Origin of the sequence: Rhizobium sp. G187, assembly GCF_051549525.1 — a bacterium.
GTDB lineage: Bacteria > Pseudomonadota > Alphaproteobacteria > Rhizobiales > Rhizobiaceae > Allorhizobium.
The window spans coordinates 616,238-729,086 of the sequence record NZ_JBPUGM010000002.1 but is presented as its reverse complement, the minus strand read 5'-3'; the positions used below and the strand labels follow the sequence as shown (position 1 = coordinate 729,086).

105 protein-coding genes (1 of these 105 only partly in view) are annotated in these 112,849 nt (G+C 63.2%); 40 read left to right on the top strand and 65 right to left on the bottom strand.

Features of this window, described 5'->3' with window-relative positions; genetic code table 11:
* Nucleotides 1–10: 10 nt before the first annotated feature.
* Nucleotides 11–151 carry a hypothetical protein gene (locus tag ACSV9I_RS08355; RefSeq protein ID WP_438328335.1) on the bottom strand — a complete coding sequence of 47 codons (141 nt, stop codon included), beginning with the start codon at nt 149–151 and terminating at the stop codon, nt 11–13.
* Between the two features lie 157 nt (nt 152–308).
* Here ACSV9I_RS08355 and ACSV9I_RS08350 point away from each other — a divergent pair, with 157 nt between their 5' ends.
* From ACSV9I_RS08350 to ACSV9I_RS08330, 5 genes are all read left to right on the top strand, one after another.
* Complete coding sequence (locus ACSV9I_RS08350) at nt 309–920, top strand: hypothetical protein (RefSeq protein WP_438328333.1); 612 nt, start codon at nt 309–311, stop codon at nt 918–920.
* Nucleotides 921–1,128: 208 nt separating this feature from the next.
* The gene (locus ACSV9I_RS08345) at nt 1,129–2,421 is read left to right on the top strand and encodes an Hsp70 family protein (RefSeq protein WP_438328332.1); all 1,293 of its coding nucleotides are present in this window, start codon (nt 1,129–1,131) and stop codon (nt 2,419–2,421) included.
* A gap of 61 nt (nt 2,422–2,482) precedes the next feature.
* Nucleotides 2,483–3,397, top strand: coding sequence for a uracil-DNA glycosylase (locus tag ACSV9I_RS08340; protein WP_438328331.1), 915 nt, complete (start codon nt 2,483–2,485; stop codon nt 3,395–3,397).
* A 142-nt stretch (nt 3,398–3,539) separates the two neighbouring features.
* Nucleotides 3,540–3,728, top strand: a complete 189-nt coding sequence (locus tag ACSV9I_RS08335) for a hypothetical protein (protein ID WP_438328330.1) — start codon at nt 3,540–3,542, stop codon at nt 3,726–3,728.
* Between the two features lie 163 nt (nt 3,729–3,891).
* Nucleotides 3,892–4,050: a hypothetical protein gene (locus tag ACSV9I_RS08330; RefSeq protein ID WP_438328329.1), complete on the top strand. Its 159-nt coding sequence runs from the start codon at nt 3,892–3,894 to the stop codon at nt 4,048–4,050.
* A 61-nt stretch (nt 4,051–4,111) separates the two neighbouring features.
* Here the strand turns inward: ACSV9I_RS08330 and ACSV9I_RS08325 are convergent, their stop codons facing one another.
* Entirely contained in the window at nt 4,112–5,008 is an 897-nt protein-coding gene (locus ACSV9I_RS08325; protein ID WP_054160457.1) for a hypothetical protein, read from the bottom strand.
* Nucleotides 5,009–5,335: 327 nt separating this feature from the next.
* On the opposite strand from ACSV9I_RS08325, the gene ACSV9I_RS08320 reads away from it, so the two are divergent.
* The gene (locus tag ACSV9I_RS08320; RefSeq protein ID WP_438328327.1) at nt 5,336–6,580 is read left to right on the top strand and encodes an MFS transporter; all 1,245 of its coding nucleotides are present in this window, start codon (nt 5,336–5,338) and stop codon (nt 6,578–6,580) included.
* 10 nt (nt 6,581–6,590) lie between these two features.
* On the opposite strand, the gene ACSV9I_RS08315 is transcribed toward ACSV9I_RS08320, so the two are convergent.
* A complete protein-coding gene (locus ACSV9I_RS08315) occupies nt 6,591–7,529 on the bottom strand; it encodes a DMT family transporter (RefSeq protein ID WP_438328325.1) in 939 nt (312 codons plus the stop codon).
* Between the two features lie 280 nt (nt 7,530–7,809).
* Between ACSV9I_RS08315 and ACSV9I_RS08310 the strand changes: the two genes are divergently transcribed.
* The 4 genes from ACSV9I_RS08310 (at nt 7,810) to ACSV9I_RS08295 (ending at nt 16,094) form a co-directional block, all read left to right on the top strand.
* Nucleotides 7,810–8,919: a methyl-accepting chemotaxis protein gene (locus ACSV9I_RS08310; RefSeq protein WP_438328324.1), complete on the top strand. Its 1,110-nt coding sequence runs from the start codon at nt 7,810–7,812 to the stop codon at nt 8,917–8,919.
* A 248-nt stretch (nt 8,920–9,167) separates the two neighbouring features.
* Entirely contained in the window at nt 9,168–11,816 is a 2,649-nt protein-coding gene (gene pepN / locus ACSV9I_RS08305) for an aminopeptidase N (RefSeq protein WP_438328322.1), read from the top strand.
* Between the two features lie 261 nt (nt 11,817–12,077).
* Entirely contained in the window at nt 12,078–14,432 is a 2,355-nt protein-coding gene (locus tag ACSV9I_RS08300) for a PAS domain-containing sensor histidine kinase (protein WP_438328321.1), read from the top strand.
* 168 nt (nt 14,433–14,600) lie between these two features.
* Nucleotides 14,601–16,094: a flippase gene (locus tag ACSV9I_RS08295; RefSeq protein ID WP_054160451.1), complete on the top strand. Its 1,494-nt coding sequence runs from the start codon at nt 14,601–14,603 to the stop codon at nt 16,092–16,094.
* A 73-nt stretch (nt 16,095–16,167) separates the two neighbouring features.
* Here the strand turns inward: ACSV9I_RS08295 and ACSV9I_RS08290 are convergent, their stop codons facing one another.
* From ACSV9I_RS08290 to ACSV9I_RS08270, 5 genes are all read right to left on the bottom strand, one after another.
* Nucleotides 16,168–18,102, bottom strand: coding sequence for a methyl-accepting chemotaxis protein (locus ACSV9I_RS08290; protein WP_438328320.1), 1,935 nt, complete (start codon nt 18,100–18,102; stop codon nt 16,168–16,170).
* 115 nt (nt 18,103–18,217) lie between these two features.
* Complete coding sequence (locus ACSV9I_RS08285; RefSeq protein WP_438328318.1) at nt 18,218–21,175, bottom strand: bifunctional [glutamine synthetase] adenylyltransferase/[glutamine synthetase]-adenylyl-L-tyrosine phosphorylase; 2,958 nt, start codon at nt 21,173–21,175, stop codon at nt 18,218–18,220.
* Between the two features lie 56 nt (nt 21,176–21,231).
* A complete protein-coding gene (locus ACSV9I_RS08280; protein WP_438328316.1) occupies nt 21,232–22,647 on the bottom strand; it encodes a sensor histidine kinase in 1,416 nt (471 codons plus the stop codon).
* A gap of 4 nt (nt 22,648–22,651) precedes the next feature.
* Nucleotides 22,652–23,410, bottom strand: a complete 759-nt coding sequence (locus ACSV9I_RS08275) for a response regulator transcription factor (protein WP_306765502.1) — start codon at nt 23,408–23,410, stop codon at nt 22,652–22,654.
* Between the two features lie 116 nt (nt 23,411–23,526).
* Nucleotides 23,527–25,113, bottom strand: coding sequence for a Do family serine endopeptidase (locus ACSV9I_RS08270; RefSeq protein WP_438328315.1), 1,587 nt, complete (start codon nt 25,111–25,113; stop codon nt 23,527–23,529).
* Between the two features lie 203 nt (nt 25,114–25,316).
* On the opposite strand from ACSV9I_RS08270, the gene ACSV9I_RS08265 reads away from it, so the two are divergent.
* Together ACSV9I_RS08265 and ACSV9I_RS08260 are read left to right on the top strand one after the other, a co-directional pair.
* The gene (locus ACSV9I_RS08265; protein ID WP_438328547.1) at nt 25,317–25,577 is read left to right on the top strand and encodes a CopG family ribbon-helix-helix protein; all 261 of its coding nucleotides are present in this window, start codon (nt 25,317–25,319) and stop codon (nt 25,575–25,577) included.
* Nucleotides 25,578–25,673: 96 nt separating this feature from the next.
* Nucleotides 25,674–25,889 (top strand): type II toxin-antitoxin system RelE/ParE family toxin, encoded by a 216-nt coding sequence (locus ACSV9I_RS08260; protein ID WP_438328314.1) that lies wholly within the window; start codon nt 25,674–25,676, stop codon nt 25,887–25,889.
* Here ACSV9I_RS08260 and ACSV9I_RS08255 read toward each other — a convergent pair whose 3' ends face one another.
* The 11 genes from ACSV9I_RS08255 to ACSV9I_RS08205 all read right to left on the bottom strand — a co-directional run bounded on the left by ACSV9I_RS08255 (nt 25,890) and on the right by ACSV9I_RS08205 (nt 37,929).
* Entirely contained in the window at nt 25,890–26,312 is a 423-nt protein-coding gene (locus ACSV9I_RS08255) for a cytochrome c-type biogenesis protein (protein ID WP_438328313.1), read from the bottom strand.
* Nucleotides 26,313–26,485: 173 nt separating this feature from the next.
* Nucleotides 26,486–28,474 carry a heme lyase CcmF/NrfE family subunit gene (locus ACSV9I_RS08250; RefSeq protein ID WP_438328312.1) on the bottom strand — a complete coding sequence of 663 codons (1,989 nt, stop codon included), beginning with the start codon at nt 28,472–28,474 and terminating at the stop codon, nt 26,486–26,488.
* Nucleotides 28,471–28,923: a cytochrome c maturation protein CcmE gene (ccmE, locus tag ACSV9I_RS08245; protein ID WP_054160444.1), complete on the bottom strand. Its 453-nt coding sequence runs from the start codon at nt 28,921–28,923 to the stop codon at nt 28,471–28,473. Before ccmE ends, ACSV9I_RS08250 begins: the two co-directional genes overlap by 4 nt.
* Entirely contained in the window at nt 28,920–30,188 is a 1,269-nt protein-coding gene (gene ccmI, locus ACSV9I_RS08240; RefSeq protein WP_438328311.1) for a c-type cytochrome biogenesis protein CcmI, read from the bottom strand. The genes ccmE and ccmI overlap by 4 nt, the downstream gene beginning before the upstream one ends.
* 170 nt (nt 30,189–30,358) lie before the next feature.
* Nucleotides 30,359–30,760: a hypothetical protein gene (locus tag ACSV9I_RS08235; RefSeq protein ID WP_054160442.1), complete on the bottom strand. Its 402-nt coding sequence runs from the start codon at nt 30,758–30,760 to the stop codon at nt 30,359–30,361.
* 122 nt (nt 30,761–30,882) lie between these two features.
* A complete protein-coding gene (locus ACSV9I_RS08230) occupies nt 30,883–32,277 on the bottom strand; it encodes an ATP-binding protein (RefSeq protein WP_438328309.1) in 1,395 nt (464 codons plus the stop codon).
* On the bottom strand, nt 32,274–32,939 hold the full coding sequence (locus tag ACSV9I_RS08225; RefSeq protein WP_054160440.1) for a response regulator transcription factor: 666 nt from the start codon (nt 32,937–32,939) through the stop codon (nt 32,274–32,276). The genes ACSV9I_RS08230 and ACSV9I_RS08225 overlap by 4 nt, the downstream gene beginning before the upstream one ends.
* Before the next feature lie 43 nt (nt 32,940–32,982).
* A complete protein-coding gene (locus tag ACSV9I_RS08220; RefSeq protein ID WP_438328307.1) occupies nt 32,983–33,252 on the bottom strand; it encodes a hypothetical protein in 270 nt (89 codons plus the stop codon).
* 128 nt (nt 33,253–33,380) lie between these two features.
* Nucleotides 33,381–33,590 (bottom strand): hypothetical protein, encoded by a 210-nt coding sequence (locus ACSV9I_RS08215; protein ID WP_054160437.1) that lies wholly within the window; start codon nt 33,588–33,590, stop codon nt 33,381–33,383.
* An 83-nt stretch (nt 33,591–33,673) separates the two neighbouring features.
* Complete coding sequence (locus ACSV9I_RS08210; RefSeq protein ID WP_438328306.1) at nt 33,674–37,450, bottom strand: baseplate multidomain protein megatron; 3,777 nt, start codon at nt 37,448–37,450, stop codon at nt 33,674–33,676.
* Entirely contained in the window at nt 37,450–37,929 is a 480-nt protein-coding gene (locus ACSV9I_RS08205) for an NlpC/P60 family protein (RefSeq protein WP_438328305.1), read from the bottom strand. The genes ACSV9I_RS08210 and ACSV9I_RS08205 overlap by 1 nt, the downstream gene beginning before the upstream one ends.
* A 215-nt stretch (nt 37,930–38,144) precedes the next feature.
* Between ACSV9I_RS08205 and ACSV9I_RS08200 the strand changes: the two genes are divergently transcribed.
* A complete protein-coding gene (locus tag ACSV9I_RS08200; RefSeq protein ID WP_438328304.1) occupies nt 38,145–38,417 on the top strand; it encodes a hypothetical protein in 273 nt (90 codons plus the stop codon).
* 99 nt (nt 38,418–38,516) lie between these two features.
* On the opposite strand, the gene ACSV9I_RS08195 is transcribed toward ACSV9I_RS08200, so the two are convergent.
* From ACSV9I_RS08195 to ACSV9I_RS08180, 4 genes are all read right to left on the bottom strand, one after another.
* Nucleotides 38,517–39,131, bottom strand: coding sequence for a heparin lyase I family protein (locus ACSV9I_RS08195; RefSeq protein ID WP_438328303.1), 615 nt, complete (start codon nt 39,129–39,131; stop codon nt 38,517–38,519).
* Between the two features lie 132 nt (nt 39,132–39,263).
* Complete coding sequence (locus tag ACSV9I_RS08190) at nt 39,264–40,265, bottom strand: DUF2163 domain-containing protein (RefSeq protein WP_438328301.1); 1,002 nt, start codon at nt 40,263–40,265, stop codon at nt 39,264–39,266.
* Complete coding sequence (locus ACSV9I_RS08185; protein WP_438328299.1) at nt 40,262–40,894, bottom strand: phage distal tail protein, Rcc01695 family; 633 nt, start codon at nt 40,892–40,894, stop codon at nt 40,262–40,264. Before ACSV9I_RS08185 ends, ACSV9I_RS08190 begins: the two co-directional genes overlap by 4 nt.
* 586 nt (nt 40,895–41,480) lie before the next feature.
* Nucleotides 41,481–42,122 (bottom strand): phage tail tape measure protein, encoded by a 642-nt coding sequence (locus ACSV9I_RS08180; protein ID WP_438328298.1) that lies wholly within the window; start codon nt 42,120–42,122, stop codon nt 41,481–41,483.
* 275 nt (nt 42,123–42,397) lie between these two features.
* On the opposite strand from ACSV9I_RS08180, the gene ACSV9I_RS08175 reads away from it, so the two are divergent.
* Nucleotides 42,398–42,937, top strand: coding sequence for an SMI1/KNR4 family protein (locus ACSV9I_RS08175; RefSeq protein WP_438328297.1), 540 nt, complete (start codon nt 42,398–42,400; stop codon nt 42,935–42,937).
* A gap of 488 nt (nt 42,938–43,425) precedes the next feature.
* Here the strand turns inward: ACSV9I_RS08175 and ACSV9I_RS08170 are convergent, their stop codons facing one another.
* Nucleotides 43,426–44,037, bottom strand: coding sequence for a 3'-5' exonuclease (locus ACSV9I_RS08170; RefSeq protein ID WP_438328295.1), 612 nt, complete (start codon nt 44,035–44,037; stop codon nt 43,426–43,428).
* Between the two features lie 326 nt (nt 44,038–44,363).
* Nucleotides 44,364–45,599, bottom strand: a complete 1,236-nt coding sequence (locus tag ACSV9I_RS08165; protein ID WP_438328546.1) for an argininosuccinate synthase — start codon at nt 45,597–45,599, stop codon at nt 44,364–44,366.
* A gap of 127 nt (nt 45,600–45,726) precedes the next feature.
* Here ACSV9I_RS08165 and ACSV9I_RS08160 point away from each other — a divergent pair, with 127 nt between their 5' ends.
* Nucleotides 45,727–46,197 carry an Lrp/AsnC family transcriptional regulator gene (locus ACSV9I_RS08160; RefSeq protein WP_438328293.1) on the top strand — a complete coding sequence of 157 codons (471 nt, stop codon included), beginning with the start codon at nt 45,727–45,729 and terminating at the stop codon, nt 46,195–46,197.
* A gap of 237 nt (nt 46,198–46,434) precedes the next feature.
* On the opposite strand, the gene ACSV9I_RS08155 is transcribed toward ACSV9I_RS08160, so the two are convergent.
* Genes ACSV9I_RS08155 through ACSV9I_RS08145 form a run of 3 tightly spaced genes read right to left on the bottom strand, consistent with a single transcriptional unit; the run spans nt 46,435 to nt 47,517 of the window.
* Nucleotides 46,435–46,644, bottom strand: coding sequence for a rcc01693 family protein (locus ACSV9I_RS08155; RefSeq protein ID WP_438328292.1), 210 nt, complete (start codon nt 46,642–46,644; stop codon nt 46,435–46,437).
* Nucleotides 46,641–47,102: a gene transfer agent family protein gene (locus ACSV9I_RS08150; protein WP_438328291.1), complete on the bottom strand. Its 462-nt coding sequence runs from the start codon at nt 47,100–47,102 to the stop codon at nt 46,641–46,643. Before ACSV9I_RS08150 ends, ACSV9I_RS08155 begins: the two co-directional genes overlap by 4 nt.
* Nucleotides 47,103–47,109: 7 nt before the next feature.
* Nucleotides 47,110–47,517 (bottom strand): phage major tail protein, TP901-1 family, encoded by a 408-nt coding sequence (locus ACSV9I_RS08145; protein WP_438328290.1) that lies wholly within the window; start codon nt 47,515–47,517, stop codon nt 47,110–47,112.
* A gap of 413 nt (nt 47,518–47,930) precedes the next feature.
* Between ACSV9I_RS08145 and ACSV9I_RS08140 the strand changes: the two genes are divergently transcribed.
* Nucleotides 47,931–49,145, top strand: coding sequence for an MFS transporter (locus tag ACSV9I_RS08140; RefSeq protein ID WP_438328289.1), 1,215 nt, complete (start codon nt 47,931–47,933; stop codon nt 49,143–49,145).
* An 81-nt stretch (nt 49,146–49,226) separates the two neighbouring features.
* Here the strand turns inward: ACSV9I_RS08140 and ACSV9I_RS08135 are convergent, their stop codons facing one another.
* The 8 genes from ACSV9I_RS08135 to ACSV9I_RS08100 form a co-directional block, all read right to left on the bottom strand.
* Nucleotides 49,227–49,676 carry a HEPN domain-containing protein gene (locus ACSV9I_RS08135; protein ID WP_438328287.1) on the bottom strand — a complete coding sequence of 150 codons (450 nt, stop codon included), beginning with the start codon at nt 49,674–49,676 and terminating at the stop codon, nt 49,227–49,229.
* Nucleotides 49,666–50,025, bottom strand: a complete 360-nt coding sequence (locus ACSV9I_RS08130) for a nucleotidyltransferase domain-containing protein (RefSeq protein WP_438328285.1) — start codon at nt 50,023–50,025, stop codon at nt 49,666–49,668. The genes ACSV9I_RS08135 and ACSV9I_RS08130 overlap by 11 nt, the downstream gene beginning before the upstream one ends.
* 302 nt (nt 50,026–50,327) lie before the next feature.
* The gene (locus ACSV9I_RS08125) at nt 50,328–50,726 is read right to left on the bottom strand and encodes a DUF3168 domain-containing protein (protein ID WP_438328283.1); all 399 of its coding nucleotides are present in this window, start codon (nt 50,724–50,726) and stop codon (nt 50,328–50,330) included.
* Between the two features lie 238 nt (nt 50,727–50,964).
* Nucleotides 50,965–51,303, bottom strand: coding sequence for a phage head closure protein (locus ACSV9I_RS08120; RefSeq protein WP_438328282.1), 339 nt, complete (start codon nt 51,301–51,303; stop codon nt 50,965–50,967).
* Nucleotides 51,304–51,305: 2 nt separating this feature from the next.
* Nucleotides 51,306–51,875 (bottom strand): head-tail connector protein, encoded by a 570-nt coding sequence (locus ACSV9I_RS08115; protein ID WP_438328281.1) that lies wholly within the window; start codon nt 51,873–51,875, stop codon nt 51,306–51,308.
* A 418-nt stretch (nt 51,876–52,293) separates the two neighbouring features.
* Nucleotides 52,294–53,874 (bottom strand): phage major capsid protein, encoded by a 1,581-nt coding sequence (locus ACSV9I_RS08110; RefSeq protein WP_438328280.1) that lies wholly within the window; start codon nt 53,872–53,874, stop codon nt 52,294–52,296.
* A 4-nt stretch (nt 53,875–53,878) separates the two neighbouring features.
* Complete coding sequence (locus tag ACSV9I_RS08105; RefSeq protein WP_054160424.1) at nt 53,879–54,454, bottom strand: HK97 family phage prohead protease; 576 nt, start codon at nt 54,452–54,454, stop codon at nt 53,879–53,881.
* Nucleotides 54,455–54,879: 425 nt separating this feature from the next.
* Nucleotides 54,880–55,194 carry a DUF6107 family protein gene (locus ACSV9I_RS08100; RefSeq protein WP_054160421.1) on the bottom strand — a complete coding sequence of 105 codons (315 nt, stop codon included), beginning with the start codon at nt 55,192–55,194 and terminating at the stop codon, nt 54,880–54,882.
* Nucleotides 55,195–55,617: 423 nt separating this feature from the next.
* On the opposite strand from ACSV9I_RS08100, the gene ACSV9I_RS08095 reads away from it, so the two are divergent.
* Nucleotides 55,618–56,493, top strand: a complete 876-nt coding sequence (locus ACSV9I_RS08095; RefSeq protein WP_438328279.1) for a phosphatase PAP2 family protein — start codon at nt 55,618–55,620, stop codon at nt 56,491–56,493.
* Between the two features lie 181 nt (nt 56,494–56,674).
* Here the strand turns inward: ACSV9I_RS08095 and ACSV9I_RS08090 are convergent, their stop codons facing one another.
* Nucleotides 56,675–57,244 (bottom strand): alpha-ketoglutarate-dependent dioxygenase AlkB, encoded by a 570-nt coding sequence (locus ACSV9I_RS08090; RefSeq protein WP_438328277.1) that lies wholly within the window; start codon nt 57,242–57,244, stop codon nt 56,675–56,677.
* Nucleotides 57,245–57,651: 407 nt separating this feature from the next.
* Nucleotides 57,652–58,821, bottom strand: coding sequence for a phage portal protein (locus tag ACSV9I_RS08085; protein WP_438328276.1), 1,170 nt, complete (start codon nt 58,819–58,821; stop codon nt 57,652–57,654).
* Between the two features lie 127 nt (nt 58,822–58,948).
* Between ACSV9I_RS08085 and ACSV9I_RS08080 the strand changes: the two genes are divergently transcribed.
* Both ACSV9I_RS08080 and ACSV9I_RS08075 read left to right on the top strand, forming a co-directional pair.
* Nucleotides 58,949–59,149, top strand: coding sequence for a hypothetical protein (locus tag ACSV9I_RS08080; protein WP_438328275.1), 201 nt, complete (start codon nt 58,949–58,951; stop codon nt 59,147–59,149).
* Entirely contained in the window at nt 59,146–59,544 is a 399-nt protein-coding gene (locus tag ACSV9I_RS08075; protein WP_438328274.1) for a type II toxin-antitoxin system death-on-curing family toxin, read from the top strand. Before ACSV9I_RS08080 ends, ACSV9I_RS08075 begins: the two co-directional genes overlap by 4 nt.
* Before the next feature lie 25 nt (nt 59,545–59,569).
* Here ACSV9I_RS08075 and ACSV9I_RS08070 read toward each other — a convergent pair whose 3' ends face one another.
* Nucleotides 59,570–59,875, bottom strand: coding sequence for a Dabb family protein (locus ACSV9I_RS08070; RefSeq protein ID WP_438328273.1), 306 nt, complete (start codon nt 59,873–59,875; stop codon nt 59,570–59,572).
* Nucleotides 59,872–60,669, bottom strand: coding sequence for a glycoside hydrolase family 19 protein (locus ACSV9I_RS08065; RefSeq protein WP_438328272.1), 798 nt, complete (start codon nt 60,667–60,669; stop codon nt 59,872–59,874). The genes ACSV9I_RS08070 and ACSV9I_RS08065 overlap by 4 nt, the downstream gene beginning before the upstream one ends.
* Nucleotides 60,670–60,879: 210 nt before the next feature.
* On the opposite strand from ACSV9I_RS08065, the gene ACSV9I_RS08060 reads away from it, so the two are divergent.
* Nucleotides 60,880–61,011: a hypothetical protein gene (locus tag ACSV9I_RS08060; protein WP_306765491.1), complete on the top strand. Its 132-nt coding sequence runs from the start codon at nt 60,880–60,882 to the stop codon at nt 61,009–61,011.
* 1,011 nt (nt 61,012–62,022) lie between these two features.
* Here ACSV9I_RS08060 and ACSV9I_RS08055 read toward each other — a convergent pair.
* The 8 genes from ACSV9I_RS08055 to ACSV9I_RS08020 form a co-directional block, all read right to left on the bottom strand.
* Complete coding sequence (locus ACSV9I_RS08055; protein WP_054159554.1) at nt 62,023–62,379, bottom strand: endonuclease domain-containing protein; 357 nt, start codon at nt 62,377–62,379, stop codon at nt 62,023–62,025.
* Nucleotides 62,380–62,864: 485 nt separating this feature from the next.
* Nucleotides 62,865–64,331 carry a DNA-packaging protein gene (locus ACSV9I_RS08050; RefSeq protein ID WP_438328271.1) on the bottom strand — a complete coding sequence of 489 codons (1,467 nt, stop codon included), beginning with the start codon at nt 64,329–64,331 and terminating at the stop codon, nt 62,865–62,867.
* A gap of 916 nt (nt 64,332–65,247) precedes the next feature.
* Nucleotides 65,248–65,676, bottom strand: a complete 429-nt coding sequence (locus ACSV9I_RS08045) for a hypothetical protein (RefSeq protein WP_438328269.1) — start codon at nt 65,674–65,676, stop codon at nt 65,248–65,250.
* Between the two features lie 270 nt (nt 65,677–65,946).
* Nucleotides 65,947–67,098, bottom strand: a complete 1,152-nt coding sequence (locus ACSV9I_RS08040; RefSeq protein WP_438328267.1) for a diguanylate cyclase domain-containing protein — start codon at nt 67,096–67,098, stop codon at nt 65,947–65,949.
* A 270-nt stretch (nt 67,099–67,368) separates the two neighbouring features.
* Nucleotides 67,369–67,572: a heavy-metal-associated domain-containing protein gene (locus ACSV9I_RS08035; protein ID WP_054159557.1), complete on the bottom strand. Its 204-nt coding sequence runs from the start codon at nt 67,570–67,572 to the stop codon at nt 67,369–67,371.
* A 121-nt stretch (nt 67,573–67,693) separates the two neighbouring features.
* Complete coding sequence (gene cueR, locus ACSV9I_RS08030) at nt 67,694–68,098, bottom strand: Cu(I)-responsive transcriptional regulator (RefSeq protein WP_054159558.1); 405 nt, start codon at nt 68,096–68,098, stop codon at nt 67,694–67,696.
* A gap of 111 nt (nt 68,099–68,209) precedes the next feature.
* Nucleotides 68,210–70,987: a heavy metal translocating P-type ATPase gene (locus ACSV9I_RS08025; RefSeq protein WP_438328265.1), complete on the bottom strand. Its 2,778-nt coding sequence runs from the start codon at nt 70,985–70,987 to the stop codon at nt 68,210–68,212.
* A gap of 448 nt (nt 70,988–71,435) precedes the next feature.
* Nucleotides 71,436–73,121 (bottom strand): methyl-accepting chemotaxis protein, encoded by a 1,686-nt coding sequence (locus ACSV9I_RS08020; RefSeq protein WP_438328263.1) that lies wholly within the window; start codon nt 73,119–73,121, stop codon nt 71,436–71,438.
* Nucleotides 73,122–73,541: 420 nt separating this feature from the next.
* On the opposite strand from ACSV9I_RS08020, the gene ACSV9I_RS08015 reads away from it, so the two are divergent.
* The gene (locus ACSV9I_RS08015; protein ID WP_438328262.1) at nt 73,542–74,345 is read left to right on the top strand and encodes a hypothetical protein; all 804 of its coding nucleotides are present in this window, start codon (nt 73,542–73,544) and stop codon (nt 74,343–74,345) included.
* Nucleotides 74,346–74,386: 41 nt separating this feature from the next.
* On the opposite strand, the gene ACSV9I_RS08010 is transcribed toward ACSV9I_RS08015, so the two are convergent.
* A complete protein-coding gene (locus tag ACSV9I_RS08010; RefSeq protein WP_438328261.1) occupies nt 74,387–75,637 on the bottom strand; it encodes a diguanylate cyclase domain-containing protein in 1,251 nt (416 codons plus the stop codon).
* A 340-nt stretch (nt 75,638–75,977) separates the two neighbouring features.
* The gene (locus tag ACSV9I_RS08005) at nt 75,978–78,221 is read right to left on the bottom strand and encodes a transglycosylase domain-containing protein (RefSeq protein WP_438328545.1); all 2,244 of its coding nucleotides are present in this window, start codon (nt 78,219–78,221) and stop codon (nt 75,978–75,980) included.
* A 273-nt stretch (nt 78,222–78,494) separates the two neighbouring features.
* Between ACSV9I_RS08005 and ACSV9I_RS08000 the strand changes: the two genes are divergently transcribed.
* Nucleotides 78,495–78,962: a YcgN family cysteine cluster protein gene (locus ACSV9I_RS08000; RefSeq protein ID WP_438328260.1), complete on the top strand. Its 468-nt coding sequence runs from the start codon at nt 78,495–78,497 to the stop codon at nt 78,960–78,962.
* Nucleotides 78,963–79,085: 123 nt separating this feature from the next.
* Here the strand turns inward: ACSV9I_RS08000 and ACSV9I_RS07995 are convergent, their stop codons facing one another.
* Nucleotides 79,086–79,337: a hypothetical protein gene (locus ACSV9I_RS07995; RefSeq protein ID WP_438328258.1), complete on the bottom strand. Its 252-nt coding sequence runs from the start codon at nt 79,335–79,337 to the stop codon at nt 79,086–79,088.
* Between the two features lie 461 nt (nt 79,338–79,798).
* On the opposite strand from ACSV9I_RS07995, the gene ACSV9I_RS07990 reads away from it, so the two are divergent.
* Entirely contained in the window at nt 79,799–80,470 is a 672-nt protein-coding gene (locus ACSV9I_RS07990) for a hypothetical protein (RefSeq protein WP_438328257.1), read from the top strand.
* A gap of 46 nt (nt 80,471–80,516) precedes the next feature.
* Here the strand turns inward: ACSV9I_RS07990 and ACSV9I_RS07985 are convergent, their stop codons facing one another.
* On the bottom strand, nt 80,517–81,410 hold the full coding sequence (locus tag ACSV9I_RS07985; protein WP_438328255.1) for an NAD-dependent epimerase/dehydratase family protein: 894 nt from the start codon (nt 81,408–81,410) through the stop codon (nt 80,517–80,519).
* Between the two features lie 313 nt (nt 81,411–81,723).
* Between ACSV9I_RS07985 and ACSV9I_RS07980 the strand changes: the two genes are divergently transcribed.
* Entirely contained in the window at nt 81,724–82,566 is an 843-nt protein-coding gene (locus tag ACSV9I_RS07980; RefSeq protein ID WP_438328254.1) for a DMT family transporter, read from the top strand.
* A 200-nt stretch (nt 82,567–82,766) separates the two neighbouring features.
* Here ACSV9I_RS07980 and ACSV9I_RS07975 read toward each other — a convergent pair whose 3' ends face one another.
* Complete coding sequence (locus ACSV9I_RS07975) at nt 82,767–84,047, bottom strand: hemolysin family protein (RefSeq protein ID WP_438328253.1); 1,281 nt, start codon at nt 84,045–84,047, stop codon at nt 82,767–82,769.
* A 532-nt stretch (nt 84,048–84,579) separates the two neighbouring features.
* Here ACSV9I_RS07975 and ACSV9I_RS07970 point away from each other — a divergent pair.
* From ACSV9I_RS07970 to ACSV9I_RS07945, 6 genes are all read left to right on the top strand, one after another.
* Nucleotides 84,580–85,047, top strand: a complete 468-nt coding sequence (locus ACSV9I_RS07970; protein ID WP_438328252.1) for a hypothetical protein — start codon at nt 84,580–84,582, stop codon at nt 85,045–85,047.
* Nucleotides 85,048–85,358: 311 nt separating this feature from the next.
* The gene (locus ACSV9I_RS07965) at nt 85,359–85,838 is read left to right on the top strand and encodes a DUF3833 family protein (RefSeq protein ID WP_438328251.1); all 480 of its coding nucleotides are present in this window, start codon (nt 85,359–85,361) and stop codon (nt 85,836–85,838) included.
* Nucleotides 85,835–87,046 carry an FAD-dependent monooxygenase gene (locus tag ACSV9I_RS07960; protein ID WP_438328250.1) on the top strand — a complete coding sequence of 404 codons (1,212 nt, stop codon included), beginning with the start codon at nt 85,835–85,837 and terminating at the stop codon, nt 87,044–87,046. Before ACSV9I_RS07965 ends, ACSV9I_RS07960 begins: the two co-directional genes overlap by 4 nt.
* A 222-nt stretch (nt 87,047–87,268) precedes the next feature.
* Nucleotides 87,269–87,910 carry a TetR/AcrR family transcriptional regulator gene (locus tag ACSV9I_RS07955; RefSeq protein WP_438328248.1) on the top strand — a complete coding sequence of 214 codons (642 nt, stop codon included), beginning with the start codon at nt 87,269–87,271 and terminating at the stop codon, nt 87,908–87,910.
* Nucleotides 87,903–88,250: a DoxX family protein gene (locus ACSV9I_RS07950; protein WP_438328247.1), complete on the top strand. Its 348-nt coding sequence runs from the start codon at nt 87,903–87,905 to the stop codon at nt 88,248–88,250. The genes ACSV9I_RS07955 and ACSV9I_RS07950 overlap by 8 nt, the downstream gene beginning before the upstream one ends.
* 139 nt (nt 88,251–88,389) lie before the next feature.
* Nucleotides 88,390–88,767: a PH domain-containing protein gene (locus ACSV9I_RS07945; RefSeq protein ID WP_438328246.1), complete on the top strand. Its 378-nt coding sequence runs from the start codon at nt 88,390–88,392 to the stop codon at nt 88,765–88,767.
* A gap of 146 nt (nt 88,768–88,913) precedes the next feature.
* Here the strand turns inward: ACSV9I_RS07945 and ACSV9I_RS07940 are convergent, their stop codons facing one another.
* A complete protein-coding gene (locus tag ACSV9I_RS07940) occupies nt 88,914–89,783 on the bottom strand; it encodes an SDR family oxidoreductase (protein ID WP_438328245.1) in 870 nt (289 codons plus the stop codon).
* A 115-nt stretch (nt 89,784–89,898) separates the two neighbouring features.
* Between ACSV9I_RS07940 and ACSV9I_RS07935 the strand changes: the two genes are divergently transcribed.
* A complete protein-coding gene (locus ACSV9I_RS07935) occupies nt 89,899–90,801 on the top strand; it encodes a LysR family transcriptional regulator (RefSeq protein ID WP_438328244.1) in 903 nt (300 codons plus the stop codon).
* Between the two features lie 209 nt (nt 90,802–91,010).
* Here the strand turns inward: ACSV9I_RS07935 and ACSV9I_RS07930 are convergent, their stop codons facing one another.
* Entirely contained in the window at nt 91,011–92,927 is a 1,917-nt protein-coding gene (locus ACSV9I_RS07930) for a diguanylate cyclase (RefSeq protein ID WP_438328243.1), read from the bottom strand.
* A gap of 379 nt (nt 92,928–93,306) precedes the next feature.
* Here ACSV9I_RS07930 and ACSV9I_RS07925 point away from each other — a divergent pair, with 379 nt between their 5' ends.
* From ACSV9I_RS07925 to ACSV9I_RS07910, 4 genes are all read left to right on the top strand, one after another.
* Nucleotides 93,307–95,220, top strand: a complete 1,914-nt coding sequence (locus tag ACSV9I_RS07925; RefSeq protein WP_438328242.1) for a potassium transporter Kup — start codon at nt 93,307–93,309, stop codon at nt 95,218–95,220.
* Between the two features lie 99 nt (nt 95,221–95,319).
* Complete coding sequence (locus ACSV9I_RS07920; protein WP_438328240.1) at nt 95,320–96,138, top strand: hypothetical protein; 819 nt, start codon at nt 95,320–95,322, stop codon at nt 96,136–96,138.
* A gap of 179 nt (nt 96,139–96,317) precedes the next feature.
* Complete coding sequence (locus tag ACSV9I_RS07915) at nt 96,318–96,905, top strand: DUF1214 domain-containing protein (RefSeq protein ID WP_438328238.1); 588 nt, start codon at nt 96,318–96,320, stop codon at nt 96,903–96,905.
* Nucleotides 96,898–97,446 carry a DUF1254 domain-containing protein gene (locus tag ACSV9I_RS07910; protein ID WP_054159581.1) on the top strand — a complete coding sequence of 183 codons (549 nt, stop codon included), beginning with the start codon at nt 96,898–96,900 and terminating at the stop codon, nt 97,444–97,446. Before ACSV9I_RS07915 ends, ACSV9I_RS07910 begins: the two co-directional genes overlap by 8 nt.
* 133 nt (nt 97,447–97,579) lie before the next feature.
* Here the strand turns inward: ACSV9I_RS07910 and ACSV9I_RS07905 are convergent, their stop codons facing one another.
* Nucleotides 97,580–97,795: a hypothetical protein gene (locus tag ACSV9I_RS07905; RefSeq protein WP_054159582.1), complete on the bottom strand. Its 216-nt coding sequence runs from the start codon at nt 97,793–97,795 to the stop codon at nt 97,580–97,582.
* A gap of 398 nt (nt 97,796–98,193) precedes the next feature.
* Between ACSV9I_RS07905 and ACSV9I_RS07900 the strand changes: the two genes are divergently transcribed.
* Nucleotides 98,194–99,345 carry a DUF2336 domain-containing protein gene (locus ACSV9I_RS07900; protein ID WP_438328544.1) on the top strand — a complete coding sequence of 384 codons (1,152 nt, stop codon included), beginning with the start codon at nt 98,194–98,196 and terminating at the stop codon, nt 99,343–99,345.
* A gap of 15 nt (nt 99,346–99,360) precedes the next feature.
* Here the strand turns inward: ACSV9I_RS07900 and ACSV9I_RS07895 are convergent, their stop codons facing one another.
* From ACSV9I_RS07895 to ACSV9I_RS07875, 5 genes are all read right to left on the bottom strand, one after another.
* Nucleotides 99,361–99,708, bottom strand: a complete 348-nt coding sequence (locus ACSV9I_RS07895) for a DUF1491 family protein (RefSeq protein ID WP_438328237.1) — start codon at nt 99,706–99,708, stop codon at nt 99,361–99,363.
* Nucleotides 99,709–100,465: 757 nt separating this feature from the next.
* Nucleotides 100,466–100,765, bottom strand: a complete 300-nt coding sequence (locus ACSV9I_RS07890; protein ID WP_438328236.1) for a GIY-YIG nuclease family protein — start codon at nt 100,763–100,765, stop codon at nt 100,466–100,468.
* Between the two features lie 473 nt (nt 100,766–101,238).
* Nucleotides 101,239–102,735, bottom strand: a complete 1,497-nt coding sequence (locus ACSV9I_RS07885; protein WP_438328235.1) for a methyl-accepting chemotaxis protein — start codon at nt 102,733–102,735, stop codon at nt 101,239–101,241.
* Nucleotides 102,736–102,869: 134 nt separating this feature from the next.
* Nucleotides 102,870–103,943 (bottom strand): peptidoglycan-binding domain-containing protein, encoded by a 1,074-nt coding sequence (locus tag ACSV9I_RS07880; protein WP_438328234.1) that lies wholly within the window; start codon nt 103,941–103,943, stop codon nt 102,870–102,872.
* A complete protein-coding gene (locus ACSV9I_RS07875) occupies nt 103,915–105,432 on the bottom strand; it encodes a sensor histidine kinase (protein ID WP_438328543.1) in 1,518 nt (505 codons plus the stop codon). The genes ACSV9I_RS07880 and ACSV9I_RS07875 overlap by 29 nt, the downstream gene beginning before the upstream one ends.
* Nucleotides 105,433–105,921: 489 nt before the next feature.
* Between ACSV9I_RS07875 and ACSV9I_RS07870 the strand changes: the two genes are divergently transcribed.
* From ACSV9I_RS07870 to ACSV9I_RS07860, 3 genes are all read left to right on the top strand, one after another.
* Complete coding sequence (locus ACSV9I_RS07870; RefSeq protein WP_438328233.1) at nt 105,922–106,410, top strand: DUF5330 domain-containing protein; 489 nt, start codon at nt 105,922–105,924, stop codon at nt 106,408–106,410.
* Nucleotides 106,411–106,687: 277 nt separating this feature from the next.
* Nucleotides 106,688–106,993 carry a hypothetical protein gene (locus ACSV9I_RS07865; protein ID WP_438328232.1) on the top strand — a complete coding sequence of 102 codons (306 nt, stop codon included), beginning with the start codon at nt 106,688–106,690 and terminating at the stop codon, nt 106,991–106,993.
* A gap of 267 nt (nt 106,994–107,260) precedes the next feature.
* Nucleotides 107,261–109,498, top strand: a complete 2,238-nt coding sequence (locus tag ACSV9I_RS07860) for a hypothetical protein (RefSeq protein ID WP_438328231.1) — start codon at nt 107,261–107,263, stop codon at nt 109,496–109,498.
* A gap of 67 nt (nt 109,499–109,565) precedes the next feature.
* Here the strand turns inward: ACSV9I_RS07860 and ACSV9I_RS07855 are convergent, their stop codons facing one another.
* Complete coding sequence (locus ACSV9I_RS07855; protein WP_438328229.1) at nt 109,566–110,150, bottom strand: class I SAM-dependent methyltransferase; 585 nt, start codon at nt 110,148–110,150, stop codon at nt 109,566–109,568.
* Between the two features lie 238 nt (nt 110,151–110,388).
* On the opposite strand from ACSV9I_RS07855, the gene ACSV9I_RS07850 reads away from it, so the two are divergent.
* Complete coding sequence (locus ACSV9I_RS07850) at nt 110,389–110,805, top strand: SufE family protein (protein ID WP_438328227.1); 417 nt, start codon at nt 110,389–110,391, stop codon at nt 110,803–110,805.
* A 4-nt stretch (nt 110,806–110,809) separates the two neighbouring features.
* On the opposite strand, the gene ACSV9I_RS07845 is transcribed toward ACSV9I_RS07850, so the two are convergent.
* The 3 genes from ACSV9I_RS07845 to ACSV9I_RS07835 form a co-directional block, all read right to left on the bottom strand.
* Nucleotides 110,810–111,778 carry a DUF6456 domain-containing protein gene (locus ACSV9I_RS07845; protein WP_438328226.1) on the bottom strand — a complete coding sequence of 323 codons (969 nt, stop codon included), beginning with the start codon at nt 111,776–111,778 and terminating at the stop codon, nt 110,810–110,812.
* Between the two features lie 13 nt (nt 111,779–111,791).
* On the bottom strand, nt 111,792–112,091 hold the full coding sequence (locus ACSV9I_RS07840) for a helix-turn-helix domain-containing protein (RefSeq protein ID WP_438328225.1): 300 nt from the start codon (nt 112,089–112,091) through the stop codon (nt 111,792–111,794).
* 336 nt (nt 112,092–112,427) lie between these two features.
* Nucleotides 112,428–112,849, bottom strand: the 3' portion of a protein-coding gene (locus tag ACSV9I_RS07835) for a MucR family transcriptional regulator (protein ID WP_054159621.1). It continues 7 nt past the right edge of the window; only the last 422 of its 429 coding nucleotides appear in the window; its start codon lies off the right edge, out of view — the gene reads right to left on this strand; the stop codon is at nt 112,428–112,430.

Sequence of the window (112,849 nt, the reverse complement as noted above, 5' to 3'; positions counted from 1 at the left end):
TTCTTACCGGTCAGCCGCGCGACACGACGAGCTCAACCGGCAGCACATCCACCAAGCCACCATCGAATCCCACGCCAGCACCGACGCCAACAACGGAGCCGGTGGCGGAGCCATCTTCAGGCTCTAGCCCAAATACGGACCCGAGCGACATCGACGACGGCACCTATCAGCCGCCTGTCGCCGAGGACAGCGGGGCCGAAACAGCAGTCTCAACCGAACCCGAGGCGACCGCTCCACCAGAAGAGCCGGCCCCCGCGGAGCCTGATGCCGCACCGGTAGATGATGAAGCAGCGCCAGTGGAATCTGAAGTGGTCCCGGACGATTCACCGGCAGAAGACACCAGCGCCGACGCGTCGGTTGCCGAGGAGCCCGCCCCTGCCCCCGCCCCTGGCGAGGATAGCGCTGCGGACGAATCGATCGATGCGAATGCGGCTTCGGATGACGTGGCCGTCGACGAGGCTGGCACCCCACCGGATGAGCCGGCAGCAGACCCCGTCGCCTCCGATGCACCTCCGGAAACCGAGGCCTTGTCGCCCGAACCTGTCGTCGTCCCCTCGCCGACCACCGGCGATAGGCCGGTCGCGGATGCCCAAGCCGAACTGCAGCCGTCCCGTCGGCGCGCCGCGGTCGATGCGATCGAAGCGGCGGCTCTGGCGGCCTATACTGGCGGAACGCAGCGCAACGACGCCTCGGCACAGCTTCGCGAACAGCTGCAATCGCTCGTCGCCATCGAACAGAATCGCGGCCGCGACCGGGCCGTCGATGCGCTCCAGTCGCGGCTCGTTTCCGGCCTTCTCGATGATCTGGCGAAACCGGACGATCAGCAATCTTCCCGTCTGCTGGCCAATGCCCCTGAGCGCTCGGCCGAGACGGCAGGCGCCGCTGTGGAGCGCGCGGTCAAGGCCTATCGCCAGGTCTGAGCCAGCCGTTTTCATGCGCGCAATCATCAGGGTCCGCCGGAATGCGGGCCCTGTTTTTGTCTGCGGTCGCCGCCATTCCTTCCGCCAAGGCTTGCCCTTCGCGATCCCCTGTGGCATCAGGCGCCCTCTTCGAAGGCCGGCCCTGACCGGCGGTTCTGCCGGTTCGTCCGGCCCACCTCACATCGTCAGACGACAGAAAGCGACGGCCATGGCACAGGCGCTCGGACTGGATTTCGGCACAACCAACACCGTGATGTCGGTAACCAGCGAACAGGATGAAACGCGCTCGGTCTCCTACACCTCGTCGGCGGGCACAACGGATAGCATGCGCACAGCGCTTTCCTTCATGAAGGACGCACAGCTTGGTGCCGGCGTCCTCAAGGTCGAGGCAGGCCAGGCCGCCATCCGGACCTTCATCGACAATCCCGGCGAATGTCGCTTCCTGCAGTCGATCAAGACCTTTGCCGCCTCGGCCCTGTTCCAGGGAACGCTGGTGCATGCACGGCGCTTCCAGTTCGAGGATCTGATGGAAGTCTTCCTCAAGCGCCTCGAAGCCTATGCCGCAGATGGCTGGCCGGGGGATGCGAAGCGTCTGGTTGTCGGCAGACCGGTGCATTTCGCCGGTGCCAGCGCCGATCCGGCGCTCGCCACCACGCGCTACAACGAAGCGCTGACGCGGCTTGGTTTTCCAGAGATCCACTATGTCTATGAGCCGGTGGCAGCAGCCTTCTATTTTGCCCGCACGCTGAAGCAGGATGCGACCGTGCTCGTTGCCGACTTCGGCGGCGGCACGACCGACTTTTCGCTGATCCGGTTCGAAACCGAAGGCGGCAAGCTGAAGGCAACCCCGATCGGTCAATCCGGCGTCGGCATTGCCGGTGACCAGTTCGATGCACGCATCATTGATCAACTGGTCGCCCCCGAGATCGGCAAGGGCAGCCAGTTCAAGAGCTTCGGCAAGCTTCTTGACGTACCGAGCAACTACTTCCTCGCCTTCTCGCGCTGGAACCAGTTGTCCGTCTTCAAGACGATGAAAGAATTTACCGACCTTAAGTCGCTTGTGCGTCAGGCCATGGAGCCGGAAAAGCTCGAGCTGTTCATCGACCTGATCGACCACGACGAGGGTTATCCGCTCTACCAGGCCGTCTCGGCCGCCAAGATGGCATTGTCCTCCGCCGAAGAAGCCGAATTCCGCTTTGCCCCTCTCGGCAAGGCCGGTGAAAAGCGCGTGACGCGGGCTGCCTTCGAAAGCTGGATCGCAGACGACATTGCCAGAATGGAAGAGGCACTCGACCAGGTCCTCACCTCGACCAACACGGAGGCCGGCAGCATCGACAAAGTCTTCCTCACCGGCGGTACGTCTTTCGTACCGGCCGTGCGCGACATTTTCCGACGTCGCTTTGCCGAGGACCGGATCGAGACCGGCGGTGAGCTCGTCTCGATCGCTCATGGTCTCGCCCTGATCGGTGAACGTGACGACATCGCCCAGTGGGTGGCCTGAGCACAGGCCAGCCGTCGCTTTCCATTTGCCTTGCAGTGGCGGTTGGTTTTAGAACAGGCGCATGATCCAGGCCCGAGACATGACGCCCGCCGAACTGGCAGCGCTTCTGCATTTTCATGCAGATGCGGGCGTCGAATGGCTGCTGGAAGACGATCCGATCGACCGGATTGCCGCCTTCGCTGCCGAGAAGTCGGCACGGCAGGTCAACCGCGCCCCGGCAGTCACAGGTGGCCCCTCGCCCGCATCGGCACAGGCGCCGTCCAGAGCAGCCATTGCAGGCCAGGCAGAGCGCAACCTGTCGCAGCCGGATCGCCAGCCGGCACGGGCACAGCCCGCTCAGGGCTCGACATTGCCCGCCATCCCCGATGAAAATGCGGTCGCTGAAGCCCGCTTTGCCGCCGAAAGCGCACGTTCTCTGGCCGAATTGAAGACCGCAATCGAGAGCTTTGCCAGTTGCAACCTGAAGACCTCGGCCCGCTCGACGATCACCGTTGCCGGAGGCGGCCAGTCCGGCATCATGATCATCGGCTCGATGCCAAGCGCCGATGACGACCGGGAGGGGGCTGCCTTTTCCGGCCGTGCCGGCTTGCTGCTCGATCGCATGCTCCTGGCCATTGGCCAGACGCGCGACAATGTCCACATCACCACCGTCATCCCCTGGCGTCCGCCCGGCGACCGCATGCCGTCTCAGCCGGAGGTCGCAATCTGCCGGCCCTTCATTGAAAGACAGATCGCGCTCTGCGAGCCGAAACAGATCCTTGTTCTTGGCAATTTTGCCGCGCGCTACTTTTTCGGCGAGACCGGCACCATCCATGCCCTGCGTGGAAAATGGCGGGAAATCGGCGCTGGCGGCCATGTGGCGCCAGCCATTGCCACCCTGCATCCGCAGGAGTTGCTGAACGCCCCGAGCAGCAAGGCGCTTGCTTGGATGGACATCAGCGCCTTTTCGAGGCGACTTTTGGGTGAAACTGCCTAGGCAACGGGCAATTTGACAGCAAGATGACGGGAGACCTGCGTCGGCCGCATGGCAGAAGCGCATTCCGTCACCTTGCCGAATCCATGCTGCACTGCGATATTGGCCTGGAGTGTGGGAGGAACGCCTCAAAAGGAACGACGCCGTGAACCTTCGCACCCGCCCCATCCACTGCAAATTCGAGACGCTGCGTCTTGCGGGCGAAGCCGGGCGCGTCAATGCCCCTTATCATCGCGCGGGGATGACCGCGACTGAGCAACTGACAGCCCGCTGCTCCGCGCATATCGGCCGGATCGCTCGCCCCGCCTCCCCCTTCCTCGACCGCCACCTCTGACAGGCTCATCATCGTCGAATTCCCGGCGTCGGAGAGGACCGGCCGAGCCCGACTTGCGGGCCGCGCATATCAGCCCTTCCGCATTGTGCATTGCATCAAAAGTTCATGCGTGAACATTTATCACCATCGAACGATCCATGCACCGAAAGCAGAGGAGCACATCATGGCACTCCCCTTCCATCCCGTCCGCAGCCTTCGCCGGGCAATGAGCCAGATCGAGCACGCCATCAGCGCCTCGGCTGGCCTTTCACAGGCCGCCCGGCACCGTCAGGTCGCGCTTGAGCGTGGCGAGACACCAACTTCGCGGCCGATCGAGTTCTAAGATTGGACGTGATCGGCTTCAGCTCCCGCTCGGGCGGCGCATGACCGGAGAGGCCTGACCGTCAGGCCTCGCGTTTCGCGCTTCTGGGTGGCTCGCGCAGGCCGAGCCGGACGGGGCCGCACACCGCCTCATAGGCAAAGTCGACGATCGAGAATTTGATTGCCTGCCAGCGGCAGTACTCGACCAGAAACTCGTGCTTCAGCACGTAGTTTGCGCGCCCTTCCTCTGCCAGATCGAGGCAACCGATATCGACGGCTCGGCGCAACAGGCGCTGGAGGTGGGTGCGGGAGATCATGAACTGTTCGGCCAGGCTGCGCGCATCCAGACGACCAATCGGATAGCCGCTGATCGATGGTTCGAACTCCATAGCCCGGCAGACAAGCTCATCCATCACCAGACCGCCAGCCTCGGTCCACAGGAAGTGTGCCACGCGCGCCGGCGGATTGCGCCAGGCTGGATCATGGCATGTCCGATGGGCAATTTGCGGCTGGATCAGGCGAAAGAGTTCCGGCTTCCCCATGACCTGCGGTGCGCGGCCGCCGCCATCCAGCTCGTCGAGCAGGCTGAGATTGGTGATCAGCCACTGGAACATGGCACGGAGGCTGATCTCCGTTGCCTCATAGCGTCGCGGTCGACGACCAGGATCACCGGCTATACGGACAAACTTGTAGCTCAACAGCTGATCGAGATAATTCAGAACCGTGTTGCGGCTGGCGGCATCGGTCGTGGTCACGATTTCGCGCAGATTGGTCGTGGTCAAGCCACTGCCGGGCTGGCCGGGATCATATTCGAGGTCAAGCGCGAGCGCGGCCTGGCTCAGCAGCCAGCGCTGATGCGACGCCAGCATGCGCGCCAGTCGTGGCGCCATATCGAACTGTCCACGCAGGCTCGCGGCATAATCCCGCAGGCTTGAAAGGTAGTGCGGATGATCGACAATTTCGGCAACGGACAGCGACATCAGATCCCCCTCAGGCACAGGCCGGCAAACGCCGGCACCGGGCGGGCGTTTCCCGGCAGGCACCCTGCCGGTTGCATTGATATCGGTCTCGCTTCTGTGGCCGAAGCAGCATGAGCACCTTTCGCGAAGACCATGGCGCCTTGCCGTGGCGATGGAGTGTGATCTTTGCCAACCTAAACGAAATTGCTGCAGCTTTTCAATTCATTATTATTGCAAACAATCCACAGTCCCGGTACCCGACGTTATTTTAACGTAGCAGGTCGTATTCCAACCCTTGATGACGACGTTTTTCCGGGCAAACTCCGGCAAGCCGCCTGAGGAGACAGCATGATATCCAGCCTCGCATCCATCGCAACCCTGATGCTCTCCACACTGCTGATGATGGCGGGCTTCGGGCTGATGGGCTACATGCTGCCAATCCGCTCGCTGGCGGAAGGCTGGTCGACCCTGATCATCTCGGTGATCGCCACGGGCTATACCTTCGGCTTCACCCTGTCCTGCATTGTCACGCCGATCTTCGTGCGTCGCGTTGGCCATGTGCGGGTCTTCGGCGCGCTCGTCACCTTGCTCACGGTGTCGATCCTGCTGTGCTCGCTTGTGGTCGAATGGTGGGCCTGGATGATTTTCCGCGGTCTTTCCGGCTTTGCCATCGCCGGTGCCTATCTCCTGATCGAGAGCTGGCTGAACGAGCGGGTGACAAACGAAAATCGGGGCGCCCTGTTTTCCGTCTACATGGTCACCTGCCTCGTCGGCTCGATCGGCGGCCAGTATATCGTGCCGCTCGGTGACGTGAACGGGCCGGAGCTCTTCATCATCTGCGCGTTGATCTTCTCTGTGGCTCTGCTGCCTGTCGCCTTGTCGACGGCGCAGTCGCCCTCCCCGATCGCCGAGGCGCGTTTTGATCTCAAGCGGCTGCTGCGCCGCTCGCCGATCGCGTTTTTCGGCTCGCTGCTTTCGGGCGCCCTGTCCGGCACCTGGGGCAGTCTCGGCGGCGTTTACTCCCAGAATATCGGCATGAATACGGCACAAGGTGCGACGCTGCTCGCCGCCTTCCTGGCCGGTGGTGCCATCTCGCAGGTTCCGATCGGCAGGCTCTCCGATCGCATGGACCGCCGTAAGGTCATGATTGGCGCCGGCCTGTTCGGCGTCGGCGCCTGCCTTGCCATGATGGCCTTCGACAGCAACCAGCCGACCGCGATTTACATCGCTGGCTTCTTCGTCGGCGCCGTGCTCTATCCTGTCTATTCGCTCAATGTCGCCCATGCCAACGATCTCGCCGAGCCGCATGAATATGTCACGCTGTCGAGCGCAATCATGATCCTTTATGGCCTTGGGACCGTCACCGGCCCGATCATGGCGGGCTCTCTGATGCAGGCATTCGGCCCAAATGGTCTGATCTGGTTCCTCGGCACAGCCTTTGCCCTCTATGCCGGTTATGCGGCATGGCGCATGACGCGCCGTCGAAGCGACATCAACATGGCCGACAAGACAGACTTCCAGGCCGTCATGCCCTCGATGCAAGGGGCGGATGCCGCTTCGCCTCTGCATGACGCGTCTGGCGAAAACGACTGAACCATTCGGATTAGGTCGGCGGCCCTGAAGCCTTGCGCGCGGCGCGGCGCTCAAGGCCAAGTTGGTGCTCGCGGAAAATGATGAAGATGCCCGCCGACACCACGATGGCAGCGCCGATCAAGGTGGTCGACGTCGGCACTTCAGAAAACAGCCAGTAGGCAACGCATGAGCCGATGATGATCGAGCAGTATTCGAAGGGCGCAATGGTCGAGACATCGGCGAAGCGATAGCTCTCGGTCAGCAGGATCTGACCGACACCGCCGAAGAAGCCGGCCAGAACCAGCAGCATCAGCGCCTCATTGCTCAGCGTGACCCAGCCGAAAAACCAGGTCAATGTTGAAAGAAACGCGGCCAGGACCGAGAAAAACAGCACAATGGTCGGCGTTTTTTCCTCCTGCACCAGCTGGCGGACCTGCAGCATGGCACCCGCCCCCAGCGTGGCTGAAACAAGCACCGCAATGGCACCCACGGCTGCCTCCGATCCAAGCCCCTCGGATCCCAGGAGACTGAGCTTCGGCACAGAGATGATCAGAACCCCGACAAGGCCGATGACGACGGCGGTCCAGCGGTAGAGCCTGACGGTCTCCTTCAGGAAAACGGCAGCGAAGACGACGGCGATCAGCGGCATGGCATAGCCAATGGCAATCGCATCCGGCAGCGGCAGCTGCACCAGCCCATAGAAGCCAGCGCCCATGGACACGACACCAATCAGACCGCGCTTGACGTGGCCGAGGGGATTGTTGGTCTGGATTGCCTGCCGCAGCTCACCGCGCCAGGCGAGATAGGCGACAACCGGGAGGATGGCGAAGGCCGAGCGGAGGAAGGTGATCTGCCCAGGTGGGATACCCGCGCCGGCGAGTTTGATGCAGGTCGACATCCCCACGAAGAAGAAGATGGACGACACCTTGAGCAGGATGCCGCGAAGCGGGTTCTGATCGGGAAATGCCATAAAAGGACAACTGCTTGTCAGGAATTCAAAAGAGGCGAAGCGGCAAACGCACAGACTCACTTGAACCAGCAGCGGTTGACCTGACGAACCGTTGCACTTCACCGGTCATCAGACAAGTCGAGATGAAACCGAATGCACCCAGAAATGCACGGAGAAACCTGGTTTTCTGGCCATCTGCCGTTAACCAGCCCTTCAATGCCTCAGTCGTATTTTGCGAAAAATTTAGCCAAACGGCCAACGTGCCGCCAATTTCATCAAATGCTTTCAAGACGGGGACGATATGACCCAGACCCAATTGCAGATCGCTTCAAAGGCGGACATCCCGGCAACGCCGAGATCGATGCGGATCGTCACCGAAAGCATCGGAACTGATCTGGAGGTCTTCAGCGCAGACAATACCCAGGTCGTCCGACAGATCAGGCTTCTGGCCATCAATGCCCTGATCGAGGCGGCCAGGGCCGGAGAAGCGGGTAAGGGATTTGCCGTCGTCGCCAACGAGGTGCAGCGCCTCGCCCAGTTGGCCGCCGATATCTCCGACCGTTTCCAGCAGGATGTGCTGGGCCGTATCGGGCTCAGCCGCAGCATGGCGGATGCCCTGGTCACCGAGATGGAAGGCGCAAGGCTCACAGATCTTGCCCAGACGCTGGTGCAATTCATCGTCCGCAATCTGTTCGAGCGCACCGCCGACGTCCGCTGGTGGGCAACCGATACCGCCCTTTGGTCCGCGCTGGAAACGCCCTCGGTGGAATCGTCCAGCCATCTGGCCAGCCGTCTTGCCGTGATCAATCGCTTCTACACCGTATACCTCGACCTCGTGGTGACGGATATGAACGGCCGTGTCGTCGCTTCGGCCAATCCCCACTACCAGCGCCGATTAAAGGAACTCTCGCTGGCATCCGATCCCTGGTTCCAGGCGGCCCGCAGTTGCCGGAGCGGAGACGACTACATCGTCGACACCGTCAAGCGCAGCGCCTTGCATGACGATCGCGACGTGCTGGTCTATGCCACGGGCATCCGGGCCGGCGGAAAGTCGGATGGCGCAATGGTCGGCACGCTCGGCGTCTATTTCGACTGGCAGGCCCAGGGCCAGGCCATCGTCGAAAAGGAAGCCAATCTGCCGCCGCAGGTGGCAGAAAAAACCGAAGTCCTTCTGCTTGACGGCAGCAATATGGTGATCGCGTCCAATCGCCCGGAGCGCGTCTACACCCATTTCCCCCTCCAGAACCCGAAGAGCGAACCGCGCGGCAGCTATTATGACAAGGGCGGCGCAATCGTCGCCTTTGCCAAAACGCTTGGCTACGAGGATTACGATGGCCTGGGCTGGTCCGGTGTGATCATCCAGCAGGCGGAGCGTGACGAGACGATCCGCGCTCAGCTGAAGCTGAAATAGACAGAGCTGGATAGATTTGCGTACGATCGGGCGAAGTTGAACGCGTGACTATTCTTGGGCAGGGCACCAATGACGCATCTGCGACCACGAAACCACGGATTATTTCGAAAAGCTCATCGGCAAATTCGATTGTGTTTTAACAATCGTTCAGGAATTGCTGCAATGATCGCGTGGATTTTGGCCCGGTCCGGGGCAGTCTCACTCAGACTGCATCACTGCGGCCCACCTTGAAGCGACCAGGACATACAATGCGCACAGACACGGGCCGGATCGTTCATCTGGCAGACTACCGCCCCACTGACTTCGTTCTGGAACGGGTTGATCTGACCTTCGAACTGGACCCGACGGAAACCAAGGTGGAAGCGCGCCTGATCTTCCATCGCCGCGAAGGCGTCGATCCGAAGGCTCCGCTTGTCCTGGATGGTGACGACCTCACCATGACCAGCCTGCTGTTCGACCAGATCGAGATGGACCCGGCGCGCTATACGGCCCTGCCCGAGAGCCTCACCATCCGCGACCTGCCGGAATCGACGCCCTTCGAGATCACCGTCGTCACGATGATCAATCCGGAGGCCAATACGCAGTTGATGGGGCTTTATCGCTCCAACGGCATTTACTGCACGCAGTGCGAGGCCGAGGGCTTTCGCCGCATCACCTATTTCCCCGACCGGCCGGATGTGCTTGCCGTCTACACGATCAACATCATTGCCGATAAGGCCGCCAACCCGCTGCTCTTGTCCAACGGCAATTTCCTGGGTGGTGCCGGCTTTGGCCCGGACAAGCATTTTGCCGCCTGGTTCGACCCGCATCCGAAGCCGTCCTATCTCTTTGCACTGGTCGCGGGCGATCTCGGCGTGGTCGAAGACACCTTCGTCACCATGTCGGAGCGGGAAGTCACGCTGAAGATCTATGTCGAGCATGGCAAGGAGGCCCGTGCGGCCTATGCCATGGACGCATTGAAGCGTTCGATGAAGTGGGATGAAGAGGTTTTCGGTCGCGAATACGATCTCGATATCTTCATGATCGTCGCGGTCTCCAACTTCAACATGGGGGCCATGGAGAACAAGGGCCTCAACGTCTTCAACGACAAGTATGTTCTGGCTGACCCCGAAACCGCCACCGACCAGGACTATGCGAATATCGAGGCGATCATCGCCCACGAGTATTTCCATAACTGGACCGGCAACCGCATCACCTGCCGCGACTGGTTCCAGCTCTGCCTGAAGGAAGGTCTGACGGTCTATCGCGACCACGAATTCTCGGCCGACATGCGCTCGCGCCCGGTCAAGCGGATCGCTGAAGTGCGCCACCTGCGCTCCGAGCAGTTCCCGGAAGATGCAGGCCCCCTCGCTCATCCGGTCCGCCCGACCAAGTATCGCGAGATCAACAACTTCTACACGACGACCGTCTATGAGAAGGGCTCGGAAGTGACCCGGATGATCGCGACCGTTCTCGGGCGCGACGGCTTCAAGAAGGGCATGGATCTCTATTTCGAACGCCACGACGGTGACGCATCGACGGTCGAGGATTTCGTCAAGTGCTTCGAGGATGCCACCGGCACCGACCTCAAGCAGTTTTCGCTCTGGTATCATCAGGCCGGCACGCCCCAGGTCACCGTCTCCTCGGCCTATGACGCGACAGCCAAGACGCTGACGCTCTCGCTCGAGCAGATGGTTCCGGCAACGCCCGGTCAGGCTACGAAAGAGCCGATGCACATTCCGCTGCGGTTTGCGCTTCTCGGCGAGAATGGTGCCGAACTCACGCCATCCTCCGTCGAAGGCGGCAAGATCACGGCCGATGTTCTGCATCTGACCGAACGCGCCCAGACCTTCACCTTCTCCGGCATCGGCGCCCGTCCGGTCGTGTCGCTCAATCGTGGCTTCTCTGCGCCGATCACCCTGCATTTTGACCAGAGCAGTGCGGACCTCGCCCATATCGCCCGCCATGACAGCGACCATTTTGCCCGCTGGCAGGCCATCACCGATGTGGCGCTGCCGGTGCTGACCTCTGCCGCACGCGCGGCACAGGCGGGTACGGCGATCACCGTCGACCAGGCCCTCATCGACATCCTCGTTGCGGTTGCCGCAGACGAGGCCCTGGAGCCAGCCTTCCGCGCCCAGGCCCTTGCATTGCCGAGCGAGTCCGACATCGCCCGTGAACTCGGCAGCGACAATGATCCCGATGCCATCCATGCCGGCCGGGAAGCCGTGCTTGCGGCCGTCGCCAAAGCGGGTGCCTCGGTCTTTGCAACGCTCACCACCACCCACGCGACAGCCGGCGCCTTTTCGCCGGATGCGACCAGTGCCGGTCGCCGCGCCCTGAAGAATGCCGCCCTGACCTTCCTGTCGATCGCAGAAGCCTCCCCGGCGCGTGCGGCAGAGGCCTTTGCCAAGGCCGACAATATGACGGACCTTGCCCAGGCGCTCAGCGTGCTTGCCCATCGTTTCCCCGAGGCCTCCGAAACGGCAGCGGCACTTGCCGCCTTCGAACAGCGGTTCCGCGAGAACCCGCTCGTCATCGACAAGTGGTTTGCCATCCAGGCGACCATCCCCGGCGCCGGTGCGCTCGACCGCGTTCGCGCCCTGATGGAGAGCCCGCATTTCGACGCTGGCAATCCGAACCGGGTGCGCTCGCTGGTGGGCAGCCTTGCCTTTGGCAATGCGACGGGCTTCAACCGCAAGGACGGCGCTGCCTATAGCTTCTTCGCCGAGCAGATCCTCGCGATCGATCCGCGCAATCCGCAGCTTGCCGCCCGCCTTCTGACCGCGCTTCGGTCCTTTGGCATGCTGGAACCGGCCCGCGCGGCCAAGGCCCGGGAAGCGCTGATGACGATCGAGCGCAGCGATACACTCTCGGCCGACGTCCGTGACATCGTCGACCGCATTCTCAAGGGCTGAGCCCCCTCTCCGCACGTTCTGCAAGGCGCCGCCAAAAGCGGCGCCTTTTGCGTGTCAACGGCCCTTTCGCTGCTTTCGCGCATGCTGATTTTACATCAGTTTCAGCCGCTTGCCCTGTGCACCGCAAAAAAAGCGGATTCCGATTAAGGGCTTAAGACTTTCTTTACCCTGCCCGTCTGGACAAGAAGAATCCACCATGATTCCTTGGGGTCAGATTCGCGCGAGCGGCGCGTCGAATCACACGAGGACAGAGGCGGGAAGATGTTGAACGCGCGGCGGGTTACCGCAGCCGATGAGCGGTTGCGCATCAATTTTTGGGATGTGGGTACGCATTTTGAGAATCTGAGGCGGCGACTGGCGGGGGCGCCGCATCGGCCGAAGCACGAGAGCAGCACGCGGCAGCCAAGCCTGGTCGAAACCGTGCTGCGCCGGCTGATCCCGGTTCTCATTCTCGCCTTTCTCGGCGTGGTCGCCATGGCCCGTACCGCCGGCATTGTTGCCGAGTATAATCGCATGGAAGGCGCCGTCCGGCTCCAGACCGCGCTGATTGCGGCAACCGCCGACGCGTCTCTCTCCGGCCGGGCCGATCTCTTTGCCAACCGCGACCGGGCAGGCGCCCAGCAGGCCTTGTCGGCCCATCTGCCGCGCGAGATTGCCGATGCGGGCGTCTTCGTGCTGCTCGTTGATGGCAGCGGCCGCGTCTTTGCCTCCTCGCCGGGTGCCGAGGCCCAGGTCGGCCTGATGCTCTCGGCCATTCTGCCGCAAATGCTGACGATCCCCAATGTCGGCGGCAAGACCGCCGTCGAGACGAATTTCGGCGGCAGCCCGCATTACGCTGTCATCAGCAGTGTCGGCACGGATGGCGCGCTCATCCTCGTTGCGCATTCGCTCCATGACGTCGATGAATTCTGGCGCCGCGAGCTTTCGCTCAATGTCACCCTCTTCACCGGCGTCTCCCTCATCCTGCTGGTCATCCTCTACGCCTATTTCTACCAGGTGAAGCGGGCGCGCGAGGCGGACGACATCTTCCTCGAGTCCAATCTGCGCGTCGAAACCGCGCTGACCCGTGGTCGCTGCGGCTTGTGGGACTTTGACCTCGTCAGCCGGCAACTGATCTGGTCGCGGTCGATGTATGAGATGCTCGGCCTCAACCCCTCCTCCGAACCCTTGAGCTTTGCTGAAGCAGCCCGGCTCATGCATCCCGATGACGGCAACCTGTTTTCACTGGCTCGTACCCTCAATCGCGGCCGCTCGCGTCATATCGACCAGCTGTTCCGCATGCGCCATGTCCAGGGCCACTATGTCTGGATGCGTGCCCGTGCCCAGATCATCTCGACCGCAACGGGCGGCTCGCATGTGATCGGCATTGCCATGGACGTGACCGAGCAGCATCGCCTCGCCCAGCGCTATGCGGAAGCCGACCAGCGGCTGGCCGATGCCATCGACTGCACGTCGGAAGCCTTCGTGCTCTGGGACAAGAACGACAAGCTCGTTACCTGGAACGGCCATTTCCAGAAGGTCTATGGCTTCCCGGACGACGTGCTGGTTCCGGGTACCGAACGCTCCGTCGTCTTGGCGGCAGCTGCCAAGCCGATCATCCAGCGGCGCATTGCCAATGCCGATGACGGCACCAATTCGCGCACCTCGGAAGTCCAGCTTGCCGATGAATGCTGGCTGCAGATCAATGAGCGCCGCACCCGTGACGGCGGCCTCGTCTCTGTCGGCACCGACATCACGCTTCTCAAGCGTCACCAGGAACGGCTGCGCGATCAGGAACGCAGGCTGATGGCCACCATCGGCGACCTCTCTGCCTCGCAGAAGATCCTCGAGCGCCAGAAGACCGAACTGTCCGATGCCAACGAGAAGTATCTGGCCGAAAAGCAGCGCGCCGAGGCCGCCAACAAGGCGAAGTCGGAATTCCTTGCCAATATGAGCCATGAGCTGCGTACACCGCTCAACGCCATTCTCGGCTTCTCGGAAATCCTGCTTGCCCGCATGTTCGGCCCGGTCGGCTCGCCGAAATACGAGGAATATGCCAAGGACATTCACGAGAGCGGTAAGCACCTCCTGAACGTCATCAACGACATCCTCGACATGTCGAAGATCGAAGCGGGCCAGATGAAGATCCGTTGCGAGACCATCGATCTGTCCATGTTGATCGAGGAAAGCATGCGCCTGACAGCCATTCCCGCCGTGGAAAAGAACATCACGGTCGAGCAGCGCGTGGCGCCTGGCCTGCAGCTGGCGGCTGACCGGCGTGCAATCAAGCAGATCATGCTCAACCTTCTGTCAAACGCGGTAAAATTCACCAATGACGGCGGGCGCATCGCGCTTCGGGCACACAAGGTCGGCGATGCCGTCCGGCTGACCATTGCCGATACCGGCATCGGCATCCCGAAGAATGCACTCGGCAAGATCGGCAATCCCTTCGAGCAGGTGCAGAGCCAGTATGCCAAGTCGAAGGGCGGATCGGGTCTTGGGCTTGCCATCTCCCGCTCGCTGGTGGCGCTGCATGGCGGCTCGCTGCAGATCCGCTCCTGCGAGGGCAAGGGAACGGTCGTTTCCCTCCTCATCCCCGACGCCATGGTCTTCCAGACCGTCCGCCGGAGAGCATGACCCGAGAACATCAGGCCATGGGGGTGCCGCAGGTCGCCGGTCTTCACCGGTCGCTAACCCTGCGGCACGGTTGGCGCCTGGCGATCAGAGTTCCGTAACCGGATTGCGCCAAGACGATTGAGACAAGACAGGCGGCCCGATTTGCCGCGCGACAGAGCAGGACCCCTGATGGCGACGGACGCCAAGCCACGCAATCGGCTCTACATCAATTTTCTGGTCAACCTGATCGGTGCCGTCGCGCCGATCCCCGTGCTGATCCTCACCGTCCCGCTTTATATCCACCATGTCGGCGATGCCCGTTACGGCGTGATTTCGCTGATCTGGGTGATGATCACCTATCTGAGCTTTCTGGAGCTCGGCCTTGCCCCCGCCACGATCAAGGCGCTGGCCGGCATTGACCTTGCGGATAAACGCGAACGCGCCCGCGTCATCGTCACATCCTTTTCCATCAATGCGACGATGACCTTCTTCGGCGCCTTCCTGCTCTATCTTCTCAGTTCCTACATTGTCGGCAGCGTCGTTGAAGTGCCGGTAGAGCTTGAAGGCGAGATCAAGACGGCCATGCCGTGGATCGCGCTCCTTCTACCGCTGGTGATCCTCAACGGCGCGGGCATCGATACGCTGGAAGCCCGCGAGGCCTTCAAGCTTGCCAATGTCCTTCAAGTCTCCGGCACGATCTTCGCGCAGATCCTGCCACTCGCCTTTGCGATCTTCATCTCACCCGATCTTGGAACGGTCATTCCCGGCGCGGTGATTGCTCGCGTCATCCTGATGGTCGCGATCATGATCGCGATCCGCTGGCTGGAAGGCCCGATCCGGATCACCGATTTCGATCCCCTGCGCGCCCGCAAGCTTCTGTCCTATGGCGGCTGGGTGACGATTTCCTCGATCCTGTCGCCCATTCTCGGCTCGCTCGACCAGCTGATGATCGGCCGCTTCTTCGGGGTCGCCACGGTCACCTATTATTCGGTGCCGCTCAACCTCATCACCCGCAGCCAGATCCTGCCCGGCGCGATTTCCCGCGCCATCTTCCCGCGGCTGGCCAGTTCCGAAGCCGATGACGCGTCCGCGCTCAGCGCCCGCGTTCTGATCGTCACCGCCCTTCTCTATGGCGGCGTCTGTGCCTCGACGATCCTCCTGATGGACCCGCTGCTGACGCTCTGGCTCGGAGATGTCTTCACCGACAAGGCAAGCCTGCCCGCCAGTCTGCTGGTCTCGTCGATCTGGTTCAACGCGCTGATCTTCGCGCCCTATTTCCTGCTGCACAGCCAGCACCGGCCGGACCTGATCGCCAAGCTGCATCTCGGCCTGCTCATTCCCTTTGCCGTCGTCCTCATCATCCTGACCAAGGAGTTCGGCCTTGTCGGCGCAGCCACGGCTGCCATCCTGCGCACCATGGTCGATTTCGGCGGCCAGCTGGCGCTGAGCCGCATCCTCGGGCGCGTCTTCCTGAAACTCACTGTTCCGGCTGCCATGCTGGCTGCTGCAACCCTGCTGCATGCTCTTTACGGTACGCACTGGGTGCTGATGCTGGTGTCCACCTGCCTGGTCTGGCCGCTGATCGCCGTCATCCTGTTCTTCCAGGACCGCGCCACCTTCGATCTCCTCCTCGGCATTGCACAAAAGCCGATGAAATATCTCGCGTCGCGACGCACCGCCTGACATCGTCACCCACAAGCAAAACGGCCACCCCGATTGGGGTGGCCGCATCCATTTCCATCGTGCGTGGGCGAGATCAGAACTCTTCCCAGCTGTCGGGTTTTGCGGCCGTCATGCCCAGTGCGCCTGCGACCTTCTTGATCATCCGGCGGGCCGGAGAGGCGACTGGCTGATGTTCGGCAGCGGCCACGACCGGCTGACGGGTGGTCGCCGGGCTGCCACTGCCAATCTGGAACTGTCCGATCAACTGGCGCAGCCGGTCCGCTTCCGACGCGAGCGAGGCGGACGCTGCGGTTGCCTCTTCGACCATCGCGGCATTCTGCTGCGTGGTCTGGTCCATCTGGTTGACCGCCGTATTGACCTCGGAGAGAGCGACGGACTGCTCGCGGGCCGACGTTGCAATCGCGTCGAGCTGGCCGTTGATGGCGATCACATGGTCTCCGATGATCTTCAGCGAGTCACCGGTTGCCGTGACGAGCCGGACGCCGCTATCCACTTCCTGAGCGGATTTGCCGATCAGTTCCTTGATCTCTTTTGCCGCCTGGGCCGAGCGCTGGGCGAGTTCGCGCACTTCCTGGGCAACGACCGCAAAGCCCTTGCCGGCTTCACCGGCGCGGGCCGCTTCAACACCCGCATTCAGCGCCAGCAGGTTGGTCTGGAAGGCGATTTCGTCGATCACGCCGATGATGTTGGAAATCTGGCTGGACGAGCTTTCAATCCGCTGCATCGCGTCGACTGCATTGGCCACGACTTCACCGGATTTCTTCGCCGATTCCGTTGCCTTCATGGCCATGCTGCGCGCGTCTTCCGTGCGCTTGGACGAGTTCTGAACATTGGTGGTGATCTGGTCCAATGCTGCGGCTGTCTCTTCCAGCGAAGCGGCCTGTTGTTCGGTCCGCTTGGAGAGGTCTGTTGCACTCTGGCTGAGTTCACGCGATCCGCCATCGATGGCGCTGATCGACTGGGAGACAGCGCCGAGCGTGCCGCGCAGCTTGTCCACGGCCGTATTGAAATCGGCCCGCAGATTTTCGAAGTCTGCCGCGAAGGGCTTGGACAGCTGATAGCTCAGATCGCCATCGGAGAGACGCTGCAGGCCTTCGGCGAGACCCTCCGTCGCTTGCGCCATCTCGATGACGCGCTGACGATCGGTCTCTTCCTGGCGAACCCGCACCGCCTCGGTCTGCAGACGCGCAGCCTCGGCCTCGTTTTGCTGTTCGCGCGCCCTCAAGCCATTATCCTTGAAAATCTGGACAGAGCGGGCCATCAACCCGACTTCATCCCGGCGTTCGGTGCCCGCGACGTCGACAGAGAGATCTCCCCCGGCCAGCACGGCCATCGTATCCGACAGCGCACGGATCGGGCGGACCAACCAGCCGCGAATCGCGACAAAACCGACGCCGAGCACGAGCACGATGCCGACAATCACCCCGATCAGCGTATTGCGCGCGGTCGCTGCCGCCTCCTCAGAGAGAAGCGTACTCGTCGCGGTTGCTGCCTCGCTCATCTTTCCGGTCAATTCGGTGAATTTCGGCGAGATATCGGCGAATTGCGGTTGGCACTGCTGCAGGAACAGGGTCTGGCTTGCCGCCACCGCCTGCTCGTCGGTCGCAGCCCGTGCGGCCGAAATCGTCGTGGCGCAGGTCTCGTCGACGATTTTTAGCACGGCCGCCTTGAGCCCGGCGATTTCGGTATTGGACGGCATCGTCTGAGCGGCGCTGTCGATAAACTTGACGAAGCTCTCCTTGGCCGCAAGAAATTCCTTCTCGGAGCTCTCGTTGAGCTCCTGGCTGCGCGACATCAGAAGGCTGCCAATGGCGGAGCGCATGTTCTGCATCGCGCGATTGGCGCGGGACAGGTCGAGTGCCGCGCTTGCTTCGCCGTTGATCAGGCGGCTGTAATTGCTGTCAATATTGCGGAGTTGACCGCCCGAATAAAAAGCCGCCCCAAGCGCAAAGACGCCAAAGGCTGCCATGATGGCGATGAATTTGCCAACAATCGGTATGTTCTTCATGTCCCAAGTCACCCTATCCCAGCGCGGCCTTGCCCGCGCATCTCCGTGATAGAGGGAACTATCCAACGCTTTCATTAATTAGGTGTTACTTATATCGGCGCTGGCCGATATGTCTTCATTGTCTGGCAACCACCCGCAGGAACACCTTGCGCACGGCCTTGGACAAACGCTTCACCTCCGCCTCCGTCGTTTTCAGGTCGGGGCATTCGGCCGCCCGCGTCACGAGATCGATCAGACCGGCCGGCACTGCCTCAGGGTCGAAGCCGCCGTCGATGCACAGCCGGATGACCTGGGAGAGATCGGTATAGAGCTTCAAGGCTGCCAGGCACGTGTCGCGGTCATTCGGGTCGATCAGATCGCCAAAACCCTTCAGCGCATCGCCCGTCGACAGCCCATTGGTCCGGACCGGCCGCCCCTGTGCAGGGGCCACCAGTGCCAGGTATTGCGCGATGAATTCAATGTCGATCAGCCCGCCCGGGATCAACTTCAGGTCCCAGCTGTCCTTCGCCGGCTTTTCGTCCTCGATCAGCTTGCGCATCTCGGCCACGTCTTTTGCAACGACCGCTTCATCGCGCTTGGCCGCGAGGATCTCGGCAATGATCGCCTCCGCCTCTTCGATGAGCCGCTCGTCGCCGGAGATCATCCGCGCCCTCGACAGGGCCATATGTTCCCAGGTCCAGGCCTCCTCGCGCTGATACTTGGCAAAGGCCCGAAGCCTCGATGCCACCGGCCCCTTGTTGCCGGAGGGACGCAGCCGCATGTCGACCTCATACAGCACGCCCTCGGCAGTCGGCGCCGACAAGGCCGCAATCAGCCGCTGCGTCAGGCGGGTATAGTAGCGCACCGGATCAAGCGGTTTGGCGCCATCGCTTTCCACCGCGTCGTCGTCGTGTTCATAGAGCAGGATCAGGTCGACATCCGAGCCTGCGGTCAATTCGAAGGAGCCGAGCTTGCCCATGCCCGCCAGCGCCACGCAGCCGCCCGGAACCCGGCCATGGGCGGCTTCCATCTCGGCCACGACCGCCTTCAGCGCCTCGTCGATCACGAGACCGGCAAGGTCGGTAAAGGCATGGCCCGCCTGCCCACCAGCGATCGAGCCGGTCAGCAGGCGAATACCAATCAGGAAGCGCTGCTCGGCGGCAAAGATGCGCAACCGGTCGAGGACTTCCTCATAGTGCCGCGCACTTGAAAGAAAACTCTTCAGACGACGGCCAAGGTAATCTTTGGTGGGGAGTTCGACCAGAAGCGCCGGATCGAGCATGCCGTCGAAGACATGCGGTCGCGCCGCGATGATCTCCGCCAGCCGCGGTGCCGCCGCCATGATCCGGACGATCAGATCCAGAAGCGCCGGATTGTTGCCCAAGAGAGAGAAGAGCTGGATGCCAGCGGGCAGCCCGGCCAGGAAACTGTCGAAACGCAATAGCGCCTCGTCTGCCCTTCGGCTTTCCCCGAAGGCCTTCAGCAGGCTCGGCGTCATCTCGGTCAGCCGCTCGCGCGCCTCCACGGATTGCGTGGCGCGGTAGCGGCCGTAATGCCAGGTGCGGATGACGCGGGAAATATCCTCCGGCCGCTCAAAGCCGAGACCGTTCAGCGTCTTCAGCGTGTCGGGATCGTCCTTCTGGCCGGTGAAGACGAGATTGCCGGTCGCAGTCGACAGGCCCTCTTCCTTCTCGAACAGCCGGGCGTAACATCTCTCGACGGTCTTCAGCACGGCTTCCAGCCTCTGCGAAAACTCTGTCGTGTCGATGCAGCCCAGCATGAAGGCAATGCGCTTCAGTTCGGCTTCCGTCTCCGGCAGAACATGGGTCTGCTCGTCATGCACCATCTGGATGCGATGCTCGACGTCCCGCAGGAACCAGTAGCACTGCGTCAGATCCTCCGCCGTCTGCGGATCGACCCATTTCGCGGCGGCCAGCGCGTGAAGTGCCGCTTCCGTAGCGCGGATGCGCAGGTCCGGCATGCGTCCGCCGGCAATCAGCTGCTGGGTCTGGGCGAAGAACTCGATCTCGCGAATGCCGCCACGACCGAGTTTGACATTGTGGCCCTTCACCGCGATTGCGCCATGGCCCTTATGCACATGGATCTGCCGCTTGATCGAGTGGATGTCGGCAATCGCCGCATAGTCGAGATATTTGCGAAAGACGAAGGGCACAAGCTCGCGCAGGAAGCCTTCGCCAGCCTTCAGGTCCCCGGCCACCGGCCGCGCCTTGATGAAGGCCGCACGCTCCCAGTTCTGCCCCCGGCCTTCGTAATAGATCAGCGCCGCCTCGACGGGAACGGCAAGTGGCGTCGAGCCCGGATCGGGTCGAAGCCTGAGGTCCGTGCGGAAGACATAGCCGTCGCCGGTGCGTTCCTGCAGGATGCGCACAAGCCTGCGCATCATCCGGCCATAGGTCTCCATCGCATCCTCGGGATCCTTGAGGATGCCCGCGTCCGGATCGTAGAAGACAACGAGGTCGATGTCGGAGGAATAGTTGAGTTCCCGCGCGCCATGCTTGCCCATGCCGAGCACGATCAGCCCGCTGCCCTCTGCCGGCTGCGCCCGATCCTTGATGACAAGCTTGCCGCCATCATGGCCCGCCAAAAGAAGATGGTCGATGGCGGCCGCAACGCTGGCATCGGCCACGGAGGTCAGCCAGTCCGTCGTGTCGCGGGCGGTAAAGATCCGGGCGAGATCGGCAAGGGCGGTGAAGAAGGCGACCTTGCGCTTGGCGCGCCTCAGCCGCGCCATGACCTCGGCCTCACCAGGGGTCAGACCCGCCTCATCCGGCCGCCAGGCATTCCGCGCCTCGGCAACGGCCGCGTCCAGCATCGGCTCAAGCGGCGCCTCCAGCGCTTGCAGAAGCAAAGCGGGCTGCAGACTGGCAATATCGCGCAGATAGGGGGAGAGCGTGAAAGTGGCGAGCAGGAAGCTCCGCAGGGGGCCGTCAACGCCGACATGGTCGGCAAGTCCCGGCTCCTGCTTGATCAGGTCCTTGAGGAGCGCCGTTGCCGCCTTCAGTTCCGTCTGGTTGAGCGGACGGATCACGCCCTCCGCCACCTCGGCCAATCGTCTCGCGCGGTCGTGCTCCATGCCGGTCTCCCTCCCTGAGGCGAGACCGTCCCCCGAATCTCGCTGGCGGCGTCACGTTACGGCTTTGATCCCGGAAAGACCATGGTGGCCGTCAAGCCGGGAAACTCGGCATGGTCGCGGGTGTCGGACAGGATCAGCCGTCCGCCATGCAGCGCCATGATCGCTTCCACCAGCGAGAGGCCAAGGCCGGTTCCGGGCTTGGAGCGGCTCTTGTCCAGGCGAACGAAGCGCTTGACCACGTCTTCGCGCTTGTCGGCCGGAATGCCCGGTCCCTCGTCCGAAATGCTGACTTCCACGCCCTGTGCGCCGCGCGAAACGCGAATGCCGATGCTCGATCCTGTCTCGCCCTGCCCGCCATACTTGATCGCATTGTCGATGAGATTGGCAATCGCCTGACCAACCAGTTCGCGGTTGCCGCGCACGGAAAGCCCCGGCGCGATCTGGCAATCCATAACCTGCCCTTCTTCCTCGGCCACCGGCTCGTAGAGTTCGGCGCTGTCGGCGGCAATGGCCGATACGTCGATGTCGGAGAGTTCGGCGGCAATCGACCCGGCTTCCACGCGGCTGATCATCAACAGCGCATTGAAGGTGCGGATCAGCTGGTCCGACTCGCCGATGATGGTTTCCAGTGCCGCCCTTCGGCTCGCCGGATCGTCCTCGTCCAGCGCATCGGTCGCCTTGTTGCGCAGGCGGGTCAGCGGCGTCTTCAGGTCATGGGCAATGTTGTCGGAAACCTGTTTCAGCCCCTCGTTCAACTGCTCGATCCGGCCAAGCATACCGTTCAGCGAGGAGGAGAGCCGGTCGAACTCGTCACCCGAACCGGAAACCGGCAGGCGCTGCGACAGGTCGCCAGCCATGATCTTCTGGCTTGCGGCCGACACCCGGTCGATGCGCTTCAGCGCATTGCGGCCAATGGCAAACCAGATGACGACAGCGCCGATGCCCATGATCAGAAGCGCCACCATCAGCGCTTGGCGCACCAGCTGGCGCAGCTTGCCCGGCTCGCCCAGATCGCGGCCGATCAGCACGCGCAAGCCGTTGTCCAGAACGAAGATATGCGCCGTCGCCAAATGCCGCTTGATGCCGCCGCTGTCGGTGTAACGCTGGTAGCGGAAGGGAAATTCGGTCCAGCCTTCGTGGTCGAAAACGCCCGGTTGCACGGAGGCGACGTTGCCGGCCAGGATCTCGCCATTCGGCCCGGCCATGACATAGAGATTGGCGCCCGGCTGTCGGGCGCGCCGCTCCAGCGTGCGCAAAAGCTGGTTGATGCCGCCGCGATCAAAGGCGCCCTCGATCTCCTCCACTTCCTGACGCAGCGCATCGCGCGTCTGGTTGTTGAGGATGCGTTCGGAAAGCCCCGTCACATAAAAGACGAGGAAGGCGGCGCAGAGCGCGAAGAGCAGGATATAGAGCGCAGACAGGCGGACCGCCGTCGACTTGAACAGCACGCCGAAGCGGGACGAAGACGCCATGATGTCAGCCTTCGTCCTTGATCATGTAACCCGCGCCGCGCACGGTTTTCAGCAATGGCTTGTCGAAATCCTTCTCGATCTTCGAGCGCAGCCGCGAGACATGGACGTCGATGACGTTGGTCTGGGGGTCGAAGTGATAGTCCCAGACATGTTCCAAGAGCATGGTGCGGGTGACCACCTGACCGGCATTCTTCATCAGATATTCGAGCAGGCGGAATTCACGCGGCTGCAGCAGGATGTCCTTGCCGGCGCGTTTGACCTCATGCGACAGCCGGTCCAGCTCGAGATCGCCGACGCGGTAGGCCATGTCCTGTTCCGGCTTGCCCTTGCGCCGGCCAAGAACCTCGACACGCGCCAGAAGTTCGGAAAAGGCGTAAGGCTTGGGCAGGTAGTCATCGCCGCCGGCGCGCAGGCCCGTGACGCGGTCATCCACCTGTCCGAGAGCCGACAGGATCAGCACCGGCGTCTCGACGCCGCGCTTGCGCAGCTCGCTGATGACGGAAAGTCCGTCGCGGCGCGGCAGCATGCGGTCGACGACCATCACGTCATAGCTGTTTTCCGAGCCCATGAAGAGGCCGCTCTCGCCGTCGCTGGCGTGATCGGCAACGATCCCTGCCTCGCGAAAGGCTTTCGTCATGTAGGCGGCAGCTTCCAGGTCGTCTTCAATGACAAGTATTTTCATGTGCGCGACCTTAGCGCCGGCCTCAGGGCCCGTATAGACGGTTTCGCCGCTTGTCGGCTGTCCTTGGTCAGCGATCCCCATGCTCTTGTCCTTTCCATCACGTCTGGCCGCGCCGCCCCTGGCGGGGGCCTCATCCGGATACGAAAAAGGGGCGCCGCCGGTCCGCGAACCGCCGACGCCCCGTCTTCACGTCATGATCAGCCCTGGTTGATCGGCAGTGCCACGAAGCGGCTGCCCGCTTCGGATTCCACCTGGAAGAGCGCCCGGGTGCGGCCGTCCTTCTTCGCCTGGTCGATCACCTTCTGGACATCCGCCACCGAGGATACCTGCTGGTTGTTGACCGAGGTGATCGTCTCGCCGGCCTTCAGGCCCTTGTCGGCGGCATCGCTGTCCGGGTCGATATCGATGATCGAGAGGCCCTTGCCGCCATCCGCAGGGCGAACGGAGAGGCCGAGGCCCGACAGTTCCTGCTCTGCAGCCGGTGCCGGCGCTGCATCGTTCTCGCTCGGCTCTGCGGCTGCCTGGTCTGCCGGCAGTTCGCCAAGCTTGACCTTGACCTCAGTCGCCTTGCCATCGCGCCACAGCGTTACATCCACGGTGGTTTCAGGGGCAAAGGCTGCAATGCGGCGGGCCAGATCGCGCGGATCCTTGACCGGTTCGCCATTCACGGCCGTCACCACGTCGCCCTGCTTGATGCCGGCTGCCTCACCGGGAGACCCGGCCTGCGGGGCCACGACCAGTGCACCGCTGTCTTCGGAAAGGCCAAGGCTATCGGCGATGTCCTGCGTCACCGGCTGGATCTGCACGCCGAGCCAGCCACGCGAAACCGTGCCGCTGTCCTTCAGCTTGGCAATGACATCTGTCGCCACCGAAGCCGGGATCGCAAAGGCGATGCCGACATTGCCGCCGGAAGGCGAGAAGATCGCGGTGTTGATGCCGACGACTTCGCCGTTCAGGTTGAAGCCGGGGCCGCCCGAATTGCCGCGGTTCACGGCCGCGTCGATCTGCAGGTAGTCGTCGTAGGGGCCGGAGCCGATATTGCGGCCACGGGCGGAAATGATGCCCGCGGTCACCGTGCCGCCGAGACCGAAGGGATTGCCGACCGCAACGACCCAGTCACCAACGCGCACCTTCTCGTCATCGGCAAATTTCACATAGGTGAACTTCACATCCTTGGCGTCGACCTTCAGCAGCGCGAGGTCGGTGCGGCTGTCCTTGCCTACGAGCTTGGCGTCATATTCCTTGCCGTCGTTCAGCACCACGGTGAAGGCCTGGCCATCGTCGATGACGTGGTTGTTGGTGACAATGTAGCCATCCTCGGAGATGAAGAAGCCGGAGCCTTGCGCGGTCGGACGCAGGCGTCCCTGACCACGCTCGCCGCGCTCACCGCGCTCGCCCCGTTCTGCGCGTGGGCCGCCGTCATGCGGGCCGTCCATGCCAGGACCGCCGAATTCGCGGAAGAAACGCTTGAGCGGATGATCGTCCGGCAGGTCGTCAAAGTTGCGACCGCCGAAATTGAACGAGTAATTGCTGTCCTCGGATGCCTCTTCGGCAACATTGGACTGGACGCGGACGGAAACGACGGCCGGCAGGACCGCTGCAACGACGTCGCCAAAGCTCGGCACCTGCGGCGCGTTCACCTCGACCGGCGCGGCCAAGGCCGGAACAGCGGCGAAGGGGGCAGCCGTCACCAGCATCATGGCCGCGAGGCCAGCCGTGGTGGAAGTCTTGAGGATCGTCTTCAGCGAGCGACCTTTGATCTCGGACATGTGATCTACCTTCATCTGTTCTTCTGACTGGAGCCGCCGGACGATCCGGCGGTGGGGAAGCGGTGGATGAGGAGAGATATAGGTGCTGTCACCTTACGGCGAACTGTACGGCGGATGAATTCTTCGTAATGTTTGCGGGACGTTGAGGCGACAAGAGCCGCAATTGACTTGAGGCTGCACGGCACCTGTCCTCCGTATTACAATCGGAGTCAAAAACGCTGTTAAAACAGCAACTGTCTGGTCCCATCACGCTCCGACTGCCGCGCGATTTACTCGCCGAGATCGAAGCGGTTGCCGGTGCCTGCGACCGGAGCCGTAGCTGGATCATCGTGCGCGCACTCAAGAGTTACATAGCTGGGCAAGGCCGCGAAATCCTGGAGATCACGGAAGCGCGGAAGGCAATCGCTGATGGCGAGTGCATCGATGCCGACAAAGTCCTTGGCGAACTGGACGGCATCATAAAGGGCGCTGCCGCGTGAAAATAACCTTCTCGCCGAGTGCCAGAGCATATGTGGCGCGAGACGCAGCTTATCAGAGAACGCAATCAAGCGGCGGGCGACCGTTTCAGGCATGACGTGAGCCAGTTTGTCAGAACGCTTGCCCAGTTCCCCTCAATGGGACAGGAAGCGACAGATCTCCCCCTGCGGTCGGAAAGGCGGTTCGTTCTGGGTGACGACCACATCCTCGATGACGTCGGTCCCGATGGCATTCGGATCCTGCCGATCCGCCATGGTCGCGAGCGACCGCCGGACCTGCCGCTGGATGACGAGACCGACTTCGAGACGCCCTGATCACTCGCCGTCGAGCAACCTGCCCAGCCGTGCCTCTTCCTCGACCGACAGTTTGGCCGTCGGCCGCGCCGCCCGCCTGCGGGCACTGACCACCGCCACGATCAGGCCGATCACCACCAGCACAAAGGGTGCCCCCCAGAGCGCCAGCGTGCGCACGGAAAGCCGCGGCTTCAACAGCACGAATTCGCCGTAACGCGACACGACATAGTCCAGCACCTGCTCGTCGCTATCGCCATCCACCAGTCGCTCGCGCACGACGACACGAAGGTCGCGGGCCAGTTCGGCATTGGAATCGTCGATCGACTGGTTCTGGCAGACCATGCAGCGCAGTTCCGCAGACAGGGTGCGCGCGCGCTGTTCGAGCACCGGATCGGACAGCACCTCATCGGGATTGACGGCATAGGCCGGGAGCGGAGCGAACAACAGCGCGAGCGTGAACAGTGCGGCCCAAAGTCCCCCTCTGGCCTGCCGGCCATCTCCCCCACAAGGGGGGAGAAACCTTGCGGATGCCGCTTTCGCCGTCGTCCAAGGCTGCATGCGGCGCAAAAGCCCCTCCCCCTTGTGGGGAGGGGTTGGGGAGAGGTTCCTCGGCGCGCTCATTCCGCAGCCTCCAGCGCCGGCTTTGCCGCCACCTTCGCCCGTTTCGGCGCACCGACCCGAAGCCTGCGATCCGACAGCGAAACAATCCCGCCTGCCATCATCACCAGCGCGCCGTACCAGATGCAGAGGATCCACGGCTTCCACCAGACGCGCACGACGATGCCGCCATCGGCCATGGGGTCGCCCAGCGAGACATAGAGCTGGCTGAAGCCGAAGGTCACGATCCCGGCCTCGGTCGTCGGCATGCGCCGCGCCGGATAGAGCCGCTTCGACGACCAGACATCGGCCACTTCGACGCCGCCCTTGCGGATGGTGAAATGGCCCTGATCCTCGGTATAGTTCGGGCCACTTGCAGCCCGCATGCCATCAAAGGTCAGCACATAGCCGCCGGCTTCCGCCGTCATGCCGGGCTTCATCTCGACCACGGTTTCCGTCTCGAAGGTGGTGACGGCCACAATCCCGATGACAGTCACGCCGAGGCCGAAATGGGCGAGCGCCGTGCCGAAAGTCGAGCGCGGCAGGCCCTTCAACCGGCTGAGCGCCACGGAAAAGCTCTGCTTGCCAAAGCCGCCGCGATAGAAGAGATCGGCAATAGCACCGGCCATGACAAAGAAACCGAGCGCCAGGCCGCCAACGGCCATGACCGGTCCGCCATGCTCGACGTAATAGAGCGCCAGACCCAACACGAGCGCAACGCCCGCGGCAAGGTACAGACGCTGCAAGGCACCGAGCAGATCGCCCCGCTTCCAGGCAAGGAAGGGGCCGAACGGTACGGCCAGCAGAAGCGGGATCATCAACAGCCCGAAGGTGATGTTGAAGAAGGGCGCACCGACCGAAATCTTCTCGCCGGTCAGCGTTTCCAGAAGCAGCGGATAGAGTGTGCCGATCAGAACGGTCGCCGTCGAAACCGTCAGGATCAGGTTGTTGAGAACCAGCGCGCCTTCGCGCGAGATCGGCTGGAACAGGCCACCGGCCTTCAGCATCGGCGCGCGGAAGGCAAAGAGCGACAGCGCACCGCCGATGAAGATCACGAGAATGCCGAGAATGAAGACGCCACGGGTCGGGTCGGTGGCGAAGGCATGCACGGAGGTCAAAACGCCTGAGCGAACGAGGAAGGTGCCGAGCAGCGACAGCGAAAAGGCGATGATCGCCAAAAGCACGGTCCAGATCTTCAAGGCATCCCGCTTTTCCATGACGAGCGCCGAATGCAGCAAGGCGGTTCCGGCAAGCCAGGGCATGAAGGAGGCGTTTTCGACCGGGTCCCAGAACCACCAGCCGCCCCAGCCGAGTTCGTAATAGGCCCAGTAGGAGCCCATGGCGATACCGGCCGTCAGAAACACCCAGGCGGCCAGCGTCCAGGGTCTGACCCAGCGCGCCCAGGCCGCATCGATGCGGCCGTCCATCAGGGCGGCGATGGCAAAGGAGAAACAGACGGAAAAACCGACATAACCGAGATAGAGAAGCGGCGGATGGATGGCGAGGCCCACATCCTGCAACACGGGGTTCAGGTCCTGCCCCTCGCCCGGGATCGGCGAGAGCCGGTTGAACGGGTTGGAGGTCATCAGGATGAAGAGCGCAAATGCCGAGGTGATCCAGGCCTGCACGGACAGAACATTGGCCTTCAGTCGATCCGGCAGATTGGTGCCGAACCAGGCGACCATGGCGCTGAACAGGGTCAGGATCAGCACCCAGAGCATCATCGAACCCTCGTGATTGCCCCAGACGCCGGAGATCTTGTAGATCATCGGCTTCAGCGAATGCGAGTTCTCGTAGACGTTCTGGACGGAGAAGTCGGACACGACATAGGCATAGGTCAGAACGCCGAAGGAGAGCGCGACCAGCAGAAAGAGCGCATAGGTGCCTGATGTCGCGACCGCCATCATCCCCGCATCGCCCTTTCGGGCACCGATCACGGGGAGCACGGAAACGATCAGCGCGACCGCAAGGGCCAGAACCAGCGCATAGTGACCAAGTTCAACGATCATTGGAGCTTTTCCTTGCCGCTGAGTTCCACCCCTTGCGCCTTCAGACGATCCGCGACGTCCTTCGGCATATAGGTCTCGTCATGTTTGGCGAGCACGGTATCGGCCACGAAGACGCGGTCGCCCTCGCGGAAACTGCCCTCGGCCACCACGCCCTGCCCCTCGCGGAAGAGGTCCGGCAGAATGCCCGTATAGGTCACCGGCACCGTCGCCAGCGTGTCGGTCACGGTAAAGGTGATCGTCGAGCCCTCACCGCGCTTCACCGAGCCATCTTCGACGAGGCCGCCGAGCCGGATGCGCGTGCCGGCATCGAGCTTCACCGTCTTCAAGTCGCCGGGCACGTAGAAATAGGCAATGGTCTGGCTGAAGGCGAACATCACCAAAAGCACGGCTGCCAGGATAAACCCCATGCCGCCGGCAATCACGGCCAGTCTCTTCTGCTTGCGGGTCACGGCGTCTTCTCCTCGACTTCAAGGCCAAGTTCGCTCGCCATGGCGATCAGCTGCCGGCCCTCGGCGGTCTCCGCCGGAAAGGCTTTGAGGCCATCCCGCAGCGCGCCTTGAGCGCGGTCCTTGTCCTTGAGCATGGCATAGGATCGCACGAGACGCATCCAGCCTTCAAAATTCTTCGGGTCGTCCTTCAGCTTGGCGTCGAGGCTTGCCACCATGCCGCGGATCATCTCGCTGCGGTCGCCCGTCGACATGGCCTGCGCATTGGCAATATCCTCGGCGGTCGGGTTGCCGAGCGGTGCCGGCGCGCCACTGGCTGCCGGGTTGGCGGCAAGACCCGGCGGCGTCGCTGCACCACCGGCCAGCGGCAGGCCGGCGCTGTTGGTCGCGATATGCCGGTTGATCAGCTCCATCCACGGGGCTTCCGGCGGCGATGCCTTGGCGATGTTCTCGAAGGCAACGAGTGCCTCGGCCCGGCGGCCGGATTGCTCCAGCGCCAGCGCCAGATAATAGTCGGCGCGCGGATTGTTCGGCTCGATCTTCAGCGCCGCTTCGAACGCCTGCTGCGCATCTTTCACGACAATGCCGTCATTGCGGGTCACGAGCGTTTCGCCAAAACCGGTCATGCGTTCCGCATCTGGGCCGAGAAGCCGAATGGCATTGCGATAGGCAAGTTCGGCATCCTCAAGCCGTCCCATGCGGAAATAGACCGGCGCCACCACGGCCCAGCCATTGCCGTCCTCGGGATTGGTCGCAAGATGCCGCTCGACCTGGGCGACCAGAAGCTCGACATTGTCGCCGGGATTGGCAAGCCGTGCTGCAAGCGGGGCATCCGGCATGCCGGGATTGCCGGACGCCAGATAACCGGCAAGGCCGATTGCGGGAAGACAGAGAAGGATGAAGGCCTGCGACAGCCGGTAGCGACCGGGTTTCAGCGCCTTGGCAGCCTCACCCTTGACAGCCTCACCCTTGGCAGCCTCACCCTTGGCGTCTTCGCCTGCCGCGCCCGCGTCGGGCTGCGGTGAAGCCTTGGCGCGCGCATCGACACCCAAAAGCCGCCGGCCGATTTCGGCCCGCGCATAGTCGGCCTCCTCGGCGGAAATCAGTCCGCCGGCGCGGTCGCGTTCGAGTTCGCGCAACTGGTCACGATAAACCGCCGCCTCCCCCTCTTCATAGCGCGATGCGAGGGCCCTGGCCCTGAGCAACGGCGACAGGAGAATGAATGCGACGACGACCGTCAGAAGCGCGGCGATGATCCAGAACAACATGAGAACCGATTACTTCAAGGCAATGAGCTTTCCAATCGACAAACCGCCTCTGACGTAAAATTGAGGCGATTGGCCGCAAGCTCTCTCTAGGACGCCATAACCCGCCCATCCTTGATGCAAGTCAAGTGGTGGCCGCGCTGCAGCCGCACATCCAACCCGTCAAAGCCTTGTCAGCTCAGCGGCGTCCAGGTCCCGTCGCTGTTGCGGCAGGCCGCACCGCGAGCCTGGAGTTCGCGGCCCTCGCTGATCACCTTGTGGGTAAACTGGCGGCAGTTCTGCTGGCCGACCTGATAGGGTGCTGCCGCAACCACCTGGCCGCGCACTTCGCCGCCTACCCAGGTCACGGGCTGGCCGCCAGGGGCTGCTTCCAGCGCCCGGTATTCGGCTTCCAGCGCACGCTGGGTCTCGCTGTTCGACAGCTTCACGCCGGTGCGCGAGACGATGCCGCCCTGCAATGCAGATATGTACAGGGCCGAGCCCGTCGCAGCACTGCCCTGCGTCGTCGTGCAGGCCGACAGTCCAACAGTGGCAGCCAAGGCCACGGCGACAACTCCAAAGCGCGATACACCCATCAGATCAACCCAGTTTCCGTCGACATTTCGTATACCGCGCAAAGCGCCCTCGCCCGAAGCCCGCGACAACGAGCGCTTCTGACACGTTCTCATACAACTATGGAATTTCACAGGAAAATCAATCACGCAGTCTCCTTGCTCACAGCTGGGAGTATCACCTGTGCGCGAAGTCCGCCGAGCGGGCTGCGGGAAAGACCGAGAGACCCCTGATATTCGCCCGAGATTTCCTTGACGATCGACAGGCCGAGCCCCGTTCCCGGCTTGCTCTCGTCGAGCCTGCGGCCGCGCTTCAGCGCCTCGCCGATCTGGTCGGGCGCCAGTCCCGGCCCGTCATCCTCGATGATCAGTTCCACCCAGCGGCGGCGCCCCTCCGTCGCGTCTTCTTCACGGACCACGGAGGAAAGCCGGGTGACGACCTTGGAACGGGCGAAACGCGCAGCGTTTTCCAGGAGATTGCCAACCACTTCCTCGACGTCCTGCTGCTCCATGGCAAAGGTCAGGTCAGGGGCGACCTCCAGGTCGAAGCTCACTTCGGCATTCAGCTTGCGCATGACGCGCACCAGCCGCTCAAGCGCGGGCTGGGCTTCGGTGCGGGCGAGCACGCTGTCGCGCTGGGCGGCAATGCGGGCGCGGTTGAGATAGGTCGCCACCTGCGCCTGCATCGCCTCGGCCTGTGTCGTCACGACACCGGCATGGGCCTTGTCGAGCGTGCGCGCCTCGTTGAGCAACACCGCAATCGGCGTCTTCAGCGAATGGGCGAGATTGCCGACCTGCATGCGGGCGCGCTCGACAATGCGCCGGTTGCTCTCGATCAGGGCGTTGATTTCCGTCGCAAGCGGCATGATCTCGCGTGGGAACTCGCCCTCCAGCCGTTCGGCCTCGCCGCGCCGGATGCGCTCCAAGGCGCGCCGCGCCCGGTCGACGGGGCGCAGGCCATAGACGATGGCGCCACCGTTCAGGATCAGACTGCCAATGCCCACCACGGCCAGCGCCAGGTTCAGACGGCTTGCGAAGAAGGCGATTTCCTCTTCCACCACCTCGATATTGCCGGTCACCCGAAAGCGCGCCGCCCGCCCTTGGTCGTCCAGCACCACTTCGGTTTCAACGACGCGGATGAGGTTTCCGACCTCGTCCTTCATCTCGTAGAAGCGCTCATAATTGATGTCGAAGGGCGTCTCGGCCACATCGGGTGTCGCGAGGTTGGAAACGCCAAGCGAGGCGGATGCGAGCGGTGCTGCCGTATAATTGCCGATCGGCTCGACCAGCCAGTACCAGCCGGTCTCGGGCTGGGAAAACCGGAGGTCGCCGAGCGCCGGCGAGCCGGTCAGGCTTTCGCCGTCACCGATCGAAACGGAATTGACGACATTGTAGAGCTGGGCGCGCAGGAGATTGTTGAAGCCGCGCTCGACGCCCTCGCGGTAGAGGGCGGAAATCGCTACCGCAATCGTCACCAAAGCCAACGCCGACCAGAGGGTGGCGAGGATCAGGACGCGCGCGGTGAGCGAGCGGATCTTCATGCCGTCGGGGCTTGGATGCGATAGCCAAGGCCGCGCACGGTCTCGATCATGTCGATGCCGAGTTTTTTACGCAGCCGGCCGACAAAGACCTCGATCGTGTTACTGTCGCGGTCGAAATCCTGGTCGTAGAGATGCTCGACCAGTTCGGTGCGCGAGACCACCTCGCCCATGTGGTGCATGAGATAGGAGAGAAGCCGGTATTCATGCGAGGTGAGCTTCAGCGTCACGCCATCGACGCTCGCCTTGGAGCTCTTGGTGTCGAGACGCACAGGGCCGCAGACGATTTCGGAGGATGCATGCCCTGCCGCCCGGCGGATCAGCGCACGAATGCGGGCGAGCACTTCCTCGACATGGAAAGGCTTGGTCACATAGTCATCGGCGCCGGCATCGATGCCCGCCACCTTGTCCGACCAGCGGTCGCGGGCCGTCAGGATCAGCACGGGCATGACCCGGCTTGCGGCACGCCATTTCTCCAGCACGGTGATCCCGTCCATCTCCGGCAGGCCGATGTCGAGAATGACGGCGTCATAGGGTTCCGTGTCGCCCAGGAAGTGGCCTTCCTCGCCGTCAAAGGCCTTGTCGACGACATAGCCCGCTTCCTGCAGGGCTTCGACGAGCTGGCGGTTGAGGTTGATATCGTCCTCGACGACGAGAATGCGCATGCTGTTCCCCTTGGTTCGGCAGAGATCGGCGGTGTCGCCGGTTTTACTGCGACACCCGCCGGGTGACCTTGCGGGGCCGCTCATTGCCGCTGCCCTGTACGAGCACGACGATCACGCATTCACCGCCCGATTCGCGCACGGAAAGCAACTGTCCGCCCTCCTCGGCCGCCACCCGCATCGCGGCTGCCCGGCAGTCGACGGCGCGTTGCGCCACCATCTGTTCGCCCGCGGCGAAGGCCTCGCCACTGGTCACCGGCTGGACAGCCACGGCGAGCGCAAGCGCCAGTCCGGTGATGTTCATGAATGCTGCCATTGCGTCCACTTCTGCATGGGGATCGATTGTTATCGACTATGTACTGCAGAGCGTCTGAATGGCAAATGAATGCTCATAAAGCTTCCGCCACTGTCAACCGTCACCGGTCACAGCCCGGCGGAACCGCTTCACCCGCCCACGCTCTTGGTCGCCGTCACGCGGCCGTAAAGGGCGAGCAGACCGCCGAACGTGCCGGCGAGAAGCGTCAGCGCGTCGGCGAGTTCGGCCTGATCGGCGTCGCCGAGATCCAGGCCCGCCTGGCGCAGAAGGGGCGAGGCAATGGCAATCAGCGCCCCCCAGACGGTTTTCGACTGATACCAGGGTTTAAAGTCCAGCATGGTCCTACTCCTTCTTCCTGCTGTAGATGGCTTCCTGTTGATTTGGCTTGCCGTTGATCTGGCTTGCCGGTGATCATGATGGGTCATTCGACCGGCAGAACCGCCTCGAGCGGCGCGCCGGCCGCCAGCCGACCCAGCTGGCGGATGCGCACGGAAAGCGCCGTTTGCGGCGCGCCGAAATCGGCTGTCTCTTCGGCCGCGGCATAGAGAAACCGGGGTTCCGTCACCTCGGCGCTTCGCCGCAGCACGCCGCCATCGAGGATCTCGATCCGGTAGCGCGCTTCGCTCTCGTCGAGCGGGATCTCGCCCTCCGTCCAGCCATCGGCCTCGATCCGGCCCCGGCGGATGAAGGTGAGCGTGATGTCGCCGGCCAGTTGGCGAACCGCGCGTGCATGCACCGGCGCAAGCGGCGTCTCGGCCTGCAAGCCGCCAGCCTGAACAAAGGGTCCGGCGCGGTCGCTCAAAAGCCCGATCGGCTCCAGAATCCAGTTGGTCGCCACACCGCGCTCGGCAGCGGCAAGCCCAAGCGGCCGCACCGCATCGTCGAGCAAAACGAGATCGGCCCCGACAGCGGCCGTCGCCCGCATCGCCGCTTCCGTGCCGCCCAGCCCGCGCAGCAGCCCGGTCAGCCGGAATCGGCCAGGGCTGACTTCTTCCGCGTCGCGAAAACCGATCACCTCCCAGCCGCCCGTGATTGCCCGCACGGCAATCCGGTTCTGCCCGGCAAGCACCGCCAGCCGGCTGACCGAGGCAAAGGCCCCGCCAAAGAGATCGACCACAACCGAATTGCCTTCGTCGAAACGCCCGCTCGGCCCCGGCCCCAAAGGCTCGACCAGTTGGCCCATGGTCGCCGGCCGGTCGAGTGTCAGCCGCAGCCGATAGCCTTCCGCCTCCAGCGAAGATGACACAGCGATCCGGCGCCAGGGTCGGCCGAAGGCAGCAATCGCGGCATCTCCGGTGCTGGCTGCGCCCTCCAGTCGCGGCAAATCGAGAAAGAGCACGCGTGGCGCAAAGCCCTGAGAGCCGCCCGTATCCGGCAGGCGCCCCGGCTCGTTCGTTGCGCTCGGGGCCGCCGCCCTGCCGGCAAAGGCGCGCAGCGTCAGGCGTCGCTCAAAGCCCTCGTCGATCTCGGAAACCAGAAACCGCCCCTGCGGCCCTTCCGGGAAGCGCAGCACATCGCCCGGCTCGACCGCGATCTCCTGTGGTGACAGCGTCAGTTGCAATGTGCGCCGCGCCAGCCGGTTGTCGCGCAGCCAGCCTTCGGCCGCGGCCAGCGCCGTCTCCTCGGGCATCACCGCCGGCAAATCCCGCGCCAGCTGCCTCAGCGTTGCTGCCTCCACCTTGCGCGAGCGCACGCTTGCCTCGCCATAGTCTGCGGCCGGATCGTAAAAGGTGATCAGCGCCTCGGAGGCAAAATCGCTGTCATGACCGCGTGTCTCGCTCCACAACGGCTCTCCCTCGGTGGCCGCCAGCACATCGATCACCCGCGCCGGCAGGCTCGCATGGGCGCGGCTGCGGAACCGAAGCGTGCCACCATCCTCCACCACGTCGATCTGAAAGATCGTGATCAGCGGTTCGATCAGGTCGCGGGCCGCGTTCAGGTCGCCCTTCACATAACCGCCGAGATCGCCCGCAACGGCACTGACGTCGAAATCCTCAAAGCCGTGATCCGTCAGGATCGCCGCAATCGTGTCGGCCAGCGTCGCCGTGCCCAGCCGTCCGTTCAGCCAATGGCCCGTGCGCCAGTTGCTTCCGTCAGACCATTGGCCGCGATCCTCGGGAAAGGCCGGATAGGGCCGCGCATCCCAGGTCCAGAGAAAGATGCGGGCCGGATCGACCATGCCAACCGGCGCGTTACCTGCCGCCCAATGGTCGAGATGGGCTTCGAGAAACCGCCGCTGCGCGCTATCGGATCGGCTGCCGGTGGAAAAATACGGCCGCCCGCTTTCCGCCGATTTGGCGTCGACAAAGACATTCGGCTGGTTCGCTCCCTTGTCGACCGCCGCACAGCCAAGCTCGGTAAACCAGATCGGCTTCATCCCCGGCACCCAGGCCGTCGGCACGGCCTGTTCAACACCGCCGATCCGGTCGTGATGCGGGTTTGCCCACCAGCCCTCCAGATCCTTGAAGCGATAGACCCAGGGCTTGCCATGGGCGCCATCGGTGATCGGCGTTCGGATACGGGCCTGCCTGTCCGCCTCGCTTGCATAAAACCAGTCATGCCCCTCGCCTCCCGTCAGCATCCGGGCAAAACCTTGGGCGTCGTCGACGCCCGAAAATCCATCGGGGCTTTCCGCTTCGAGATCCTCGTCGCGCCAGTCGGCCAGCGGCATGTAATTGTCGATGCCAACCGCCGTAATGTCAGGGCTCGCCCAGAGCGGATCGAGATGGAAGAAGACATCGCCCGAGCCATCGGCCGGCTGATGGCCGAAATATTCGCTCCAGTCCGCCCCATAGGTGATCGCCGTCGAAGCTCCGAGCAGGTCCCGCATTTCGCCCGCCAGGCCCACAAGCGCCTCGACAAAGGGAAACCGGTTGTCCCCGTCCCGCAGTGTCGTCAGCCCACGCAGTTCCGAACCGATCAGAAACCCGTCAACGCCGCCCGCTTCGCTGGCAAGCTCCGCATAGTGCCGCAAGAACCGCCGATAGCCCTCCGCCCTTGCAACAAAGGTCTCCACCTGCGTCCGTGCTGCCGCCGTCCGGTCGGCACTGACCGGATAGGCGGTCACCCGCCCGCGCCAGGGATAGGCCGCTTGCGCTGCTCCGCCATAGGGATCAGGCAGTCCATTGTCCTGCGGAATATCCATCATCACAAAGGGATAGAGCATCACCTTCAGCCCCCGCGCCTTCAGGTCGCGGATCGCTTCCACCACGCTGTCATCGCTCGGCGATCCGCCATAGGCCGGTCCGCCCTCATGGCGCGAAACCAGATGCGCCTCGGCCCGGGTCAACCCGTCCACGCGCCAGGGCCGGCTTTCGCTCGTTCGTGCCGCAACCTCGACGCCCGGCACGATCCGGCATTCGCCGCAGCGCAGATCCGTGCCGAACCAGGCGACAACCAGCGCCACGGTTTCAAGCTGCGGGCAGAGCGCCTGCAACTCGTCCAGCGAGGCCTGCCAGTCGGTGTCGGCCGTCAGCGTGTTGCGGTTCAGCCAGCGCTTTTCGCCCGGAGCCGGCGCGTCCGACACCCGTGTCGTCGCATAGCCGTGCTCGGTGGCGCCGGGGATGATCGTCACCGCCCGGATCTTCTCCTCCAGCGCCCCCACCGGCCGCATCACTTCAAATTGCAGGAGCGGAATGCGATTGCCGAAATCATCGAGCGGCAGGCGCTCAAAGACGACATAGGCAAGTCCGCGATAGGCCGGCACCTTGCCCGCCCCCTGCTTGGCCTCGATCAGCGGATCGGCCGGCTGGCCGTCCCGTCCGGTATAGACCCGCATCTCGATTTCGGTCAGGTCCAGTTCGCGGCCATCGGCCCAGACCCGCCTTATGCCGGCAATCGGCCCCTCGCAGAGCCCAAGCGCCAGATTGGCGAAATAGCGATAGGTCGTGGTCCGGGTGCCGCCGGTCGATTTCGACCCGCTCCTCTCGGTCACCGCCTGCTCCTCGAAACGCGTCGCCCAGATCAGCGTGCCGCCAAGCCGGGCCGTGCCGTAAAGCCTCGGGATCGCGGTGCCCTCGCTGGCACCGGCCAGCCGCGCCGAAGACAGTCTCGCCCCGGTCACCGAATTGCCGCCGAGCAAGCTGCGGTCGATGGCGCTACCGGCGAGCGCGCCCGCTGCCCGGCCGAGAATGCTGCCAACCGGCCCGAAGACCGAACCAAGCGCGGCACCGGCCGCCTGCAGGAGAATGGTCGCCATCAGCGCGTCCTTTCCGGAAACCGATAAATCCCCGCAATCCGCCGCCGCCAGCCCGGCACCAGCGCCGAGCGGATCACCGCCGATTGCTCATAGGCATGGATGAAGGCATCGGGCGTCCGGCTGAAGGCGGCAGGGTCCCGTTCCCTCCTCTCCATCCGCGCCAGAATGCCTGCATGTTTCGCCGCCATGCCGGGGCGAAAGCGAAACAGCACGAGATCGCCGGCGCGGGCATCCACCAGCGACCCCACCGCCTGAAAATGCCGTTCGGCGGCCCGGATCAGCCGCTCCTCGCCGGAGCGCTCCGCCCAGTCGGGCGCATAGGCCGGCACCGCCTCGGGTTCTGTGCCATACAGCGCCCGCCAGATGCCGCGCACGAGCCCCAGGCAATCGCAGCCGATGCCCCTTGCCGACCCCTGATGCCGATAGGGCGTGCCGATCCAGCCCTCGGCGAGGGCCAGAACCTCTTCTTCGATGGTCATGGAAAAACTCCCGGCGGATCGAAACAAGACCAAGCCACACGCCGCAGCCTACTCTTCTCCCCATCGGGGAGAAGGTGGCCCGAAGGGCCGGATGAGGGGGCGCGAAGCGCAACGCCTATGCGCTGCACCGCGCGGTCCCGCACCACCCCAAAAGCCCCAGCTTTACAAGCGCTGAACCGCCTGCTTCATTGCACGCACTCGAAAAGGATGGTGGCATGAACCGGACACTCATCAGCGCACTCGACGTCATCAACACCTTGCTCGCGCTCGCCATCATCGGCGGCTGCACCGTGTACGGCCTGTTCATGAAACCGGCCGAGGGCGCCAATATCCTGCTCGGCATTGCCGGCCTTGGCGCAGGCACCGTACTTGCGGCCATCATCTGCGGCCTGTTTGCGGTGCTGGTCGAGGTCGAAAACCATCTGCGCCGCCTCGTCATCCTGCGCGAGGCCGAGCTTGGCCGCGACAACCCGAATTTCGGGCGCTGACAACGGCCTCTCCCGCCCGCGCAAGAGCGCCCGGTCAACCGCGACCGATCGCGGGGCTTCCTGTCGGAAACCCAGCAACCGTCCTTGACCTTGCGCGCGTCAGCTCCGGCTGACCTTGCAGTAGCTCACCTGCTGGTCAGGCCCAACAAGGCCTTCCGTCATGTTTCGATAAATGCCGTATTTGAAATAGACCGACGTCGCCGCAGCCGGCACCAGGGCAAGCCCGGTCTCCCTGATCACCGTCTGACCGTTCAACCTGACGGTCATGGCACCCGCCGTCTCGTGCCAGACGAAGGTATAGACGAAGGCGTTCCAGCTGCCCTTGTTCACGGTCACCGGGAACTCGACGAAGGTCCCGGCATCGCGATTGTTGAGGCAAATGGTGAATTCGCCTTCCTCATAGCGGTTGAAGACGCTGTCATAGGAGCCGCTATGCCATTGGCCGAGCGTCTGCTTGGGGCTGAATTCCGGATAATTGGACGGGATCTTCAGCTGGAAGGCATAGACATGGGTCGAGCCGATTTCGTCTTCGGTCGTCACCCGCGCTTCGCAGCGCTCGCGAAAATTCAGCGCGTCGCTGCTGTCGTCACCATTCCAGTAGTCGCCTGCGCGCACCAGGAATGTCTCGACGCCATTGACGCGGCTGTAACGCGTCTCGTCGACCGCCTGCACATAATAGGAGTAGCCGTTTCCGTCAGGGCAAATGATTTTCATGGCAATGCCTTTCATCTCTATCGGACATGTTGCTTGGGAGGAGCCCGGACCCTCCTGGGCCGGGACGGACGGCGCAGGTCCTGTCTGCACCGTTTCGAATGGCGCGCTGCCAAGTTCATCCGACCGAAATGGTCACTCGAACAACACGCTGCCGTCATGCGTGCTGTCGCCACTCACATAGGAATAGGCGAAGTCACTGCCCGGCATATGGGGAAATCCTCGAAAATTCAGTGCGTTGCCGAAGCGTGTTCGACAGGTGGTAAAGCTCTTGTCGCAGCCGACCGTCAGCACCACCGGATCGCCCGGCGCAGGGCTCGCCTCCATCGGCAGCCAGAGCCGCAGCTCCATCGTGGCCCCGGGCGCTGCCGCAAACGCGGCCTCTGCCGCATCCATGTCGCCGCTCTCAGCCACGCCCGCAGCAGCCTCCCCGGCCGACCCAGGCGCCGCCGGCACCGTGGCGCCGCTCTCCTCGATCGCCAGCCTTTGGCCGGCCAGCACACCGCCCTCGAACCGGCAATGGCCGAGGCGAAAATGCCCGGCCGCCAGATCTGCATCAAGCACCGGCAAGCCTGTTATCACCAGCCGGTCGGCGGCCTTGACGCTTCCCACCAGACCCGTCATCCGCCGCAGACCTGCCGCCATGTTCACCCCGCAGCGCCCGTCGCCCAGATCGGCATCGCAACGGCGATTGTAGATCCGCCCCGCCGGCTGTTGCAGCCGATGCGCGACGCTTCTCAGTTCCGCCGAAAAGCCGGGGCCCGCCCTTGTCACCTCGCCGATCTCTTCCACCGAAAGCCGCGCATGCGCCGCCTCGGGCGCCTGCCAGTTGACCAGGAAGACCTCGACCCTTGCCCCGTCATAGCGTCCCGCCGCAAGATCCGCTTCGCTGATCGCCTCGCTCGAAAACCCGCCCCGGATCTCGGCGCCGGTCGCCGCCAGCCCGCTCATCGCCCGCGCCTCGGTCGCCGCAAAGCCGCTTGCCGGCGCAAAATGCGTGCCGGCAAACGCCAGCGCCGCATCATGCTCTGTAAAGCCCAGCACCGCGCCGTCCCTCAGCGTCACCCGCCAGGCCCGGCAGAGCGTCGTCTCACCGCTTGCGATATGCGCCGCCAGCGCCTGTGAAAACCGTCTCATGGCATCACCTCGATCAGCGGAATGGAGGGAATGCGCCCCGCCCGGAAGGCTTCGAGATCGATCTCGATGCGCTCGGTGTCGAAGCGCACGGGCACGTCGAAGTCGAAGCCGGCGCGGATCTCCGCCCCGTCGTCCGGCACATGGCCATCCTCGAAAGTCACCATGCCGGTCGCCGCATCGACGGCAAAACCGGTCAGCCGCTCCACCCCGTCGACCGCGATCCGCACACTGCCCGCCACCGGCTTTTGCACCGGCCGCCGCTCGATCGCGGCTTGATCGCCATAGGCTTTCACAAGCGCAAACCGCCTGGTCTCGCCATCCCCCTCGCCCAAAATCTGGTCGAGCGGCCCCACGGCTTCCCCCGGTCTCGCCGAGGAAAAATCCACCGGATCGCGAAAGCGAAACCCATGCAGCCGCCCGCCGCGCGCCTCGAAGAACTCCAGGACCGCGTAGAGATCCGCGACCGACCGCAGCGCCGAGCCGACATCATAGCGACGCCTGGAAAACCGAAACCGCCGATTGCGCGCCTCGCGCCCATTGGTCAACGACACCACATCCGTCAACCGCTCCGGCCCACCCCGTGTCGTCAGCGACAAGCGCAGCGGAAACCTGATCTCATGAAAGGCCATCTCTGCCTCCGTTTGGTGTGTGTATGCGCCAGGCCGCCATCGCGATCAGCCCTCATCTCAAGCCGGGCGCCTATGATCAGCCTCGATGGTCACCGCTCACCCCGAGCCGGGCGCCACAACGATCAGCCCTCATCCTGAGGTGCCGGGCAAAGCCCGGCCTCGAAGGACGAGGGCGAGTGGAACTCTCTGCTAAAAACCTGCTCGCGCGGCCTCGATCCTTCGAGGCCCGGCTGAGCCGGGCACCTCAGGATGAGGGGCAAAGTCGGCCCAGCCTCCCACCACCTCCCCCTTGGACGGCGGAGACCGCCGCTCAAGCGGCGGATGGTGGTAACCGCCCCCCCCCCCGAGCACAACGGCCAGCCCTCACCCTGAGGCGGGCGCCACAACGATCAGCCCTCATCCTGAGGTGCCGGGCAAAGCCCGGCCTCGAAGGACGAGGGCGGGTGGAACCCTCTGCTAAAAACCTGCTCGCCCGGCCTCGATCCTTCGAGGCCCGACTGCGCCGCGCATCTCAGGATGAGGGGCAAAGTCAAGTTCAACCTCCACCACAATCTGCGTATGAAGACCCCGCCAATATCCCATCCCCTCACAGCCCCCGCCGCCCGCGGGCAACGGAGCGCGCCAGCATGGCCGAGATCTGGCCCTCGCTGCGGGCAAAACTGGCGGCATCGGTCGCCGTCACGTTGAAATGCACCGTCACCGCGCCGCCGCCATCGGCGGCCACGCCAAGCGCGCCATCCGAGCCGCGCTTCAACGGCAGGATCGCCTCCGCCCCCGCCTCGCCCATCAGCCCGGTTCCGCCGCCCATCGGAAAATAGGTGGGCGCTGCCACCACGCCGCCATCGGCAAAGGGCATCACCCGCCCCGGCACGCCGCCATGCGCAAAGGCTGCAACATCCGCGCCGAACCCCGCCCCGACAGACGCTCCCCCAGACGAACCCAAGGCCGAACCCAGGGCCGAACCCAGACTGCCCACCAGCCCACCCGCCGCCTGGCCCAGCACATTTTCAAGCGGCTTCAGCCCGGCCGAAAGCGCAATATCGGTGAGCCTCGCCCCCACCGTGCGCAGCACATCCTCCAGCCCCTTGCCGCCACTTGCGGCATTCGTCAACGCCGATGTCAGCGCCCGCCCGAAACTCGCCGAACGGCTCTCCAGATCCTCCAGCACCGCCAGCGCCTGAGCCCCATCCAGATCAACGGAGAGCGAAAGTGTGTCGTCATCGGTCATGGGGGGGCTCCTTGCGTGTTTCGAAGGGAGGGAGGGGTTTGCGCGCGCCGCTGCTTGCCGGCGCAGAGCGCAATCGACAGAACGTGACGGTCGGCACTTCGGCCGAACGCCCGTGACTCGGTGCCTGCAATCTGACAAGGCGGCCCGCCCCGTTGCAGTTCTTGACTCGATTTCCCACCGTTACCTACAAAGTATGCCGCGTGCGTTGGCGAAAAAGAGCTTCAGCCATCCGCTCCAACATGGCGCGGCTCGTTTTCACAGAAGGGCAGAATTCAATGATCGAAAGATGGGTTAAGCCTCTTCATGCTGAAGGCCCCAAAGATGGGATCGGCGAAGCCATTCGGATATGGGAGCGCGACAATGGTGTGCAGTTGCCGGATGACTATCGCAGCTTCATGACCCGATATGACGGTGGCAGGGTCTATCCATTGATGTTCAGACATACAGCCCGCGAGCCAGGCGAGGCATCAAACCCCACCGAGCACTTCGTTGATCCCTTCTACGAGTGGGACCACGTCATGACGTGGCGCGCTGAACTCGGCGACAGCCTGCCTGAGCAATGCCTGGTCATCGGCGGGGATCCCGGCTTTATCGAGCTGGTGATGTCGCTTCGGCAAGGCGATTATGGTCACATCTATAGCTGGGTCCGCAATTTCGGCGGGCCATGGCTTTCTCCCGAAAACGACTATCTTTGTCCGCAGGCCTCTTCATTCAGGGAATTCGTCGAAGGTCTGTTTGAGAATGCCGAAGGAGACGGTCGAGACTATTGGGTCATGTTTTCCGAGGGACAGCAGCCTCTGCAACTCACGCCCTAGAATTCAATCCAAAGGCGAACTGGCTTCCTCCTCCGATCAGACGTCAAGCGCCGTCGGGGAACTTGGGATCTGTGCGAAACCGTGGGTCAACGCGCTGGCGAACCCAACGGCTCGCGGCGGCCCGTCTTGAACCCAGCCGCTCGAGACATGCCGCTCGAGACATGCCGGACAAGCCTGCCAGATACCGGCTGACGAAGTTCGTCAGCACGTCTCGACAGATCCCTTGGAACGCTCACTCTCTGGCCATGCCAAATTCAATCTCCACCGGTTCATGGCCCGGCACGGCATCGCAGGACTCAATACTGCTCGCAACGTCCACAATCGCCGCAAACCTGCGCAAACCTGCCCAGACCTCCCCTCGCGCCGATACCCGCCGCCTTGCTGCCGCGCCAGGATTAGCACCCCTCCCCTCAATCCGGAAACCGCGCCATCAGCGCCTCCCAGGGAAAGAGCCTTGCCCAAGAATCGCGGGTGTCCGCTATTGGCCGTCAGCGGCCAAACATCTCCTGCTGAAGCTTCCCTGTCTGCAAAAGATATTGAATCGTGTAGGCAAGCGATAACGCGTCGTCCAACGCATCGTGGCCTCGCAAAGGAGGATGCGACACGCCGTAATAGTCCGCGAGTTTATTGCTTGGGGTTTTCGCTACATCCTCAATCGGCATTCCAGCGGCCAACAAGAGCTTTACGGCATTATCAAAACGCTGGGCTGGAATGGAAGGCGCGATGCCCGCAACATAGCAACTGATTGCGATCATGTTCAGCTCGTCTTTTCCCCATGACCAGCACCGGGAACCTTCGGAAAAGGCGTCGAAGCTCGAAAGGGCGTCCTGCAACGAAATACCTTCAGCATCGACCTTATTGTCCGTGATGCCTGTCAACTGTGTGAAAAAGGGATCGAGGGCATATCTGCGGCCAAATCGATCGATTGGGTGGACGTAAGCCTTGAACGTGTCGATTAGCGGAAAATCGCCGTCTAACCGCACCTTGACCGCGCCAATCTGGGCGATAACCGGATCCGGGTCATGTGCCGCGCACCAAAACCTACGCTGCGAACCTTCAAGGCAGAGAAATTCACAGTCGAATATGATCGCAGTCTTCAACGGTCTCTCCCTTACGCAAAAATCCTGATTGTTGCCAAACCTGTGCTTCTGACTATTGCTGCGTTATGAAATAGGGCTTACGCAATCGCAGCAAACCTGCGCAGACCTCCCCTCTCGCCGATACCCGCCTCCTTGCAGCGCGCCAGGATTAGCACCCCTCCCCCTCAATCCGGAAACCGCGCCATCAGCGCCTTCCCGGGAAAGGTCAGCGCCACAGAGTTGCGGATGTCCGCAATCGACCCGAAGCGGTCACCCGTCGACGCGCAAATCAGTCGATAAACACTCGTTTTTTCACCTGAATTTCGCGACAGAACTTCCCTTAAAATTCAAATGGGGTCTACCTGTCGCGCTTTGCCGTTGCGGGCTGCCCAGCTTTTCAGACGCAGACCGTTGAGTTTGATGAAGCCTTGGGCATCATGATGGTCGTATGAGCCCGATCCTTCTTCAAAGGTGACGAGATCCATCGAATAGAGCGATCCGGGCGAAGTCCGAGCGATCACGTTTGCTGAGCCCTTGTAGAGCTTGAGCGTGACTTCGCCGCTGACATAAGTTTGGCTCTGATCGATCATGGCCTGCAGCATCTCGCGCTCCGGGGAAAACCAGAAGCCACTATAGATTAGCGCGGCGTAGCGCGGCATGAGATCGTCTTTTAGATGAGCCGCCGCGCGATCGAGGGTGATGGATTCAATACCCCGATGAGCGGCAAGCAGTATCGTGCCGCCTGGCGTTTCATAGACGCCGCGGGATTTCATCCCGACGAACCGGTTCTCAACCAGATCAATCCTGCCTATCCCATGCTTGCCGCCTAACCTGTTGAGTTCTGTCAGCAGTGCTGCAGGCGTCAGGGCGATGCCATTCACCGAAATTGCATCACCTTTCTCAAAGCCGATGACGATGGTTTCAGGCTCGTCTGGAGCATGTAGGGGATCGACTGTTCGCTGATAGACATAGGACGGAGCAATCTCGGACGGGTCCTCCAGGATTTTACCTTCCGTCGATGTATGCAAGAGGTTCGCATCGATTGAGAAAGGAGCTTCCCCGCGTTTATCCTTCGGAATAGCGATCTGATGCTTTTCGGCATATTCGATGAGCTGCGCGCGAGATTGAATTTCCCATTCCCGCCAGGGCGCTATGATCCCGATTGACGGGTCGAGGGCATTTGCCGCCAGTTCGAAGCGCACCTGATCATTGCCCTTACCGGTGGCACCATGGGCGATGGCGTCAGCGCCAACCTCTCTTGCTATGTGGATGAGATGTTTGGCGATCAGCGGCCGCGCAATTGAGGAACCAAGCAGATACTGACCCTCATAGAGCGCATTGGCTCGAAACATCGGAAAGACGAAATCCCGAACGAATTCCTCGCGGACATCAAGGATGCGGATATCCTTGATGCCAAGCTTCTCCGCCTTTTCGCGCACCGGCTCCAGCTCTTCACCCTGGCCGAGATCAGCCGTGAATGTAACGACCTCGCATCGGTACGTCTCCTGCAGCCACTTCAGGATAATCGAAGTGTCCAGTCCGCCTGAATAGGACAGCACGATCTTCTCGATCTTTTTCGTCATTGCCTTCGTCCCCACGTTGAATATCTGAAACGATAGGCCAACCGCTGCGCAATGAGCTTGCCAATAGTCCATTGATTTAGGATAATTTGGGATATTATGCCAAAAAATGGGTTTCTAGAGCTACATTATGTCACTCAAATTGGATGAAATTGATCGGCGAATCCTGAAGGCACTCCAGCGGGATGGACGCATTTCCAATATCGATCTGGCGAAGGAAGTGGGGCTCTCTCCGTCGCCGTGCTTGCGCCGTGTCAGGCTCCTGGAAGAGGCGGGTGTCATTGATCGCTACGTGGCCGTTCTTGATCCGACCAAAGTGGGTGCAGGTCTGACGGTGTTTGCCCGCGTCTGGTTCAAAACACAGGACGCACAGGTCACTTTGAAATTTGCAGACGCTGTCAGGCGCCTACCGGAAGTCATGGAATGCTATCTGACCACCGGAGAATGCGACGCCATCCTGCGGATCGTTACTGCCGACCTACATAGCTATTGGCGCTTTCAGGCCGATCACCTAACGCGTATCCCAAGTGTGCTGAACGTCAAAACGGACGTTCCAATGGAAACCCTGAAGCGAAGTTTCGAGTTGCCGCTGGCATCCTAATTTCGATGCACGAGGCATCGGGGCGATCGCTGCGTGCAGGAGGAAGAAAATGAGGCGCATCAAGCACTCGCGGACCTTCCAATCAAGGCGACACTTGTTGTCCTGACTTTTGTGACATTGCAAAATATCCAGTTCTACGGCAGCCACAACGTCCGCAACCGCTGCAAACCTGCCCAGATCGACCCTCGCGCCGATACCCGCCGCCTTGCCGCCGCGCCAGGACTAGCCCCCTTCCCCTCAATCCGGAAACCGCGCCATCAGCGCCTCGACATCGCGCCGCGAAATCGCCGCCGAACGGTCCGGACCGCCCGCCATGGCCGCCAGTTCCGGCAGGGTGAGCGCCCAGAAAACCTGCGGAGACAGCCGCAGGCGGTGGAGCCCGAGCGTCATGGCCGCCTCCCAGGGAAACGGCCTTGCCCGGACCCTATCTCCGCCTGCGGCCCTCAAGGGAAAGGCGCATCCGCCTTTTCCGCCTGCGCGCCGCGCTCGGCCGCGCCGCCGTTCGTCGGGCCACCCATTGCCCCACCCGGCGCCCCACCCGGCGCCCCACCGGGCGAAAACGTCACCGTCAGCAGCGCCCCCACCACGGCGGCCGCCCCGGCCACGCCGCCTTCCACGGCCATGCCCGCCACATCGGCATCCGAGACCCGGTTGCCGCCGCCGCGCAGGCCGCAGCTCAAAATACGGATGAGATCGGCGCTTTTCAGCCGTCCGGAGGAGAACCGCGCCGCGAGATCGCTGAGGCTGTCTGCCCCGAAGGCCGTTTCCAGTTCGGCGAGTGCCCCGAGCGTCAGGCAGAGAATGCGCCGCTCGCCGTCGATCATCGCCTCCACCTCGCCGCGATGGCGGTTGGCGCGGCGGAGGGTTGCGGGCTCGCGCCCCGGATGGTCGCCAAAGCTATGCATCGCCACCTCACAACGCGGCAAAGGAAACGGCACCGGCCGATTCCAGCGCGATCTCGAAGGTCAGTTCGCCGTCGTGATTGCCGGCATAATCCAGCGCCGTCACCTGAAACGGCGCCGTCACTGTGCCGAAATCCGGGATCACCACCTGATAGGTCAGGATCGCGCCTGCAAAAAACGCCGCCCGCAGCGTCGCATCCGAAGCCTGGTCGCGAAACAGGCCGGAGCCGGTCAGCCCCGCCCGCCGCACACCGGCCCCTGCCAGCAATTCCCGCCATTGCCCGGCGCTCTCCTGGTCGGTCACATCAACCGATTGCGCATTAAACGACAATCGCCGCGCCCTCAGCCCCGCCACCGTCACAAACCCCGCCCCATCCTCAACCTTCAACAACAGATCCTTGCCCCGCTGCGCGCCCATGGCCATGCTCCTTTGATGTGTGTGTGGTGTGTGTGAACCGTGTGGCGTGGGAGAGCAGGCTTGAAGACCTGCCCTCCTCCCGAGGTGGGAGCCCCAACGGTCAGCCCTCATCCCGGATGTGGAAGCCTCAACGATCAGCCCTCCTCCCGAGGTGGGAACCCCGACGGTCAGCCCTCCTCCCGAGGTGGGAGCCACAACGGTCAGCCCTCATCCTGAGGTGGGAGCGTGAGCGACCCTCGAAGGACGAGGGCGGGTGGCGGTGCGCGCGCGGCTGGCGTGGAGCGGGCGGGTGGCGGTGCGCGCGGTGCCGCTGCACCACTCCGCACCCGTCAACATTTCCCCTAGCCCAATCCGCCCGACACCCTTAAGACGAGCGCGCACGCCGCAATGCCCCGTTTCGTTGAAAGTCCCGCATGCTCTCCCCCCGCATCATCCTCGTCGTCACGCTTGCGCTCAGCCAGATCATCAGCTGGGGCACGACCTTCGAAATGCCCGCCGTCTTCGGCCGCCAGATCGCTGCCGATCTGGGCATGGCCAATGAGACCGCCTTTGCCGGGCTCACCGTGATGATGCTGGTCATGGCAGCCCTTGGCCCCTCGACCGGCCGGCTGATGGCGCGGATCGGGGCGGCCCGCGTGCTCGCCCTCGGCTCCGTCACCATGGCGACCGGGCTTGGTCTGCTGTCCGTCGCGCACGGTGTCGTCACCTATGGGCTCGCCTGGCTGGTGCTGGGCGCCGGCGGCTCCTTTGCCCTCTCGGTCCCGGCACTTGCCGCCGTCGTCGAGCGCGAGGGTCGGCAAGCGCGGCGCACCATCGGCATGCTGATGGTCTTTACCGGCCTCTCGTCCGCCGTCTGCTGGCCGCTTCTGGCGCTCGCCGGCGAAGAGTTCGGCTGGCGCGGCGCGCTGCAGATGGCAGCCCTTGCCCATATCCTGCTCTGCCTGCCGCTGCATCTGTCACTGCTGCGCCTTCAGATCGCCCGCTCGGCCGAAGACCGCGCGCGGGATGCGGTCGCGCCGCTTGTCATGAGCCGGCGCACCGCTCTCCTTGCCTTTCTGCTGATTGCGCTTGCCAGTGCCCTTGCCAGCCTGATGACCTTCGGGCTCTCGCCGCAGCTCCTGCATATACTCGAACTCTCCGGCGCCACGCCGGCGCTGGCGCTGCAGCTCGGTTCGCTGCGCGCCGTGTTCGGCATTGCCGCCCGCGCCGTCGATCTCGTTGCCGGAAAATACACCTCGCCGGTCGCGACCGGCCTTGCCGGCACCGCCATGCTGACCGCCTCGACGGTGCTCCTAATCTTCACCTCCGGCACGCCGGCGAGCCTTCTGCTGTTCACCGCGCTTTACGGCTTCGGCTCCGGCGTCACCACGCTTGCCCGCGCGCTCCTGCCGCTTGCCTTCTTCTCCGCCAGCCGCTTTGCCGAACAGTCCGCAAGGCTGGCTTTGCCGCAAAACCTCGCCAATGCCATCGCCCCGGTCCTCATCACCGCCGTGATCGACCGCGCCGGCATCCAGACCGGCCTCCTCGTCACCACCACCCTCGCCGCCTCTGCCTTCCTCGCCATCATCGGCCTTGCCGTGATCGCCAGGCGCAGCGCGCCCAATTCCCACGCAGAACCCTCACCCTGAGGTGCCCGACACCGTCGGGCCTCGAAGGGCGAGGCCCCGTTCGTCTCTGAAGCCTATCGAGCGTGCCATGGATGGTTCTGTTCAGAACCTGGGCGCCACGGCCGTGTGCGCCGGAACACGATCGCTGTCGTTGAGGTCAACGCCGAAATGCAGAGCAAGGCCATCAAGAATCGCTGCAAGCGCTGCAAGGGCCTCATCTAACGCGTCTCTGGGCGCTCTCGCAGGCATGCGACCGGCATCTTTCGGATAACGATAGCTCGTGGCGTAGACGGTCAGGAAGGTCAAAGCGGAAAACCGCAGCTTGAAGGGATTGGCATCCGGCAAGAGGTCGCGCAGCACGTCCAGCCGATGCGCGTCTTTGCGCTCCGCCCGGATCCCTTCAGCGGTCAGCAATGCCAACAGCATTTTCTCTGCAGCCTGCTGGGCATGATAGGCATCATTGCGGTTTGATGCTGCGGCCAGCATGTTTGCCGCCTCGAGATCTTCCTTAGCCAAACGCAGCGCGTTGGCGATATGGAGCTCAGCGGACAAGGAGCAGAATCCCGTCGTCCACAATGTGGCTGGCCGCCGAGTTGGCCACCGCCAGATCGGCGCGAAATTCTGACAGGCGCGTGCAGGAGACATCGGCATAGACACCGGCCCCCTCCTGGAGCTTCCACCCGAAAACCGGCGACAAGATACGGTCAGGCGCATCGTCGGGCACGATGACCTTCAGATCCCAATCGCTCAGCGCCGTCTCGTCGCCCCGCGCCCGGCTACCATAGAGGATGACATTGACCGGATTGCAGGCCTCTTCAATGCGCTCAAGCAGCGGCACCAGCTCGGGAAACCGTCCCTGCACCGCGATGCGACCGCCAAATTCTTCTGCAAGCAAACGCACAGAGCATTCCCCGTGAACACACGAGCCGCAGCATAGCGTGCTCAAGCCCGCTTTTCCAGACATCCCGCCTCGCGACACCAACCCCTCACCCTGAGGCACCGGCACCAGCACGATCTCGAAGGGCGAGGCCCGCCCCTCTCAACAGCCGCCATTGCCTCATGCCACCACGGCCCAGCAACGCCAATGCCAGCCACCACCTCCAGCCCAGCCCCAACGCCCCCCCTCACCCTGAGGTGCCCGACACCGTCGGGCCTCGAAGGGCGAGGCCTCCTTGAGCCACAAAACCGCTCCCCCGAAAAAAATCACTCCACCACCGCCCGCAGCCGCACCTCCGCCACGAACAGCCCGGTCTTTGCCTCCCGACGGCTGGTGATGCCGCGCTGCACGAGATTGACCAGCCGCAAGCCGCCGATCCCCGCCGGCAGCGCCTCGGCCACCCGGCCGAGATCCGACGCCAGCGCCTCGGCCTCGCGGCGGGAGATCTCGCTCCAGAGCTCCAGCACCATCAGGATCTCGTGCCCCTTGCTGTCGCCGGTGGAAAAATCCCGGGTCTCGATGGCCCCCGGCAGCAGAACCGGAAAGCGGGTGCCGCGCTGCCTTCGGTCGGCAAGTCCCTCGCCGCCAAGCGCTGCGGAGAGCGCGGCATCGGCTTTTACCGCCAGATGAAGGGCTTGCAGCAAGGCGTTGACCGGGCTCGTCATGGCGCCGCTCCTACCGTAACGTTCCCTTTGTGCCGCAGCCGCGCCCGTTGACCGTTGCGTCCGCGCCCAGCCTGCAGCGGAGAATGCCTCTTCGCCGCAGGCCCGTCCTCTTCGACGGCCCGATCGGCGCCATCCTCCTCGCCAGAAACGCCCCGCACCAACCGCCGGGCCAAGGCCCGCGACAAAAGCCGTGCCATTTCCCGCCCCGTCTCATCCAGCGCCGTCATTCTCGATCCCCTCATCCCACCCGTTCCCGGCACAGGGCGAGCGTAAACCGCCCCGTCTCGTCCGTGTCGCGCAGCGCCTCGATCAGCAAGACCCGCCCGCCTGTCACAAATCTCTGCCCGGGGGAAAGCGCGCGACCGGCCCTCACCGTCACATGATGCGTCACCGTCGAGACCGGGCCCGGCCCCCGGTTTTCCTCGGCAAAACCTCGCGGCTCGACCCTTGCCCAGAGCCGTGCCTGTTCAACGAACACCGTCGCCACCCCGCCCTGCCCGTCTGCCACCGTTTCCGGCGCTTCCAGCACGAGCCGCGTCGACAAGTGCCCGGCATCGATATCGATCATCGCCGCCATGGTCAGAGCCCCCGTCGGCAAAAGGGCGCAATCAGCCGGTCATAACCTGGCGGCACCACCGCCGGCTGGGCGTCGGGCGCCACCACGCCCCGGCAGGCAAACATCGCCGCCACATGCAAAAGCATGGCCCGTTTCAGCGTTTCCGGCACGGACGCCCCCGCCTCGCCAAAGCCGGCTGCAAACTCCACCTCGATGCCGTTGATCCCCCGTCCGGGCTTTGGCACGTCGCGCAGATAAAGCCGCGCCGGCCGCGCTTGCCCATCCAGCAGATGCCCGTCAAGCGAAACGCTCGCCGCATCCCCCGCGCCGTCATAGACGAGCACGGCCGTAACCTCCCGCACCGGCGCCCGCGGGATCTTGAGGATCCCGTCGGCCGGCCATTGGTCGAGGCAGAGGCGAAAATCCCTTGCTGCCAGCACCAGCCCCGTCTCCCGCTCCAGATGTTCGCGGGCAACGATGGCCAGCGCTGCAAGCAGCGCCTCCTCCTCCTCGCTATCCAGCCGCAAATGCGCCCTGATCTCGACAAGCGTCAGCGGCTCCACGGTGGGAGGGGCAAGTTCGATGATGGTCATGGGGATATCCTTGGAAACGAATTGCAGGTAGCCCCTCACCCTGAGGCGCCGGGCCACGCCCGGCCTCGAAGGGCGAGGCCACCCTGAAGAGTTGAGAGATGGATGCTTCGAGGGGCGCTCCGCGCCCACTTGAGCATGAGGGAGCCAAGGTGCTGGCGCGGGCCCACCTCCCCCCATGTGGGGGAGGACGGAAAGTCGAAGGCTTGAGGTCCGCGCAAGCCGCCTAAACTTCAGATTTTCCAGGTCAGGGGATCGGTTCCCTTGGCACGAGATAACAGACCTTGTGGCCCTCCACCGAAGGATCCGTTCTCAATGCTACCATCACCGCCCCCCTCACCAACTCAATCCGAGGCTTAGCCCTGATCGCTCTCAAGCCCGCGATTTTGTATCCTCTCCCACAAAGGGGAGAGGGAGAGGCTCACGCCGAAAACTTCACCAGCTTGATCGCCTCGAAATCCTGCACGCCGCCGCCCACACGCTTGGTCGTGTAAAACAGCACGTAAGGTTTCGCCGAATAGGGATCGCGCAGCACCCGCACGCCCACCCGGTCGACGATCAGATAGCCCGCGCGGAAATCGCCAAAGGCAATTGCCGTGGCATTGGCGGCGATTTCCGGCATGTCCTCGGCTTCACAGACCGGAAAGCCGATCAGCGAGGCTGCCTCGCCGGCCTTGGCCGGTGGCGTCCAGAGATAGTGGCCGTCGGCATCTTTCAGCTTGCGCACCGCCCCTTGCGTCCGGCGGCTCATGACAAAGGTGCCGTTCTGCCGGTGGCCCGCCTTCAGCGCATAGACCACATCCATCAGCACGTCCGAGGCCCCGCTTGCCGCAAAAGCCCCGGCCGCCCCGGTTGACAGCGTGCCGATCCGTCCCCATTGCCAGGCTGCATCCGCCACCTGGTCATAGGCGAGAAACCCCTTCGGCTTCAGCACGCCGTCGCCCGAAATGAAGGCAGCCCCCTCCTGCTCGGCAAAGGCCATGTCCACTTCCGCCGCGATCCAGGCCTCGATATCGACGGCCGCATCGTCGAGCAGGCTCTGCGTGGCCGCCGGCATGGCATAGAGTTCCATGGTCGGGAAGGAGAGTTCGGAAAGCTCCGGCGTGCCGGTTTCAACCCGCGCCTGGGTTTCCGCCACCCAGCCGCTGGCAAAGCCGGTTGCGGCAAACGGCTTCTTCAGCACCGCGCCGGAAACCTGCCGCACGGTTGAAAGCGACCGGATCGGCGACATGACTGAGAGCCTGCGGCCGATCTCGCCATCCATCTGCGGCGGCACCAGATAGCCACCATCGCCGGAAACACCCGCCGAGAGCGCCTTCTGGTCGAGGTCGCGCAGCGCATGGTCATCGCCGCGCCGCACATAGGCCTCGAAAGCCGCCTTGTGCTCGGCGGTGAGCGGATCGTGACCACCCCCGGCATGGGCCAGCTGCGGCCTCAGCTTCTTCAGCACCAGTTCGTCCAGCATCCGGCCCTGGTCGTCGATCGCCTTGTTGATCCGCTCCACCTTGTCACGGGTCACGACATCGCTTGTCAGCTTGTCCTCGATCTCGCCCAGCCGCTCGTCATTGGCCTCCTTGAAGGCCTCGAAGGCGCTCATGAATTCGGCAAAGGCAGAGGTCACCGTATCCGGCGCCGCCTTCACCTCCGGCGCCACGCGGATGCCGTCCGTCGCCCGGGTCGCCGCGCCTGCGCCCGCCGCGTGCTCGTTTCCACCGGGCCTGCCGGCCAGATCCGCCAAACCGGCGCTCAGGGACCTCATCATCGTCTGCACCTCATCCTGAGCCCCGGCCGCCATCCGTCTCGCTGCCATTCGCCTTGCTCCCATTGTCCCGGTCCCCATTTCCCTCGTTCCCATCTTCCTCGTTCCCATCACCTCGAGCCCCTTCGTCTCGACCACCGTCGCCTCGGTCCCCGTCGCCTCGCCCCCCGCCGTCTCGGCGCCCATCGTCCCCGTGCCCGTCATCTCCCTGCCCGTCGTCTCCGTGCCCATCGTCCTGGTCATGCCGTCATCCTTTTGTGAAATGATTGTTGGCCATCGAGCGTGCCGCCCGGCGCATCAGCCGAACGAGTTCGGTTTCCCGGTCGCGGTAAAACCGCCTGTGCTTGACATTGGAGACACGCGCCGTCGGCAGCATGGGAAAGGTCACCACCGAGATCTCCCAGAGATCCGCCTCGACGATGCGGCGCACGCCGCTTTTCCGCTCGTTGCGGGTCTTCACGGCGCGAAAGCCGATCGACAGCCCGTCCAGGGCCCCCGCCTTCATCAGCGCATGCACCTCGCGGGCGCGGCTGACCTCGGTCGCCAACTGCCCCTCGACATAGAGCCCGCGCTGATCCTCTTTCAGCACCGTCCAGCGCCCGATCACCTCGGTCGGGTCATGCTGGTAAAGCATGCGCACCCCGCCTGCGCCGCGCGCTGCAATCGAGGCCGCAAACGCCCCCGGCTCGATCGCATCACGCCCCAGATCAACCTCGCCGAACAGGCTCGCATAGCCGGAAAACATGCCGGCCCCATCGACCCCCTTCAGCGTCAACCCGGCATAGGTAAACCGCGGCGCATCCGCACCGTCTCTCTCACGCATCGATCTCTCCTCATGTGATTGTTTGCGGGTAGCGCTCAGCATCCCGTCATCGCCGCAGATGTCGGCACAGCATCCGGCGCAGATGCCGGCGCAGCCAAAAGAGCGTCAGCCGCCCCCACCCATCCCACTCATCCTGAGGCGCCCTTACGCAAGCGAGGGCCTCGAAGGACCGAGGCCCCTGGCCATGCCCGCCCCCCAGTGCCATCCACCCGCCCTCGTCCTTCTGATGTCGCTGTCGCTCCCACCTCAGGATGAGGGCTAACCGTTGTGCCACCACACCTCAGGATGGCACCACCTCAAGACGGGAGATAACCCGTTGCGCCCCTCCGACCGTCCCCCTCATCCTGAGGTGCCCTTGCGCAAGCGAGGGCCTCGAAGGACAGAGGCCAAAACGCGTGCCCAAAACGCGTGCCCAAAACGCCCCCTCACCCCGTCTTCCCCGCCCGGCTGGTCAGCCGCACAAGCAGCCCCAGGCCCCACCAGGCGATGAAAGACGCAAGCGTTGCCCCGGCCAGCATGATTTCCGAGGCCGAGAGATACGGCAGAAGCTGGAGCCGCGTTGCGCCCCAGACGCCGGCCGGGCCGCCGAAGATCAGGCCGCAGGCAATGCCGGTCAGGAAGCGCAGGGCTGCCTCGCGCCGGCCATGCGGCACGAGATAGACCAGCGACAGCGCAGACCCGGCAAAGGCCCCGATCAGGCGCGCCGAAAGCACGCCGCCGTCATGGCTGAAATCAGTCATTTGTTCATCTTTCTCGCTCAAGATTATCCGTGGCGCCGGCCGGTACGATCCCGCCCCACAAGGGCCGCGGCCGGCGCTCCTTGTCTCTTCGCCAGCCGCCCCCATGCCGCCCCCCAGCCGCCCCCCCATGCCGCCAGCCGCCCTTCATGCGTCACATGAAGACGGGGCAGATTGCGGAGTCGCGGCAACAGCTTGGCCCCGGCCGTTCATCAACCACACGCAGGGCGAGAGCCCCTTCCCGGCAGCCCGATTGAGGGTCCGGATCACCCTTCGCCAAGCCGGCGGAAACCCTTGGCCCCACCGTATGCCCCACCGCATGCCCCACCGCATGCCCCTGCCGCTGCAGGCCCTGACGAACCGTCATCAGGGCTTCATCAAGGGCTGCTCATCTATGCCGGGGTTTACAAGCATGGGGGTCACGTCATGGTCTATGTCATCGACACGGCGCGCGCGCCACGCGGAACGATCGCGGAAAAGCCGCTGCTGTTCGTGCTGCTCGTCACGCTGACTTTGTCGGCGCTTTTCGTCTCTTTCCCGCAGATCGATCTTGCCGTCAGCCGGCTCTTCTATGTCGAGGGTGAGGGCTTTCCAGCGGCCAAGATCCATGCGCTCAATACCTTCCGGGCCTTCGGCCAGTATTTTCCGCTGACGCTGACCATCGTGCTCGTCATCGGGCTTGTGCTGAAACTTCTTTATCCGTCGCGGCCCTCGCTCTTTCCGCCGCGCTTCACGCTCTATTTCGCCAGCCTCTTCCTTCTCGGGCCGGCCCTTCTGGTCAACGGCATCTTCAAGCCGCTGTTTGACCGCCCGCGGCCGCGCAGCATCGTCGATTTCGGCGGCCGTGACCTCTTCGTCCATGCCTGGGGCCTGGGCGGCGATTATTTCGATGACCGCTCCTTCGTCTCGGGCGAGGCCGCCGTCGTCGTCTGCCTGATCCCGCTCGCCTTCTTCGTGCCCGCCGTCTGGCGCGTTTCCGTCTTCGCACTCCTAAGCCTGTTCGCCGCCCTGACCGCGCTCAACCGCATCGCCTTTGGCGCCCATTTCCTCTCCGACGTGCTGATCTCCGCCGGCCTCATGGGCCTGCTCGCCATCGGCCTTGCCTATCTTTTCTACGGCCGCGCCGGCTCGAAAACCTGCGACATCACGCTCGAAGCCGCCATGACCACCCTCGGCCACAGGCTGCATGCCCACCGCCGTCAGGCAATCGCCCGCCTCTCAACCACCGCCACCCGCCACCTGTCGCTGGCGCCAGTCCTGCTGACCCCCGCCCCGTCAACGATTGACGACAGAAAGCCCTGAGGCGCGAGGCGCCGCAAGGCTCCCGCTGCGCTCATCGTCATCCCTCACCCTGAGGTGCCCGACACCGCCCGGCCTCGAAGGGCTGAGGCCACCATCGCGAGCCAAGATCCTTCGAGGCCCTGCTCATGCAGGGCACCTCGGGATGAGGGAGACGGCACCACCGCCCCAACCAGGCCAGCCGTCAAAACCGCATGGTCCGAAACGTCAGCGACACCCGCCGCCCGCGCGCGATCCGCACACCGTCGATCACATCCGACCGTCGCGCCGGGATTGCATGCGTCCAGTCATGCCGCGCCGGCCCTGCTAGCACCAGCAGGGAGCGTGGCGTCAGGACGACAGCCCGCATCTCTGGTGTGCGCAGATCCCGAAACTGCATCTCGCATTCCGACAAGAGGCTCACCGAGCCGATCACCGCGCCGAAACACCGCGCACAATCCACATGCGCGCTGATCCCCTGTCCCGGCAGATATTCATTGGCAATCACCTGGTCCGGGGTGGTGGCGAACATCCCCTCCGCAACCAGCCGCTCCGCCAGTCCCTGCAGCGCGTCCGGCAGCGGCCCGATCAGGCTCTCCCGCGTCGCCACCCGCGCCCGGTAGTCATAGCGATAGCCGAAATGCTGCACCCGCCGCTTGAGCTCGCCGCTCCAGTCACCAGCGTCGAGGAAGGCGATGAGTGCCGCCTCGTCTGCAGGGGTGATCCAGTCGGAGATGAGCTTTGCGCCTTGCGGAACTAACTTTGGGAAATTCATTCGATGCGCCTATGCACGGCGAGGTTTAACTCGAAAACGCATGTAACCAAGCCATCATCAACCTCAATTGCGGGATTGCCGTCAACTTTCGTTTTGCGGTGTGTGTGTCCTGGAGGGCGTGCGCCCGGTGTTCGATCCGGCCAATTGAAGTGAACAAACGGCAGAGGAATCGACACCACCAACCCCGCGCTCCCTCTCCCCCCACTGTGGGGGAGAAAGCGAAATCGAAGGCTTAGGCGAGCGCAAGCCGCCTAAACTTCAGATTTCGCAAGTGAGGGGATCAGTTCAGTTGGCACCAGCATCACCGATCCCCTCACCAACAAAATCTGAGGTTTAGCCCTGTTCTGGCTAAGCCCTCGATTTTGTAACCTCTCCCACAAGGGGAGAGGCTGCTCCCCGCCCCCCCCTCAATACCCCACCGCCTCGCGCTTCTCCTCATCGGTCAGAAACGCCGCTGCCCCCACCCGCGCCCAGAGCGCGTCGCGCTCGGCCACAAGCCCCGCCACCGCATCGAGGTCTGGCACCAGCGCCAAGGGCTCGCCGGTCAGGCGCCCGAGAAAGCCCGAAAGGGCCGCTGCCGTCCGGGTCACCAGCGGCAGCACGGTGAGGCGATAGAAGGCGCGGTTGGCCTCCTGATAATTGGCATAGGTGTTGTCGCCGGGAATGCCGAGCAGCATGGGCGGCACGCCGAAGGCAAGCGCGATGTCGCGGGCAGCCCCATTCTTTGCCTCGACGAAATCCATGTCCTTCGGCGAGAGCCCCATCGCCTTCCAGTCCAGCCCGCCTTCGAGCAGAAGCGGACGGCCCGCCCGCATCGGGCCGGAATACCCCTCGTCGAGCTCCACCTTCAGCCGCCGATACTGGTCGGCCGAGAGATTGCCGCCCTCCTTCGGCTGATAGACCAGCGCGCCGGAAGGCCTTGCCGAATTGTCGAGCAGCGCCTTGTTCCAGCGCCCCGCCGCATTGTGCAGATCAAGCGCCACCTGCGCTGCCGAAAGCGGCGCAAAGCCCTCGTGGTCGTCAAGCGGATGAAAGATCTTCAGGTGCAGAAGTCCGTCGGGCGCGATCCGCCGCGCGGCTGTCCCCGCGCGGTAGTCATAGGCCTGCGGCCAGCCATCGGCACTCACCACCACGCTCACCCGGTCGGGCCTCAGAAGATGCAGCTCGGCGCTGCGCTTGCCCGGCGTTTCAAGTCCGATCGCCTCGACATAGGCATTGCCGGAGAGCATCAGATGCCCATAAAGCGCCTCGAGAAAATCCGCCCCGGTCATGGCCGCATTCGGTCTGGCCATAAGGTTGAGCGCCGGATGTTCCGGCTGCTCGACGTCCCCGCGATAGGCGAGAAACACCATGCTGGCTGCCGCCTCCGACACCAGCCGCACACAGCGATGCGCCACCGGGTTCTTCATGAACCCTTCGCGGGCAAGCGCCGCATAAGATCGCCCCGTCCACCGCGCCTCGCCTTCGCCCGCAATCAGCGCAAGCGGCGTGCCGGCAATCGGCGCATAGGCCTTGCCCTCGGGCATGGGGGGTCGATCCGGGGCGGAGGCCCAGGGCAGACGGAAGGGGAATTTCATGAGGTGTGTCCTTGGTTGTCGTTCTCGGGAATAGCTTGACCCAGCGGCCCCTGTTTCAGGCACCATGACAAGGATATCTCGTCAGGCCATGCATCCTGCGCTATATTGGGACGTCAGGAGAAACGAGATGAGCGTCCGCAAGCAGCACAGCAGCCCGAATGGCGATCAGCAGCCGGTGGTTCCAGTGGTTCCGGCCGTTCCCCGTGCGCCTCAGCCCCCTCGGCAGGGGAAGGCCTCCATGCCTGCCGTCGAGCGCCCCGATCCGACCGACTTTACCGCCGAACTGATCGGATCCGATGCGATCATCCTGGATCATCTCGCCCGGTGAGCGAACCGGTCTGGCTAACCACTGCCGAGATCGTCGCCATCAACAGGCGCCTGCTTCAGGGCAGCCCCGAAAATCACTTTCTGCGCAATCTCGCGGCTCTGGAAAGCGCCGCTTATCGGCCCCGTTTTCATGCCGAATATTCTGCTCAGACCTCGATATCCTGGCTTGCCTGCTGCCTGATCCAGGCCATCGGCAAGGCGCATGCCTTCGAACAAGGCAACAAGCGCACTGCCTGGGTCGCGGGCCGCTACTTCATCGCCATCAATGGCTATCGCCTGTCACTGACTGGTCAGCAGCAAGAGCATCTCAAATTCCTGATCGAGGATCTGATTATCGGTGATCACGACCCGGCCCTTCTGGCGGATGAAATCGAGCCGCTTCTGGAGCCTGCCTGATCGCCCGCCTTTCCACCGCCAACCCTCACACCCGCGCCTTCACCGCCGTCTCCACCGCATAATCCGCCGCAAAGCGCTCCTCGCGCAGCGGCTTCACCCGGCGAATGCTCTCTTCATACAGCGGATGCGCCTTATAGGCGGCGAGTGCTGCCTCGTCTTCAAACTCGCCGTAAACGACCAGATCAATGCCCTGATCGAAGCGGTCGGTCTTCACATTCGTGCCGATCTCCAGCCGCGTCGCAGCCGGGATCTCGGTCAGGATCGACAGGCCCGCCCGCACCGCCTCGAGGTTCTCGGGGCGCACGGTGAAGAAGACGATGTGGCGGATCATGGCGGCTCCGGAAAGTCCTGTTGCAGTGCCCGGCGCATAGCATCCCGCGCCGTCCAGCTCAATCGCTGAAGCCGCCCCGATCCGGCAAGGGGTGTTCCGGCAATGGGTGCTGCGGCTGGAGATATCTCGGATGGCGCAGCACCAGCGCCCTCCGGCCTTGACACCACCAGCGCTGCCCGGATCGCCGCATCGAAGCGTTTCGCGGTCTCGGCAATCGTCTCTGCCCGGTCGCGGCCGTTGACGATCCTGCGCGCGCCCGTCCAGTCCGTCGTCACCCCTGTGAAGAAATCCGCCAGCCGGAAGCCGGTAAACAGGCCCTCGCTCATCCCGACCACGAGGATCGTCGCCGCCACATCGAGCCTCAGCGCCAGATCCGGCTCCGCGACCAGATCGAGCCCGGTCACCCGGCTCATCCGCAGGTAATTCCGCCGATGCGTCAGCTGGACCAGGCCGCGGCCATAATAACTGAGGCCGCTCTCATCGCGCCGCCAATAGGGCGTCGACACCGTCGGCATCTCGCCGGCGCGAAAGGCGCGTTCAAGCCGCGCCACCGCCTCCGCATCGCTGCTTGCCATCGTCTCGCGCACCGCCTGCATCGTGCCGGCCGTCTCGTGATGGGCGGTCGCCAGCATATAGGCCAGCCGCCGCGGATCGGAAAAATGCGCCGCACCCGGCCGTGTTCCGCCTGCCTTGGCGATGATCGCCTCGGTACCGGCGACCTGCCCCTGATTGAGCCGGCCGCCAAACACCGGGCCGCGCACGGCGTTAAAAAACACTCGGCCATCGATCCGCATGTTGCTCTCCTCGGATTTTTAGGGGGTTCTTCGAAGGGCGGCCCGGGCCGCGCCAAAGGCTCTTGAAAAAAAGCGCGCGTTTAAACCGATTGAACGAAATTCAATCGTTTAGAGCTCGTTCCGTTCATATTTACAAAGATTTAACACTGTGGAACTTTCCGCTCACAACCACGTTTCGAGGGTCAGACTTCCAACATGAGGAGGGAAGAGATGCAGACCAATTCTTCGATCAGCCCCAAGACCGCAGCCCCGGCGACCATTCCGGCCCATGTGCTGGAACGCCTCGAAAGCGAATGGCGCCAGGTCCGCCAGCCGTCATCCCCGACCGGCACGCCCAAGTAATCCAGATCAAGATCCACCGCATTGCCGTGATCAACCGGCACCCCGCCAAGGGTGCCGGTTTTTTCGTTTCTGGGGGGCCAAGAAATTTCCCCTCACCAACAACGGGGAGAGGAGACGATGCCGCCCGCCCCGCGCTCCTTCTCCCCCTCTGTGGGGGAGACTTCGGAGCCTTGGCCGAAGGCCAGAAATCGATCCAGTGAATCGATTTCAGCGAACGAAGGCCTGAGCGCGTCGCCGCGCGAAGGCAGTTGAGAGGCTTGAGGTCCGCGCAAGCCGCCTAAACTTCAGATTTCGCAAGTGAGGGGACCCGTTCCGTTGGCACCAGCCTCACCAATCCCCTCACCAACAAAATCTAAGGTTTAGCCCCTTCGGGGCTAAGCCCTCGATTTTGTAACCTCTCCCACAAGGGGGAGAGGAGACGCTGCCGCCTGCCCCACACACCCTCTCCCCCCATGTGGGGGAGAAAGCGAAATCGAAGAATTAGGCGCGCGCAAGCCGCCTAAACTTCAGATTTCGCAAGTGAGGGGACCAGTTCCGTCGGCACCAGCCTCACCGATCCCCTCACCAACAAAATCTGAGGTTTAGCCCCTCAGGGCTAAGCCCTCGATTTTGTAACCTCTCCCACAAGGGGGAGAGGAGACGCTGCCGCCTGCCCCGTATTCCCTCTCCCCCTCTGTGGGGGAGAAAGCGAAATCGAAGGATTAGGCGCGCGCAAGCCGCCTAAACTTCAGATTTCGCAAGTGAGGGGACCCGTTCCGTTGGCATCGGCATCACCAATCCCCTCACCAACAAAATCTGAGGTTTAGCCCCTCAGGGCTAAGCCCTCGATTTTGTAACCTCTCCCACAAGGGGAGAGGAGACAATGCCGCCTGCCCCGTATTCCCTCTCCCCCCTCTGTGGGGGAGAAAGCGAAATCGAAGGCTTAGGCGCGCGCAAGCCGCCTAAACTTCAGATTTCGCAAGTGAGGGGATCGGTTTCCCTGGCAGAGTTTGGGCGCGTGCTGCAGGCCTCTTACTCACCTGTATTCCGCAGCTCTGCCAGAATGTGCAGGCAAACCGCATCGATCCCGGTCAGCACTTCTTCATTCCAGAACCGCAGGACCCGAAATCCTTCAGCACGGAAGATCGCGTCCCGTCTTTCGTCATATCGGCTCTCGCCATGCTGCCCGCCATCCACTTCGATGATCAGCTTCGCATCGAAACAGACAAAATCCAGGATGTAACCTTTAAGCGGCACTTGCCGGCGGAACTTCGCGCCACCCAGCTTGCGATCTTTCAGCGCCTGCCAGAGCCTCGCCTCCGGTGCGGTTGGATCGGAACGCATGCCGCGTGCCCGGGCTCTGGCGAGCGCACTTGTAGGCTGGCGCATGGGGAACCTCCTCAGTGGGCGAGGAACGATATCGCAGTAAGTGAAATGCTAGCTGAACCGGCGCGCCGATCAAGATCGGTCTCAGCCGTCACACCCACAGAACTCATCCCCTCACCAACCGCCTGCCCCGCGCTCCTTCTCCCCCCCTCTGTGGGGGAGAAAGCGAAATCGAAGGCTTAGGCGAGCGCAAGCCGCCTAAACTTCAGATTTCGCAAGCGAGGGGATCGGTTCCGTTGGCAATTCCCATCACCGATCCCCTCACCAACAAAATCTGAGGTTTAGCCCCTCAGGGCTAAGCCCTCGATTTTGTAACCTCTCCCACAAGGGGAGAGGAGACGCTGCCGCCAACCCCGTATTCCCTCTCCCCCCTCTGTGGGGGGAGACTTCGGAGCCTTGGCGAAGGCAGTTGAGAGGCTTCAGGACCGCGCAAGCCGCCTAAACTTCAGATTTCGCAAGTGAGGGGACCGGTTCTGAAGGCACCCCCCTCACACACCCCGGATGCGCGGCTCGCCCCCGCCCTCCAGCATCAGCGCCGTCAGCGCCCAGACCAGCGCGTCCAGGCGGTCCGGCGAGCGGCCGTTGGCGAGGCCCTCGGGGCCGAAGTCGCACATCTGGTCTTCGAGGGCTGGAAAGCGGCCGGCATGCAGAACCCGGCCCTGCTCGTAAAGCGCGGCCACCGGTTCGGCGCGCAGATATTTGCCGCGCGTCGCCCGCACCGTCGTCAGCGGCAGCCGCATGTCCACGCTTTCCAGCATGGCGCGCACCATGTCGCCGCCCTGGTTGATTTCGGCCACCACCCGGTCGGCCTCGAAGCGGCGAAAGGCTGAAACCACGGCGCGGGCCCAGGCGGCCGCACTCGGCGCCTCGAGCGAACAATCCGCCAGCACCACCGCCTGGCCGTTTGCCTTCAACCCGGCGACCACAATGCCGCAACAGGCCTTTGCCCCGCCCGCCGGCGGATCGACGGCAACCACGATGCGGGTGAGCGGTTCGGCCAGCTTGGTCACGATCTCGTCGAGCCGGGCGCGCTTCCACAGGCCGTCCGGCCGGTCCTCGATCAGTTCGCCATCCAGTTCCTGCCGGCCCAGCCGGGTGCCGCCATAGCGCTGCATCAGCGCGGCGAGAAACCCCGGCGCCAGATGCGGGGCATTGGCCGAGGTCGCCATCCGCGTCAGCCGGGTCACCTCATCCGCGATCAGCCGCTTCAACAGAGGCATTGGCCGAGGCGTCGTCGTCACCACCTGGCGCGGACGCGTGCCCAGGCGAAGCGCAAACTGCAGCATGTCAAAGGTCTCGTCGGCATGTTTCCATTTGGCCAGCTCGTCGCACCAGGCGAGATGAAATTGCGGCCCGCGCAGGCTTTCGGGGTCTTCCGAGGAAAAGATCTGTGCAATCGCGCCATTCGGCCAGACCAGCCTGCGCCTCGAAATCTCCACCTCCGGCCGCAGGCGCCTTGCAATCCGCGAAAGCCCCGAGGCCCCGTCGATCATCACCTCGCGAGCATCGCCCAGCGTTTCCGCCACAAGCGCAATGCGCAGATCGGTCTTTGCCCCCGCCGCCATCACCTGGGCCTGCACCCATTCGGCGCCTGCCCGCGTCTTGCCCGATCCGCGCCCGCCCATGATCAGCCACGTCCCCCAGTCGCCCGCCGGCGCCTGCTGGTCGGGCCGCGCCAAGAGCTGCCAATCGCGGGCGAGAAAGGCGAGCTCTTGGCGCGTGAGATCTGAAAGATCGACCAGTCCCGACGGCGAGACCCCTGTCACCGCAATGCCCGCAATGCCCGCCAGTGCCCGCGTCTCAGCGGACAGGCTGTCCGCGAGCGCGGCACCCCGCGCTGCCACCATGGTCACCCCCTGCGTGATCGCGCCCAGCCCCTCCGCTGCATCAGCCGCGATGGCGAGTGCCGTTCTCTGACGATCGCGCCCCAACCGCGCCAGAGATTTCGGCGTCATCGGCAATCTCCCTGGTGCATGTGGCAACAAGCCCGTATCCCTCTCCCCCTCTGCGGGGGAGACTTCGGAGCCTTGGCCGAAGGCCAGAAATCAATCCCGTGAATCGATTTCAGCGAACGAAGGCCTGAGCGCGTCGCCGCGCGAAGGCAGTTGAGAGGCTTGCGGTCCGCGCAAGCCGCCTAAACGTCAGATTTCGCAAGTGAGGGGACCAGTTCCGATGGCACCAGCACCAGCATAACCAATCCCCTCACCAACAAAATCTGAGGTTTAGCCCCTCAGGGCTAAGCCCTCGATTTTGTAACCTCTCCCACAAGGGGAGAGGAGACGCTGCCGCCAACCCCGTATTCCCTCTCCCCCCTCTGTGGGGGAGAAAGCGAAATCGAAGGATTAGGCGCGCGCAAGCCGCCTAAACTTCAGATTTCGCAAGTGAGGGGACCAGTTCCGTTGCCCCGGCATCTCCAATCCCCTCACCAACAAAATCTGAGGTTTAGCCCCTCGGGGCTAAGCCCTCGATTTTGTAACCTCTCCCACAAGGGGAGAGGAGACGCTGCCGCCTGCCCCACACGCCCTCTCCCCCCATGTGGGGGAGAAAGCGAAATCGAAGGCTTAGGCGAGCGCAAGCCGCCTAAACTTCAGATTTCGCAAGCGAGGGGCCCCGTTCCATTGGCACCAGCATCACCAATCCCCTCACCAACAAAATCTGAGGTTTAGCCCCCTGGGCTAAGCCCTCGATTTTGTAACCTCTCCCACAAGGGGAGAGGAGACACTGCCGCCTGCCCCACACGCCCTCTCCCCCCATGTGGGGGAGAAAGCGAAATCGAAGAATTAGGCGCGCGCAAGCCGCCTAAACTTCAGATTTCGCAAGTGAGGGGATCCGTTCCGTTGGCAATTCCCATCACCAATCCCCCCGCCCCCCTCAAGGCGGCCCCCGCCCCTCAGCAATCGCAACCGCAGCCGCAACACGCGCGGCAATCAGCGCCTCCACCTGGTCGCGCAGGGCCTGCGGGTCACGCCCCTCCAGCTGCCGCTCCTCGGCCTCGGCCCGATCGCGGGCGAGCTGGCGCATCAACGCATCGATCTTCTCCAGCGTGCGGACAATCAGCGCAATCGCATCGGTCGCCGCCTTGATATCGGCACGCGCCAGCTTCGCCGCCGCCTCATCCGCCCCTTGCAAAAGCGTCTCGGCACTTTCGCGCAGCCGGCGAAACAGGTCGAACTGGGCCCGCATCTCGGTGGTGAAGGCGGACAAAAGGTCCTCGAAATCGGTCCCGCTCGGCAGCCCCTTCACCTCAAAGAGCTGCAGCGCGCCTGCATCCTCAGCACCGTCTACATCCTCAGCATCCATGACCGACCTCCAAAAACGCAAAAAGGCCCGCCAAGCGGACCTTCCTTCACCCATTCCCGTCTGTTGTGCCGAAACCCCGCCAGCCCTACCGCCGCAGCTTTCCGATCATGGCAGAACCCTATCAAACCACCGTGACGCCGTCAAGGATTATTTTCCTATGTCTGGAATTCCGTCATACGACGCCCACTCACCCGCCCCTCACCCTGAGGTGCCCGACACCGTCGGGCCTCGAAGGGCGAGGCCGCCGAGCCCCGACATGGCCTGAAAACCTCACCCAGCCCGCGCCAGATTGCGCCCGGCCCGTTTCGCCTCATAAAGCGCGCGGTCGGCCTGTTCGATCAGGGCTTTCACGTCACGGCTATGCCCGGTGCCGGCATAGCCGACGGAGACGGTGATATGGGACAGGCCGTCGGGGCGTGCGGGATGCGGCAGGGCGAGTGCGCGGACACTGCGCACCAGCCGGTCGGCCAGGAAGGCGCCGCCGGTCTTGACTTCGCCGGGCAGGACGAGGGTGAATTCCTCGCCGCCATAGCGGGCAGCAAAGCCTTGATGGCGTTCGGCAAATTCATCCAGCGTGGTGGCAATGCGGGTCAGGCAGACATCGCCTTCCGGGTGGCCATAGGCGTCGTTATAGGCCTTGAAGTGATCGACATCGACCATCAGGAGGACGAGATCCTCGTGGCCGGCCAGAAGCTGCGGCAGGAGCTCGTCGAGATGGCGGCGATTGGCAATGCCGGTCAGCATGTCGGTGCGGCTCATGTCGCGCAGCATGTTGCCCGCGCGCTCGGCCTCGTCCGCCCGGCTTTCGGCGTCATACTGGGCCAGATAGCCGCGGGCGCGCTGGCGCTCCGTGTGCCAGTTGCCGTAGAGCGTGAAAAACAGCCCGCTGACGATCTGCACGGTCACCGGGAAGATCAGATGCGGGTCGAGCCCCGGCTTCGTATAGACCACGAGAAGCGCGGCGGCGCAGGTCACGCCGGTAAAGGTCAGCGCATAGCGAAAACGCAGCACAAGCAGCATGTTGCCGAAGAGCAGAACGAGCGGCAGCTCGCCGAGCGTATAGGCCGCATAGGGCGATTGCGAAATCGAGAAGAGCCAGAGCGGCAGCAAGCTCGCCCCCAGCATGCCGACCAGCAGCATGCGCTCCCGCCAGGCCAGGCTCAGGCGCGGCACCAGCCAGAAGATGATCAGCGATCCCGGCGACAGCACCAGCAGGCGCATGGCCACCGTGATCGGCTGGATATCCGCCATCAGCGCGTAGCTGGTCAGGTTGTAGATGTTGTAGACGATCAGGCCGATCAGGATCGACTGGCGCAGATGGGTAATGCGATCCGGCCCATAGTCACGCTCATAGGCATGCTCGACCTCCGTCGGCATGCGCAAAAGCCAGTCCAGCCGGCCCATGGCGCGATCATGCAGCAATCCCAAACCCCAGGTTTTCGCAGTGCAATACCATCATGCACGTGCGAAGACCTTGGCAAGGCTTTCGTGAATCCATCCCTAATTTAGGTTGATCTTTTTTGGGAGAGTGGGTGATCACCCCAAAAATAAGTGGATAAGCCAGCAGAGAGGGCGTGAGGGCCGCTGTCAGCCCCCTTTCAGACCCTGCGTCAGGGCCGGTTGCAGAGCCCGTTTTGGGGCCCGTTTCGGGGCGCGTTTCGGGGCCGGGACACGGCCGCCACAGCCTGCCTGTCACCCCTGCCTGACGGGCGTATAGCCGGCCTCGCGGATCGCCGCTTCAGCCAGGCTCGCATCGCCCTCCACCACCGCCTTGCGACTGGCGAGATCAATGGTCACGGCGCTGCCCGGCAGGGCTTCAGCCAGTGCCTTTACCAGCGTCTTTTCGCAGTGGCCGCAGGTCATGTCATCGATCTGGAATGTGGTTGCCGTCGTCATCGTGTCTCGCTTTCCTGGCACTTCGTCTTGTGTCTTCTGTCTTCTGTTTTATCGTGTGTTTTCCAGCGCATAGCTGGCACCGGCCGTCCTGGTCATGCCGGGGCATCGCAAGCCCCGCGCCTCATGCCCCGCCACCTTTGCGCCCGCCGAGATCCGCAAGGATCGGGCAGTTCGGCCTGTCGTCGCCGTGGCAGCGTTCGGCGAGATGAAAAAGCGTATCGCGCATGGCCTGCATTTCGGCAATCTTCGTTTCCAGTTCGGCCACATGCGCCATCGCCATCGCCTTCACCTCGGCGCTGGCGCGGGCCTTGTCGTCCCAGAGTTTCAACAGCCGCTCGGTCTCCTCAAGCGAAAACCCGAGGCTGCGCGCCCGGCGCACGAAACGCAGCCGGTTGACCACGTCTCCATCATAGACCCGGTAGTTCGACGCGGTCCGCCCGGCCGGCGCAATCAGCCCGATGTCCTCGTAATAGCGGATCATCTTGGCCGAAACGCCAGAGGCGCTGGAGGCTTCACCAATGTTCATGCGCATTCTCCTCATCTCGTTCGGCGGCAAACATTTCTCCCCCGCTGGGGCAAGCGGAGACAGCAAGATCGGCGACACCCGCTCTCTCCTTGAGGGGGAGGTGATGGCCCCTCACCCCGTCACCCTGGCCCTTTTCAACCGGAGCGCATTGCTCAGCACGAACACGCTGGAAAGCCCCATGGCGGCGGCGCCCAGCATGGGCGAGAAGGTCACGCCGAAGGCGGGATAGAGAAGCCCCGCGGCCACCGGGATCAGCGCGACATTGTAGCCGAAGGCCCAGAACAGGTTCTGGCGGATATTGCGCATCACGGCATCCGACAGTTCCACCGCATGCAGCGCGCCCATCAGGTCGCCCCCCACCAGCACGACATCGGCACTTTCAATCGCCACATCCGTGCCGGTGCCGATGGCGATCCCGGCATCGGCCGTGGCCAGCGCCGGCGCATCATTGATGCCGTCGCCGACAAAGGCAACGCGCCCGCCCTTGGCCTGCAAATCCTTGATCGCACTCACCTTTCCTTCCGGCAAAACTTCGGCCACGACCGCATCGATCCCGGCCCGTCTCGCCACGGCCCCGGCCGTCCGCCGGTTATCGCCCGTCACCATCATCAGCTTCAGGCCGCGGGCTTTCAGGGCAGCAATCGCTTGTGCACTCGTCGGCTTGATCGGATCGGCAACCGCAATGGCGGCGGCGAGCCTGCCGTCGATCGCGACATAGAGCGGGCTTGCCCCTTCATCGGCAAGACGGGTCATTACAACTGTGAGACTGGAGGCAAAGTCCCCCTCTGGCCTGCCGGCCATCTCCCCCACAAGGGGGGAGAGACCGTGTGGCCGAGCGTCGGCGGAGACAGCCCCTCCCCCTTCTGGGGAGGGGTTGGGGAGGGGATTTTCTGAGTGACCATGTGGCATAACGCCCAACTTCACCATGAACCTATCAGCACCAGCAGAAACCCGCCGCCCGTCAACCATCCCGGTCACGCCAAACCCCGCCACCGCCTCGACATTCTCCACGGCCGAAAGCTGAATGCCCCTTCCTTCCGCCGCGCGTAGGATGGCATCGGCCAGCGGATGCTCCGAGCGGGCTTCCAGGCTTGCCGCCATCCGCAGAACCTCCTCCTCAGCAAAGCCCTCAGCGGTCACGATCTCCGTCACCCCCGGCTTGCCGGCGGTGATCGTGCCGGTCTTGTCCATCACCAGCCAGTCGATGCCGGCGAGTGTTTGCAGCGCCTCGCCCTTGCGGAACAGGACGCCGATTTCGGCTGCGCGCCCGGTGCCGACCATGATCGAGGTCGGCGTGGCGAGCCCCATGGCGCAGGGGCAGGCAATGATCAGCACGGCAACGGCTGCCACCAGCCCATGTGTATAGGCGGGTTCCGGCCCGAGCAGCAGCCATAGGAAAAAAGTCACAACGGCGACGCCGATCACTGCCGGCACGAACCAGCCGGTTACTTCATCGACCAGTTTCTGGATCGGCAGCTTGGCGCCTTGCGCCTCCTCGACCATGCGGATAATGCGCGACAGCATCATGTCCGAACCGATGCCGGTCGCCTCGAAACGGAAGGAGCCCGACCCGTTGACCGTACCGCCGATGACGGTATCGCCCGGCCGCTTTTCCACCGGGATCGGCTCGCCCGAAATCATCGCCTCGTCAACAGCACTCGCCCCATCCAGAATACGGCCATCGACCGGAATGCGCTCGCCGGGCCGAACGATCACGGTCTCGCCGAGAATCACCGCAGACAGCGCCACATCCAGCGTTTCGCCGTCGCGCTCGACGCGTGCCGTCTTCGCCTGAAGGCCCGCCAGCTTGCGGATCGCTGCCCCCGTCCGGCCCTTGGCGCGGGCTTCCAGCAGCCGGCCGAGCAGGATCAGAACGACGATGACGGTGGCCGCTTCATAATAGACATGGCGGGCATCTGCCGGCAGAAGCGCCGGCGCAAAGGTCGTGACCAGCGAATAGAGATAGGCCGCGCCCGTGCCGAGCGCCACCAGCGCATTCATGTCGGGCGCAAGCCGCACAAGCGCTGGCAGACCCTTTTGATAGAAGCGCCGACCGGGACCGGCCAGCACCGCCGTCGCCAGGGCAAATTCCAGGTAATACAGTGTTTTGCCGGGGAAAATTCCCATCAACTGATGATGCAGCGGTGGATAGAGATGCGCGCCCATCTCGACCACGAAGAGCGGCAGCGTGAGAATGGCAGCCAGGATGACATCGCGCTGCAACCCGTCGATTTCGCGGGCTTTGCGCTGGCTGCGGGCATCCGCCGCCTGTGCTGCCGGATCTGCCACAGGATCGGCCGATCCGGAATCCGCCCCTTGCAGGCCATGGACCGCGGCCGCACCGGCGACGGCGGCACCGCCACCATTGCCGCCACCATTGCCGCGACCATTGCCGCCGAAGCCTGCGCCACCCGCCGTCTCAACCCCGGCGGAGCCGGCCAGATGCGCGGTATACCCGGCCTTCTCCACTGCCGCCTTCATCTGAGAGAGTGCGGCGACCCCGCCGAGCACCGTCACCACGGCTTCGCCGGTCGCCAGATTGACATTGGCCGTCTCGACGGATGGCACCGTCTTCAGCGCCTTTTCCACCCGCGAGACACAAGAAGCGCAGGTCATGTCCTCGATCTCGAGCCGGATCGTCTCGGGCCGCGCCTCGTAGCCGGCCTTGCCGATCGCGGCGACGAGGGCTGCGGCCGAAAAGCCCGGCCCCGGCGTGACCGACAGCGTCTCGGCGGCATAGTTTACCGCACTCATCTCGACACCCGGCACGCTGGCGGCCGCCTTCTCCACCCGGCGCACACACGACGCGCAGGTCATGCCCTCGACGGGGATCAGGATCGGCGCGGCTTCCGCCACCGGGTTCGTCTTCACTTTGGACTGCATGTTCATGGCTATCACCTCTGCCATGATAGATGGACCTTCCCATCATGGGAGGGTCAAGGGGTGATTTCAGCTTTTTTGAGGTTGCGGCCGCCAGCGCCTGGTCATGCCTTGCCGCAGCCGGCGGATTGTCTGCCTCGATGACGTCGAAAATTGCCAATCCGTCCGCCACGGCGAGAGGCGACCATTGGATCTTCATCTGCGCTTGCCTGTCTGGCGCAAAGCCGCCTTGCCGCGTGTCCGTGTCAGCCGGAAGGGCATTGAGGCTTCCCCTCCCCCTCCTCGCGACCCCATCCCTTGCCACACCGCCCCAGACACACCAAAACCGCCGGACCTGGGGCAGTCCGGCGGCTTGGCTTGATGAAACAGTCTCTGCAGTAAACGGTGTTCAATACAGTCTAGGGCATCAAATCTCTCGACCGGCAGTGGTCCGCCGGTCGAAGGGCGGTGGCGCGGCTCAGGCGGCGCGGGCGAACGATGTCGGCTGCGTCTTTGCCGGGGGCTCGCCGATGTTGAACTGGCCGAGCAGCGCGAAGAGCTGCTGGGCCTCGCGGGCCAGGCTGAAGGCGGCGGCCGTGGTTTCCTCGACCATGGCGGCATTCTGCTGGGTGCCCTGATCGATCGTGTTGACGGCGGTGTTGATCTCCTTCAGCCCGACCGCCTGTTCCTTGGATGCCTCGACGATGGCGGCGACATTGCCATCGACCTCGGTCACCTGCCGGACAATGTCTTCCAGCGCACGGCCGGTTTCGCCCACGAGATTGACGCCGCTTTTCACGTGTTCGTTGGAGGCGGTGATCAGGGTCTTGATCTCCTTGGCAGCCTTGGCCGAACGCTGGGCGAGTTCGCGCACTTCCTGGGCCACCACCGCAAAACCCTTGCCGGCTTCGCCCGCGCGGGCGGCTTCGACACCGGCATTCAGCGCCAGAAGATTGGTCTGGAAGGCAATCTCGTCGATCACGCCGATGATGTTGGAAATCTCGGCCGAGGAATGTTCGATCTTGCCCATGGCATCAACCGCCTGGCCGACGACATGGCCGGAATGTTCGGCGCTGTCCTTGGTCCGACGAACCATCTGGCCGGCATCCTGAGCGCGGTGGCTGCTGTCGGAGACGGTGGTGGTGATCTCCTCCAGGGCTGCTGCCGTCTCCTCGACGGAGGCCGCCTGCTGTTCGGTGCGCTTGGCCAGTTCGCCCGAGGCCGACTGGATCTGCTGCGAGGCGGCCGCGATCGTTCCGGCATTGCTCAGAATGGTCTGCAGGGTTTCGCGCAGCTTGCCGGAGGCCAGATTGAAGTCCTGTCGCAGCTTTTCCAGCGCCGGCAGGAAGGGTTCGGAAATTGGACGGCTGAGATCGCCCTCCGACATCGCCTTCAGCGATGCCGCCAGCCTGTCGACATTGCCGACGCGTTCGGTGACGTCGGTGGCGAACTTGACCACCTTGAAGACGCGGCCGTTCATGTCGAAGATCGGATTGTAGGTGGCCTGGATATGGACCCGCTTGCCGCCCTTGCCGATGCGCAGATACTCATCGGAAAAGAACTGGCCGGCTTCGAGTTTTGCCCAGAATTCGCGATAGGCATCGCTGCGGACATAATCCGGCTCGCAGAACATCTGATGGTGCTGGCCCTTGATCTCGCTTTCCGAATAACCCAGCGTTTTCAGGAAGTTCTCGTTGGCCGCCAGAATTTCACCCTTGGGCGTGAATTCAATCACGGCCTGGGCCCGCGACAGGGCCGCAAGCTTGCCGGCGTCATCGGCGCACTGGAGCTTAAACTTGGTGATGTCGGTGGCAAACTTGACGACCTTGAACGGCTTTCCGCCGCGCATGACCGGATTGTAGGAGGCCTCGATCCAGATCTCGCGCCCGCCCTTGGCGATGCGCTTGTACTGGCGGCGGTCGAACTCGCCGCGCGAAAGTCGGGCCCAGAAGGCGGTATAGTCGGCACTGGAAGCTTCCGCCGGATCGACAAAGAGGCGATGGTGCTTGCCGATGATCTCCGACAGGCTGTAACCGACCGCCTGACAGAAGTTCTCGTTGGCCGTCAGGATCTTCCCATCCAGACTGAACTCAATGATTGCCTGCGAGCGGCTCATCGCCTCCAGCACTGCGCCCGCATCCGAACGGGATCCAAAGCCCAACATCCATCATCCTTTCGTGTTGCGGGTCTCCGGCAGCTTGATGCTCCATGAATATAACCCGTACAATTTGATGGGATAATATTCGCCCATCTACGTTAACGCATCGTCAGTGAATTAGCGGGATCGAAGGCTTTTTCGCAGGGCAAATCACCCACAAAGCGCGTTTTTTCGATCAATGAGCAAATGCCCAGGAGAACACAGAGCGTTCAGTGGAGCTAGGGCCCCCACCTTGCACCATGCCATGCCTGTTCTCCTTCACGCACTCACCTGTTCGGCCTTGAACGGCGCCCGGCGCTGAAATGCTTGAGAATCGCGCCTCCCCCTGCCACTGTCCGGGCCAGTGTCGGGCGAGGTGTATGGCGGGGTGTCCGGCGGGCTGAACCGCTGCCCGTCCCTCCCGAAAACCCTGGGAAGTTCCGAGTCATGATCACTCTTTTGCGCAATACGCCGATCCTCGGCGCCATCCTTGCCCAGGTGGTGGCTCTGCCGGTGGTCGCCGCGGTGACGGGTGCGCTCTCGGGACAGGTCGAGCGGCTGGCACTGATTGCGATCGGCATCGTGCTGCAGGGACTGATCGCAGCGCTCCTGTCGCGCGCGCTCGGCCTTGCCCGCTGGTGGCTGTTGATTGCCTTTCTCTTTCCGCTTGCCATGGCGCTGGCCTTGTCGGCCGGGCAACTGCCGGCCTGGCCCTTTGCCATCGTCTTTCTCGTGCTGGCGCTGGTCTTTTCCAACACCGCCCGGGGCCGCGTGCCGCTTTATCTCACCAATGGCGAGACGGCGTCCGTGCTGAAGCGGCTGATGGTCGAGCGGGGGGCCACGCATTTCACCGATCTCGGCTGCGGGCTGGGCGGCGTTGTCCGCGCGCTCGATGGCGAGGGACGGCGGGCGCAGGGCGTGGAAAATGCGCCGGGCCTCGTCCTTCTCGGCACGCTGATCTGCGCGCTGACCGGCCGTGGCCGGATCCGGCGCGGCGATCTCTTCCGGGCGGATCTGTCCGGCGAGGATGTGGTCTATGCCTTCCTGTCGCCGCATCCGATGGCGGCGCTCTTTGCCAAGGTCGAGACGGGCATGAAACCGGGCAGCCTGTTCGTTTCCAACAGCTTTGCCGTGCCGGATCGCGATCCCGACGAGATCTGGGAATTGTCCGACCGGCGCGGCACCAAGCTCTACCTCTATGAAATCACCGGCAAGGCCGCGACCGAGGTCAAGGTGCCGGCTTCCGACTGAGGCGATAGCGGGCGTGACGGCGCGCCGCCCGGCTTTGCGCCTCAGGCGACGACGCGGGTTTCTTCATCTCCGGCCTGCGGCTCGACCACCGGATGGCCGTAGATCGGGAAGGTCACCTCTTCCGTCTCGGCAATATCGACGCGCCAGCTGTTGCGGCCGTCGGCCTTGGCGGCATAAAGCGCGCGGTCGGCCCGTTCCATCAACCGCTCGAAGGCGCTGGTGCTGGCAATCGAGCCGGAGGTCGCGCCGATGCTGATCGTGACGTGGCGGTTGCGGTCGCCGGTGAAATCATGGGCGATGCCGAGCTGGCGGACCGAGCGGCGCAGGCTCTCGGCGATCTGGATTGCGGTTTCGGGCGTCGCGCCGGCGATGATGGCAAGAAATTCCTCGCCGCCATGGCGGGCAAAATGCGCATCGACCGGCAGGGCGCGGCGCATGGCACGCGCCACCCGCTTCAGGCACTGGTCGCCGGCACCATGGCCATAGGCATCGTTGAAGGCCTTGAAGTGGTCGATGTCGACGACGAGCAGGATGGCCTTGCCCGCATCATCAGGCGCTTCGTTGCGCAGCCGCAGCAATTCGAGATCGGTGCCGCGCCGGTTGGACAAGCGGGTCAGCGGATCGGTGACGGAAAGGCGCGCAAGATCCTTGTTCTGGCGCGACAACTCCCGCTTCAGCGCCTCGTTTTCCGAGGCCTGGAGGTAACCGATGCGGGCCTCGACCTCGAGATGGTGGCTGACCAGAAGCGTCATGACCACGGTCGGCATGTAGACGACAAGATGCTGCACGATATAGCCGAGCGAGACCCCTTCCAGGAAGAAGATGGCCGAATAGTTCAGACAGAAGGTGAAGATGCTGGCCCGAAGCGCCGGGCGGAAGGGCGAGGCGGCGGCCAGCGTGATCGCCATCTGGAAGGTGGATGCGGCATAGAAATAGGTGAGCACGGCCGGGCTGTCGCTCGCCAGCATGATCACGCACCAGGCGACATTGGCAAACATGGCCACCAGGATCGCCGCGATTTCCTTGCGTTCGATCGGGTGATCGCCCGCGAGATAAAAAAGCAGACCGATGGCGAGCGGCAGGATGACGCCGAAGCGCAGCACGGCGCCGAGCACCGCCACGTCGCGCAGCAGGAAAAGGTCGAACAGATAGCAGCAGAGATAGAAGCCGAGAACCGTGATGACCGCCGTCTTCAGCATGTGGGTGCGAAGGGGTGCGCGGTGGGTGAGGAAAGCCGCATTCTGCTCCGGCGTCATGCGGGGCATTGCGGGGATACCGAGCCATCTCTTCATGGAGATCCAATCACCGATTGAAAAATAATCGTTCAAAACCTGTAGCGACGCTAAACCCGACCCCCTTAATTTGGGGTGAAGGCTTTGTACCAATGCGGGAAACGTGGGCGTTTCGCAAGCGCTATGGTTTAATAATTCTGAATTTGGCAGATCCCGGCCGGCCCGTCATGTGACAGGCGTCTCAATTCAGGATTGGTCCTTCGCCTTTCGTCGTAGGTTGTGCGGTGAGAGGCTGCGAAACCTTGTGACGATGCGGGTTGAGGCCCCGAATCAGGCGTGCCGCAATGCAGCAAAACGCGCCCCGTCCCGCCTTCGGGATGATGCTGACGCGTTTGGATGATCAGTTGGAAACGGGGATGGCCGAGCCGGTCGCACCAGTCGCACCGGTCGCAGGGGCCGCACCGGTCGCACCGGTCGGGGCTTCCTTCGGGCCAAGGGCGGCCGTATCGGCAGGAAGCGAGAGCGGCGTTGCGGATTTCAGCCTCTGGCCGAGCTCGCGGATCATCCGGGTCGATTGCGAGGACAGCGAGCGGGGCCTGACCAGCGTGACCAGGGGCTCGCCGGTTTCGCTCACCGCCTCTTCCGGCTTGGCTTCCTTTTCCGGCATCGGCGTGTCGATGCCGAAGATCGGCTTCAGGTCGATGCCCTGATGGGCATAATCCATCAGCTTCTTGAAGGTCATGGCCGGCAGAGAGCCACCGGTCATGTTGTTCGACGAGGTGTAATCGTCATTGCCGAACCAGACGGCCGCCGTATAGTTACCAGTGTAACCAACAAACCAGGCATCGCGATAGGCCTGGGTCGTGCCGGTCTTGCCGGCGGTCAAAACCCCATCGACGGCGGCGCGGCGTGCCGTGCCGATATAGGGGATCTTCGACATCATCTCGTTCATGTAGATCGCGGCCTGTTCGGTCAGGATCTGCTCGGCCGGCGGTTCGTCGCGCTCGAAATCATAGAGCACCTCGCCGGCATAATTCATGATCTGCGCCACGCCATGGCGGCGCGCCGCGCGCCCCCCGGCCGGCAGCACGGCATAGGCCGTTGCCTGATCCATGACCGTCACTTCGGCCGTGCCGAGCGGAATGGTCACGTCCTTCTTGATCGGCGTTTCCACGCCCATGGCCTTTGCCGTCTTGATGATGGCGTCGATGCCGAGCTTTTCCTTGGCGAGGCGGACGGGGATGGTGTTGATCGATTTCGCCAGCGCCGTTTCCATCGTGATCCGGCCGGCATAGCTGCGGCCGTAATTCTGCGGGCTCCAATTGCCCCAGGACACCGGGCCGTCGGTCACCACGGTCTGCGGCGTGTAGCCGTTCTCCATGGCGAGCGCATAAGTATACATCTTGAAGGAGGAACCCGGCTGGCGCAGCGCCCGCGTGGCGCGGTTGAACTGGCTTTCGCCATAGTCGCGACCGCCGACCATGGCGCGCACGGCGCCGCCATTCTCGATCATGGCGAGCGCCCCCTGCTTGACGCGGTAGCTTTCGCCATATTCGCGCAGGCTCGAGGCAACCGCCTCTTCAGCCGCCTGTTGCAGGCCCAGATCGATCGTGGTGCGGACGACCAGCGTGTGGTCCTTGAAGCGGGCGGCGATGCGCTGCACCTCGTCAAAGGCCCAGTCGAGGAAATAATCCGGCGCTTCCTTCTCATCCCGGTCGATGACGGTGGCCGGGTTGCGCCGCGCCGCCACCACCTGGCCCTCGGTCATCAGCCCGCTCTGGACCATGTTGGTCAGAACGTCATTGGCGCGGGCGCGCGCCGCCGGCAGGTTGACGTGGGGCGCATATTTGGCCGGTGCCTTGAACAGGCCGGCGAGCATCGCGGCCTCGGCCAGCGACACTTCCGTGATGTTCTTGCCGAAATAGAATTGCGAGGCGGCAGCCGCCCCGAACGTGCCGCCGCCCATATAGGCGCGGTCGAGATAGAGCGACAGGATTTCCTTCTTCGACAGGTTGGCTTCCAGCCAGAAGGCGAGGAAGGCTTCCTTGATCTTGCGCTCGATCGAGCGCTCATTGGTGAGGAAAAGGTTCTTTGCCAGCTGCTGGGTCAGCGTCGAGCCGCCCTGGACAACGGAGCCGGCGCGGGCATTCTCGGTCATGGCGCGGGCAAGGCCGAAGAAATCAATGCCGACATGTTCGAAGAAGCGCCGGTCCTCGGTCGCCAGAACCGCCTTGACCAGATGGTCCGGCAGTTCATCGACGGGCACGGAGTTTTCATGAATGATGCCGCGATGGCCGATGAAATTGCCGTAGCGATCGAGGAAGGTGACGGCGAAATTGTCGTGGTTGCGCCAGTCCTTCTTGGTCTCTTCCAGCGCCGGCTGGGCCAGCGTCAGAAGCACGACCGCGCCGGCGGTGCCGAGCGTCATGGCCTCGCCGGCAATCTCGAAGCCCAGTTTCTTCAACCCGCGCACGCGGAAGCGGCGGAAGAAGATGGTGATTTCTTCCCAGGTCTCGGCGAGATTGTAACCGGCATTCCAGAGCGTCGAGTCGAGCCAGCTGTCGATGCGCAGCAGCACATGGCGCTTCAGCCGCGCCGCCTTTTTCGCCGGCGGCCGGATCTCGGGTGCCGTCATCTTCGGCATCTCATCCTGTGGCTGATCGTCTCCGGACACAGTCGCTCTTCCTGAAATAAATCAATTCCGTCCCTTGACGCGACGGCCGTTAGGGCTCAGGAGCACCGAGACGACACGGCAGCCGACTTTGCATGAGTGATGGTCGATTTGCCGAAAAAGGACAAGCGCAATCGCGCACAATGGCTAATGCACGCGGCCTCCGGCACGCGCTTTTGCAGACGGCGTTGCGGCCATGCCACCGCACGCGTTGCGATCAAGCAAACCACCCAGTAGAACGAAGCGATGACCGAACAGCCCTTCTGGAAGACCAAGACGCTCGCCGAAATGAGCAATGCCGAATGGGAAAGCCTCTGCGACGGCTGCGGGCTCTGTTGTCTCAACAAGCTCGAAGACTGGGACACCGGCGAAGTGGTCTTCACCTCGGTCGCCTGCAAGCTGCTCGACGGCGACAGCTGTCGTTGCTCCGACTATGAGAACCGCCAGGCCACCGTGCCCGACTGCATCCAGCTGACCCTGAAGGGTCTGCGCGAGATCACCTGGCTGCCGCCGACCTGCGGCTATCGGCTGATCGACGAGGGTCTTGATCTCTACTGGTGGCACCCGCTCGTCTCCGGAAGCCCGGAGACCGTGCACCAGGCCGGGATTTCGGCGCGCGGACGGACGATTTCCGAAGAGGGCCTCGATGTCGAGGATCTGGAGAATTACGTGGTCGACTGGCCGATGCGCGTCGGCGAACAGGGCCGGAGCTGAAGCGCGGCCCGGGCTGCTTCGGCGGCGCGGGCTATTTGGGCACCAGCGCTGCTTGGGCGACCAGGGCGACTAGCGCGACTTGAACGACTTGAGCGGCTTGGGCGACGTCGCCCCCTCGCCCGGTCAGTGTCCGCGTCTGGGCGGCGGTGTCAGCACCTGCTCGACCTCGACGGCGAGATTGCTGCGGGCGGCGTGGTCGAAATCGGCAAAGCCGAGATAGGCCGCATGCGACCAGGAAATGCGGCCACCGAGCACGGGCGCATCGATTGACGAGATCAGCTGGCCTTCCATTGCCACATCAAAGGACACGAAGCGGCGACCGGCCAACACAGTTTCGGCAATATTGCTGATATGCATGCGTCGGGTCGCGGCCATACTACCCCTCCTGCGGATGCCGGCAATAAAACCCCTTGTATTCTGGGGTATATCCATAGTCGCTCATGAACTTACGTTAGGGAAGAGGGCGACCCTCACTTTTTTAAAGGTTGCGTTCAAAGGTTGTGGATGACGGTTAAAGGCCGTGTTCAGGGTTGGATGCGGGCCGCTCTCACGCAATCATGTGCCCTGCCCCGCCCGATCTGGCCATACGCCGATTGTTGCGGCGTGATGTCGTTTTCAGCCCGCACCAGCTGCAAAGCCCGGAGGCAGCGTCAGCGTCAGTTGGCCCGAACCAGCCATTGCTGGGCCTATCCGCACGCATCACGGGAAAGCTCTGGATAGCCCGCGTCTGATGATTGCCTGGCGCTGATATCCTCGCCCATTGTGTCCGCCTCTGTCGCGCCTGCCGGCTCAGCCGGTCCTTCCATCCACGCGACGGCCATGGGGAGGTTTTCGGAATGCCAAAGCTGCTGGACATTGTGATGACCAACAGGATGCCGTCTGCGCAGCATTTTTATGTCTTTCAGCAGCCGGCCGTCTTCGCCACGGATGCGCCTGTCATCACGGCCTGCCTGTTTTCCGGCGAGGTCGGCTGCTTGTACGAAACGGGTGCCATGCTCACCTTCGTGGTACAGACACAATCTTACCTCTCCATGCAGGTCGGCAAAGCCGGATCCGGCGGCTCCTCCTATTCCCGGCCCGTGCTCTTGGCGAATGCGGAATCAAACCCGGAGAATACAGTGGAGGTGAGCCGGGGGGTGATCGGTTTGAGCAGGCCGTATCACGACCCCTCGGTTCTGCCAGGCAGCGTCCGCGTCGTTTTGCCTGGTACCAGCCAGCCGGACATCAGTCCGGATCGGGACTTTTTCATCGGACAGGGGCAGTATGTTGAAAACCTAGGCGTGCCCGTATTGTCCAGCTTCGTCAGCGCGAAGGGCATGAGCCAGATTGAGTACAAACCCTCGCAGCGCTTCTATGTTCGGGCGGGTGGCCCGCGGCGCATGCCCGGCGATGTGATCGATTTTGACGCGGAAGTGGGGGCGGCGGCCGAATGCGATTTCAGCGCGGGCGCGAGAACTGCCTGTGTCGATCTGCAGCCCGATGGCCGCTGGAGGACGCGGATGGAATGAGGTTCGGAGCGCAAAACCGCATTGCCGTTTTGCGCCCTGAGAGGCCTTAAACCTTCACATATTTGCGCCAGTCATGGTCTTCGCGGAAGCCCAAAACCGTGCGGGCCTTGGCGTTGGACAAGGGGGCGGCAAAGCCGTCGAGATCGCCTGATATCGGCGTATTCGGCGCGTATTTCGCCAGGAATTCCCGCGTCGGCATGGTGGCGGTGATCGTGTCGTTGACGGCGTTGAAGACCTGGAAGCCGAGCCCGTCCTTTTCGACGCAGAGATCGACGATCTGGCCGAGATCGCGGGCGTCGATGTAGGACCAGGCATTGCGCTTGCGGCATGGCGGATCGGCGAGATAGCCGGGGAATGCGGCATAATCTTCCGGCGCAATGACATTGCCGATCCTGAGGGCATAGACATCGATGCCGTAGCGCATGGCAAAGGCGCGGGCCGTCTTCTCGTTGACCACCTTGGACAAACCATAGCTGTCCATCGGGTCGGTGTCGTAATCCTCGGTCAGCGGGAATTCGTGGTAGTCCTTGTTCCCCTCGGCAAAGCAGACGCCATAGGTGGTTTCCGACGAGGCGATGATGACCTTGCGGATGCCAAGCTTGGCGGCGGCCTCGATGACATTATAGGTCGAGACGGTGTTTTCGATGAAGGTCTGGTTGTCAGGGTTCATCAGGATGCGCGGCACGGCGGCGAAATGCACGACCGCATCAACCGGCTTCGGACCACCCGCCTCTTCATAGCCGTCATAGCCGAAATGGCAGGACAGCGCATTGAACACCTGTGCGCCATCGGTGACATCGGCAAGGAGCGTATGCACGCCCTCGACATCCAGCACGGCGCGGTCGACATTCAGCACCGTGTGGCCCTTTCCCAGAAGATAAGGCACGACATGCCGCCCCGCCTTGCCGCTGCCGCCGGTAAACACGATCCGCTTGCCCATGATGATCCTCCCGCATGGATTGATGTTGTCGGACGACCAGATAGCGCGGATCGGCGAGCAGTGGTAGGGGACGGCTGATGTCGTGCTTGCGGGCATCCGGGTCTTGGGCGCAAGGCGCAGGACAGGCGAGAGGTCAGGCAAGGTCCTGTTTGCACCCTCGTGTCGGTTTTGCGCCCGTCATCTTCGACCTTCGAACGTTGACACAGCTTGGCGGCGGGGTCCTATAGTCTTGGCCCCTCCCGAGTCCCCACTCCAACCCTGAAAGCCCACCCCATTGGATAGCAGTCGGTCGACCGCCAAGGCGGCAGCATGGATGGTGACATCCGTGTTGCTTTTGCTCCTCATGTCCGTTTCCGGTCGCGTTGTCACTCGCGACATCAATGTCTTCCAGGCGATGGAAATGCGGTCCGTCATCGCCTTTTTCATGCTTTTGCCCCTGGTCTATCGCGAGGGCGGACTTCGGGCGATGCGCACCGAAATCCTGCCGCGGCATATCGGCCGCAACCTCGCCCACTATCTGGGGCAATATGCCTGGCTGATGGCGCTGACGATGATCCCGCTGGCGCAGGTCATCTCGATCGAGTTCACGGCGCCGATCTGGGCTGCCTTTCTCGCCGCCTTCTTCCTGAACGAGCGACTGACATGGCGAAAGGGCGTCGTCATCCTGTTCGGCCTTGCCGGCGTCGCCTTCATCGTGCGCCCGGGCGTCGCCCCGCTCAATCCGGGGCATCTGATCGTGCTCGGCGCCGCCGTGGTCTTCGCGATCTCGTTCATCGCCACAAAGGCGCTGACCCGGCGTGACAGCGCGACCAAGATCATTTTCTGGATGCTCGTGGTGCAATCGATCGTCGGTCTCATACCGGCCCTCAAGGTCTGGACCTGGCCCTCGGCCGCGACATGGCCTTTTATCGTCCTGCTCGCATTTTCCGGGTCATTTGCCCATTTCTGCATGGCAAAGGCGCTCTCCCATGCCGATGCGACCGTCGTGATGCCGATGGACTACCTGCGGGTGCCGCTGTCGGCGCTGATCGGCTACCTGCTCTACGCCGAGGCGATCGACGGCTTCACCGCCGCCGGCGCCAGCCTGATCCTGGTCGGCAATCTCTTCAACCTGCGGCGGCCGAATGCCGGGAAGATTGAACCCACGCCGACGTGACGCATGAAGGCCGCGATCAGGGGCTGCATGAAGAGCGCTGCTGTCCGCAGGTCTAACGGCCGTCAGCCCTTTCCCGGGGTGAAGCGGCCGGGTTGGTGCGTGGATGGGGGGTGATGTCTGGGGATTGGCCGGGGCCTCGGTCCTTCGAGGCCCGACGGTGTCGGGCACCTCAGGATGAGGGGATAAGGAAACGCCCTGCCTTACTCCGCCTGCCGCCTGACGATCAGCTTGTCGACGCGGCGGCCGTCCATGTCGACGACTTCGAAATGCCAGCCGTCGACGGAAAAGCTTTCGCCGAGCGATGGCAGGTGGCGGAGCGTTTCGATGACGAAGCCGGCGACGGTTTCGTAGTCGGGTTCGCGCTGGAAGGTGAGGCCGATTTCGTCGGCGAATTCGTCGATCGGCATCCAGCCGGAGACCAGCAGGGAGCCGTCGGCGCGCGAGACCAGGGCGGGTTCGCCGGTTTCCTCGTCTTCGAGCACGCCGGTGATGGCTTCCAGCACGTCGCCGGAGGAGACCACGCCTTCGAAATGGCCGTATTCATCATAGACCAGCACCATGCGGGCGGGCGCCTTGCGCAGCTGCTCGATGACGGTCAGGGCGGAGGAGCGGTCCGAAACAACGGGGGCTTCGCGGGCGAGCGCCAGAAGATCGACCTCGCGGCCTTCCAGCCAGGCATCGAGCGCATCCTTGACGGCGACGACGCCGACGATCTCATCCGATGTGCCATTGCGCAGCGGCAGGCGCGAGCGCTGGGTGTGGCGCAGCTGTTCGCGGATCTCGGCCGGATCATGCTCCAGATCGATCACCTCGACATCGCGGCGCGGCGTCATCAGGCCACGGGCGGTGCGGTCGGCCAGGCGCATGACGCCGGAGATCATTTCCTGTTCGCCCGCCTCGATGACGCCGGCGCTATGCGCCTCGGCAATCACGGTGCGGACTTCCTCATCGGTCATCTTTTCTTCCGACTGGCCGGACTGGCCCAGCAGCGCAAGCACCAGCTTGCCGGAGGCATTGAGCAACCAGACCAGCGGCAGTGCCACGCGCGACAGCAGCGCCATGGCGGGCGCGACCTTGACGGCGACGGCTTCGGGGGCGCGCAGCGCAATCTGCTTGGGCACGAGTTCGCCGACGATCAGCGAGAGATAGGTGATGGCCACAACGACCGAGCCGACGCCGAGACCGTTTGCGAGCGAGGCCGACAGACCCTGCAGCTCCAGCCAGCCGGCCAGACGGCCGCCGAGCGTGGCGCCGGAAAAAGCGCCGGAGAGGACGCCGACCAGCGTGATGCCGATCTGCACGGTGGAGAGGAAACGGCCGGGATCCTGGGCAAGGCCGATGGCGATGGCGGCACCCCGGCTGCCCTGATCGGCGAGAATTCGAAGCCGCACCGGGCGCGAGGAGACGACCGCAAGCTCCGACATGGCAAGGATACCGTTCAGGAGCGTGAGGAAAACAACGATAGCAATTTCAGTAAACACTGTGGGTCCGTTTGATGGGTCGAAGCAACGCGCAGCTTCCCGCCGCGCACAGCCGGGAATGCCGATGAGCCGGCCGCTCCCGCGGGAGGTACGGCCCGAAAGATGATGGCGCCGCGATCCCGTCGATCTGCGACCAGTATAGGGGGAGCGGTGGGCCGGTGGCAAGGCTGCGACGGGACGTTGCAATGTCTGAGGTGTGAAACCGGTGTTTTTCAAGGCGTCTGGGGGGCGCGAACGGGGGTACGCGCAACGGAACCGGAGGCCGAACTTGTTACGAGTGGACTGAAGCAGATGCCGCGCAAAGGGCGCACCTCTCAGGTTGTCGAATTGGTTGAGTGCCCGTATATCGGGAATGGAGTTGATGTTTCAGAGCCAGACAACCCGGTGCAACCTGGCATTCCATTCGTTGTTGTCAGGGGCCAGATCCTGGGAGATGTCTTGCCCCATCTGGTGATCGCGTCTCATGACGACCATAAACGGCTCATTTCCAACGATCGAACACGCACAAGCGAGGTTCACATTCGAGCACCTTGTGCCGACTTCCGTGTGGCTGCCCGGACAGGGCGCCGGCGGTGCCGAGATCAACATCCGCATCTCCTATCAGACGCATGTGTTTTCAAGGCGGCACGAGGGCGATACCGCAGCCTTTCGCTTGCGCGATGAGGCAGGCTTCTTGAGACAGTTTTGCGAAGAACGATATCGAAATTCTCTGACGCTTCCGGATGTGTGCAAGCGGATGATCGAGAAGAACTATCTGACCTGGAAATCGCTCGACAAAAACAAGGCAAGCAATCTTGCCGTTGCCGGCCCTGTGTTGACCTCTGGGCTCAACGATCTCGTTGTCTATTACCTTTTTCCAAGTCGATCCGAGGAGCACGACGTGGAACTGGTGGTCAAAAGCGCCTACCGGAAAGACATCGATTTCAGCCATATCAAGCGAAAATACAATGTCTGGCAATTGATCAAAATGGCGCACTTCCAGCAGACAAAAGTGCCTTAGAAACAAAAAAGGCTCCCGAAAGGAGCCTTTCCCATGGCGTTACCGCCGAACGAGTGTGCCTTACCGTGGTGTACCGACCTCTCAGGGTGCACTTGCAACAGCGACCTTGCGGAAGCCTCGTTGTCTGCTGCTAGGAAAAATATAGCTCGGACCCGCCATTGTTTCAAGATCCTGTGCCAGGCATGAGCCGGAGCTGCTGTCAGTAAGCTCCCCCCTCACCGCCTGCCCTTGTTCCCGCCGCTGGAACAGAACCGCGTCCCCCGTGTTTCCCCGCCGAAGCCGGCTCCATGCCGGCCAGTATGGAGGCGCGCGTGAAACTTGACGATTTTGCCCAGAGGCAACCGACATTTCTTCTTGAAGACTTTTTCACCGGGCCGATCCGGGGATGGGGCGTGACGATCGGGCGGCTGGGCGGGTTCCAGAACCGGTTCACCATTGATGCGCGGGGCCTGTTTGATGCGGAGGCCAATGTGCTGACGCTGAAAGAGGACTATTTCTTCGATGACGGCCATTCCGACAGCCTGAGCTGGACGATCCATAAACGCAGCGAGACCCGTTACGAGGGCCGCGAGGCGCTGATCGATGGGGCCGCCGATGGCGAGCAGGCCGGATCGGCCTTTCGCTGGACCTATGCCCGCGACGTGCCGGCCGCGGACGGATCGAAGACCCGGTTCGGCTTTGAAGACTGGTTCATCCTGCATGACGAGAACCATCTCTCCGTACATGCTTCGCTGACCAAGCTCGGGATCGAGGTGGCAACGATCGAAGCCTTTTACGAGCGGCTGAAATGAGCGCGCCCGGGATCAGACGGCGCGTGCTCATCACCGGCGCCAGCATTGCCGGGACCACGCTTGCCTGGTGGCTGGAGCGCGCCGGTTTCGACGTCACGGTCGTCGAGCGCGCGCCGGAATTTCGCGATGGCGGGCAGAATATCGATGTGCGCGGCGCGGGACGCACCGTCTTGCAGAAGATGGGGCTGGAAGCGGCCGTTGCCGCATCCGGCACCGGCGAGACCGGCATCCGCTTCGTCGACGCAAACAACGAGACCGTGGCGACCTTCGACGTCGACGAGATGGGGGCGGACGGGCCGACGGCGGAGCTGGAAATCCTGCGTGGCGATCTGGCGCGGCTGCTGTTTGAGGCCTGCGGCGATCGCGTGGAGTTTCGCTTCGGCGACCGGATTGCGGCGGTCGATGACGGGCCCGACGATGCGGACGTGACCTTCGACAGCGGCCGGCGGGAGCGTTTCGATCTCGTCGTGGTTGCCGAGGGCGTCGGTTCCTCGACGCGGGAGCTGCTCTTTGCCGGGGAAAACGATCCGCGTTTCCTCGATGTGATCATGGGTTATTTCACCCTGGCCAAGGGCCCGACCGACGAGGACCATTGCCGGATCTTCACCGCCGGTGAAGGCCGCAGCATCTGGCTCCGGCCGGACAATCACGGCACGACGCGGGCGATCCTCGTTGTGCAGAAGGCGCCGGAAGGCGAGGACGATCTGTCGCCCGAGGCGCAGAAGGCCTTTCTCACCACGCGCTTTGCCGATGCCGGATGGGAGGCCGAGCGGGTGCTGCAGGGGCTTTCGACCACGGACGACCTCTATTTCGATGTGCTGCGGCAAGTGCGGCTCGATCACTGGTCTCGCGGCCATGTCGTGCTGACCGGAGATGCCGCCTGGTGCGCAACGCCGATTGCCGGCATCGGCGCGACGCTGGCGATCATCGGCGCCTATGTGCTGGCCGGTGAACTGGCGACGAAGGCCGAGCTTGGCAGTGCGCTTCGCGCCTATGAAGACAGGATGCGGCCCGACGTGGAGAAGGGCCAGAACGTGCCGAAGGCCGGCCCCAAATTCCTGCAGCCACAGACCCGTTTCGGAGTCGCCCTGCAGCATGCGGTGCTGAAAGTGGCCGCACTGCCGGGCATCAAGCCGATGCTGGCCAAGGTGATCGCCTCGCGCTCGGATGATGTCGATCTGCCGGATTATGGGGTGGAACGCGGATGAGGCCGCATGTGGGGTGCGCTTTCAGGTCTGCGGGCCGCCCCCTGCCCTTGTCCTTCTGATTGTCAGCAGCGTCGCGCTGCAAGCCGGAGGCGGATCGGCTGGGCTTTCCCCCCTTGCCTGCGGCGAGTGGGCGCAGCTTGCTGGCGATCCATGACTTGACTGGTACGGTACAGTACCATACCAAATCCTCAACAAGGCTGGATCGGCTCAAAGGGGGCGTGGATGGCTGCCGAGCATCGGACAAAAAAGGGTGAGGACCGCATTCGGGCCCTGAAGGAAGCGGCAACCGACATGTTTCTCGTCGAGGGCTATGAGGCGGTATCCGTCGACGGGCTGATTGCGCGGGTCGGCGGTTCCAGACGCAATGTCTATGATCACTTCGGCGGCAAGGAGGGTTTGTTTGTCGAGGCGATCACCGCCCTTTGCGAGGACCTGGCAGAACCGCTGCGGGCGATGGAAGTCGAGGGACGCGATCCGCTGAATGCCCTCACCCTTATCGGGTGCAAGATGGTCGAGATCACGCTTCAGCCACGCACCGTGGCGCTGCACCGGCTGATGATTGCCGAAGGCCGCCGCTTCCCGAGCCTTGCCCAGTCGATCTGGCATGCCGGCCACATGAATGCGCAACGCATTCTGACAGGCTGGATCGAGGACGGTCAAAGGGCGGGCCTGCTCCGCCGCGATGTCGAGGCCGCACAACTGGCTGCCGACTTCATCAGCCTGACCACGGCCGATGTCCAGCTGAAGGCGTTGATCGGTCTCAAGCTGCCCGCAGCATCGGACATCGACGCCATCGTCCGCCATGCCGTCTCCGTCTTTCTCAACGGCGCGTTTCAAACCTATCATGGATCCGAGAATGTCTAGATTAAACTGGCTCTCCGCCCTCAACTGGCTGCTGGCCGCCTTCTTCGCCATTGGCGCCTTCGGCAACATGTTTGCCTCCGAAACCATTCTGGCGGACTATCAGCGCTGGGGTTATCCCGACTGGTTCCACTGGGTGACGGGAGCGGTGGAGCTTGCAACCAGCCTGATCCTCCTCACCCGCTTTCGCCTGTGGGGCGCGGTTCTGGGAAGTTCCGTCATGGCGAGCGCCGTGGCGACGGTGGTCTATCATGGCGAATATGGCCATGCCGTGCCGCCGCTGGTCGTGCTTGGGCTCTGCCTGACGGCTGCCGCGCTATTTGCACGGCAAGGCAGGCGCTAAGTCTGTCTTGAGCGCCTTGCCTTTATCCCCCGTGCCTTTATCCCCGTGCCTTAAGCCCCCTGCCCTAAGGCCCGAGCCTTAACCCCTTGTCACAGCATGGCTTCGACCCCATGTCTGCGTCAAATACAGGAGACAGAGAATGGGACTTTTCGACGGTTTGCTGGGGCATGGATCGAGCGTCGATCCGGCTGATCTTGCCAAGCGCCTGGATGGAGTGCTGATCGAGGGCGAAGCCGTAGGCCTCGCCTTCAAGGTGATCCGCGACATCTTCGTCTTCACCGACAAGCGGCTGATCCTGATCGACGTGCAGGGCATTACCGGCTCCAAGGTCGATTACACCTCCGTGCCCTACCGGGCGATCACCCGCTTTTCCGTCGAAACCGCCGGCACTTTCGATCTCGACAGTGAATTGACAATCTGGGTCTCCGGCACCGCGACGCCCGTCACCAAGACGCTGAAGAAGGGCACGGATGTGCGCGGCATCCAGCGGGCGCTGGCGACGGGGGTTTTGAAGTAAAGGGCGTGGTGTTCGCAGGTGAGGCTCTGCAACAGGGCGTACCTGCAATCGCTCGCGCATTTCCGTCATTCGCTCCCGCATGGTCCGGGCCATGGCGAGCGACGTGAAGGCACGTCGCTCGTGTGTGCTTGTGGCGTCGGGTGGGATCAGCCTGTCTTTGCCAGGCGTTCGGCAAAGGCCTTGTAGCTGTGCAGGGGGCGGCCGAGGCGCTTCGTCAGGCGCTCGACATCGCCGTCTGCCGGGATCATGCCGTCGCTGACGTAACGTTCGGCCATGAGGCGCATTTCATAGGCCATCCATTTCGGCATGAAGGAGGCCATCTGCGCTTCGAAGCCGGATGGGTCATCGCCGCCATAGGCGATGGGGCGGCCCAGCGCTTCGGTCCAGAGGGCGGCGAGGTCCTCGCCGGTCAAGGTGTCCGGCCCGACCAGATTGAGGGTCTCGCTGGGCAGATGCCCCTCTGCCTGATCGCGCCGCACCAGTTCGATCGCTGCCACTTCGGCAATGTCGCGGACATCGATCATCGCCACGCCCTTCGACCCGATCGGCATTGGATAGACGCCGTAATTTGCGATCACGTCGCGGATCATCACGTCATTGTCGAGGAAATAGGCCGGGCGCAGGATCGTGGCGCTGAAGCCCATGGCCGCGATCATGCGCTCCGCCCCGGATTTCACCGCGAAATGCGGCACGTTGACGAAGTGATCGGCGTGCAGAACCGAGAGATAGACGACGCGGTTGACGCCCTGTTCGCGGGCAATGTTGAGGGTGATCAGCGCCTGGGTGAACTCGTCGCCGGCCACGGCATTGAGCAGGAAGAGCGTGGTGACGCCCTTCAAGGCCTGGCGCAGGGCATCGACATCGAGGAGATCGCCCTTGGAAACTTCGACGGCGGCTGGAAAATCGGCCTTGGCGGGATCGCGAACGAGGACGCGGACGGCAGCCTTGCGGGCGAGGAGCTGGTCGACGACGTGGCGGCCGACGCGGCCGGTGGCACCTGTAACGAGGATGGTCATTGTGGGTTCTCCGTAGCTGGATTGGTGTTGTGTTGTGTTGACGGCTTGACTATCGCTGCCCCACAGGTGATCCAATAGATCGATAATTTGGACAGCTCGTCTCATAGGTGGAACAATGGATCTGCTGGCGCTTGCCGATTTTGTCTCCGTTGCCCGGCATGGCGGCTTTGGCCGCGCCGCGCGCGCCACCGGCCGGCCGAAGGCGACCCTGTCGCGGCGGGTGGCCGAACTGGAGGCCAGCCTTGCCATCCGGTTGTTCGAGCGCGGGGCCAGGCGCCTGGCGCTGACCGAGGAAGGCCGGATGCTGCATCAGCGGGCCGGTGCGCTTTTGGCGGAAATCGACGAAACGGCAGCCGCGATCACCTCTGGCGGGCGAACACCGCGGGGGCGGCTGAAGATCAGCGCGCCCCTTCTCTTTTCGCAGACGGCGATGGGCCGGCTCGCCGCCGGATTTGCGCTGCGCTATCCGGAGGTCCGGCTGGAGGTGACCACCGAGGACCGCCCGGTGGACATGATCGAGGAGGGCTATGATCTGGTGATCCGGGTCAATCCGCCTGACGATGAGAGCCTGATCGGGCGCGTTTTCCTGCGTGACGGGCTCGTGGTCGTGGCGAGCCCCGCCCTGCCCCGCCCTGCCGAGGGCGCGCGCGTGCCGGTGGTGCTGCGCGGCGCGGCTGGCCAGGCCGGACAGTGGCGGATGATAACGGCGGACGGGCCTCTATCGCTGGCCATCGATCCGGTGCTCAGCCTGTCATCGATGACCATGGTGCGCGATGCAGCGCGGATGGGTGTGGGTGCGGCCAGGCTTCCCACCTCGCTGGTCGCCGGCGATATCGCGGCCGGCAATCTGGTTCTCTGGGGTGAGGTGGAGGGACCGGAAACCCGGCTCTGGGCGCTCTATCCGTCGCGACGGCTGTTAAGCGCCCGGGTGTCTGCCTTTCTGGACTATCTGAAGGAGGCCTTTCCCGAAGGGCGTTCCGAGGAACTGGCGGCCTATATCGCCAAGGGCCAAGACTAGACGATGTGCGGTGAAGACGGGCTCACCGCATATCGGCTCTCTTCTTGATCTGGCGCAGTCTCCGGACGAGAAATCCGAATTGGATCTCACTGGATATGCGCGAGGGGGCGATGCCCGGATACGTGCCGGGCCATGATTGTCCGGCCTGCGGTTTCGACAGGAGATCCATGCCAAGCTGGGGGACGCTTCCCCCTATCGCTTGCTGCCGCTTATCGCTTGCTGCCGCCCGCCGAGCTCTGCTCCACCACGGCCTCCTCTTCCCAGGCGCGCACGGCATCGCGGCCGGAGGCCTTGGCGCGGTAGAGTGCCTCGTCGGCCCGGTTGATAAACTGCGTGCTGGGCACCTGTCTTGCCAGCTTGCCGATGGTGGCCACGCCAATGCTGACGGTGACGACGCCCTTTTCGCTGCCGGTATGGGGGATCTCCAGCGCCCGGATGCGCATGCGCAGGTCATGCGCCATGGCGATGGCCGCCTCTTCCCTTGTATTGGGCAGGATGAGCGCCATTTCCTCGCCGCCATAGCGGGCGGCGCGGTCGCCGGGGCGGCGGGCGACGGAGCGGACGGCCATCGCCACCTGGCGCAGGCAATCATCGCCGGAGGTATGGCCATAGGTGTCGTTATAGGCCTTGAAGCGATCGACATCGATCAGAAGGATGCTGAGGCCGGCATCGGTGCCGATGCAACGGGTCATTTCGGTGGCCAGGGCGGTGTCGAAGGCGCGGCGATTGAGGAGTTCGGTCAGGCTGTCGGTCATCGCCATTTCGGCGAGTTTTTCGTTGAGGTCGCGCAGTTCCTGTTCGTCGCGCTTGGCGCGGGTGATGTCGGAGCAGACCACGAGGCAACCGCCGTTCTCCGAAGGGGTGGTGCGGGACTCGACCCAGCGCCCATCTGCGAGCGGGAACTGGACCGTTCCGGGCTGGCGCAGGCGCGACATGGCGTTATCGATGAAGCTCTTGGCCTCGACTGGCGGAATGCCGGTGATCTCGCCGCGTTCCATCGCCGCCTCGAGGATCTGGCGTGCGGGTATGCCGGGCACGCGCATATCGGCGGTCAGCGGGAACATGGCGCGATACTGCTCGTTGCAGAAAATCACCTTCATCTCCGCATCGAACATGATCAGGCCATCGGCCATGTTGGAAAGGGCGGCATTGGCCCGCTTCTCGCTCTCGGCCAGCGCCGAGGCGAGTTCCTTCTTTTCGGTCAGATCGCGATTATGGGTGATCAGGCCGATCAGCATGCCCTCGTCATCGCGCAATGCCGCTTTCAGCGTCGACAGCGTGATCTCGCCGCTATCCGGCCAGACGATGATCTGCTCGACCGTCTTGGCGTCGTTGCCGGCCAGCACGTCGAGTTCGTCGGCGCGGAATGTATCGGCAATTTCAGGCGGATAGAAATCATGGTCGGTCTTGCCGATCAGATCCTGTTCCGATGCCACGCGCATGAGTTTCGCGGTGGCCGGATTGACCATGACGAAGCGACCGTCGGGATCCTTCACATTCATGCTTTCCGGCAGGGACCGGATGACCGCCTCATACATTTTCAGCGTTTTTGCAAAGTCGCGGCGGCGCAGTTCGGCGAAGACGGCCATGGAGGACAGAAAGGTTGTGACGAAGACCGTGCCGATCCAGATACCGGCGGCCTGATGCAGAGCCTCGGTGAGATGGTTTTGCGGCATGATCAGAAGGACAACCAGGTTGCCAAGGCAGATCAGCGCGGAAAAGGTCAGGAGTTCGCGATAGGTGGCAAGCCGGCCGGCGAGCCACCATGCGCCGGCCACGCCGATAGAGGCGGCCAGGATAATGATGGCAACCCCGGCGCTGGCCCCAACCCCGCCCAACCACAGGCGAAAGGCGCCGGCCATGACAGCGGCCACCAAAGCACCGGGCCAGCCGCCGACGAGGCCGGCAATCGACAGGGTGATGGTTCTCAGATCAATATAGATGCCCTGCTCGAACTCGATGGGACGCGCCATGACCAGCAAGGTTCCGAAACCGAAGAAAAAACCAAGCTTGATGCGCTCGACAAACGGTTTTCGTGCGCGCCCCTGGGGCACGTTGGTCCAGGCCAAGATCGTGAAGAGGATGATGGCACAATTGGCCAACACATGATTCCAGACCGCTTCCACCGCATTTCCTACCGCATGACGTTAATTCGGCCACATTAGCGGCAACTCACAAACCAACCGTTACTGTGCTCCGGTTAAAACTCCATCCCCAGTTATCCTAGGTGTAACCTTTGGCCTTCCGCCGGATCTTCCGTTTTGCCGCGATTGTGCAGAGCCGGACGCGCCGAGGTGGGCAAGACGGGGTGGATATTGCTTTCTGTCGCGACCGGCGCTAGGTCACCTGCCGCGCATGGCGGCCGGGATTGCCCAAGGCCCGTCATTCGGCATTCGTCACTTGCCGGGCAGCGGCGGACACGCTGACAGAACGTCGCGTTTGTCTGTCGCGCGGATCTTGTGATAATCGTTGCAGTGCAACACTGCGCCCGTGCCAGGAGATCGCATGACCGCCTCGAATGCCGCCGGATCGCCCGTTCAGTCGGAAAGGCGGAAATTCTTCTCGCTTCTCCTTGGCAGTATCGGCGTCGTTTATGGCGATATTGGTACGAGCCCGCTTTATGCCTTCCGGGAATCCCTGCGCCCGTTTGCGGCAAACGGCATTCAGCCCGACCATGTCATCGGCTTGATTTCGCTCATGATCTGGACGCTGACGGTGATCGTCACGTTCAAATATGTGCTGTTTTTGCTGCGCGCCGACAATGACGGCGAAGGCGGCACGCTGTCGCTTCTGGCGCTTCTGATGAAGAAGAACCTGCGCTCCATGCCGGTCCTGTTTTTCGCGGGGCTTGTCGGGGCGGCGCTGTTCATCGGCGACGCCATGATCACGCCGGCCCTGTCCGTCATGTCGGCGCTCGAGGGCATGAAACTGGTGACGCCGGCCTTTTCGGACTATGTGCTGCCGCTGTCGGCGGTGATCATGGTGGTGCTTTTCGCGGTGCAATCAAAGGGCAGCGCGGCGGTTGCCAAGTTCTTCGGCCCGATCACGGTTGCCTGGTTCCTCGCCATGGCCTGGGGTGGCCTCATCCATATCGGCGACGACTGGACGATCCTGGCTGCCCTCAATCCCGGCAAGGCCCTGTGGTTCATCACCCATGCCGGCTGGGCGGGTGTGATCGTGCTCGGCGCCGTTTTCCTCACGGTTACCGGGGCGGAAGCCCTCTATGCCGATCTGGGACATTTTGGCCGCAAACCGATCAGTGTCGCCTGGTTCATCCTGGTCTTTCCGGCACTGGCGCTGAACTATCTCGGCCAGGGCGCGCTTGTGCTCAGCCATCCGGCGGCGATCGACAACCCGTTCTACCTGCTCTATCCGGACTGGGCGCTGCTGCCGATCGTAATCCTGGCCACGATGGCAACGATCATTGCCAGCCAGGCCGTGATCACCGGCGCCTTTTCGCTCGCACGCCAGGCGGTGCACCTCGGCTTCCTGCCGCGCCTGATGATCAAGTTCACCTCGGAGACCAATACCGGGCAGATCTATGTGCCGGCGGTGAACATGATCCTGTTTATCGGCGTGATCGTGCTGATCTTCTCCTTTGGCGATTCCGAATCGCTCGCCACCGCCTATGGCATCTCGGTCACCGGCGCGATGGTGGTGACGACGCTGATGTCCTTCCAGTTCCTGCGTTCGGTCTGGGGTTTTTCAAGCTTCCGGGCAACCGTGCTGCTCTTGCCGCTGATGGTGATCGAGAGCGTCTTCCTCGGCGCCAACCTGCTCAAGGTGCATGACGGCGGCTGGGTGCCGCTGGCGCTGGCGCTGGTCATCATCATGATCATGTGGACCTGGACCAAGGGCTCCAAATATCTGCGCGACAAGATCGCCCGCAACGACATTCCGATCCACACCTTCATCGATTCGCTGGAAAGCTCGATCGACCGTCAATCGGAAAGCGCGCCTGTCGTGGTGCCCGGCACCGCCGTCTTCCTGACCAGCGTGCCCGACAAGACACCGGCCGTGCTCCTGCACAATCTCAAGCACAACCACGTGCTGCACGAGCAGAACGTGATCCTGACCATCTGGACCCAGGACAAGCCCTATGTGCCGGATGCCGACCGCGTCGAGATGATCCGCCTGTCGAAGCGCTTCATCCGGCTCGACATCACCTTCGGCTTCATGGACGAGCCGAATGTTGCCCGGGCGCTGACGCTCTGCAAGAAGAAGGGCTTCAAGTTCGAGATCATGCAGACCTCCTTCTATCTCGGCCGCCGCAACCTGATCGCCATGCCCGGCAAGGGCCTGCCCTGGGGCCAGGAGCATCTCTATATCGCGCTGGCCGATTTCGGCATCGACCCCTCCCGCTACTTCAAGCTGCCGCCGAACCGGGTGGTGGAACTGGGCGAGCAGGTGGCGATCTGAGGGGCGTGGGGTGTCCGGCTTGGGGGCGGTGATGCCCTTATCAAAAGTTGTGATGCCACCGCTTACGCGCGGTTAAGGTGATCGTGATTGGGTGCGGCCATGATCGACACACTCGCACTATCCTTCATCTGCGCATCGCTTCTCCTCGCTCTGATCAGCCCTTTTCTGCCGCAACATCTGATGTGGCGGGGGCTGTTTCTTGCCGGCCTCGCCTTTATGACGGGCTCGGTGCTGACGGGGCCTGTGCATTGGTCCAACCGGGATCTTGGCTATGCGATCACCTTCGCCTTTTTCGGTTATTTCTGCGGCGCCATCGGGATCGTCGTCACCATTCGGGTGGTCATCGAGGCAATCTACCGCCATGTCCGCCGCCGCCAAAGCGAACGCAAGCCCAGGACCAAATGGGTCGATCTCGTGATCGCCGTGGCGATGGGCGGCGTGACGGGTCTGCTGCTGCTCCACCCCCTGGCAGCATTGACGGGCGGCCATTCCGGCGGTCTCGCGCTGGATCTTGTGATCGGCTGCACGGCCGCAGGGATTGCCGCCTTTCTCGGCTGGCGGCTCAGGGGATATTTCGACGTCGGAGGTGCCAGCGCCGCGCTGACGATCGCCGTGATGTCTTTTGTCGGTTCCGCGCAGACCCAGTCGATCATCGACCATGCTAGCGAGCTTGCGAACGGACGCGCCTGGTGTCTCACCATGCCGACAAAACCGGACAGCACGGTCACAAGATCAGACCTCGGCTTCTACGCCTTGCCGAAAGGCAAGAGTTCACCGCATCTTGTTCTGGTGATCGAGGGCGAGAGGGACATGCTGCTCTGGTCGATCCGTCGCCAGGCTTTCGGTCGAGGAAACATCGGGCTCGACACACACTGCGATCCCGCCAAGGGGCATGAGGCTTTGTGGGAAGGCAACTGACGGACAAGGCAGAGAGATCGGCGGCAGATTGGAGGGCGAAGGCTTGCAAGCGAAGCCGGCACTTACGCGGAGGCCTTCCCCGACGAAACTTCCCTCCTTCCCGAATCAGTGATACCCGTCGGGACCGATAGTTCCCTGCGGTGATCTGCCGCCTCGTGCCCCCAAGGTTTTGCCAGAGCGTGCTCCGTGTTCCCCTCATCGTCGCCTTCACGCTTCTCGTTGCCTTTGCCGGCGGGATCCTGTCGGCGCTGTCGATGCTGAATGCGTCGGTCGGCTTCGGGGCGATCGATGTGTCGGGGTGGCGGGCCTATCCGGCGGCGCAGACGCTGGCAGCCGATCCCTATGCCAAGGCGCATCGCGCCAAGGCCGGGCTGTTGCTCTATGGCTCGGCCGAGGGGCTGCAGTTTACCGCCACTCAGGATTCCAAGGGGCTGGCCCTCACCGGCACCTGCTCCTACAAGATGAGCGGCCGCACACCGGCGGCCCGTGCCTGGACGCTCTATGCGGCCGATGACAGCGGCCAGCCGCTGACGGCGGGTGCAAACCTTCCGGTGGCGAAGAATTCCCAGACGATCCTCAGGCGCACCGACGGCACCTTCGACATTCTGGTGTCGAGGACGGCGCAGGCGGGCAATTGGCTGGCCATTCCCGATACCGGCTCGTTCCAGCTGGTGCTGACGCTGCTCGACACGCCTGCGGCGGCCTCCACGGGGCTTTCCGGTCTCGACATGCCGGTCATCGATGCGATCGGGTGCGGCAATGAGTAAACTCGTCTATGCGCTCCTGACCGGCATTATCGGGGCGGTGCTCTTGCACATCATCATCATTCTCGGCGTGCCGCTGTTTACCGGCCGGGACGCCTATACGCGGGTGACGGCGGAGGGGCAGCCCTTTGTCTTTCATCCGCTCTCGGCGACCGAGGATGCCGTGGGGCTTTCGAGCCGCAATCCCTATCTCAGACTGGCCGTCTGCCATTTCGACATCGGCACGCAGCCGCTTTCGCTGACGGCAGCCGGTGGCGTCGAATTCTGGTCGATGGCGATCTATGACCGCGATGCGAATGAAGTGTTTTCGATGAATGACCGGACCTCGGTGGCCGGCGATCTCGATGTGCTTCTGGCAACGCCGGTGCAGGTGGCGCAATTGCGCAAGACACCGATTGCCGCCCTGGCCCAGACCATTCTGGTCGAGCATCGCGGCACGACGGGCTATGTGGTGCTGCGCGCCATGGTGCCACAGCCAAGCCTTGAGGCCGAAGCCACGGCCTTTCTGGCCGATGCCGAATGCCTGCCCTTTACCGGGCGCTGAACGGCCTCATCTTTCCGACCGTCAACTGGCGACCCTCAACTGGCGACCCCTCATGGGCAAGGACGCAAGCCTTCCGAGGCCTCGTGACGGCGGCCGGGTGAGCCGGACTTTCGCGTGCCGTCTCAAGCGTCCATCAGGCGGGTGCCGGAAGGGCGGGCAAGGTTGGCAATTCGACGCGGGTCCAGGCGGGTTCAGCGCCCAAGCGCTCGTAACGAATGCCGGTGAAGAGGAGGATCTTGGCCTTTGCACCGGCCTTGGGCTTTGCCCTGGCACCGGTGTCCGGTCCGGCCGAAGACGCAGACCGTCGTGTTTCGCACCGCCGATCGGCGATCCTGATGATATCCGCCATGCTCGTTCTCCTTTCATCAAGAAAGATCGAGAGGGATGAGGGGGTTCATCTCACCCTGCCCCTGTCCCAAGGGGCCCGGCACAGCCCGGTTCATGTCGCGGATGGATGGCCACGGACCGGGATCACTTGCGCCTTTCTCAAACGCTCCCGTTTCATGGATCAGCCCGTGAAACGGGGTATGCACTATCAAGAATATCCGAAGTTTCCGAACTATGTGGCGAATCGCCTGATCTGGCCATCCGCCTTGATCGAGGAAGCCATAGGTTAGTTAACAGCCTGCTAACAATTTCGTTCTAAAGTGAGGCGTATCTGTATTGCGTTGGAGTGCGTGGCTCGTGAGCGAAGAATTCAGGGAACTGGAACGGCCGAGCCGCGCGCGGAACAAGGATGTCGTTCTCATGGCCACGGTCACGAGTTTTCAGGCGCTTTCCCACCCGGCCAAATCCGAGCTTCGCCAATTTGCCGAGCTGTTCCAGCCACTGTTTGCCGGTTCCTCGCTCGAGGCCCGGCGCGACGCGGTGGCGGCCCTTTCGCAAAGCCCCAATCTGCCGCTCTCCATTGCCGCCTTCATCGCCTCGCAACCGATCGCAATTGCCGCGCCCTTCCTCGCCTCTTCGCCCGCCCTTTCCGATGACCTGCTGATCATGATCGCCCGCACGCAAGGGGCAGACCATGCGCGCGCCATCGTCAAGCGCGACAAGCTCTCGCCGACCGTCATCGACACGCTGGTCGGGCTTCGCCACAGCGAGGGCAAGCGCCCCGAGCAGCCGGCAGCCGAGATGGCGCAGGCGACGACATCCGAACCGGCCGGCCGCGCCGCCGCCGCGCCACTGCCGGGCGTTCGCCGGACCGAGATTGTCACACCGGACGGCGCGCAGGCGTCGGTCGACGCCGACCGGCTGGGGCGCGAAGAGGCGCTGCGCCAGACGATCAAGACGCTGGCCAGGCGCGACCTGCCCGAGAGCCAAGACCGGCTGGGCCGCTTTTCGATTGGGGCGGTGCAGGCCGCCCTTCTCGTGCGTTTTGCCCGCAGCCATGAAGGCGGGCTGTTCTGCACGACGCTTGCCGATGTGCTCTCGTCCAGTCGCTGGCTTGCCGAACGCATCCTGATCGACATTTCCGGCCGTCAGCTCGCCACCACGCTGGTCGGCGTCGGCATGGAGACGGCCGATGCCGTGTTCGTTCTGAAGGCCCTTTATCCGCATCTTGCCCGCATGGCGAAACGGGACGATGGCCAGCAGGACGGGGTGGCGGACGGGGCGGCGAACGGGGCGGAAAGCCGCGCCGTGCGGCTGATTGCCGATATCGAGCCCGGCCAGGCGGAGGCCCGCATCGACAGCTGGCTTCGGGCCGACCGCTACACCTTTGGCGAACCGCTCGCCACAGCCGACCGTTTTCCGGCACCGGAGCGGGTGGCGGCCAATGGCGGGAACGTTACCGGCGAGGCCGGCCTGCCGGCATCCTTGTCCGGCCACGGCCCGTCGCATGGCAATCGCCGCCCTGTTGGCGACGACCATGGCCGCCAGGTGCTGCGCGCCCGCAAGCGCTAAGGGCTTCGCGCCGCGTCATTTAGCAGTGGGCGCCAGGTCCAGATAGGTGCCGATCGCATCGACCTCGATTTCGACCAGCCAGAGATCGCTGTCGAACTTCATTTCCCGCGCAATCACATCGGCGACCGCCTCCGGTTCGGCGCGGGATAGCCGCTCCTCGAACAACCGGTCGTCACGCGCCTCAGTCTCAATCATCGCCTGGGGTGCCGGTCCAAACAGCGTTTCCAGCCCATCGCGAAACCGCTGGCGCACAAAGATCGCGCCGGAGGCATCAGCACCCTTGCGCACGACAGCGGCATATCCGCCATCGGCAAAGACGCGGCGGGTGAGAGCAGAGACGAGGATATCGGAACGGATGCGCATGCGGGCTTTGTAGGGCATGCCAGGTGGGAGGGGAAGTGGGGGCCGGGGTGTGGGTGGGCGGGGTGCGGTCGTTGGGTGCAGGGGCCTCGGTCCTTCGAGGCCTGCTTTCGCAGGCACCTCAGGATGAGGGGTGATGTGGGCGGGTGGGGAAGCCGGCGTCATCATCAAGATTGGCCTGCTGCGGAGCATAACGGTTAGCCCCATCTTGAGGTGGGGCGGCTCAGCGGTCGGCTCCTATCCGAAGGTCGCTCGGCACACCGGTCAGCCCTCATCCTGAGGTGGGAGCGCAAGCGACATCAGAAGGACGAGGGCGGGTGGCGGTGCGCGAGCGGCGGGTGGCGGGTGGCGTAAGCCTGGGCATGGCCGGGGCCTCGGTCCTTCGAGGCCTGCTCTCGCAGGCGCCTCAGGATGAGGGGGGATGTGGGCGGGTGGGGAAGCCGGCGTCATCATCAAGATTGGCCCGCGGCGGAGCATACCGGTTGGCCCCATCTTGAGGTGGGGCGGCTCAACGGTCGGCTCTTATCCGGAGGTCGCTCGGCACACCGGTCAGCCCTCATCCTGAGGTGGGAGCGCAAGCGACATCAGAAGGACGAGGGCGGGTGGCTTGCAGGGTTGGCTGACGCTGGAAAAGGCGGGATAGCTGTGGCCTCGGTCCTTCGAGGCCTGCTTTCGCAGGCGCCTCAGGATGAGGGGTGATGTGGGCGGGTGGGGAAAGTGTTGGCGGGGTGGGCAAGAAGCGGGTGGGGCTCGACCGGGTTCAATCGATCCTCTTTACAGGTCCCCGCCGCGAAAGGTCAGGAAGCGCCTCATAGGCATAGGCGATCAGCGCCTCCTTCTTGGCGCGATTCCAGCCTTTAATCTGCCGCTCGCGCGCAATCGCGTCCAGGATCCGGTCGTAGACCTCCGTGAAGACAAGCTCCACCGGTCGTCGTTGCGCCGTGTAACCATCGAAGGCCCCTGCATTGTGTTCCCACATTCTGGCTTCGATCGATTGCTTGGTGAGCCCCGTATAATACGATCCGTCGCGGCATCGCAGGATGTACACCGTCACTTCCATGGTACCCCCTTCTGCAATCATTGCGTGAGATTGATCGGAAAGCAATGAGGGTCGTTTTGGGTCTTTTCGCCGGGTGAGTGCCGGGGCCTCGATCCTTCGAGGCCTGCTTTCGCAGGCACCTCAGGATGAGGGGTGATGTAGGCGCGTGGCGTCCGCCAGCGCGGAGCGAAACCTTGGCTGGCGAGCGAGGCACGCCGGTCAGCCCTCATCCTGAGGTGGGAGCGACAGCGACATCAGAAGGACGTGGGCCGGTGGCATTCGGGGCTGGCGGTGCGCGAGCGGCAGGTAGCAGGTGGCGTAAGCCTGGGCATGGTATGGCCTCGCTCCTTCGACGCCTGCTGGCGCAGGCACCTCAGGATGAGGGGTGATGTGGGCGCGATCCTGCACACCTCACACCGTCAGCCATGATCCCTTGCCTCACCCCTCATACGTCGCCCCTCACCCCGTCAGCCTTTTCACTTGCCGATCCTCCCTCACACCTTCACCGCCAGCCGCAGGCCACCCCAGTGGCGGCCGTTGATGGTGATGGGGGCGGAGATGTCTTTCATCAGGACGAAATTGCCGCCGCCCATGTCGCGGCGGTAGGTCTGGACGAGGAAGGGGGCGGTGGAGCGGCCGGCGGCGAGGCCGACGCGGTCGTTGAAGATGCGGCGGTTGCGGCAGTTGGCGGTGTTCCACACCGTATCGCCGGGGCGCTGGGGACTTGAGAATTTCCGGTTATGGGTCGGCAGGTAGCCATTGTTGTCGACCGCCGCGCAAAAGCCGATGCGGTCGGAACTGGTGGCCACAGGTTCGAGAATGGCGGGCAAGACCTGGTCGGTGAAATCGGTGAAGCCGGTCATCATCTGCACCGGATCGGTGCCCGGGATCGGGCGGTACTGGCGGTCGAAAAGATCGGCCATGCGGATGCGGCCGGTCTCGACGGCGCGCTCAAAGGTTTCGGAAATCCTGGCGGCGACCGAGACGGCGGTGTCGATCCAGTCGCTGTCGACGGTGCGAATGCCGGCGCTGGCGGTCAGCTGGACCAGCGTTTCCGACAGGCCGACGACCTTGTCGATGCGGGCGGCTGTTTCCTGCAGCTGGTGATCGGACTGGCGCACTTCGCCGGACATGGCATTCAGCGTCACGACGAATTGCGCGCATTGGCGGTCAACCGTCTCGGTGGTGCCGGAGATCGACGAGGAGCTGTCGAGGATGCGGGTGATCACCTGCTCCATGGCGCTGAAGGACTGGTTCATCGCCTGCGAGGTCTGGCGCACATCGCGGGCGCTTTCCGTCGCTCCGCGGCCGGCTTCCGTCAGGCGGGAGATCTTCTGGCGCAGTTCATTCAGCGTCTGCTGGATGGCGCCGGTGGCCTGCGAGGTCTGCAGCGCCAGCGCCCGGACCTCCGCTGCGACGACGGCAAAACCCTTGCCGGCCTCCCCTGCCCGCGCCGCTTCGATCGCCGCATTGAGGGCGAGAAGATTGGTCTGGCGGGCAATGGTGCCGATCTCCTCGGCGACCTTGTCGACCTCGGACAGCGAGCGGGCAAAGGTGCCGATCTCCGTGCCGATTTCCTCCGATGTCGAGACCATGTGATCGATCTTGCCGACGGCGCCGGTCAGGCGCGTGGCGCTGTCGCCCAACATGCGGCGGGCTTCGCCCGCGGTCTCATCCGTCTCGCGCAGGGCCGCGGCCACGGTGCGGTTGTTTTCGGAAATGGTGATTGCGGTGCGGGTGATTTCATCAAACGTGCTGGCATGGCTGCGCGAGACCTGCGCCACATCCTGGATCGCGCCGCCGATATCGACAATATCGATGCCGAGGCTGGAGGCCTCCTTCGCCAGGCGCTGGACAATGTCGCGCAGCGCGGCAGCATCGACTTCCGATGGCGCCGGGGACCGTTCAACCGTGTGATCCGGGACTTGCGGCGCCAGCGGGGCATGGCCCCGATCCCGGTCATCCGCCACATGATGCAAGGCGACGTTCATGAGCATCCTCCTGATGCCAAGTCGCGACAATAGGACCCTAGAGTCGCGCTTCGGCATTACCCAATCGGGGATGGTAGGCGCGCATGCTTAAAGAAGCATTTATTATGCAAAGCTAAAAAACAGTAAACCGGAGGTCACAAGGCGCCGATGTCGCGGAGCTTCTTGAGCACGGCCTGGCTGGGTTCGCCGGTGATCGGCAGCTGGTAGTGGCGCTCGAAACGGCGGATGGCGGTGCGCGTTTCCTCGCCCGGCATGCCATCGATGGTGACATCCTTATAGGCCATGTTGGACAGACCGCGCTGGATTTCCATGACGAGGCCCGGATCGTAACTGGCCTGGCTGATCGGCGGCGTCTCAGCGGGGGCGGATGCCTCCCCCGTGACGGCCCGTGGCGGCACGGGCGCGGCCACCAGGGCAGCCGACGGCTTGGCGTCGGCCGGGGCAGCGGCAGTGGCGGCGGCAGGCTGCACGGCGGCGGCGGGCTTGGGCTCGGCGCTTGCCTTGGGCTCGGCGATCGACTTCGGCTCGGCGGTGACCGGGCGTCGGGGCGGATTGGTGACGATCGTCGTCTGTGCCTTGCGGATGGCGGCGGCCACCGGATCCGTGTCGGCTTCAAGACCGGTGAGATCGGACGGGCGCTGGGCGGGGACTGCGGCGGTAAAGCCCGTCTCGAGCTCCAGTGCTGCCATCAGTTCCGGGCTGACGAGGCCGTTTGCTTCCATGCCGGCGGATTTCTGGAAGAGCGCAATGGCGGTTTCGGTGCGCGGGCCAATCACGCCATCCGGCTCGCCATCATAAAGGCCGCGTGCGATGAGGGCCGCCTGGACGCGGCGGATGACTTCCGCCGTCTGATCGGCTGCGGCTGGCAGTGCTTCGGCCTCCCCCTCGCCTTCACGCTCGATGCGGAAGGTGGTGACATTGGCCGGATCATGTTCGGTGAGCAGCGTGCTTTTCTGGGCACCGGCCAGGGCGGTGAAATCGCCGGCGTCACGGGTGCGCAGGAAGGGCGACGGATGCTGGCCGGGCTGATACCACAGGGCATTGGCGGCGACCGTGCCGAAGACGACGCCGAAGGTGGCGACGCCGCCAACGAGACGCGGATAACGAAGGGCAAGACGCCAAAGCGCGCCGCCGGCGGCCAAAACGAGGCCGAGAAGCCGGCTCCTGGCCGGCGTCTTCTCAGGCGATTTTCGCTTTCGCTTCGTCATTCCCGTCCGTTTTCCCGCTCTGGGCTCCCATCATGTCAGTCTTGGCCAGGCGCGGCGGGAACTCGACCATGGTCTCGTCTTCACCGGACAGCTGCACGGCGCCAGAGCCATCGAGCGGCAGGACGATCGTGGCGACCGTGCCTTCCCCCGGGCGGCTGGCGATGGAGAAGGTTCCACCATGCAGGGCCGTCAGTCCCTTTACCAGCGAAAGGCCGAGACCGGAACCCTCATAGTTTCGGTTGAGATCATTCTGAATTTGCGTGAAGGGACGACCGAGCATGGCAATCTTGTCAGCCGGGATGCCGATGCCGGTATCGCTGACAGACAGCACGACATTGGCGCCCTGGCGGGTGGCATCGATGGTGACGACGCCGCCTTCCTCGGTGAACTTGATGGCATTGCCGACGAGGTTGATCAGGATCTGGCGCAGCGCCCGCTCGTCGGCGACGATATCGCCCAGACCACGCGACAGGCGGCTGGTGAGCTTGACGCCCTTTTCGGCGGCCTGCAGCGACAGCATGCGTTCGCAGGCGATGACGGCGCCATCGACCTCGAAACGCTCGAGCTGGAGTTCGTAGCGGCCGGCCTCGATCTTCGACATGTCGAGCATGGTGTTGACCACCGACAGAAGATGGGCGCCGGACTGGCGGATCAGCTGGACATATTCGCGCTGGCGATCGGTTTCGAGCTTGCCGAAATATTCGCCGGCGAGAATGTCGGAAAAGCCGAGAATGGCATTGAGCGGCGTGCGCAGCTCATGGCTGACGGCGGCGAGAAACCGGCTCTTGGTCTCATGCGCATCGATCGCCTCATGCTCCTTCTGGCGCATGGCATCGCGCATCTTCAACTCGCTCTCGATGTCGAGGATCTGCGCCTGGACAGCCTGGAGCGCGCCATCGTCGCGGCGGATTGCCGTCATGTCCATGCGGACATTGAGGAACTGGGTCTGGGTCAGGCCGAGCACCGGACGATCGAGACGCAGGTCGATGACGACGGCATCCGCCCCCTGGCGCAGGGCATCAAGGCTCTGGGCAAAGGCAAGGCGATCGGAGACATGGACATGTTCGACGAAGGGGCGCAGCAGCGGCTCGCGCAGGAAGGCCAGATAGATCTCGCGATCCCGGCCGCCGGCGGCGCGCACCATGCCGGTGTGGTCGAGCGTCAGGAAGAGGCCCGGGCAGGCTTCATATCCATGGAAGGGATTGGGCATGTCCGGTTCACCCGCCGGCTTTTCCGGGCCCGTGAGGCGGCGTCCGGCGACAAGCGCGACGCAGGCCAGCATGAAGAGAGCCGAAGCGAGGCCGACACCGAGCGGAAGACCCGCAGCAAGCCCGAAGACGGAGGACAGGAGAGCCGGGAGAAGCACCACGGCCGGAAAGAAGCCGAGCGTCAGGCGACGCAGGATGACGATCTCGCCCTGGTCCATCGAGCGGCCGGCGGCCTGACGCGGCAGGCAGCGTGCTGCAATCCCGTCCAGCAGGGCAGCCATCTCATCCGACATCTTACGCAATACAACCACGCCAGGATTCCGCGACCGGTTCACTTCACATTTCACAGCCGAAGATAGCGCCGGCGCGCTTAAAGAATAGATAAGGCGAGGCTCCGGAAACCGGCGGTTGGGGGGCATCTGACCCGATTCGGGACAGCGAAAAGGGCCTTTGCGGTTTATGGTTAACGGGGCGTAACTGCTGATTTTCCTAGAATTTTAGCGGTCGCGTTAATATTTGACCGAGGAGACGCCGCAGGAAAGCGGTGGATTTCCTGACCTCTGCCACAAATATGCTTAATCGCCAGCGGCAGATTGGCGCCCTGTCGCGCAGAGGTTGAGCGACAGTTTGCATTTTAATCAAATTCGCTTCGAATCCGACCGTCTTTTGAAAATCGATCTTCGCGAATCAGGGCTTAGGTAAAGGGCACAAGTTCGGGGCAAACCCGACGCCATCCGGAACAGACCGGAAAACAGGGTATTGGTGACGACATGTGGTTTCTGATCAAGGGAACGTTCTATTGCACGGTGACGCTGGTGGCGCTCTCGTTCCTGGCAGCGCCGCCGCACGAAGAGGAAGACGGCGGTTCGCGGCTGGAAATCGGCGATGCGTTTACCGCCGCTACCGGCGCCTATGAGTATGTCGCCTCGCTCTGCGTCGAGCGGCCCGAGGTCTGCGAAAAGGGCATGGAAACCTTCCAGGCGATCGGCCAGCGGGCCCGCGAAGGCGCGCTGGTTGCCTATCAGATCCTCGACAAGCAGTTCACCGACACGGAAGAGAGCGAGCGCGCGACGGCAGACGCCCGTCCGCTCAGCGCTCCTGAAACGGACAAGGGCGTGGTCGAGATTGTCAAGCCGAAGGTGACGCCGGCAGTGGCTGCCGCTGAATTCGAAGAGCCGATCACGACCGGCACCGTGGTGCCGAGCGCCCGACCGCGCAACCTGCCACAACCCTATCGCAAGCCAAGCCAGACGCCCTGAACGGGTAGCCGAGCCTGACAGACCCGGCCCCTGACTTCAGAGCGGCCATAAAGAGAATTTCCAAGGGCGATCCCCGCCCTTCCCCCCGAGCTTGCATCCGGCTGGCCATAGCCGGATGCCTGTCTGCCTGTCCCAAACTGCTGATCGGCCTATGCCGGGCCGCGAGGAGCAATCCTCGCGGCGTTTTTTTTGGGGTGTGTTTCGCGCATCGCCCGCTGCGGTTGTGACGCTTGCAGTTTCGCGCTAGATTTCAACGATGATGCCGGGATCTGGGATGATGACAACGGAATCTGTGAGCCTCGACTTTCTTGCGCGACAGGCGAAGACGAGGATCGATGAAATGCGGCCGATGCGCAAAGATCTCGGTGACGTCCTGCGCCTCGTCAACGGCGTATATGACCTGACCCGGCGCCCCGAGCGCCGGCAGGTTGAATTGCGTGACGACCTTGAACTCACGATCAAGATGGAACTCGGCGGCGCGCTTGGCAACATTCAGACCTCGCTCGAGGCTACGCTTGCGCGGATCGAGACCTCCGTTGCCGACCTCGGACACCGCGTTTCTGATCTTGAACACAAGCCTTGAGGTTATAGTGGAAGCAAGCAGGCCCTTCGGCGCCCCCGTTGCGCTTGCGCTTCGAACTGCCGATCGGTTTCGCCCCCCACCAGCGAAGCCTCTTTTGGGATGAAAACGGATTATCACCTGCCTTTGCATTTCGAAATTTTACTGCTTCCCATTTTTCGAGCCATACCAACCATCCTCTCAAACTCCGTCAGCGCAAGGCGGACCAATTCACTTTTCTCCTTCAGGTTTTTTCAACTCCATGACACCAAACCTTCTTAAGTGCCGACTATGACTGTTCCACCGTTTGGGCGCCATAAATCCAGGCCGTTGGTCGGCTGGTGGTCAATGCATGAAGATCGAGAAGCCCTCATTCGACGTGACGGCGCGTCCGTTCGCTTTCTCGGCTTTTTTGACCAAGATGCGTTGGCTCCAGAGGAATTCGAGACCGGTCGCCGCTGGATGCGCTTCGAAGCGAACGATACCAAGCGCTGCATGCAAGTCTCAGTTCAATGGCGCGACGTTTTCAGTCCCTCACGGCAGCGCTCCCTCATCTGGCGCCTCGATTATGCCCGGTCATTCAAAGCTTCAGATCTCGCTGAATTGGGACACAATGAGTGGGTCGCGTTTGACCGGTTCATTTGCGACGCATTGACTTGCTGGCCGGAAAGAGAGGCAACAGGTCTCCGCCCAAGTCTGCTTGCCGTCACTGGCGGCTGGCACGAAGGGAGATGGCAGGACAAATACTACCGAACCTTTGAAATGGCTTTTCTGCGAAGTGCCGCGGATGTTGATCTGGGCAGCGTGCCGGTGGTTGTTGATCGGATAGAGGACGCCCGCGAGTGGCACTTTGTCCCCCCAACCCAGATTGTCACTGCAGAAGATATCCTCGACACCCAGGAGACGCTGTCTGACGCAGCGCGGGACGACCTGCGGGCACTGGTCACCAAGCTCTTGCCAAGTCGTCCTCACTTGCGATCCGGTGACCGCTTCTTCTTCCCGCTATTTCCGGGTCGATTCCGCAGGTCGCCCTGGGTGTACATGGACGATGAGATCATTACCGACTGCATCACCCTCAGTACCGACGAGCCAGACTGGTACCTGAATGTTGAGAATGGTCGCGACAGTGTCATTGGAGCCATCTCTCGAAACATGGGGACATCAAACAGCCTTGAGTATGCCCCCAGGAGCGGCCACGGCAGGAAGATGCCGGTGAAACTTTCCAGAAACTTTCTGGAACGCTTTCAGGAACTTTGCAGAAACGGGATATGGCTATGGGAGGACACATACATCCACTCCTCCCATCCCGCATTCGATAGTCACGGCCGCTCAAACGCGATTCACATCCCAAAGCCTGAATGGATTCGCATCGATGGAATCATTTCCGTTGCCGGAACGGACAGGACCAAGAGGCTTCAGGTCGCGACAACGCTGGAGCGAGACAGCTTCAACGCTGAGGAGATGTCGTATGCCTTCCGCGAGGACACTTTTGTTTCACGAATCGCCCTTTCGGAGCTGTTCGAGTTTCATCCAGTTTCACGATGCCTGACAGATCGAGCGTCGGGACAGCGGCTCGAATTACATGAGATTATTTCGGGCAACAGAAACGTAACAGATCAATGCGCAGGAATTTATCGCTACCGGGACGGCGACACTGACTATTTTTTCAACGTGACCAGAGAAAATCGCCGCAAAAACTATGTAGCGGGAATATGGATCGTCGATCACAATTCATCACGCTTGAAAAAGCAACAATCCAAGGGCCAATCAATATCAAACGAAATGTGGTATAGAATGGCAAACTTCATCAGGGATGCCATTCTCTTCTGGCCGGATGACACAATTTTTGGCGCGAGCCCTTCCTCAGTTGTTGAAACTGGCGGTGTATTTCAAGGACGCTGGGAAGCAAGGTTGCGCCGTCAGCAATCCTACGGTCTAAACACATTCGAACCGGATCGATCCGACTGCAAGTTTGCGGACGCGTCAGCCTTGCTTCATCCATGGAAGATATTTGAGCCTGCGACTGATACCACAATCATCAGTGATAAAATCAAGAGGGCGATCAGCAAGGCAGAGAGTGGCGTTTTAGATCCTTTGAGCAGACCCTCTGCAAAACCATTGAGTTGCCTAAGGCTGGATGGCCGGGCGATATTGCATCATTGCGGCTGGAAGTCTTTGCACGCTCCGCCAGACGGCGACATCTACCAAGTGCCCATCTTCGAATATGTGGATGACGATGTAACAGCCAGGTGGTATCCACGCCTTCCGGGTCGCTTTGAGACAGCGTCAGTTGCAGTCATCGCGGTTGATCCGCTCTCTGCATTTCAAGGAGAGCTTGAACCCATCCCCCCCTCCCACTCTGACCCAACACCCAGTTGGTATCCGAACAGGGAGGTTTGGCTTCGCCTTGTTTCGGCATTGGAAGCGCAACTCGATTATCAAACCGGAAGCCTCGAAATCAAAGGGCTTTTCACAAGCCATGGCTATGACAGTCACGCAGTACGTAACACTTGGCTTGAGGAACTCTGACGGCCGTGTGCTCCCATGCTTCAGACGGAAGAGATGGATCCAGTCTTGTTACGGCCCCGTACAGACGTCATTTCACCGCCGTGATCGCAACCCAATCCGTCGGCTTGCGGTCATAGGCACTGCCTGTCCAGGCCTCGGCTTCCATCTTTCGCCACGGTGCGGCGGCTTGCCAGAGGGACATGAGTTCGTCCTGCTGGAGATAATTGTAAGAGCGGCCAAGGGCATCGGACGCTTCTTCGGACCCTGCCTTGAAACTGGCCCAGACGACGGCATTGGCCGTCATCGCGCGGTAAATTTTCTTGATGACCTCGCAAAGGTCTTGCCGTGGGACGTGCGTGAGGGACGCGCAGGCGTAAACGCCATCATAAGCATCCTCGGCATCCAATTCATGGAACAGCATGGTCCTGACGGGTTGCCCGATGCGGCGCGACGCGATGGCTGCCAGTTGCGCTGATCCATCGGTCGCATCGAGCGTGAAGCCGTTTGCGATGATGACGCTGGCATCAACGCCACCGCCCGTCCCCAATTCCAGCACCCTGCCCTCCGGCTTGCACTGGCTGAGGAAGGCGCCCAATCTCGGATTGGGCGTTGCCTTGTTGGCCGCATAGGTCTCGGAATTCGTCTCATAGAAGTTCAGCGTCGTATCGGTCATCGGAATTCGCGCTTTCCAAAACGTGTCCAATATCTGCAAGTGGCACACAACCGCCGCCGAATGCGGGGCATTGCGACGCCTGGCATGGCTGCAACTTAAAATATGCACTTTATAAATTCGAAAGCCCAGGATCGTATTGGAAGAACCGTGTCCCCTCCCCTCATTTCCTCCCTCGCACCCGGTACACAAGCCTCCCCCTCTCCTCTATATGAGGTCCGACAGACAGAATGGGTGCGGCATGGCGACTTTGGATGCGATGATTGATGATTTCGGGTTCCTCGAGGATTGGGAGGACCGGATGCGGTATGTCATCGAGCTTGGCAAGGCTTTGCCGGATCTGCCGGAGGCCGAGAAGCGTGCTGAGAACAAGGTGCAGGGCTGTGCGAGCCAGGTCTGGTTGTCGGTCGAGGCCGGTGACGGGGTCGATCCGGTGATGACGTTTCGCGGCGATAGCGATGCGTTTATCGTGCGCGGGCTGGTTGCCATCGTGCTGGCCGCCTATTCGGGCAAAAAGGCCTCCGAGGTGGTCGCCTTTGATGCGCTCGACCTGTTCAGCCAGATCGGGCTTCTCGAACATCTGACGGCGCAGCGCGCCAATGGGCTGCGCTCGATGATCCAGCGGATTCGCGAAGAGGCGGCGCGGCGGCTGGTTTGAGGGCTTAGCCGCGCTCACTGGCCGGGGCCTCGGCGCCCTCAGCGTCCTCGGCGTTCTCGGTGATTTCAGGGCGATAGCCCTCCTCGCCCCAGTGTCGGGTGCGGGCGGGCTTTTGCGGCGGGGCATAGTGGCGGGCGAGTGCTAACAGCGCGGTGCGCAGCATGAGCTTGGCCGAGCGGGCCGGCCATTGGCACTCGCGCTCCACGATTTCCAGGCCCTTGCCGAAGCAGCAGACATCAAGGGCGACGCCGGCCAGTTCCGGACCCATGGCGGCGATGGCGCGGTTGACGCGGGCACGCGCGGCCAGCCGGCTGTCGGCGAGATCCGGAGCATCCGGCGCCTGGCCCTTGACGCGGGTGGCAAGCCTTGGCTCCCAGGACGCGGTGATGCGGGGCTGCAGGGCGCCGTAGTCGAAATCGGCGGCCAGCCGGTCGCCGGCCAGCACCGCCTCTTCCGGCAGAAAGGCGCGGCCGTCCTTGTCCTTTAGTTTCAACAGCGGATAGAGCGGCGATTCCTGGCGATTGCGGCGCAGCACGCGCCGGCCTTCGGGCGTGGCTTCGGTGATGGTTTCCATCTGCCTATGCTGGGCGGCGAAACTCTCCTCCGGCAGATCGCAGAGCGCGCGGCGCAAATAGGCAGCCGTCTCTGGCGTGGCGGCAATGGTGGAACCGGTCCGGGCAATCAGGCCGCGCGCGGCAAGGCCGGCAAGCAGGCCGGCATCGACGGTGAGATCGGTCATGGTGCCGATGGAAGGGTCACGGCCGAGACGGAGCATGGCGGCAGGTGCGGCGGCGTTGACGCCCTCGCCGGGCCTTGCCTCCGCAGCGGCCTGGCCCATCACCGTGAGCGGGCCGTCGAGCAGCAGCCGCAGCAGGCGGCGGGTCGGCTTCTGGTCGCGAGGCAGCGCTTTCCCCTCCAGCGTTGCGGTCCCTGGGGCTTTTCCTCTGGATGTCTTCTGAATGGTCAGGGTCATGCAGGCACCTCTTTCAAGCGGCAGTGCGGGGAACGAGCAAGTGGACGGCGCTTGCCATGCGCTCGACGGTCGCGACGAAGGCGTCGTAGCCGGGGTCTTCGCGGCGGTGCTCGACCATGCGGCAGGCATGGCCAACCGTGGAGCGCTCGCGCCCGAAGGCGGCCGCCACCTCCTCCATGGAAAGCGCAAAGGCGGTGTGGCAGACATACATGGCGATCTGGCGGACATGGCTCGTTGCGCGCCGCCGATTGCCGCCCTCGGCCTCGATGCCGATGGCCTCCAGCAATTCCTGGGTTAGCTGGCGGAGGATCATACAGAGCAGACGATGCTCAAGGGAGGGCGGCGGCGTTTGTGACCTGCCTGAGCCCGGGGCGTCCGTGGGGGTTGGGGGAGCGATGGGCCGGAGCGTATAGCGGGGGGATGTGGCAGTCTGCATGGCGACCTCGCGATATAGGATTTTCTTCCTACACGATAACAGAAGTCGGAAGGCTGGAAACCCTCAATTTGCGGGGGATCGTGCGGAACGGCCATGCAAGAAGTCATCCCCCCCAATGCGGGTCCGCACTCAGGGAAATAATCCTATGCTGCGGACACGAAAAAGGCCGGGTGCGAAACCCGGCCTCTTCAATGCGAAATCTGGATGGATGGCTTACTTGGCGCGCTTGCGGCGCTGGCCGAGGCCCATTTCCTTGGCGAGGCGCGAACGCGCTTCGGCATAGGCCGGGGCAACCATCGGGTAGTCGGCCGGCAGACCCCATTTCTCGCGGTATTCGTCCGGAGTCATGTTGTAATGGGTCATCAGGTGCCGCTTCAGCGACTTGAATTTCTGACCGTCTTCCAGGCAGATCAGGTAGTCGTCCTCGATCGACTTGCGGATCGGCACTGGCGGCTTCGGCTTTTCCACCGGCACGACAACCGGGGTTGGCGAAGTCGTGTTGCTGAGGGCCTGGTGGATATCACCAATCAGCGTCGGCAGATCGCCGACCTGAACAACATGGTTGCCGATATAGGCAGCCACGATATCCGCCGTGAGTTCGACCAGCAATTGCGGGTCGAGACCCTGTTGTACTT

Coding starts and splice junctions, on each gene's coding strand:
- ACSV9I_RS08355 (WP_438328335.1), bottom strand. CDS start 151: ATGTCGCTCGGGTCCGTATTTGGGCTAGAGCCTGAAGATGGCTCCGCC.
- ACSV9I_RS08345 (WP_438328332.1), top strand. CDS start 1,129: ATGGCACAGGCGCTCGGACTGGATTTCGGCACAACCAACACCGTGATG.
- ACSV9I_RS08340 (WP_438328331.1), top strand. CDS start 2,483: ATGATCCAGGCCCGAGACATGACGCCCGCCGAACTGGCAGCGCTTCTG.
- ACSV9I_RS08330 (WP_438328329.1), top strand. CDS start 3,892: ATGGCACTCCCCTTCCATCCCGTCCGCAGCCTTCGCCGGGCAATGAGC.
- ACSV9I_RS08325 (WP_054160457.1), bottom strand. CDS start 5,008: ATGTCGCTGTCCGTTGCCGAAATTGTCGATCATCCGCACTACCTTTCA.
- ACSV9I_RS08320 (WP_438328327.1), top strand. CDS start 5,336: ATGATATCCAGCCTCGCATCCATCGCAACCCTGATGCTCTCCACACTG.
- ACSV9I_RS08315 (WP_438328325.1), bottom strand. CDS start 7,529: ATGGCATTTCCCGATCAGAACCCGCTTCGCGGCATCCTGCTCAAGGTG.
- ACSV9I_RS08310 (WP_438328324.1), top strand. CDS start 7,810: ATGACCCAGACCCAATTGCAGATCGCTTCAAAGGCGGACATCCCGGCA.
- pepN (WP_438328322.1), top strand. CDS start 9,168: ATGCGCACAGACACGGGCCGGATCGTTCATCTGGCAGACTACCGCCCC.
- ACSV9I_RS08300 (WP_438328321.1), top strand. CDS start 12,078: ATGTTGAACGCGCGGCGGGTTACCGCAGCCGATGAGCGGTTGCGCATC.
- ACSV9I_RS08295 (WP_054160451.1), top strand. CDS start 14,601: ATGGCGACGGACGCCAAGCCACGCAATCGGCTCTACATCAATTTTCTG.
- ACSV9I_RS08290 (WP_438328320.1), bottom strand. CDS start 18,102: ATGAAGAACATACCGATTGTTGGCAAATTCATCGCCATCATGGCAGCC.
- ACSV9I_RS08285 (WP_438328318.1), bottom strand. CDS start 21,175: ATGGAGCACGACCGCGCGAGACGATTGGCCGAGGTGGCGGAGGGCGTG.
- ACSV9I_RS08280 (WP_438328316.1), bottom strand. CDS start 22,647: ATGGCGTCTTCGTCCCGCTTCGGCGTGCTGTTCAAGTCGACGGCGGTC.
- ACSV9I_RS08275 (WP_306765502.1), bottom strand. CDS start 23,410: ATGGGGATCGCTGACCAAGGACAGCCGACAAGCGGCGAAACCGTCTAT.
- ACSV9I_RS08270 (WP_438328315.1), bottom strand. CDS start 25,113: ATGAAGGTAGATCACATGTCCGAGATCAAAGGTCGCTCGCTGAAGACG.
- ACSV9I_RS08250 (WP_438328312.1), bottom strand. CDS start 28,474: ATGATCGTTGAACTTGGTCACTATGCGCTGGTTCTGGCCCTTGCGGTC.
- ccmI (WP_438328311.1), bottom strand. CDS start 30,188: ATGTTGTTCTGGATCATCGCCGCGCTTCTGACGGTCGTCGTCGCATTC.
- ACSV9I_RS08235 (WP_054160442.1), bottom strand. CDS start 30,760: ATGGGTGTATCGCGCTTTGGAGTTGTCGCCGTGGCCTTGGCTGCCACT.
- ACSV9I_RS08230 (WP_438328309.1), bottom strand. CDS start 32,277: ATGAAGATCCGCTCGCTCACCGCGCGCGTCCTGATCCTCGCCACCCTC.
- ACSV9I_RS08225 (WP_054160440.1), bottom strand. CDS start 32,939: ATGCGCATTCTCGTCGTCGAGGACGATATCAACCTCAACCGCCAGCTC.
- ACSV9I_RS08220 (WP_438328307.1), bottom strand. CDS start 33,252: ATGGCAGCATTCATGAACATCACCGGACTGGCGCTTGCGCTCGCCGTG.
- ACSV9I_RS08215 (WP_054160437.1), bottom strand. CDS start 33,590: ATGCTGGACTTTAAACCCTGGTATCAGTCGAAAACCGTCTGGGGGGCG.
- ACSV9I_RS08210 (WP_438328306.1), bottom strand. CDS start 37,450: ATGGCGACCATTCTCCTGCAGGCGGCCGGTGCCGCGCTTGGTTCGGTC.
- ACSV9I_RS08205 (WP_438328305.1), bottom strand. CDS start 37,929: ATGACCATCGAAGAAGAGGTTCTGGCCCTCGCCGAGGGCTGGATCGGC.
- ACSV9I_RS08200 (WP_438328304.1), top strand. CDS start 38,145: ATGAACCGGACACTCATCAGCGCACTCGACGTCATCAACACCTTGCTC.
- ACSV9I_RS08195 (WP_438328303.1), bottom strand. CDS start 39,131: ATGAAAATCATTTGCCCTGACGGAAACGGCTACTCCTATTATGTGCAG.
- ACSV9I_RS08190 (WP_438328301.1), bottom strand. CDS start 40,265: ATGAGACGGTTTTCACAGGCGCTGGCGGCGCATATCGCAAGCGGTGAG.
- ACSV9I_RS08185 (WP_438328299.1), bottom strand. CDS start 40,894: ATGGCCTTTCATGAGATCAGGTTTCCGCTGCGCTTGTCGCTGACGACA.
- ACSV9I_RS08180 (WP_438328298.1), bottom strand. CDS start 42,122: ATGACCGATGACGACACACTTTCGCTCTCCGTTGATCTGGATGGGGCT.
- ACSV9I_RS08175 (WP_438328297.1), top strand. CDS start 42,398: ATGATCGAAAGATGGGTTAAGCCTCTTCATGCTGAAGGCCCCAAAGAT.
- ACSV9I_RS08165 (WP_438328546.1), bottom strand. CDS start 45,599: ATGACGAAAAAGATCGAGAAGATCGTGCTGTCCTATTCAGGCGGACTG.
- ACSV9I_RS08160 (WP_438328293.1), top strand. CDS start 45,727: ATGTCACTCAAATTGGATGAAATTGATCGGCGAATCCTGAAGGCACTC.
- ACSV9I_RS08150 (WP_438328291.1), bottom strand. CDS start 47,102: ATGCATAGCTTTGGCGACCATCCGGGGCGCGAGCCCGCAACCCTCCGC.
- ACSV9I_RS08145 (WP_438328290.1), bottom strand. CDS start 47,517: ATGGGCGCGCAGCGGGGCAAGGATCTGTTGTTGAAGGTTGAGGATGGG.
- ACSV9I_RS08140 (WP_438328289.1), top strand. CDS start 47,931: ATGCTCTCCCCCCGCATCATCCTCGTCGTCACGCTTGCGCTCAGCCAG.
- ACSV9I_RS08125 (WP_438328283.1), bottom strand. CDS start 50,726: ATGACGAGCCCGGTCAACGCCTTGCTGCAAGCCCTTCATCTGGCGGTA.
- ACSV9I_RS08120 (WP_438328282.1), bottom strand. CDS start 51,303: ATGGCGGCGATGATCGATATCGATGCCGGGCACTTGTCGACGCGGCTC.
- ACSV9I_RS08115 (WP_438328281.1), bottom strand. CDS start 51,875: ATGACCATCATCGAACTTGCCCCTCCCACCGTGGAGCCGCTGACGCTT.
- ACSV9I_RS08110 (WP_438328280.1), bottom strand. CDS start 53,874: ATGACCAGGACGATGGGCACGGAGACGACGGGCAGGGAGATGACGGGC.
- ACSV9I_RS08105 (WP_054160424.1), bottom strand. CDS start 54,454: ATGCGTGAGAGAGACGGTGCGGATGCGCCGCGGTTTACCTATGCCGGG.
- ACSV9I_RS08100 (WP_054160421.1), bottom strand. CDS start 55,194: ATGACTGATTTCAGCCATGACGGCGGCGTGCTTTCGGCGCGCCTGATC.
- ACSV9I_RS08095 (WP_438328279.1), top strand. CDS start 55,618: ATGGTCTATGTCATCGACACGGCGCGCGCGCCACGCGGAACGATCGCG.
- ACSV9I_RS08090 (WP_438328277.1), bottom strand. CDS start 57,244: ATGAATTTCCCAAAGTTAGTTCCGCAAGGCGCAAAGCTCATCTCCGAC.
- ACSV9I_RS08085 (WP_438328276.1), bottom strand. CDS start 58,821: ATGAAATTCCCCTTCCGTCTGCCCTGGGCCTCCGCCCCGGATCGACCC.
- ACSV9I_RS08080 (WP_438328275.1), top strand. CDS start 58,949: ATGAGCGTCCGCAAGCAGCACAGCAGCCCGAATGGCGATCAGCAGCCG.
- ACSV9I_RS08070 (WP_438328273.1), bottom strand. CDS start 59,875: ATGATCCGCCACATCGTCTTCTTCACCGTGCGCCCCGAGAACCTCGAG.
- ACSV9I_RS08065 (WP_438328272.1), bottom strand. CDS start 60,669: ATGCGGATCGATGGCCGAGTGTTTTTTAACGCCGTGCGCGGCCCGGTG.
- ACSV9I_RS08060 (WP_306765491.1), top strand. CDS start 60,880: ATGCAGACCAATTCTTCGATCAGCCCCAAGACCGCAGCCCCGGCGACC.
- ACSV9I_RS08055 (WP_054159554.1), bottom strand. CDS start 62,379: ATGCGCCAGCCTACAAGTGCGCTCGCCAGAGCCCGGGCACGCGGCATG.
- ACSV9I_RS08050 (WP_438328271.1), bottom strand. CDS start 64,331: ATGACGCCGAAATCTCTGGCGCGGTTGGGGCGCGATCGTCAGAGAACG.
- ACSV9I_RS08045 (WP_438328269.1), bottom strand. CDS start 65,676: ATGGATGCTGAGGATGTAGACGGTGCTGAGGATGCAGGCGCGCTGCAG.
- ACSV9I_RS08035 (WP_054159557.1), bottom strand. CDS start 67,572: ATGACGACGGCAACCACATTCCAGATCGATGACATGACCTGCGGCCAC.
- cueR (WP_054159558.1), bottom strand. CDS start 68,098: ATGAACATTGGTGAAGCCTCCAGCGCCTCTGGCGTTTCGGCCAAGATG.
- ACSV9I_RS08025 (WP_438328265.1), bottom strand. CDS start 70,987: ATGAACATGCAGTCCAAAGTGAAGACGAACCCGGTGGCGGAAGCCGCG.
- ACSV9I_RS08020 (WP_438328263.1), bottom strand. CDS start 73,121: ATGTTGGGCTTTGGATCCCGTTCGGATGCGGGCGCAGTGCTGGAGGCG.
- ACSV9I_RS08015 (WP_438328262.1), top strand. CDS start 73,542: ATGATCACTCTTTTGCGCAATACGCCGATCCTCGGCGCCATCCTTGCC.
- ACSV9I_RS08010 (WP_438328261.1), bottom strand. CDS start 75,637: ATGAAGAGATGGCTCGGTATCCCCGCAATGCCCCGCATGACGCCGGAG.
- ACSV9I_RS08005 (WP_438328545.1), bottom strand. CDS start 78,221: ATGCCGAAGATGACGGCACCCGAGATCCGGCCGCCGGCGAAAAAGGCG.
- ACSV9I_RS08000 (WP_438328260.1), top strand. CDS start 78,495: ATGACCGAACAGCCCTTCTGGAAGACCAAGACGCTCGCCGAAATGAGC.
- ACSV9I_RS07995 (WP_438328258.1), bottom strand. CDS start 79,337: ATGGCCGCGACCCGACGCATGCATATCAGCAATATTGCCGAAACTGTG.
- ACSV9I_RS07990 (WP_438328257.1), top strand. CDS start 79,799: ATGCCAAAGCTGCTGGACATTGTGATGACCAACAGGATGCCGTCTGCG.
- ACSV9I_RS07985 (WP_438328255.1), bottom strand. CDS start 81,410: ATGGGCAAGCGGATCGTGTTTACCGGCGGCAGCGGCAAGGCGGGGCGG.
- ACSV9I_RS07980 (WP_438328254.1), top strand. CDS start 81,724: ATGGTGACATCCGTGTTGCTTTTGCTCCTCATGTCCGTTTCCGGTCGC.
- ACSV9I_RS07960 (WP_438328250.1), top strand. CDS start 85,835: ATGAGCGCGCCCGGGATCAGACGGCGCGTGCTCATCACCGGCGCCAGC.
- ACSV9I_RS07955 (WP_438328248.1), top strand. CDS start 87,269: ATGGCTGCCGAGCATCGGACAAAAAAGGGTGAGGACCGCATTCGGGCC.
- ACSV9I_RS07950 (WP_438328247.1), top strand. CDS start 87,903: ATGTCTAGATTAAACTGGCTCTCCGCCCTCAACTGGCTGCTGGCCGCC.
- ACSV9I_RS07945 (WP_438328246.1), top strand. CDS start 88,390: ATGGGACTTTTCGACGGTTTGCTGGGGCATGGATCGAGCGTCGATCCG.
- ACSV9I_RS07940 (WP_438328245.1), bottom strand. CDS start 89,783: ATGACCATCCTCGTTACAGGTGCCACCGGCCGCGTCGGCCGCCACGTC.
- ACSV9I_RS07935 (WP_438328244.1), top strand. CDS start 89,899: ATGGATCTGCTGGCGCTTGCCGATTTTGTCTCCGTTGCCCGGCATGGC.
- ACSV9I_RS07925 (WP_438328242.1), top strand. CDS start 93,307: ATGACCGCCTCGAATGCCGCCGGATCGCCCGTTCAGTCGGAAAGGCGG.
- ACSV9I_RS07920 (WP_438328240.1), top strand. CDS start 95,320: ATGATCGACACACTCGCACTATCCTTCATCTGCGCATCGCTTCTCCTC.
- ACSV9I_RS07910 (WP_054159581.1), top strand. CDS start 96,898: ATGAGTAAACTCGTCTATGCGCTCCTGACCGGCATTATCGGGGCGGTG.
- ACSV9I_RS07905 (WP_054159582.1), bottom strand. CDS start 97,795: ATGGCGGATATCATCAGGATCGCCGATCGGCGGTGCGAAACACGACGG.
- ACSV9I_RS07900 (WP_438328544.1), top strand. CDS start 98,194: ATGGCCACGGTCACGAGTTTTCAGGCGCTTTCCCACCCGGCCAAATCC.
- ACSV9I_RS07895 (WP_438328237.1), bottom strand. CDS start 99,708: ATGCGCATCCGTTCCGATATCCTCGTCTCTGCTCTCACCCGCCGCGTC.
- ACSV9I_RS07890 (WP_438328236.1), bottom strand. CDS start 100,765: ATGGAAGTGACGGTGTACATCCTGCGATGCCGCGACGGATCGTATTAT.
- ACSV9I_RS07885 (WP_438328235.1), bottom strand. CDS start 102,735: ATGAACGTCGCCTTGCATCATGTGGCGGATGACCGGGATCGGGGCCAT.
- ACSV9I_RS07880 (WP_438328234.1), bottom strand. CDS start 103,943: ATGACGAAGCGAAAGCGAAAATCGCCTGAGAAGACGCCGGCCAGGAGC.
- ACSV9I_RS07875 (WP_438328543.1), bottom strand. CDS start 105,432: ATGGCTGCCCTGCTGGACGGGATTGCAGCACGCTGCCTGCCGCGTCAG.
- ACSV9I_RS07870 (WP_438328233.1), top strand. CDS start 105,922: ATGTGGTTTCTGATCAAGGGAACGTTCTATTGCACGGTGACGCTGGTG.
- ACSV9I_RS07865 (WP_438328232.1), top strand. CDS start 106,688: ATGACAACGGAATCTGTGAGCCTCGACTTTCTTGCGCGACAGGCGAAG.
- ACSV9I_RS07860 (WP_438328231.1), top strand. CDS start 107,261: ATGACTGTTCCACCGTTTGGGCGCCATAAATCCAGGCCGTTGGTCGGC.
- ACSV9I_RS07855 (WP_438328229.1), bottom strand. CDS start 110,150: ATGACCGATACGACGCTGAACTTCTATGAGACGAATTCCGAGACCTAT.
- ACSV9I_RS07850 (WP_438328227.1), top strand. CDS start 110,389: ATGGCGACTTTGGATGCGATGATTGATGATTTCGGGTTCCTCGAGGAT.
- ACSV9I_RS07845 (WP_438328226.1), bottom strand. CDS start 111,778: ATGACCCTGACCATTCAGAAGACATCCAGAGGAAAAGCCCCAGGGACC.
- ACSV9I_RS07840 (WP_438328225.1), bottom strand. CDS start 112,091: ATGATCCTCCGCCAGCTAACCCAGGAATTGCTGGAGGCCATCGGCATC.